This window comes from Paenarthrobacter sp. AR 02, assembly GCF_021538675.1.
In the GTDB taxonomy this organism is placed as follows: domain Bacteria; phylum Actinomycetota; class Actinomycetes; order Actinomycetales; family Micrococcaceae; genus Arthrobacter.
Genome location: NZ_JAJUKH010000001.1, coordinates 1,017,585 through 1,132,927, shown reverse-complemented (window position 1 = coordinate 1,132,927; position 115,343 = coordinate 1,017,585). Strand labels below are relative to the sequence as shown.

At 62.8% G+C, this 115,343-nt stretch carries 102 protein-coding genes, 3 tRNA genes and 1 pseudogene (2 of these 106 cut by a window edge); 47 read left to right on the top strand and 59 right to left on the bottom strand.

Annotated elements, in window-relative coordinates:
- Together LRQ04_RS05265 and LRQ04_RS05260 are read right to left on the bottom strand one after the other, a co-directional pair.
- Window positions 1-227, bottom strand: partial view of an ABC transporter ATP-binding protein gene (locus LRQ04_RS05265; RefSeq protein WP_235518154.1) — the beginning only. 718 nt of this gene lie to the left of the window's left edge; 227 of the gene's 945 nt are visible here — the first part of the coding sequence; its start codon is at window positions 225-227; its stop codon lies beyond the left edge, outside the window.
- 151 nt (window positions 228-378) lie between these two features.
- The gene (locus tag LRQ04_RS05260; protein WP_235518151.1) at window positions 379-1,881 is read right to left on the bottom strand and encodes a bifunctional phosphatase PAP2/diacylglycerol kinase family protein; all 1,503 of its coding nucleotides are present in this window, start codon (window positions 1,879-1,881) and stop codon (window positions 379-381) included.
- A 60-nt stretch (window positions 1,882-1,941) separates the two neighbouring features.
- Between LRQ04_RS05260 and LRQ04_RS05255 the strand changes: the two genes are divergently transcribed.
- Window positions 1,942-2,646, top strand: coding sequence for a phosphatase PAP2 family protein (locus tag LRQ04_RS05255; protein ID WP_235518149.1), 705 nt, complete (start codon window positions 1,942-1,944; stop codon window positions 2,644-2,646).
- Here LRQ04_RS05255 and LRQ04_RS05250 read toward each other — a convergent pair.
- The 7 genes from LRQ04_RS05250 to LRQ04_RS05220 form a co-directional block, all read right to left on the bottom strand.
- Complete coding sequence (locus tag LRQ04_RS05250; protein ID WP_235518147.1) at window positions 2,591-3,778, bottom strand: MFS transporter; 1,188 nt, start codon at window positions 3,776-3,778, stop codon at window positions 2,591-2,593. The genes LRQ04_RS05255 and LRQ04_RS05250 overlap by 56 nt on opposite strands.
- On the bottom strand, window positions 3,775-4,542 hold the full coding sequence (locus LRQ04_RS05245) for a DeoR/GlpR family DNA-binding transcription regulator (RefSeq protein WP_235518146.1): 768 nt from the start codon (window positions 4,540-4,542) through the stop codon (window positions 3,775-3,777). Before LRQ04_RS05245 ends, LRQ04_RS05250 begins: the two co-directional genes overlap by 4 nt.
- A 220-nt stretch (window positions 4,543-4,762) precedes the next feature.
- Window positions 4,763-6,445, bottom strand: a complete 1,683-nt coding sequence (locus LRQ04_RS05240; RefSeq protein ID WP_211710299.1) for an ABC-F family ATP-binding cassette domain-containing protein — start codon at window positions 6,443-6,445, stop codon at window positions 4,763-4,765.
- 68 nt (window positions 6,446-6,513) lie between these two features.
- Window positions 6,514-8,496, bottom strand: coding sequence for a penicillin-binding transpeptidase domain-containing protein (locus tag LRQ04_RS05235; protein WP_374198916.1), 1,983 nt, complete (start codon window positions 8,494-8,496; stop codon window positions 6,514-6,516).
- A gap of 114 nt (window positions 8,497-8,610) precedes the next feature.
- On the bottom strand, window positions 8,611-12,462 hold the full coding sequence (locus LRQ04_RS05230; protein WP_235518143.1) for an NPCBM/NEW2 domain-containing protein: 3,852 nt from the start codon (window positions 12,460-12,462) through the stop codon (window positions 8,611-8,613).
- A 181-nt stretch (window positions 12,463-12,643) separates the two neighbouring features.
- On the bottom strand, window positions 12,644-13,300 hold the full coding sequence (locus LRQ04_RS05225) for a response regulator transcription factor (RefSeq protein WP_235518142.1): 657 nt from the start codon (window positions 13,298-13,300) through the stop codon (window positions 12,644-12,646).
- Complete coding sequence (locus LRQ04_RS05220) at window positions 13,297-14,577, bottom strand: sensor histidine kinase (RefSeq protein WP_235518141.1); 1,281 nt, start codon at window positions 14,575-14,577, stop codon at window positions 13,297-13,299. The genes LRQ04_RS05225 and LRQ04_RS05220 overlap by 4 nt, the downstream gene beginning before the upstream one ends.
- A 193-nt stretch (window positions 14,578-14,770) precedes the next feature.
- Here LRQ04_RS05220 and LRQ04_RS05215 point away from each other — a divergent pair, with 193 nt between their 5' ends.
- The gene (locus LRQ04_RS05215) at window positions 14,771-15,850 is read left to right on the top strand and encodes an ABC transporter permease (protein WP_235518140.1); all 1,080 of its coding nucleotides are present in this window, start codon (window positions 14,771-14,773) and stop codon (window positions 15,848-15,850) included.
- Between the two features lie 29 nt (window positions 15,851-15,879).
- Window positions 15,880-16,578 (top strand): ABC transporter ATP-binding protein, encoded by a 699-nt coding sequence (locus tag LRQ04_RS05210; protein ID WP_235518136.1) that lies wholly within the window; start codon window positions 15,880-15,882, stop codon window positions 16,576-16,578.
- Here the strand turns inward: LRQ04_RS05210 and LRQ04_RS05205 are convergent.
- Complete coding sequence (locus tag LRQ04_RS05205) at window positions 16,575-16,970, bottom strand: helix-turn-helix domain-containing protein (protein ID WP_235518135.1); 396 nt, start codon at window positions 16,968-16,970, stop codon at window positions 16,575-16,577. The two genes, LRQ04_RS05210 and LRQ04_RS05205, sit on opposite strands and share 4 nt — an antisense overlap.
- 83 nt (window positions 16,971-17,053) lie before the next feature.
- Between LRQ04_RS05205 and LRQ04_RS05200 the strand changes: the two genes are divergently transcribed.
- The gene (locus tag LRQ04_RS05200; RefSeq protein WP_235518134.1) at window positions 17,054-17,659 is read left to right on the top strand and encodes an NAD(P)-dependent oxidoreductase; all 606 of its coding nucleotides are present in this window, start codon (window positions 17,054-17,056) and stop codon (window positions 17,657-17,659) included.
- A 9-nt stretch (window positions 17,660-17,668) separates the two neighbouring features.
- On the opposite strand, the gene LRQ04_RS05195 is transcribed toward LRQ04_RS05200, so the two are convergent.
- The 5 genes from LRQ04_RS05195 to LRQ04_RS05175 form a co-directional block, all read right to left on the bottom strand.
- Complete coding sequence (locus LRQ04_RS05195; RefSeq protein WP_235518133.1) at window positions 17,669-19,108, bottom strand: NAD(P)/FAD-dependent oxidoreductase; 1,440 nt, start codon at window positions 19,106-19,108, stop codon at window positions 17,669-17,671.
- Window positions 19,101-20,606, bottom strand: coding sequence for a glycosyltransferase family 87 protein (locus tag LRQ04_RS05190; protein ID WP_235518132.1), 1,506 nt, complete (start codon window positions 20,604-20,606; stop codon window positions 19,101-19,103). The genes LRQ04_RS05195 and LRQ04_RS05190 overlap by 8 nt, the downstream gene beginning before the upstream one ends.
- 169 nt (window positions 20,607-20,775) lie before the next feature.
- Window positions 20,776-20,916 (bottom strand): hypothetical protein, encoded by a 141-nt coding sequence (locus LRQ04_RS05185; RefSeq protein ID WP_235518131.1) that lies wholly within the window; start codon window positions 20,914-20,916, stop codon window positions 20,776-20,778.
- A 609-nt stretch (window positions 20,917-21,525) separates the two neighbouring features.
- Window positions 21,526-22,107: a histidine phosphatase family protein gene (locus LRQ04_RS05180; protein ID WP_235518129.1), complete on the bottom strand. Its 582-nt coding sequence runs from the start codon at window positions 22,105-22,107 to the stop codon at window positions 21,526-21,528.
- The gene (locus LRQ04_RS05175) at window positions 22,104-23,573 is read right to left on the bottom strand and encodes a CCA tRNA nucleotidyltransferase (protein WP_235518128.1); all 1,470 of its coding nucleotides are present in this window, start codon (window positions 23,571-23,573) and stop codon (window positions 22,104-22,106) included. The genes LRQ04_RS05180 and LRQ04_RS05175 overlap by 4 nt, the downstream gene beginning before the upstream one ends.
- A 196-nt stretch (window positions 23,574-23,769) precedes the next feature.
- On the opposite strand from LRQ04_RS05175, the gene LRQ04_RS05170 reads away from it, so the two are divergent.
- The 5 genes from LRQ04_RS05170 (at window position 23,770) to trxA (ending at window position 29,664) form a co-directional block, all read left to right on the top strand.
- Window positions 23,770-24,273, top strand: a complete 504-nt coding sequence (locus LRQ04_RS05170) for an NUDIX hydrolase (RefSeq protein ID WP_235518689.1) — start codon at window positions 23,770-23,772, stop codon at window positions 24,271-24,273.
- Between the two features lie 26 nt (window positions 24,274-24,299).
- Window positions 24,300-26,306 (top strand): murein biosynthesis integral membrane protein MurJ, encoded by a 2,007-nt coding sequence (gene murJ / locus LRQ04_RS05165; RefSeq protein WP_235518127.1) that lies wholly within the window; start codon window positions 24,300-24,302, stop codon window positions 26,304-26,306.
- Window positions 26,307-26,446: 140 nt separating this feature from the next.
- Window positions 26,447-28,129, top strand: coding sequence for an ABC transporter substrate-binding protein (locus LRQ04_RS05160; RefSeq protein WP_235518123.1), 1,683 nt, complete (start codon window positions 26,447-26,449; stop codon window positions 28,127-28,129).
- A 228-nt stretch (window positions 28,130-28,357) separates the two neighbouring features.
- The gene (trxB, locus tag LRQ04_RS05155; protein ID WP_235518122.1) at window positions 28,358-29,314 is read left to right on the top strand and encodes a thioredoxin-disulfide reductase; all 957 of its coding nucleotides are present in this window, start codon (window positions 28,358-28,360) and stop codon (window positions 29,312-29,314) included.
- A gap of 23 nt (window positions 29,315-29,337) precedes the next feature.
- Window positions 29,338-29,664 carry a thioredoxin gene (gene trxA / locus LRQ04_RS05150; protein WP_235518120.1) on the top strand — a complete coding sequence of 109 codons (327 nt, stop codon included), beginning with the start codon at window positions 29,338-29,340 and terminating at the stop codon, window positions 29,662-29,664.
- 5,531 nt (window positions 29,665-35,195) lie between these two features.
- Here trxA and LRQ04_RS05145 read toward each other — a convergent pair.
- The 8 genes from LRQ04_RS05145 to rpmH all read right to left on the bottom strand — a co-directional run bounded on the left by LRQ04_RS05145 (window position 35,196) and on the right by rpmH (window position 40,796).
- Window positions 35,196-36,392, bottom strand: coding sequence for a ParB/RepB/Spo0J family partition protein (locus tag LRQ04_RS05145; protein WP_235518118.1), 1,197 nt, complete (start codon window positions 36,390-36,392; stop codon window positions 35,196-35,198).
- Window positions 36,393-36,458: 66 nt separating this feature from the next.
- Window positions 36,459-37,511 carry a ParA family protein gene (locus LRQ04_RS05140; RefSeq protein ID WP_235518116.1) on the bottom strand — a complete coding sequence of 351 codons (1,053 nt, stop codon included), beginning with the start codon at window positions 37,509-37,511 and terminating at the stop codon, window positions 36,459-36,461.
- An 87-nt stretch (window positions 37,512-37,598) separates the two neighbouring features.
- The gene (rsmG, locus tag LRQ04_RS05135) at window positions 37,599-38,249 is read right to left on the bottom strand and encodes a 16S rRNA (guanine(527)-N(7))-methyltransferase RsmG (RefSeq protein ID WP_235518115.1); all 651 of its coding nucleotides are present in this window, start codon (window positions 38,247-38,249) and stop codon (window positions 37,599-37,601) included.
- A gap of 6 nt (window positions 38,250-38,255) precedes the next feature.
- Window positions 38,256-38,807: a R3H domain-containing nucleic acid-binding protein gene (locus LRQ04_RS05130; RefSeq protein WP_235518112.1), complete on the bottom strand. Its 552-nt coding sequence runs from the start codon at window positions 38,805-38,807 to the stop codon at window positions 38,256-38,258.
- Entirely contained in the window at window positions 38,807-39,787 is a 981-nt protein-coding gene (yidC, locus tag LRQ04_RS05125; protein ID WP_235518111.1) for a membrane protein insertase YidC, read from the bottom strand. The genes LRQ04_RS05130 and yidC overlap by 1 nt, the downstream gene beginning before the upstream one ends.
- A gap of 16 nt (window positions 39,788-39,803) precedes the next feature.
- Window positions 39,804-40,277, bottom strand: a complete 474-nt coding sequence (gene yidD / locus LRQ04_RS05120; RefSeq protein WP_235518110.1) for a membrane protein insertion efficiency factor YidD — start codon at window positions 40,275-40,277, stop codon at window positions 39,804-39,806.
- Window positions 40,207-40,617, bottom strand: a complete 411-nt coding sequence (gene rnpA / locus LRQ04_RS05115; protein WP_211710335.1) for a ribonuclease P protein component — start codon at window positions 40,615-40,617, stop codon at window positions 40,207-40,209. The genes yidD and rnpA overlap by 71 nt, the downstream gene beginning before the upstream one ends.
- Window positions 40,618-40,658: 41 nt before the next feature.
- Entirely contained in the window at window positions 40,659-40,796 is a 138-nt protein-coding gene (rpmH, locus tag LRQ04_RS05110; RefSeq protein WP_011776797.1) for a 50S ribosomal protein L34, read from the bottom strand.
- Between the two features lie 465 nt (window positions 40,797-41,261).
- Here rpmH and dnaA point away from each other — a divergent pair, with 465 nt between their 5' ends.
- The 12 genes and pseudogenes from dnaA to LRQ04_RS05050 all read left to right on the top strand — a co-directional run bounded on the left by dnaA (window position 41,262) and on the right by LRQ04_RS05050 (window position 54,475).
- A complete protein-coding gene (dnaA, locus tag LRQ04_RS05105; RefSeq protein ID WP_211710336.1) occupies window positions 41,262-42,680 on the top strand; it encodes a chromosomal replication initiator protein DnaA in 1,419 nt (472 codons plus the stop codon).
- A gap of 563 nt (window positions 42,681-43,243) precedes the next feature.
- Window positions 43,244-44,368, top strand: a complete 1,125-nt coding sequence (gene dnaN / locus LRQ04_RS05100) for a DNA polymerase III subunit beta (RefSeq protein ID WP_235518109.1) — start codon at window positions 43,244-43,246, stop codon at window positions 44,366-44,368.
- A 21-nt stretch (window positions 44,369-44,389) separates the two neighbouring features.
- Window positions 44,390-45,301 (top strand): annotated as a pseudogene (gnd, locus tag LRQ04_RS05095) (phosphogluconate dehydrogenase (NAD(+)-dependent, decarboxylating)); the annotation flags it as partial.
- A gap of 23 nt (window positions 45,302-45,324) precedes the next feature.
- Window positions 45,325-46,518: a DNA replication/repair protein RecF gene (recF, locus tag LRQ04_RS05090; protein WP_235518105.1), complete on the top strand. Its 1,194-nt coding sequence runs from the start codon at window positions 45,325-45,327 to the stop codon at window positions 46,516-46,518.
- Complete coding sequence (locus LRQ04_RS05085; RefSeq protein WP_235518104.1) at window positions 46,505-47,059, top strand: DUF721 domain-containing protein; 555 nt, start codon at window positions 46,505-46,507, stop codon at window positions 47,057-47,059. Before recF ends, LRQ04_RS05085 begins: the two co-directional genes overlap by 14 nt.
- A gap of 337 nt (window positions 47,060-47,396) precedes the next feature.
- Complete coding sequence (gene gyrB, locus LRQ04_RS05080) at window positions 47,397-49,475, top strand: DNA topoisomerase (ATP-hydrolyzing) subunit B (protein WP_308194877.1); 2,079 nt, start codon at window positions 47,397-47,399, stop codon at window positions 49,473-49,475.
- A gap of 61 nt (window positions 49,476-49,536) precedes the next feature.
- On the top strand, window positions 49,537-52,206 hold the full coding sequence (gyrA, locus tag LRQ04_RS05075; protein ID WP_235518103.1) for a DNA gyrase subunit A: 2,670 nt from the start codon (window positions 49,537-49,539) through the stop codon (window positions 52,204-52,206).
- Entirely contained in the window at window positions 52,203-52,922 is a 720-nt protein-coding gene (locus LRQ04_RS05070) for a DUF3566 domain-containing protein (protein WP_235518102.1), read from the top strand. The genes gyrA and LRQ04_RS05070 overlap by 4 nt, the downstream gene beginning before the upstream one ends.
- Window positions 52,923-53,035: 113 nt before the next feature.
- A tRNA-Ile gene (locus LRQ04_RS05065) sits at window positions 53,036-53,109 on the top strand.
- A gap of 11 nt (window positions 53,110-53,120) precedes the next feature.
- The gene (locus LRQ04_RS05060) at window positions 53,121-53,276 is read left to right on the top strand and encodes a DLW-39 family protein (protein ID WP_235518101.1); all 156 of its coding nucleotides are present in this window, start codon (window positions 53,121-53,123) and stop codon (window positions 53,274-53,276) included.
- 70 nt (window positions 53,277-53,346) lie between these two features.
- A tRNA-Ala gene (locus tag LRQ04_RS05055) sits at window positions 53,347-53,422 on the top strand.
- Window positions 53,423-53,566: 144 nt separating this feature from the next.
- A complete protein-coding gene (locus LRQ04_RS05050; protein ID WP_235518100.1) occupies window positions 53,567-54,475 on the top strand; it encodes a DMT family transporter in 909 nt (302 codons plus the stop codon).
- Window positions 54,476-54,492: 17 nt separating this feature from the next.
- Here the strand turns inward: LRQ04_RS05050 and LRQ04_RS05045 are convergent, their stop codons facing one another.
- Complete coding sequence (locus LRQ04_RS05045) at window positions 54,493-55,368, bottom strand: glycosyltransferase family 2 protein (RefSeq protein ID WP_235518098.1); 876 nt, start codon at window positions 55,366-55,368, stop codon at window positions 54,493-54,495.
- Window positions 55,369-55,489: 121 nt separating this feature from the next.
- The gene (locus LRQ04_RS05040; RefSeq protein ID WP_235518096.1) at window positions 55,490-56,434 is read right to left on the bottom strand and encodes a hypothetical protein; all 945 of its coding nucleotides are present in this window, start codon (window positions 56,432-56,434) and stop codon (window positions 55,490-55,492) included.
- A gap of 153 nt (window positions 56,435-56,587) precedes the next feature.
- Here LRQ04_RS05040 and LRQ04_RS05035 point away from each other — a divergent pair, with 153 nt between their 5' ends.
- Together LRQ04_RS05035 and LRQ04_RS05030 are read left to right on the top strand one after the other, a co-directional pair.
- Window positions 56,588-57,130: a peptidylprolyl isomerase gene (locus LRQ04_RS05035; protein ID WP_235518095.1), complete on the top strand. Its 543-nt coding sequence runs from the start codon at window positions 56,588-56,590 to the stop codon at window positions 57,128-57,130.
- 9 nt (window positions 57,131-57,139) lie between these two features.
- Window positions 57,140-57,994, top strand: coding sequence for a rhomboid family intramembrane serine protease (locus tag LRQ04_RS05030; protein ID WP_235518093.1), 855 nt, complete (start codon window positions 57,140-57,142; stop codon window positions 57,992-57,994).
- Between the two features lie 1,048 nt (window positions 57,995-59,042).
- On the opposite strand, the gene LRQ04_RS05025 is transcribed toward LRQ04_RS05030, so the two are convergent.
- From LRQ04_RS05025 to LRQ04_RS05000, 6 genes are all read right to left on the bottom strand, one after another.
- Window positions 59,043-59,642, bottom strand: coding sequence for a DNA-3-methyladenine glycosylase I (locus LRQ04_RS05025; RefSeq protein WP_235518092.1), 600 nt, complete (start codon window positions 59,640-59,642; stop codon window positions 59,043-59,045).
- Window positions 59,643-59,749: 107 nt separating this feature from the next.
- Window positions 59,750-60,436 (bottom strand): alpha-ketoglutarate-dependent dioxygenase AlkB, encoded by a 687-nt coding sequence (locus tag LRQ04_RS05020; protein WP_235518682.1) that lies wholly within the window; start codon window positions 60,434-60,436, stop codon window positions 59,750-59,752.
- 23 nt (window positions 60,437-60,459) lie between these two features.
- Window positions 60,460-61,086 carry a methylated-DNA--[protein]-cysteine S-methyltransferase gene (locus LRQ04_RS05015; RefSeq protein ID WP_235518090.1) on the bottom strand — a complete coding sequence of 209 codons (627 nt, stop codon included), beginning with the start codon at window positions 61,084-61,086 and terminating at the stop codon, window positions 60,460-60,462.
- Complete coding sequence (locus LRQ04_RS05010) at window positions 61,083-61,613, bottom strand: RNA polymerase sigma factor (RefSeq protein WP_235518088.1); 531 nt, start codon at window positions 61,611-61,613, stop codon at window positions 61,083-61,085. Before LRQ04_RS05010 ends, LRQ04_RS05015 begins: the two co-directional genes overlap by 4 nt.
- Window positions 61,613-62,122 carry a methylated-DNA--[protein]-cysteine S-methyltransferase gene (locus tag LRQ04_RS05005; RefSeq protein ID WP_235518087.1) on the bottom strand — a complete coding sequence of 170 codons (510 nt, stop codon included), beginning with the start codon at window positions 62,120-62,122 and terminating at the stop codon, window positions 61,613-61,615. Before LRQ04_RS05005 ends, LRQ04_RS05010 begins: the two co-directional genes overlap by 1 nt.
- A gap of 44 nt (window positions 62,123-62,166) precedes the next feature.
- Entirely contained in the window at window positions 62,167-62,421 is a 255-nt protein-coding gene (locus LRQ04_RS05000; protein WP_235518085.1) for a cell division protein CrgA, read from the bottom strand.
- Window positions 62,422-62,577: 156 nt separating this feature from the next.
- Here LRQ04_RS05000 and LRQ04_RS04995 point away from each other — a divergent pair, with 156 nt between their 5' ends.
- On the top strand, window positions 62,578-63,405 hold the full coding sequence (locus tag LRQ04_RS04995; protein WP_235518679.1) for a class E sortase: 828 nt from the start codon (window positions 62,578-62,580) through the stop codon (window positions 63,403-63,405).
- A 170-nt stretch (window positions 63,406-63,575) separates the two neighbouring features.
- Window positions 63,576-64,217 carry an aminodeoxychorismate/anthranilate synthase component II gene (locus tag LRQ04_RS04990; RefSeq protein WP_235518084.1) on the top strand — a complete coding sequence of 214 codons (642 nt, stop codon included), beginning with the start codon at window positions 63,576-63,578 and terminating at the stop codon, window positions 64,215-64,217.
- Window positions 64,218-64,258: 41 nt separating this feature from the next.
- On the opposite strand, the gene pknB is transcribed toward LRQ04_RS04990, so the two are convergent.
- The 7 genes from pknB to LRQ04_RS04955 are packed head-to-tail and all read right to left on the bottom strand — an operon-like array spanning window position 64,259 to window position 73,833.
- Window positions 64,259-66,169 carry a Stk1 family PASTA domain-containing Ser/Thr kinase gene (gene pknB / locus LRQ04_RS04985; protein ID WP_235518083.1) on the bottom strand — a complete coding sequence of 637 codons (1,911 nt, stop codon included), beginning with the start codon at window positions 66,167-66,169 and terminating at the stop codon, window positions 64,259-64,261.
- Window positions 66,170-66,178: 9 nt separating this feature from the next.
- Complete coding sequence (locus LRQ04_RS04980) at window positions 66,179-68,029, bottom strand: protein kinase (protein ID WP_235518082.1); 1,851 nt, start codon at window positions 68,027-68,029, stop codon at window positions 66,179-66,181.
- Window positions 68,026-69,483: a penicillin-binding transpeptidase domain-containing protein gene (locus tag LRQ04_RS04975; protein WP_235518079.1), complete on the bottom strand. Its 1,458-nt coding sequence runs from the start codon at window positions 69,481-69,483 to the stop codon at window positions 68,026-68,028. Before LRQ04_RS04975 ends, LRQ04_RS04980 begins: the two co-directional genes overlap by 4 nt.
- Window positions 69,480-70,910, bottom strand: a complete 1,431-nt coding sequence (locus LRQ04_RS04970) for an FtsW/RodA/SpoVE family cell cycle protein (RefSeq protein ID WP_235518077.1) — start codon at window positions 70,908-70,910, stop codon at window positions 69,480-69,482. The genes LRQ04_RS04975 and LRQ04_RS04970 overlap by 4 nt, the downstream gene beginning before the upstream one ends.
- On the bottom strand, window positions 70,907-72,595 hold the full coding sequence (locus LRQ04_RS04965) for a PP2C family serine/threonine-protein phosphatase (RefSeq protein WP_235518075.1): 1,689 nt from the start codon (window positions 72,593-72,595) through the stop codon (window positions 70,907-70,909). The genes LRQ04_RS04970 and LRQ04_RS04965 overlap by 4 nt, the downstream gene beginning before the upstream one ends.
- Window positions 72,596-72,598: 3 nt before the next feature.
- Window positions 72,599-73,078, bottom strand: coding sequence for an FHA domain-containing protein (locus LRQ04_RS04960; RefSeq protein WP_235518677.1), 480 nt, complete (start codon window positions 73,076-73,078; stop codon window positions 72,599-72,601).
- Window positions 73,079-73,083: 5 nt separating this feature from the next.
- Window positions 73,084-73,833 carry a DUF3662 and FHA domain-containing protein gene (locus LRQ04_RS04955; RefSeq protein WP_235518073.1) on the bottom strand — a complete coding sequence of 250 codons (750 nt, stop codon included), beginning with the start codon at window positions 73,831-73,833 and terminating at the stop codon, window positions 73,084-73,086.
- A 372-nt stretch (window positions 73,834-74,205) separates the two neighbouring features.
- On the opposite strand from LRQ04_RS04955, the gene LRQ04_RS04950 reads away from it, so the two are divergent.
- Window positions 74,206-74,288 (top strand) — tRNA-Leu (locus LRQ04_RS04950).
- Between the two features lie 248 nt (window positions 74,289-74,536).
- Here LRQ04_RS04950 and LRQ04_RS04945 read toward each other — a convergent pair.
- The 5 genes from LRQ04_RS04945 to LRQ04_RS04925 all read right to left on the bottom strand — a co-directional run bounded on the left by LRQ04_RS04945 (window position 74,537) and on the right by LRQ04_RS04925 (window position 78,782).
- Window positions 74,537-75,235, bottom strand: coding sequence for a FadR/GntR family transcriptional regulator (locus LRQ04_RS04945; RefSeq protein WP_235518071.1), 699 nt, complete (start codon window positions 75,233-75,235; stop codon window positions 74,537-74,539).
- A 10-nt stretch (window positions 75,236-75,245) separates the two neighbouring features.
- Window positions 75,246-76,373, bottom strand: coding sequence for a mandelate racemase/muconate lactonizing enzyme family protein (locus LRQ04_RS04940; RefSeq protein ID WP_235518070.1), 1,128 nt, complete (start codon window positions 76,371-76,373; stop codon window positions 75,246-75,248).
- A 109-nt stretch (window positions 76,374-76,482) separates the two neighbouring features.
- A complete protein-coding gene (locus tag LRQ04_RS04935; protein WP_235518069.1) occupies window positions 76,483-77,391 on the bottom strand; it encodes a DMT family transporter in 909 nt (302 codons plus the stop codon).
- Entirely contained in the window at window positions 77,384-77,989 is a 606-nt protein-coding gene (locus LRQ04_RS04930) for a helix-turn-helix domain-containing protein (protein ID WP_235518067.1), read from the bottom strand. Before LRQ04_RS04930 ends, LRQ04_RS04935 begins: the two co-directional genes overlap by 8 nt.
- A gap of 76 nt (window positions 77,990-78,065) precedes the next feature.
- Window positions 78,066-78,782, bottom strand: a complete 717-nt coding sequence (locus LRQ04_RS04925; protein WP_235518066.1) for a TetR/AcrR family transcriptional regulator — start codon at window positions 78,780-78,782, stop codon at window positions 78,066-78,068.
- Between the two features lie 108 nt (window positions 78,783-78,890).
- Between LRQ04_RS04925 and LRQ04_RS04920 the strand changes: the two genes are divergently transcribed.
- From LRQ04_RS04920 to LRQ04_RS04910, 3 genes are all read left to right on the top strand, one after another.
- Window positions 78,891-80,264 carry an NAD(P)/FAD-dependent oxidoreductase gene (locus LRQ04_RS04920; protein ID WP_235518065.1) on the top strand — a complete coding sequence of 458 codons (1,374 nt, stop codon included), beginning with the start codon at window positions 78,891-78,893 and terminating at the stop codon, window positions 80,262-80,264.
- Between the two features lie 83 nt (window positions 80,265-80,347).
- Window positions 80,348-81,214, top strand: coding sequence for a universal stress protein (locus LRQ04_RS04915; RefSeq protein WP_235518064.1), 867 nt, complete (start codon window positions 80,348-80,350; stop codon window positions 81,212-81,214).
- Between the two features lie 23 nt (window positions 81,215-81,237).
- On the top strand, window positions 81,238-82,749 hold the full coding sequence (locus LRQ04_RS04910) for an APC family permease (protein WP_235518062.1): 1,512 nt from the start codon (window positions 81,238-81,240) through the stop codon (window positions 82,747-82,749).
- Between the two features lie 83 nt (window positions 82,750-82,832).
- Here LRQ04_RS04910 and LRQ04_RS04905 read toward each other — a convergent pair whose 3' ends face one another.
- Window positions 82,833-83,408 carry a hypothetical protein gene (locus LRQ04_RS04905; RefSeq protein WP_235518061.1) on the bottom strand — a complete coding sequence of 192 codons (576 nt, stop codon included), beginning with the start codon at window positions 83,406-83,408 and terminating at the stop codon, window positions 82,833-82,835.
- 80 nt (window positions 83,409-83,488) lie between these two features.
- Here LRQ04_RS04905 and LRQ04_RS04900 point away from each other — a divergent pair, with 80 nt between their 5' ends.
- Window positions 83,489-83,872, top strand: coding sequence for a VOC family protein (locus LRQ04_RS04900; RefSeq protein ID WP_235518059.1), 384 nt, complete (start codon window positions 83,489-83,491; stop codon window positions 83,870-83,872).
- An 88-nt stretch (window positions 83,873-83,960) separates the two neighbouring features.
- On the opposite strand, the gene LRQ04_RS04895 is transcribed toward LRQ04_RS04900, so the two are convergent.
- Window positions 83,961-84,410 (bottom strand): DUF5997 family protein, encoded by a 450-nt coding sequence (locus LRQ04_RS04895; protein WP_235518057.1) that lies wholly within the window; start codon window positions 84,408-84,410, stop codon window positions 83,961-83,963.
- Between the two features lie 33 nt (window positions 84,411-84,443).
- On the opposite strand from LRQ04_RS04895, the gene LRQ04_RS04890 reads away from it, so the two are divergent.
- A complete protein-coding gene (locus LRQ04_RS04890) occupies window positions 84,444-85,169 on the top strand; it encodes a LysR family substrate-binding domain-containing protein (protein WP_235518056.1) in 726 nt (241 codons plus the stop codon).
- On the opposite strand, the gene LRQ04_RS04885 is transcribed toward LRQ04_RS04890, so the two are convergent.
- Entirely contained in the window at window positions 85,170-85,868 is a 699-nt protein-coding gene (locus LRQ04_RS04885) for a GntR family transcriptional regulator (protein ID WP_235518054.1), read from the bottom strand.
- A 109-nt stretch (window positions 85,869-85,977) separates the two neighbouring features.
- On the opposite strand from LRQ04_RS04885, the gene LRQ04_RS04880 reads away from it, so the two are divergent.
- Genes LRQ04_RS04880 through LRQ04_RS04865 form a run of 4 tightly spaced genes read left to right on the top strand, consistent with a single transcriptional unit; the run spans window position 85,978 to window position 91,542 of the window.
- Complete coding sequence (locus tag LRQ04_RS04880; protein WP_235518053.1) at window positions 85,978-86,736, top strand: LamB/YcsF family protein; 759 nt, start codon at window positions 85,978-85,980, stop codon at window positions 86,734-86,736.
- A gap of 47 nt (window positions 86,737-86,783) precedes the next feature.
- Window positions 86,784-88,133 (top strand): MFS transporter, encoded by a 1,350-nt coding sequence (locus tag LRQ04_RS04875; protein WP_235518052.1) that lies wholly within the window; start codon window positions 86,784-86,786, stop codon window positions 88,131-88,133.
- Between the two features lie 6 nt (window positions 88,134-88,139).
- Window positions 88,140-89,771, top strand: a complete 1,632-nt coding sequence (locus tag LRQ04_RS04870; protein WP_235518050.1) for a 5-oxoprolinase/urea amidolyase family protein — start codon at window positions 88,140-88,142, stop codon at window positions 89,769-89,771.
- Between the two features lie 7 nt (window positions 89,772-89,778).
- The gene (locus tag LRQ04_RS04865; RefSeq protein ID WP_235518049.1) at window positions 89,779-91,542 is read left to right on the top strand and encodes a biotin carboxylase N-terminal domain-containing protein; all 1,764 of its coding nucleotides are present in this window, start codon (window positions 89,779-89,781) and stop codon (window positions 91,540-91,542) included.
- 86 nt (window positions 91,543-91,628) lie between these two features.
- Here LRQ04_RS04865 and LRQ04_RS04860 read toward each other — a convergent pair whose 3' ends face one another.
- Entirely contained in the window at window positions 91,629-92,876 is a 1,248-nt protein-coding gene (locus LRQ04_RS04860) for a D-arabinono-1,4-lactone oxidase (protein ID WP_235518047.1), read from the bottom strand.
- A 130-nt stretch (window positions 92,877-93,006) separates the two neighbouring features.
- Here LRQ04_RS04860 and LRQ04_RS04855 point away from each other — a divergent pair, with 130 nt between their 5' ends.
- The gene (locus tag LRQ04_RS04855) at window positions 93,007-94,011 is read left to right on the top strand and encodes a LacI family DNA-binding transcriptional regulator (protein ID WP_235518044.1); all 1,005 of its coding nucleotides are present in this window, start codon (window positions 93,007-93,009) and stop codon (window positions 94,009-94,011) included.
- Here LRQ04_RS04855 and LRQ04_RS04850 read toward each other — a convergent pair.
- The 3 genes from LRQ04_RS04850 to LRQ04_RS04840 all read right to left on the bottom strand — a co-directional run bounded on the left by LRQ04_RS04850 (window position 94,008) and on the right by LRQ04_RS04840 (window position 97,714).
- Entirely contained in the window at window positions 94,008-94,994 is a 987-nt protein-coding gene (locus LRQ04_RS04850; RefSeq protein WP_235518043.1) for a bile acid:sodium symporter family protein, read from the bottom strand. The genes LRQ04_RS04855 and LRQ04_RS04850 overlap by 4 nt on opposite strands.
- A 95-nt stretch (window positions 94,995-95,089) precedes the next feature.
- The gene (locus tag LRQ04_RS04845) at window positions 95,090-96,586 is read right to left on the bottom strand and encodes a SulP family inorganic anion transporter (protein ID WP_235518041.1); all 1,497 of its coding nucleotides are present in this window, start codon (window positions 96,584-96,586) and stop codon (window positions 95,090-95,092) included.
- Between the two features lie 21 nt (window positions 96,587-96,607).
- Entirely contained in the window at window positions 96,608-97,714 is a 1,107-nt protein-coding gene (locus tag LRQ04_RS04840; protein ID WP_144649037.1) for a GTP pyrophosphokinase family protein, read from the bottom strand.
- 110 nt (window positions 97,715-97,824) lie between these two features.
- On the opposite strand from LRQ04_RS04840, the gene LRQ04_RS04835 reads away from it, so the two are divergent.
- Window positions 97,825-98,646, top strand: a complete 822-nt coding sequence (locus tag LRQ04_RS04835) for an alpha/beta hydrolase (RefSeq protein WP_211710383.1) — start codon at window positions 97,825-97,827, stop codon at window positions 98,644-98,646.
- 40 nt (window positions 98,647-98,686) lie between these two features.
- On the top strand, window positions 98,687-99,622 hold the full coding sequence (locus tag LRQ04_RS04830; RefSeq protein ID WP_235518039.1) for a carbohydrate kinase: 936 nt from the start codon (window positions 98,687-98,689) through the stop codon (window positions 99,620-99,622).
- Between the two features lie 3 nt (window positions 99,623-99,625).
- Here LRQ04_RS04830 and LRQ04_RS04825 read toward each other — a convergent pair whose 3' ends face one another.
- Window positions 99,626-100,687, bottom strand: a complete 1,062-nt coding sequence (locus LRQ04_RS04825; protein ID WP_235518038.1) for a glutathione S-transferase family protein — start codon at window positions 100,685-100,687, stop codon at window positions 99,626-99,628.
- Between the two features lie 51 nt (window positions 100,688-100,738).
- Here LRQ04_RS04825 and LRQ04_RS04820 point away from each other — a divergent pair, with 51 nt between their 5' ends.
- Window positions 100,739-101,548: an HAD family hydrolase gene (locus LRQ04_RS04820; protein WP_235518036.1), complete on the top strand. Its 810-nt coding sequence runs from the start codon at window positions 100,739-100,741 to the stop codon at window positions 101,546-101,548.
- Here the strand turns inward: LRQ04_RS04820 and LRQ04_RS04815 are convergent.
- Window positions 101,545-102,447: an isoprenylcysteine carboxylmethyltransferase family protein gene (locus LRQ04_RS04815; protein WP_235518035.1), complete on the bottom strand. Its 903-nt coding sequence runs from the start codon at window positions 102,445-102,447 to the stop codon at window positions 101,545-101,547. The two genes, LRQ04_RS04820 and LRQ04_RS04815, sit on opposite strands and share 4 nt — an antisense overlap.
- Window positions 102,444-103,358, bottom strand: coding sequence for an SDR family oxidoreductase (locus LRQ04_RS04810; RefSeq protein ID WP_255773772.1), 915 nt, complete (start codon window positions 103,356-103,358; stop codon window positions 102,444-102,446). Before LRQ04_RS04810 ends, LRQ04_RS04815 begins: the two co-directional genes overlap by 4 nt.
- A 74-nt stretch (window positions 103,359-103,432) precedes the next feature.
- Here LRQ04_RS04810 and LRQ04_RS04805 point away from each other — a divergent pair, with 74 nt between their 5' ends.
- The 4 genes from LRQ04_RS04805 (at window position 103,433) to LRQ04_RS04790 (ending at window position 106,933) form a co-directional block, all read left to right on the top strand.
- Entirely contained in the window at window positions 103,433-103,681 is a 249-nt protein-coding gene (locus LRQ04_RS04805; protein ID WP_235518031.1) for a hypothetical protein, read from the top strand.
- 38 nt (window positions 103,682-103,719) lie between these two features.
- Complete coding sequence (locus LRQ04_RS04800) at window positions 103,720-104,499, top strand: glycerophosphodiester phosphodiesterase (protein WP_235518030.1); 780 nt, start codon at window positions 103,720-103,722, stop codon at window positions 104,497-104,499.
- 155 nt (window positions 104,500-104,654) lie between these two features.
- Complete coding sequence (locus tag LRQ04_RS04795) at window positions 104,655-105,659, top strand: D-2-hydroxyacid dehydrogenase family protein (protein WP_235518028.1); 1,005 nt, start codon at window positions 104,655-104,657, stop codon at window positions 105,657-105,659.
- A 131-nt stretch (window positions 105,660-105,790) separates the two neighbouring features.
- Window positions 105,791-106,933, top strand: a complete 1,143-nt coding sequence (locus LRQ04_RS04790; protein WP_235518027.1) for a glycerate kinase — start codon at window positions 105,791-105,793, stop codon at window positions 106,931-106,933.
- Between the two features lie 3 nt (window positions 106,934-106,936).
- Here the strand turns inward: LRQ04_RS04790 and LRQ04_RS04785 are convergent, their stop codons facing one another.
- Window positions 106,937-107,176, bottom strand: coding sequence for a DUF2630 family protein (locus tag LRQ04_RS04785; protein ID WP_235518026.1), 240 nt, complete (start codon window positions 107,174-107,176; stop codon window positions 106,937-106,939).
- A gap of 90 nt (window positions 107,177-107,266) precedes the next feature.
- On the opposite strand from LRQ04_RS04785, the gene LRQ04_RS04780 reads away from it, so the two are divergent.
- Window positions 107,267-107,710: a YdeI/OmpD-associated family protein gene (locus tag LRQ04_RS04780; RefSeq protein WP_235518025.1), complete on the top strand. Its 444-nt coding sequence runs from the start codon at window positions 107,267-107,269 to the stop codon at window positions 107,708-107,710.
- A gap of 93 nt (window positions 107,711-107,803) precedes the next feature.
- On the top strand, window positions 107,804-108,259 hold the full coding sequence (locus LRQ04_RS04775; RefSeq protein ID WP_235518024.1) for a hypothetical protein: 456 nt from the start codon (window positions 107,804-107,806) through the stop codon (window positions 108,257-108,259).
- Window positions 108,260-108,338: 79 nt separating this feature from the next.
- Here the strand turns inward: LRQ04_RS04775 and LRQ04_RS04770 are convergent, their stop codons facing one another.
- The 3 genes from LRQ04_RS04770 to LRQ04_RS04760 all read right to left on the bottom strand — a co-directional run bounded on the left by LRQ04_RS04770 (window position 108,339) and on the right by LRQ04_RS04760 (window position 109,936).
- Window positions 108,339-108,890 (bottom strand): dihydrofolate reductase family protein, encoded by a 552-nt coding sequence (locus tag LRQ04_RS04770; protein WP_235518023.1) that lies wholly within the window; start codon window positions 108,888-108,890, stop codon window positions 108,339-108,341.
- A 12-nt stretch (window positions 108,891-108,902) separates the two neighbouring features.
- Entirely contained in the window at window positions 108,903-109,241 is a 339-nt protein-coding gene (locus LRQ04_RS04765) for a hypothetical protein (RefSeq protein WP_235518022.1), read from the bottom strand.
- A 128-nt stretch (window positions 109,242-109,369) separates the two neighbouring features.
- Complete coding sequence (locus LRQ04_RS04760; protein ID WP_235518021.1) at window positions 109,370-109,936, bottom strand: type 1 glutamine amidotransferase domain-containing protein; 567 nt, start codon at window positions 109,934-109,936, stop codon at window positions 109,370-109,372.
- 244 nt (window positions 109,937-110,180) lie between these two features.
- Between LRQ04_RS04760 and LRQ04_RS04755 the strand changes: the two genes are divergently transcribed.
- Window positions 110,181-111,623, top strand: coding sequence for a lysozyme (locus LRQ04_RS04755; RefSeq protein WP_235518020.1), 1,443 nt, complete (start codon window positions 110,181-110,183; stop codon window positions 111,621-111,623).
- Between the two features lie 15 nt (window positions 111,624-111,638).
- Here LRQ04_RS04755 and LRQ04_RS04750 read toward each other — a convergent pair whose 3' ends face one another.
- The gene (locus LRQ04_RS04750) at window positions 111,639-112,994 is read right to left on the bottom strand and encodes a uracil-xanthine permease family protein (RefSeq protein WP_235518019.1); all 1,356 of its coding nucleotides are present in this window, start codon (window positions 112,992-112,994) and stop codon (window positions 111,639-111,641) included.
- Between the two features lie 254 nt (window positions 112,995-113,248).
- Here LRQ04_RS04750 and LRQ04_RS04745 point away from each other — a divergent pair, with 254 nt between their 5' ends.
- On the top strand, window positions 113,249-113,854 hold the full coding sequence (locus tag LRQ04_RS04745; RefSeq protein ID WP_235518018.1) for a malonic semialdehyde reductase: 606 nt from the start codon (window positions 113,249-113,251) through the stop codon (window positions 113,852-113,854).
- A gap of 242 nt (window positions 113,855-114,096) precedes the next feature.
- On the opposite strand, the gene pgm is transcribed toward LRQ04_RS04745, so the two are convergent.
- Window positions 114,097-115,343 carry the 3' portion of a phosphoglucomutase (alpha-D-glucose-1,6-bisphosphate-dependent) gene (pgm, locus tag LRQ04_RS04740; RefSeq protein ID WP_235518017.1) on the bottom strand. 415 nt of this gene lie beyond the right edge of the window, so 1,247 of the gene's 1,662 nt are visible here — the last part of the coding sequence; its start codon lies beyond the right edge, outside the window; the stop codon is at window positions 114,097-114,099.

Here is a 115,343-nt window from a genome sequence, read left to right as displayed (position 1 = left end):
CCGATCTCGCGCAATGGTGCCTTGTGCTGTACGAACGGCTCACCGTTCACCGTCACGGAACCCGACGTCGGAGCATCCAGTCCCATGATCATGCGCATGGTGGTGGACTTGCCGGCACCGTTCGGGCCCAGGAAGCCCGTCACACGTCCGGCCTGGACAGTGAAACTGACACCGCCGACGGCGGTCTTCTCGCCGTAGACCTTGGTCAGGCCTTTTGCTTCGATCATGGAAGCGTTCCCTCCTCGGAGCACAACACTTGCGTGCAGATGAGTTTTGAATGTACTCACCACGCTACTCACGAAGGGAGCGCAAATCGCCTGTCTCAGGGATGATTCAGGGTCCAGTCAGGGTAGTCCTCCCGGATGACTCCTGACAGCGCTACTCTGCAGGCAGCGGTGAGTACACCCGGAGTTCCCGCTGCTTGACGCTGAACGTGGCGCTGCGAACGCCCGGTTTGGGTTCGCCGTCGACCGCCAGGACCAGCGGCTGTCCAATTGCTTCCACGGTGACCTCGGTGGCTTCGGTGAGGTGGGTGACCTTTGAGGCGGAGACTGTGCCGGTCACGACCGCCCACAGCAGCCGCGCCCGGGCGAAGGGCTCGTCCGCTGTGATCATCCGCAGATCGAATACCCCGTCATCCAGAACCGGCCTGCGAAGTGGTGCATGGTCCCTGGGGTAGAACCTTCCCCGGCCCATGTAGAGAATCCAGAGTTTGTGTTTCACGCCATCCACAGTGAGGGTGGTTGGCGAGTTCACGCCGAACGTGCGCAGTGACGCCACAACACCGGCCAAGGGCTTTCCCATGGCCGGTTCGAGCCGCTCCCTGCGACGCACAAGGTTGGGATAGACGCCTACGCTGGCGGTGTTCAGCATGGCCACCTCGGAGGTCTCCGGCGTGTCGGGCAAGCCGCGCTGGACCACCACGTGCCCCAGGTCGACGGCCGCTGCCTGCCCTTTGGTCACGGCTTCAAGGGCGTCATCGATCGAGCTGGTTCCGAGGTCCCTGGCGAAGTGGTTCAGGGTTCCGCCCGGGAGTACCAGGAGTGGGAGTGAATGCTCGACGGCGACAGCGGCCGCAGTGCCCACCGTTCCGTCTCCGCCCCAGACACCCAGCGCTACGGTGCCGGGCCGGGTGGCCGCGGCTTCCATCTCGGCAGCTATGTCCTCACCTTCGGAAATTTCCTGTATATAAGCTTTGGGGAATATTTCCCTTAGGAGTTCTCCCGTTTCAGGGGTGTACGAACCGCCCATGACGTTGACCCCGATGCTGAGCCCTTCGCCGTCGCTGATTGCGGGGGCCTCAACCGGCGTGCGGTGGGGGGTCGGTTCGGCAGGCCGCGCCGGCCACCATTTGCGGGTTGCCCATGCGGCGCCTGCCCCCAAGGCGGAACCCAGCACCACATCGGAGGGCCAGTGGGCACCTGTGTGAACGCGGGAGTACGCCACCCCTGCTGCGATCGGGGCCAAGCCAAGTCCAATGGCAGGAGACACAATGCCGGCACCGACAGCGAAGGCTACCGCGGACGCAGAGTGGCCGGACGGCATCGATGAACTGGTCGGCTGCGGGTTCACAAAACGGAAGAGCGGCAGGTGCTCAGGAAGCGGGCGCCTCCGGGGGAGTAGCCGCTTGAAGATCACGTTGGTGACGCCGGAAGCAACGCCCAAGGCAAGCACGCCATGAAGGGCTGCCCTGCGTGGTTTACCGGGAAACGCGGCCATGACTCCCGCAATGCCAAACCACAGCTTGCCCTTGGTTGCCGCCGCTGAGAGCCGCCGGAAGAAGACGTCGTGATCGCCTTGGGGTTGCCGGGACACAGCCCCCACCAGGAAGCGGTCCAACAGTGCCACCTTTTTGGGGCCTTTGCCCACGAAGCCTCGCATCCCAACACACTAACGCCCGATCCACCCGAAAGGGGAACGGCGCGATGACTACCATTAGGCATGATTCGTGTCCTTCACCCAAGCGAGCGGCCGGGCTGGCAACCGGCCCTCACTGGCGCCCTTCTCTTCAGCGCCTTCACTGTCCTTGGGATTATGCTCATGGTTGGGCACGCTGAGCCCATTTTTAAACCCGTGGACGTCTGGTGGCAGGCCTTCGTCTCGACGCTTCACTCGCCGTTTTGGGACGGACTCAACGCCTTCCTCAACAGCATCGGGTATGTAGGCATGTTGGTGCTCCACGCGCTGTTGGCCGCAGCACTCCTGGTATGGCGCCGGCCGCTGACGGCCACTTTCGCCCTGACCTCAGGAGTGGCTGCGCTGGCACTCACCCAACTGGCCAAGGTCCTTGTGGGCAGGCAGCGTCCGGAGGGTGCCAAAGTCCTGACGGATACGGGTTCATATCCTTCCGGGCATGTATCGGCAACCACCGCGTTCCTGGTGGTTGTGTTGATCCTGCTCGGACGCTGGTGGGTTACCCTGCTGGCCATGGTCGGGGTGATCGCCATGATGATCAGCCGGACCTACCTCTCCGCCCACTGGCTCAGTGATGTGCTTGGTGCAGCCTGCCTGGCCTCTGGGGTAGTGCTCCTCCTCTGGTGGCGGTTCGGCCGTTCATGCATTGCGGAGAATGCAGGAGCGGACGGGAAAGCTATTTGGTCCGCAGGGGCTTTGCGACGCCAGCCAGGAGCAGGGCAAGCAGAATAGGTGCTCCGATGGCCAGGAGGGCCAGATGGATTCCCGTATGGTCGCCGAGGTAACCAAGGAGCGGTGGTCCGGCGAGGAATGCGACGTACCCGATGGTGGACACCACGGAAACACGGGCGGCGGCATGCTTGGGGTCGTCAGCTGCCGCGGACATTCCCATGGGGAAGGCCAGTGCCGCACCGACACCCCACAACGCCGCCCCGACGCCTGCGAGGAACACGTTGTCCGCGAAAACAAACAACGCCAGGCCTGCTGCGGCTGCAGCCATGCTTGCACGAAGGACAGCAACCCGGCCGAATTTGTCGATCGCTTTCCCGCCGAGGAACCGCATCAGTGTCATTGCCGCCACGAAGAGGGCGAAGAGGAGTGCTCCGGTTGATTCGGTAGCTCCCAGACCGTCCACGGTTGCCTTGGCGATCCAGTCGTTGCCGGCGCCTTCGGTCAGCGTCGCACCCAGGACCACGATTCCTATGAGCAGCGTCCTGCCATCCCGCCAAGCCGAGGGTCCCTTCTCAAGGGGAGCGCCGTCGTCGTGCGTTTCCGCGACCTCGTGCGGCAGGAAGAACTTGGGGACCGTCAGCGCGAGGGCGACGGCGATGGCCGCGATAACCAGCAGATGTTCCGGAAGCCCGACACCCAGCTTCGACAAACCTGCCCCAATCAACGCCCCCACGAACGCACCGCCGCTGAAGGCGGCATGGAACTGGGGCATGATGGTGCGCTTGAGCCTGTGCTCGACATCTGCGCCCTCGATGTTCTGGGCGACATCCCACAGGCCGATTCCAATTCCGAAGAAGAACAGCGCAATGGCGGTTGCCGGGACTGAGGCGGCCATCAGCGAGAAAGCAATGGCTGCTCCCGCGGCGCCAGCCACGATGCCGGCCACCCGGACCGTGTTCGCTGTCCCGATCCTGCCAACCACCCAGCCCGCGGAGGGCAGCGCAAGCAAAGATCCGACGGCGGTGCAGAGCAGCAAGGTGCCCATTTGACCCGATGTGAGGCTGAGGGCTTCGGTAACGGCCGGAATGCGGGCGGCCCAACTGGCAAAGACCAGGCCGTTCATGCCGAAGATCAGGAACGTCGCCACCGCGGCGGCGTTGACGCTTTTGGAGCTTTTGATGCTGGTGGTCATGCAATCACAACTTCCACGGAGAGTTTGTTGAGCCGGGCAAGATCTTCGGGGGATGGTGCAAGGTCTGTGACGATGACGTCCACGGTGTCCATGGCGGCAACCAAGGCCACGGCGCTGGCATTCCATTTGCTGCCGGCTGATGCCACGATCACACGCGCCGCCGACTCCAGGCCGGCACGCTTCACGGCCGCATCGTCAAGGTCGTGGGCCAGGAGCCCGTCCTTGAGGTTGAGGGCACACGGGGTTACGACGGCGGTGTCGAACCTCAGCGAGCGGATGTTGGCTTCCGTCATGGGTCCACGGAAGGATTGCTCACCCGGGACGAGGCTGCCGCCGGGGAGGATGAGCCCGGGTGAGCGCCCACCCTTGACGCTGGTCAGGGCATCAACGCCGTGAAGGGACATGGGCATGACAGTGAGCTCGCGCGTGCTGAGGCTGCGTGCGATCTCCGTGGCTGTCGAGCCGCTGTCCAGCCACACGTGCTCCCTGTCCTTCAGGAGTGCGTCCACTGCTGCAGCGATGCGGATTTTGGCGTCGTGGTCTTCCAGTTCGCGTTGCCCGTAACCGGGGTTGTCTCCGCGCGCCAGCAAGCTGCGGGCTCCGCCGTGGACGCGCTTTAGGACACCGTTGGCTGCGAGGATCTCCAGGTCGCGGCGGATCGTGGCGCCCGACGCCCCTGTGGCCTCCACGAGCTCATCGACTGTGGCTTCTTCGCGTGTGCGCAGCAGTTCACCGATGAGGCGGTGGCGGTCGGCAGTTCCCATTGATCAACCGTACCAAGGTGTGCGCATTTAATCACCCGGAGTGATCATTTGAACACAAGCCGTCTCTCACATCCCACCCCTTAAACCCCAACGCTCTCTCACATCCCACCCCTTAAACCCCAACGCTCTCTCACATCCCACCCGATAAAACCCGAACGCTCCTGCAGCTGCTGCAGGAGCGTTCGGGTGAAGGGGGCGGGATGTGAGAGAGCGTCCGGGGTCAGCGGGCCCGCTCTACGCGCTTCTCGTCCCACACGGGTTCCTCGGACTCGTAGACCTTGCCGTCGGAACCAAAAATGAGGAAGCGGTCGAAGGACTTGGCGAACCAGCGGTCGTGCGTCACGGCGAGGACCGTTCCCTCGAAAGCATCGATGGCCCGTTCCAAAGCTTCCCCGGAATGCAGGTCCAGGTTGTCCGTAGGCTCGTCGAGCAGCAGGAGCGTGGCACCGGAGAGCTGCAGGAGCAGGATCTGGAAACGTGCTTGCTGGCCACCGGAGAGTGACTCGTACTTCTGCTCGGACTGGCCGGCTAATCCGTAGGAGTCCAAAGCTCCGGCAGCTGCCTCACGTGGAAGTCCGCTCCGGTGCTCATCGCCGCGGTGCAGGATCTCCAGCAAGGTCCGGCCCAGGAGGTCAGGCCGGACATGTGTCTGCGCGAAGAAACCCGGGCGGATCCGGGCGCCAAGTTTCACCACGCCCTCGTGCGGGACCTCAGCGATGACGACGTCGGACACCGGCAGGTGTTCCCGCTCCGGATCCGTGCCCCCGGTGGCGAGCAGGCGGAGGAAGTGGCTCTTGCCCGAACCATTGGAGCCCAGGACACCCACACGGTCTCCGAACCAGATCTCCGTTGAGAACGGCTTCATCAGTCCGGTCAGCTCAAGCTTCTCGGCCACGACTGCGCGCTTGGCGGTACGCCCACCCTTGAGTCGCATCTTGACGTTCTGCTCAATCGGCAGGGCTTCGGGCGGCCCAGCCTCAAGGAACTTAGCCAGGCGGGTCTGCGCTGCCTGGTACCTGTTGGCCATGTCAGAGCGGAACGCAGCCTTGTTCTTGTACATATTGACGAGTTCCTTGAGCTTGATGTGCTCCTCGTCCCAACGCTTCCGCAGTTCCTCGAAACGCGCATTGCGGTCTGCCCGGGCCTCGACATAGGAGCCGAAACCTCCGCCGTGGATCCAGGCACCCGCACCGTTGATGCCCGGTTCGAGCGTGACGATGCGCCCGGCGGCGTTGTTGAGCAGCTCGCGGTCGTGGCTGATGAACAGCACGGTCTTCTTGGACTCGTTGAGCTTGCTTTCCAACCAGCGCTTGCCGGGCACGTCCAGGTAGTTGTCAGGCTCATCGAGGAGCAGCAATTCATCAGGCCCGGCAAACAGTGCTTCGAGGACAAGGCGCTTCTGCTCGCCGCCGGACAGGGTGGAAGCTCGCCGGAACTGGGCTTTGTCGAATGAAATCCCCAGGGCGGCCATGCAGACTTCGTCCCAGACGGTCTCCACGTCGTATCCGCCCGCGTCGCCCCAGTCGACGATCGCTTGGGCGTACTTCATTTGGGTGGGCTCGTCGTCGTGTTCCATCATGGCGAGCTCGGCTTCCTCCACGGCCTTGGCCGCGGCCGCGAGGCCTGCTTGTGCGGTAGAGACCAGGAGATCGCGGACAGTGGATTCATCGCGAACCTGGCCCACGAACTGGCGCATGATGCCCATGTTCCCGGACCGGCCCACGGCTCCCTCATCCGGCGTGAGATCGCCGGAGATGATCTTAAACAGCGTGGTCTTGCCCGTTCCGTTGGGTCCGATCAACGCAGTCTTGGTGCCGTCGGGCACCTTGAACGTCACCCCGTTAAGCAATTGGGTGCCGTCGGAGAGGAAGTAGTCAATGCCTGAAACGTCAATATGGGCCACGTTTCAATCCTCCCATGGCACGGTATTAACGCTCGACGGCGGCCTGCCGCCGTCGAGCGTCTGCCGTCTCAGCCTGCTGCGGTGAGGAAGGACTTCAAGAGTGGGCCGCTGGTGGTCGCACCAAGCCCACCGTCCTCGACGAACACGGCGACGGCCAGGTCTCCGTGAGTAGCCACGATCCACGCGTGCGTCTTGGGCGGATCCTCGTTGCCGAACTCCGCCGTGCCGGTCTTGGCCCCGACCGGGAGGCCGGGCACCTGTGCCAGGAAGCCGGCGTGCCCGGAGGTCACCACGGCACGCATCATGTCCGCCAACGAAGCGGCTTCTTCCTTGGTAATCGGTTTGGTGGATGCCGGAGACGCAGGGAGTGCACTGGCCGTGGTGGAATCCGGCGACGGCGATGCGCTGCCACTTTCGGTCGGGGAAGCAGTGGCACTGGGGTTCTGAGCAGCATCAGCGTTGAGGACCAGTTGGGGTGACACGGGAGCCCCGTTGGCCACGGAAGCCGCCATGACAGCGGCTGAGAGCGGCGAGAAAAGTACCTTGCCCTGGCCGATCATGGAGGCGGCGTGCTCAGTGCCTTCAGCAGCACCGGGAACCGATCCCAGAAAAGCGTCGGCGCCAAGCTTGGGGGCTTCCACGGCGACTCCGAGGGCCTGGGCAGCCGACTCGAGTTGGTCCTGGCTGACGGTATCGCGGGCATTGATGAAGGCTGTGTTGCACGAGTGCGCGAAGGCCTCCCGCAAGGCAACGGTGCCCAGCGAACCGGCCGGGTACCCTTCGGCGTTCTTGAATGTGCGCCCATCAACGGTGACCGTCGGAGTGCACTCCACCTTGGAATCGGGCGTGGCACCGTTCCGGAACATCGCCAGCGAATCTACGATCTTGAACGTTGAGCCCGGCGCGTACTGTCCCAACATGGCGGTGTTGTACCCGTTGCTGCCCGGTCCTGAGGCGGCGGCGAGAACGGCACCGGTTGAGGGTTTCAGCGCCACGATAGCCGAGGCCGGCCCCACTTTAGCCAGCGTATCCTCCGCCAATTGCTGGAGTTTCAGGTCAAGCGTGGTCTTGAGGGTGGTGCCCGGTGCGGGGAGGGACGAGAAGAAGACTTTGGTACCGGGGGTTTCACCCTGGGACTTGGCGCTGGCAATGACTTCCACGCCGTCCTTGCCGCGCAGAAGGGAGTCGTATTTCTGCTGCAGGCCACCCGTTCCCGTGGTGTCCCCGGCACGCAGCGCGCCGTTGGACTTTTCGATCTGTTCTGCGCTGGCTTGTCCAACGCTGCCCAACAGGGCACGGGCGAACGTCCTGGTGGGAGCCAGGGCCATGGAGTCCAGGATGCTCACACCACCCGGGATGGCGTTGATCTTGGCTTCGTTGATGTCGGCTGTGTAGGCGCGGAGGACGAGTCCCTCCACAAACGCCTGCGGGCCGGATGCAGCAACCTGCTTGGCGTACTCCTCGACGTCCAGCCCCAGCAGGGCCGCCATGGCCCGGGCCGAGGCGTCGGCTTGCTCTGCGGGAACCTTGGTCTTGTCGATGCCAACCCGGAACACGGGCCTGTCTTCAACGATCGGGGCGTCGCCGGCACCCAGGATCTGGCCGCGTTGGGCAGGGACTGTCTTAACGGAGAGGGTCTCGCCATCGGAGAGCTGTGGTGCCAGGAGGGCAGGGCTCCACTGAACCGCCCATTTTCCGGAGGACTTCTTCAGCGTGGCATCCGAGGTGTACTCCCACTTGGCAGAGCCGACGTTCCAGCTGTAGTTCAGGGGGAACGTGGCGGTATCGCCGTCGAGCTTCACGTCGCCGGACTGCACCGAGGGTTTGGCGCCGAGGCCTTCGAAAACAGCCTTGAGTTCATCGTTGGCCGCGGCAGCGTCCTTGCCCTCGACGGCGAGCGACCCGACGTCGAGCGCTTCCAAGGAAGACGCCAGCTGCTTTGCGGCACCTTCCGCGCCGGACCGGCCATCATCACAGGCGGCCAGCGAGCCAGCCATCACTAAACTGACGAGTCCAACGACAAAACCCTGCTTCTTTTTCAGTTTCCCCATTTGCGACATTATGCCCCGTTCCACCGACAGTTTCTTGTTGTGCCCGGTCAGCGGACAGCCGCCGCCTGCCACCCCGGGGAGAGGCGGCAAACGGCGGCCGTCAGGACATTGGCGCTACGGAGCGCAGGTGAACTTGGCGTCACCCCACACCCCGTGGGCACCGTTGATGGATCCGGAGGGATCCACCACCAACTCCACGTAGGCCGCTCCGGTGAGGTCAACCGTCACGGATTCGGGAGCGAACCCCGGCGTGTACGTGCGCGACTGGTACTTGTTCACGCCGTCGGCGTTGACCTTGAAGATAATGTTGCCGCCGAAGCCGCTCTCAAGGCCCACCTGAGAGCTGAACTTTGAACACTTTCCACCCAGGTAGTAGGTGATTTTTGACGCTGCGTGCACGCCGAGGCCCTTACTGAACACGGGCTCCTTCCCTGTGGCGGGATCCGTGTAGTTGATGGCCAACGGCTTGTCCGGGGAGGACGCCGAATCTTTGTTGGCCACGTTCTTGCCGATCACACCGTAGCCGTTCAGCGCCTGGACCCACGGGGTTTCAGAGGCATACACGGAGCCCACGGGCACAGCCGGCAGTGGCTGCGAGGTCACCTTCCAGTCGAAGAACTTTACCCGTGTATCCGTGGGCAGCGTGACGGATGCCAGCTCCTTGGTGGGGTTGAGCCGCACCGTGTTGGAGAACGCCTGGTACTTGTACTGCGTGTACTCGGGGGACGGGCCTGAGGCGTTATTGCGGCCCTGTTCCGAAACCGCCAGCACGGCTCCGTTGAGGACCGAGGGCTGCAGCCAGTTGGGGAAGAAGATGGACTGCTGCTCCGCGGAACCGTCCGCGTAGGTCAAGGTCAGCGTCGGGCTGGTTCCATTACCCACAGCGGCAGATCCGAGGACCGCAAGATGCGTGCCCTTGCCCTTGACCGAGATGGTTTGTGCGGACAACGCCACGGAGTTGGGGACATCAGGTCCCACGGCCGGCCACGTGTAATCCACCTGTGTAGGCTTCCCGGCATCGACCGTCACCGTGCTGCCTGGCCGGACACCGCCGGCCGGAACCGTGGCGGCAGCCAGCTGCTCGGCAGCGAAGGTGGCCCCGCCGCCGTCGAAGTTTCCGAGCGCCTTGCCGGCCACGGTGGTGACCGAAACGGTGTTGTAGGCCGCAGCCAGCGAACCGTAGGCGACGTAGATCTGGTTGCCGCCGGTCACCGACTGGTTGGAGCCGGAAGCAGCGTACGACGCCGACACCCGCACCGTCTGTTGGCCCGCCTTCGCGCTGGAGCCGGGTTTGATGACGAAGGTGGCAGTGGCGCTCGCTCCACCGTCCACCTTGGCTGCGGTTGCGCCGGAGGACGAAACCACGGTCCACCCCTCCGGTAGGACGGGAGTGAGGACCACGTTGGTCTTGGCCTTGGTACCGGTGTTCACGAAAGCAGCGGTGACTGTTGTTTCCTGGTCCTGGAAGACCTGTTGGCCGGTGGTCACGCGGACTTCGGCGGCGGTGTCTTCCTGGCTTTTCCCGCCCAGCGGACCTGCCTGCTGGAGCTGAACCGTGGCTGACTGGTTGGAGGCGATGGATCCCGTCTTGACCCAGACGGTGCCGTTGTTGGCCTCATCGAAGAACCACCCCGTGGTTGCAGCGGCATAGGCGGCCTGGGTTGGTTGTTGGGTGAGCTTGGTGCCGCCGATTTTCACGTCCTTGGGGGCCGCGCCGGCGTGGACTTTCAGCTCGTAGGGTCGGGCAGCGGCCTTGCCGGTGTACTCGCCCTTCCGCTCACCGATGGATACCTTGACGCTGCTGTTGCCCTTGCCGGGCGCATCCACTGCGAAGATCTGGCTGGAGGACTTTCCATCCTTGAATTCACGGGTGACCTTGTCGTCCTCATAGAGCGTGAAGGTGTCCTGGCCTTGGGCATAGACGTCCAGGGTGATCATGGAATCTTCGGGTACCAAGGAGGCGTTGCGGGCCACGATGCCTTGCGGGATCACCGCACCGGCACGAACGAATACCGGCAGTTTGTCCAGGGGTGCGTTGTAACCGTTGAGGATCTGGCCGCCCTGATAGAGCTTGCCGGTCCAATAATCCACCCACTGCTGGCCCGCGGGAAGAAATATGCCGTTTCGGACATCTGTCTGGGTGAAGACCGGTGCCACCAGAAAGTCGGAGCCGAGCATGAACTGGTTGTTGGCCTCGGCACCGTAGGACCACTGCTGGTCAGGGAACTCCAGGGCCATGGATCGCATCATCGAAACACCGCTGGTGGAAGATTCCTGGGCGAGCGTGTAGATGAAGGGCATGAGTTGCTGCCTAAGCTGCAGGTACTGGCGGTTGATGGCTGTAGCTTGGTCGCCGTAGAGCCACGGGCGCTTGTCCGTCGCGGCCCAGCCGGACATGGAGTACAGCGCCGGGGCGAAGGCCTTCCACTGGAGGTCGCGGACATACGATTCGGCCGAGCCGCCGAAGATCCCGTCAACATCGCCGGTTGTGAACGCCAAACCCGAGTTGCCCGCACCGGTGAGGGCCGAGACCTGCCAGCGAACGGCGTCGAGGTTTCCGGAGTGGTCACCGGTCCACTGCATGCCGCAACGCTGGGCGCCGGCCCACCCTTCCACCATCAGCGAGGTGCCCCGCGCGTTCGAGTACTGCTCGATGCCGCCGTGTGCGGCCTCGCAACCGGTGAGTGCCTGCCGGTAGCCCTGCCCAACCCAGGCAACGTCGAGCTTGCGGAGCCGGACTCCGGCCTCGCCTACTTCGTATGCCTGGTTGGTCAGGGAGCGCTGGGTCCACAGGCCAACTTTGAGGTCGGTTTCTTTCTCGATGTTGCTCACGGTTTCCGGGAGTTGCTGGTATTCGCAGCCGTAACCGTCGTTGACCAGCATCCAGCCGGCCGGCATGTCGTTTTCAACGAACTTCCGTGCGGTTTTGATGGCGTCCGGCGTGCGCTGCTTCGCGCCGTCGGGGTCGCCATAGCCGGAGGAGGAATAGCCCGGGTTGGAACGGTTGTAGCAGTCCGCGTCGCCGTATTCCAGGGCGTAGACCGGGGGCATGATCGGCTTTCCGGTCAGCGTGGTGTACGCCCCAAGGGACTGTTTGTAGTCGCCCACGAAGTAGTAGGCGTCGAACCGCTTTTCCTCATGCGTGGTGGTGGGCTGGTCCTTGAAGTCGTAGGAGCCGCGGGCGAACGTGTCGCGGAGGACTCCGTAGCCCCTGGATGACATGTAGTACGGCACGGCGTTGGGGTAGCCGTCGTCGTCCCAGTCGAAGTTCTTGGCGATGTTGATCAGCGCGCCGGTGTGCACGGAGCGCCCGTTTTGCATGCCGCCGCCGATGAACTGCTCGCCGTCCTGATGGGCAAGGTGCTGCGTGGCCGAGTTGGAGCCGAACGTAATGGGTGCCGACTCCTCCAGCACCAGTGATCCGTCGGCCCGGGTCACGCGGAGTTGGGTAGTGGTCTTGTTGATCGCGACGCTGATCTTGTCCGTTTTCAGCGTAAGCCAGTCGCCGTCGACGATGGTGGGTGTGGTGCCGGGAAATTTGTCTTTGCCCACCACGATGTTGGCGGTCCTGGCCGGGTCGCCTTGGTCGGTGTTGGCGGGATCCGTGAAGGTGCCGCTTGGATCGGCTTCGAGGCGGAAGGTGCCGCCATCCAGGAACGTAACCCGGGCTGCGCCTTTAGCGGTGGAAAGGCCGACGACGTTGCCGGACTGGGTGTATCCGGTCACCGCGCCGAGGGGTACTCCCGCGGCGTCGACAGGTACCTCGGGGGTGACGGCTTTGACGGGGGCCGGGTCGCCGGGCGCGGAATTCGCGGCCGATGCCGCCGATGCGAAGGTCAGTGCGGGGATGGTCCCTGCGAGGAGGAGCGAGGCTAGGCCGATGGATGCGGCCTTCCTGGCTATCTTTGTGGCTCGTCCGGGGCTGTGGGGAGCAGCGCCGGACAGGCCCAAGGAGGGTGCGGACATGGGGGCCAACTTTCGACGAGTGACTTTTTGTGATCTAACTCATAGCGAAACGTGCACTAATCGTCACTGCTGGCAGGCCAAAGGTCAACCGTTTAACCAAAATTAACAAGCAAAGTGAGCCTCACCCGTCCGCCCAAAAAGGGTCCAGCGCGACGTTTGCTGTGGGCCTGATCCGCGAGGTTCAGCGGCCTCGAATGATTCGTCGCTGGGTCGCCGCAGCAATCGCCGCCGTCCGGTTGTCGACCCCCAACTTCGAGTAAATGTGCACCAGATGCGTCTTTACCGTGGCCTCCGAAATGAAGAGCTGCTTGGCCATGGCGCGGTTGCTCATGCCAGTAGCCAGCAACTCCAGCAGCTCCACCTCCCTGGCGCTCAACGCGGGCGACGGGTTTCGGATCCGTCCCATAAGCCGCGCCGCAACCTCCGGTGCCAGCGCGGTCTGCCCTGCAGCCGCGGAAAGGACAGCTTGCCGGATTTGCTCGGGCGGGGCGTCTTTCAGCATGTAACCGCTGGCACCGGCTTCAACGGCAGCGAGGATATCGGCGTCGGTGTCGTAGGTGGTGAGGATCAGAACCGGGGGCGGGGGGCTCCCGGCCTCGCCCGCCTTGATCTTTCCCGTAGCCGTCACCCCATCCATGCCGGCCCCCATCTGCAGGTCCATGAGGACCAGGTCCACCGGCTCGCCGAGCGTGTGCAGCCTGCGCAGCTCGGCCAACGCGGCATCACCATCCGCCGCCTCGGCCACCACTGTGACACCCGGGAAGTCCGCCAACATGGCGCGCAGGCCTGCCCTGACCACCGGGTGGTCATCCACCAACAGAATGCGGATATCGCTCATGCCTCATCTTCTCCCACGGGCAAGGGCACCCGGATGGCAACCACCGTTCCCTCGCCCGGAGCCGACTCGATCTCCAGGCTGCCATCCAGCGCGGCCAGCCGTTCGCGCAAACTCAGCAGCCCGACGCCGGTGCCGTCACCGCGCACGGTGGCCACCGCCGTCGACGGCTCAAAACCAATACCGTCGTCGAAAACGTCCAACGTCACCTCGGACCCGAGGAAGGACAGGGTCACGACGGCGGCCCGCGCCTTTGCGTGTGCCCACACGTTCGCGAGGGAGGCCTGGGCGGCCCGGAGCAGGGTGGTCTGGTAGGTATTGGGCAGCTCAACGGGGGAACCCACCAACTCGAAACGGCAGCGCAGCGCGGTTCCACGGGCGGCGGCTTCAGTCTCGGTTTTCTCACAGAGGCGGCGCAACGTATCCACCAGGCCGGCTTGTTCCAGGTCAGGGGAACGGAGGCCACGAACAAAGCTACGGGCTTCGGCCAGGTTCGCCGAAGCTGTTTCCTGGACGATCCGCAGTCGCTCCCTTGCAGCCCCTGTATCCCCGTCATCCAGGGCTTTCTCGGCTGACCGCCCCATCAGGACGATGCTGGAGAAGCCCTGTGCCAGGGTGTCGTGGATTTCCCGGGCGAGCCGTTCGCGCTCGGCCGTGATCCCGGCGTCGTGCTGTGTTTTGGCCAGTTCAGCCCGCGTCCGACGCAGGTCCTCGGCCACCACCCGCTGGTTTTCGGCCTCAAGGAACAAGGCCTGGTAGGCCAGCCCGGTGACCACGGCGAAACCGGCCCCAAACACCGGGCCCAGGACCATCGCGAGCTGCAGGCCGCCGTCGGACGTGCCGCGGCTATGGAACCACAGCGCACCGATCAGCAGGACCGTGCTCAACGCAATCAAAGGCAACGCCAGGCGCCGGGGAAGCAGGTGAAGCTGCAGGAAGAAGAGGGGGAAGGCCACCCAGGCGAAATCGCCGCTGACCAGAAGGAGCAGCAGCCACAGGAACATCACTGCACCCAGCCACCACGCTGCGTAGCGCGTGGGGTTGAAACGGGAAGGGTCGCTTGCGTGCCGTTTTTCCAGGATGGTTCCCGCCAGGTACACCATCGCCAGGAGGGCAGACAGGCCCAAACCGGCAGCCAACGCCGTGGATGACGGTGATCCGGAAGTGCCGACTCCGGTCAGCAGGCGAATGACGGCGACCAGCAGCAGCACGGCGAAACCGACGTGCAAACTCACGCGCAGGACGCGGAGGATCGTGACGGCTCCGGTGGGGGATTGCATGCTTTCCAGCGTATCTCCGGCCCTGCCGCATTCCGCCGTATTCCGCGCCGCACAGCCGGAATCAACCATTTGGATGACTGGCCGCTCAACCCCACGGAGTCCGCCAATCCATCCACCTCCCGATGTCCGGGAGGGCCTTCGCCGGAAGAGTTGGTAGTGCCGGGAACAAGCCCGCACCTACCGAAGGAATCCGATGTTTCTCGCCATCCGCGACATCCGCTTCGCCAAGGGCCGTTTTGCGCTCATGGGCAGTGTCGTCGCCTTGATCACCTTGCTGCTCGTGATGTTGTCCGGGCTGACAGCCGGACTGGGAAACCAGTCGACGTCGGCCATTGCCGCATTGCCGGCGCAGCAGGTCGTCTTTGGGGCTCCCGCGGGAAGTGACGCCAAAGCGTCCTACACCGAGTCTGAGGTTTCCTCGGCCCAGCTCCAGACGTGGCGCGAGCAGCCGGGGGTCAGTTCTGCGCAGGCAGTGGGAATCAGCCAGTCGCGTTTCCAGTCACTGGGTGCTGGTGGCACTCCGAGTGGTACAGCGAACGTCGCCGTCTTTGGCGGATCCGTCGCTCCCCAAGCCGTGGAGGACGGGGCGGTGGTTGTCGGCGAAACCTTGGCGAAGGACCTGTCCCTGACCCCCGGTAGCCGGGTGAGCGTAGGCGGCACCGACCTCACTGTCTCGTCCGTTGTGGGGGACCAGTGGTACTCCCACACGGGCGTCGTTTGGACCACCCTGGACACCTGGCGGTCCATCGCCCACGCGGCCCCCGGCACGGCCACCGTCCTCGCCGTACAGTACGACGCCGGAACCTCCTTGGACGTCGACGCCGCCAACGCATCGGCTGGCACAGTCAGCACGGATCCCGTGGGTTCGTTCCAGGCCTTGGCCTCGTACAAGAGCGAAAACGGCTCCCTCATGCTCATGCAGGCGTTCCTCTACGGCATCTCCGCATTGGTGATCGTCGCATTCCTGACCGTGTGGACGGTACAGCGGACGCGCGATATCGCGGTACTCAAAGCACTTGGTGCTTCCTCCGGTTACGTCCTGCGCGATGCCCTCGCCCAAGCGGCCTTGGTGCTGGTGTCCGGAGCCGCGGTGGGCGGTTTGCTGGGCCTTGCCGGGGGAGCCTTCGCAGCCCAGGCTGCACCCTTCTTGATCACTCCCCTGACCACGCTGCTCCCAGTGGCTGGAATTGTCCTGCTCGGGCTCGCCGGTGCGGTGCTTGCCGTCCGCAAAGTCACCACAGTGGGCCCCTTGCTGGCCCTCGGCGGCAACTGATTCCGTACATTCTTCGAAAGGCATACACCGTGACTACTGCACTCAACCTCGTCAACGTCTCGCTCGAATATCCCGATGGTGGCTCCACCCTGAAGGCCCTGGACTCCGTGAACCTCGCGGTCAGCAGAGGGGAATTCCTCTCCCTGGTAGGCCCGTCAGGCTCAGGGAAGTCGTCACTGCTCGCCGTGGCGGCCACCCTCATCCGGCCAACATCCGGCGTAGTGGTCATCAACGGGCAGGATGTCGCCGCACTTCCGGAAGCCGAACGAACTGCGCTGCGCCGGGACAGCGTGGGCATCATCTTCCAGCAACCCAACCTGCTGCCGGCGTTGACCGCCGTCGAGCAGTTGGTGATTCGTGAGCACCTGCGTGGCAACCCGCTGAAGGAAGCCCGCCGGAAAGCCGTCGAGCTGCTGGACGTAGTTGGTTTGTCCGGTGCCGAACACAAGCGGCCGCACCAGCTCTCCGGCGGCCAGCGCCAGCGGGTGAACATAGCGAGGGCATTGATGGGCAGCCCTTCGGTGCTGCTGGTGGACGAGCCCACAGCGGCGCTTGACCACGAACGCAGCGAATCCGTGGTCCGGCTGCTCCGTCGGGTGACGGACGAGTTCAACACGGCCACCGTCATGGTCACGCACGATACCGAGTTCCTGCCCCTGACGGATGCCGTCGCGACCATGCGGGACGGGCGAATCAGCCGCGCCCTCATCCCGTCGCCGCAACCCTAGGTAGCTGAGAGTATCGCGGAGTCCTGCGCGTCGTCGTAGGCTTCGCGGGCTTCCAGAATGGTGGGCACGTGGCTTTCGGCCCATTCACGGAGCAGGGACAGCGGCTGCAACAGGGATTCGCCCATCGCCGTCAGTTCATAGTCCACGCGTGGGGGGACCTGGGCATGGACAGTCCGCGTGATCAGGCCGTCACGCTCCAGCGCCCTCAGCGTCTGGGTCAGGACTTTGGGCGTCACGACGTTGACCATCTTCCGCAACTCGGAGAACCGCACCGGACCGGCGCCCAACACCTGGATGACCAGCGAGGCCCATTTGTCGCCGATTCGTTGGAAGATCACGCGGGAGGGACAGTTGGGGTCCAGAATGTTCGCGGGGAGGCTGTTGGTTTCCATCAGGTAACTAGGTTCCTTTGAAGCTATCAGTATCCAATGGATACCTTTGTCGTATTGCAAGGATAGCAACCCTAAGGAGAGCAATGAAAATCGCAGTCTACGGCGCAACAGGCATGGTCGGCAGCCAGATCGTCAACGAATCCATCACCCGCGGCCACCAGGTCACGGCCATCTCCCGCAAGGGCGCTGAAGTTCCCGGCGCAGCCTCTCAGGCTGCGGACCAGGCTGACGCGCAGACCTTTGCGTCCGTTGCCAAGGACCACGACGTCGTTGTGCTGGCTACGGGCCCCAGCCGCACCGGCGGCGACCACTCCGAGTGGCTCGAAGCCATGTCTACCGCTTACAGCAACGCAGAAGGAACCCGGCTGATGATTGTCGGCGGCGCCGGGACACTGGAAATCGACGGTGTCCGCCTGCTCGACTCCCCGGACTTCCCTGAGGCCTACAAGGCCGAGGCCACCACCGCCGCCAAGGCCCTGGAAGCCGTCAAGCAGGCCCCCGAGTCCCTCGACTGGACCGTCCTGGCCCCCGCGCCGGTTATCCAGCCCGGTGAGCGCACTGGCGAGTACTCCGTGGCAAAGGACTCACCGGCGGGCAACACCATCTCCACGCAGGACTACGCCGTAGCCATGCTGGACGAGATCGAAAGCCCGGCCCACCGCCGCGCACGCTTTACCGCCGCCAACTAGGACGGCGGGCTAAACGCCCAGCCCGGGTACCCGCAATTTGAATATGTCCTTAAGGGCATGTTTAGCCGCGTGGTACCCGGGCATTCCTGTCACTCCGGGACCTGGCGGCGTTGAGGACGAACACAGATAGACACCCGGCATCGGCGTCCGCCAAGGCACATTGGACACCACGGGCCGCTGCACCAGCCCACGGAGATCCAGGATGCCTGCGCTGAAGTCGCCACCCACATAGTTTTCGTTGTACGCAGCCAGTTCTGCCGCCGTCGTGGTCTTTGACGCCACCACGACGTCCCTGAAGCCGGGCGCATATCGCTCGATGCGGGCCGTTACCGCCTCCGCCATATCCACGGTGGAGTTGGCAGGGACGTGGCAGTAGGACCACAGGATGTGGCGGCCTTCAGGTGCGCGGGTCGGGTCCAGCAGGGACGGCTGGGAAACCAGGACGTAGGGCTGCGGTGGATACTTGCCCATCGCTACCAGATTCTCGGATTCGGCCATGGCAAGCCGTGAACCTCCCACATGGACCGTGCCTGCCTTGGCCAGGCCTGGATCCAACCAAGGCACAGGCCCGGAGAGAATAAAGTCCACTTTGCATGCTGCATTCCCGAATCGGAATGCTTCCAGTGCCCGGCGGTAGCGGTCGGGTACTTCCGCGCCGCCGATCCGGGCCAGGGTCGGGGGAGCAACATCCAACAGGATGGCGTCCGAGGGCCGAACCTGGTCCAGGGAGTCCACTCGTTCACCTACGTGGATGGTTCCTCCGTGGGCGGTCACGTCATCCGCCATCGCCTGGGCAATGGACATTGAGCCCCCTACGGGAATCGGCCAACCGCCGGCATGGGCAAGGACCCCGAGCAGGAGCCCGGCGCCGGTTGAGCTCAGGGACGGTTGCGAACCCAGCGCGTGCGACATCACCCCGGTCAGGAGCGCGGGCGCTGCCTCCTCCCGGAAGCGGCGGCCCCACATGGGCGTGCCCTGATCCAGCGTGGCAAGACCAAAGCCCATGGCGGCCAACGGGTCTTTGGGTATGCGCAGCAGCTGGTTGGACGTAAATTCCACCACCCCGGAGACCCGCTCCAGCAGGGGTTCCATGAGCCGGCGGTATGCCGGTCCATCCACGCCCAAGCCCTGGACAGTCCTGTCCAGCGACTGGTAAGCCAACGCGGCACCGCCCACGTCCAGGGGTGTTCCGTGCTGAACTTCCGGGACCCGCAGTTCAATTCGTTTGGACAGCTCGAAGGCACGGAAGAACGGCGACGCCAATGCCATGGGGTGTACCGCGGAGCAGATGTCGTAGAAATGCCCGGGTTCCATCAGCTCACTGGTGCGCGAACCTCCGCCAATGGCGTTCGCGGCCTCGTAAACGTGTACCTTCAGGCCCGCACGGGCCATGACCACTGCTGCCGCCAGACCATTGGGGCCCGCGCCGACGACGGCGACATCACCCATTGCTGCCTCCCTCCACCGCGCGGGCTGCTTGAGCTTCGGCTACCCGATGCCCTCCGGGCAGGACCGACCCGGCCCGGTGGAAGAGGTCGATCCTGAGCCAGTCCGTGGCGCCGTCGAAGGGACCGCCATGTGGGTCATCGTCGCCGTGGAGGCGCACGGGGTCCTGGACCGGATCCCAGATATCCATAACAACCCTCGCCATCAGGTAGGCCGTGGCGGCCATGTGCAGGACCACCGCCATCACGTAATAGGACATATCGATGTTGTGCTGCACGGGTCCGCCACTGGTCGCCTGGCCAAGGTACATCCAAATAGCCGCCCAATGCAGGCCTTCGGCAGCCTGCCACAGGAGGAAGTCGCGCCAGCGGGGCCGCGCCAGGGCAAGGAGCGGGATCAGCCAGAGAACGAATTGGGGCGAGTAGACCTTGTTGGTCAGGATGAACGCGGCGACAATCAGGAAGACGAGCTGGGCGATCCGTGGCCGCCGCGGCGCACACAGGGCCACCACGGCAATGAGGATGGACGCCAGGACAAACAGGGCCAACGCAACCACGTTGATGCTGGCCGCATCCATCTGCATCCAGTGGAGCCGGTCCGCTACCAGGTTGTAGGAAAACCACGGCGAGCTGTAGCCGGCGGGCCGGTCCTGGGTGAACTCGAAGAAGTACTGCCAGCCGGTAGGGTTCAGGGCCGCGAATGGAAGGTTGACTACCAGCCAGGACACCAGGGCAGCTCCTGCGGTGACAAGGAACGGCCGGAACTTTCCGGTCCGAAGGGCCAGCAGTAGCACGGCACCGAGGAACAGGACCGGGTAGAGCTTGGTGGCAGTGCCCAGCCCGATGCATACTCCGGCAAAGAGTAGTTTGTCCCTGGAGAAGAAGTACATTCCCAAGGCGAGCAGAGCCACCGCCCACATGTCCCAGTTGATCAGGCCGGCCAAGACAATCCCGGGTGCCAAGGCCACCATGGCGGCATCCCAAGGGCGACGCTTGTTGATTCTGGCGGTGAGGAGGACGGTGACAATCCACATGGCCACAATCAACGTGGCGTTCACATCGAAATAGCCCAGAACCCGATCATTGTTGACCGCCTGGCCGGGCACCAGCAGGGCAGTGATCCCAGCGATGATCCCCATCAGCACGGGGTATTCAAACTGGCTGCCTTGGGTGAACAGGGGGATGACTCCGTCGCCGAGTCCACGGTTCTTAAAAAGTTCGGGGAAGTCGGAGTAGCAGGTGGAGTAGAACTGCCCGGGAGTTTCCCAACCGTTGACCCGGCAGTAGTCCTTGGCGAGCACGGCCAGCAGCGCCGCCAGCACGGTGAGGAGGATCAGGACCCGTTCCACAGTGAACGGGCCGGAAGAAGCTTCGCCTGGCGATGAGTGCCTGCCCAGCGGACCGCCTATGAGCTCTGTGAAGTTCCGGAGCAGGCTGTCACTGCGGCTGGGAACCACCACGCGGGCACGTTTCTGAGGCCGGTGCGGCTTCGTCTCCTGCATGGCTCGAGCTTACAGTCACCACTTGGAACAGGGCATCAGGTTCCGCCCCGACTCCCTTGGATGAACCAATGCGCTTAAAAGGCGGAAGCCCACGCGTAGCCGCGCGGGCTTCCGGAGGTTCAACAAAGTCGTGTGGCATCCGTGTCTCCTTCGGACAGGCTGAAGGACATCAGCGGATCAGTCCCATCTGGTGCAGGGCAACGTAAACGTCTTCACGGCGTTGGTCCAGCAGCTGGCCGTTGAACAGGGTGCGGTCCTTGGGAGCTGTGACGCTCTTGAAGAAACGCATGTCTTCGGGGCGCTTTCGCATGGTTCACCTCCTTTCAGGGGGATTATGCCGGGAATTTAGGCGCAACAATTAGGACCATTTGAAGGCAAAGAATTCAAAGGGCCAAAAAGGGTGCGAAAAACCGAGCTGGTTTAAGGGTAATTAGCGGACCGAATCAGGAATTCCTGAAACGTCATTGCATCATTGTGCGGGCTTCCGGCAGTCGACCCAACAAGAAGCTGGTTCCGAACTTTGGGAAAACTGCGCACCCGCGGCATGCTGCGTGGGTCCGCGCCTACAACTGACTACTCAGCCATCCAAGGAAATGAAGGCTTGTCATGAACACCGCCGGCAACAGGCCGGTCCGGTGGATCAGGAGTGGGTCAGAGAGCAAAAATGGCGTCGATCATCAGCAGAGGCCGGGGCAGCATTGACGGTCAACTTCCGTCCGCTAGTCAAAGTAATCATTTTTCCCAACCTCCTTCCGGCCTTTACAGCCTGCTGTGGCATTCACCCGGGTGACTAATCGGAAGAATGCGCGCCTTGTTCCCGGCCGATCGCTCTGGGAACAAGATATAAGCTACCCCATGAACAGGGAGTTTGGCCAGCACAATTCACTGTTTCGCCAAAACTTTTTCTTAATGAATGTTTCTAGAGACCCCAGCGCACAATTGCGGGCGTGCGCTTATCCCATCCGAGCGTGCAGACTTTAGCTGTTCCGAGGACGAAATGCCGGCCTTCCCGGGCGTCCATTTCCAGCCAACGTGCGGTGAGGATTCGGGAGAAATGCCCGTGTGCCACCACCAGGACGTTGTCCATTCCGGATTCCAGGACGCGCCCAATGATCTTGTCGGCACGGGCAGCCACCTCATCCAGGGTCTCCCCGTTGGGAACACCATCCGTCCAGATGAGGTAATCCGGGTTGTCCTTACGGATCAGGTCCGAGCTGATGCCCTCGTAGTCGCCATAGTTCCATTCGACGGCCAGCGGCTCGTGCACCGCTTCCGGGTAGCCGGCCAGTTCAGCTGTACGGCGGGCACGTCGCAGCGGTGAGGTCAGCACCAGGTCGAATTCGATGCCCTCCAGGACCTTTCGTGCCTCAACAGCCTGCTGCTCACCCTCAACAGTGAGGGGCAGATCAGTCAGACCCGTGTACTGGCCGCTCTTGGACCACTCCGTCTCGCCGTGGCGAAGGATCCAGAGTTGCGGGCGCGGGGAAGTCGCTGCATTCATGAGGGCTCCTCAGTTTCAGTCAAAGGCTCGACGACGGCGGACTCGGGTTGCGTGGCCCACCATGCCAACAGCTTCTGCTCGGCTTCCTCCGGGGACAGCGGTCCGTGTTCCATACGCTCTTCCAGGAGGAACTTGTAGGCCTTGCCCACCACCGGTCCGGGCTTGAGTCCCAGAAGGGCCATGATCTGCGCTCCATCGAGGTCAGGCCGGACGGCAGCCAGCGATTCCTGCTCCAAGAGCGCCGCGATGCGGTGCTCAAGGTCATCGTAGGCGAAGGACAAGCGGTCAGCCTTGCGCTGGTTACGCGTGGTGACATCGGAGCGGGTGAGCCGATGCAGGCGTTCCAGCAGGGGACCGGCGTCGGTAACGTACCGGCGGACAGCCGAGTCGCTCCAGCCAGCATCGCCGTAGCCGTAGAAGCGCATGTGGAGTTCCACCAATCGGGCAACGGCCTTGATCGAGTCGTTGTCGAAGCGCAGGGCTTTCATGCGCTTGGCCACCAGCTTGGCGCCCACCACGTCATGGTGGCGGAAGCTTACTGCGCCGCCCGGTTCAAAACGGCGCGTAGCCGGCTTGCCGACGTCGTGCATCAACGCAGCGAACCTCAGCACGAAGTCCGGCCCGGGCACGGGGCCATCGGGACCCGATTCGAGTGCGGCGGCCTGCTCCAGCACCTGGAGGGAATGCTGGTACACATCCTTGTGACGGTGGTGTTCGTCGGCTTCCAGGCGCAACGCGGAGACCTCGGGGAGCACGAACTCGGCCAGTCCTGTATCCACCAGGAGGTCGATGCCCACTCGCGGGTGGGCTCCGTTAATGAGTTTGACCAGCTCTTCGCGGACGCGCTCGGCGGAAATGATTTTGATCCGGTCGGCCATTTGGGTCATGGCGCGCCGGACGTCGTCGTGAACCGACACGCCGAGCTGCGACGCGAACCGGGCCGCACGCATCATGCGCAGGGGGTCATCCGAGAATGACGCCTCGGGGGCGCCGGGTGTTGCCAGTTCGGAGGCGTGGAGGTCGCGGACGCCGCCGAAAGGGTCCACGAGTTCAAGGCTGGGCAGCCGGAGGGCCATGGCGTTGATGGTGAAGTCGCGGCGGAGCAGGTCATCCGTCAAGGAGTTCCCGAAGGCCACCACTGGCTTTCGCGAATCGGGGTCGTACGCCTCGGCTCGGTACGTGGTGATTTCGATCTGGAAGCCACTCTTACGCATCCCGATGGTGCCGAAAGCCCGGCCGATTTCCCAGAAGTTGTCAGCCCACTTCCTGATGACAGCGATCGTCTGGTCCGGCGTGGCGTCCGTGGTGAAGTCGAGGTCCGGGGAGGTCCTCCCAAGGAAGAGGTCGCGGACAGGTCCACCCACCAAAGACAGCTCGTAGCCGGCGTCGACAAAGCGCTGCCCGAGGTCGAGCACCACCGGATCGATGGTGAAGTTAACAGAAGAGCTGTCCAATACGTGCGCCATAGTCCCTTAAGCTTGGCAGATTTTTACCCCGGAGTGGGCCACTGTTCCATGCAATATCAGGCATGCGTCCGCGGACCGTCTCCTGCAGTCCATCTTGTAGCCATGTCCCGGTCATCACTCGAGGGCAAGAGTCGTTAGAGTGGACCTCATGGCCAACCCGATCCCGAGCGCTCCTGGCAGGAGGACAAACGCACCGTTGCCGTCGGCAATCGGTGCCCACGTCGCGCCTGCCCCGCAGCACCCGGTACAGGCCTCACTTCCCACTGTTGAGGAAGTGTCAGCCGGCGGCGTTGTTGTAGACACGTCCGACGGCGAACTCAGGGTTGCGATTATCGCCCGCCTTAATAGGGGTGGCCGGCTCGAGTGGTGCCTGCCCAAGGGCCATCCCGAGGGCCGCGAAAACAACGAGGAAGCGGCCGTCCGCGAGATCGCCGAGGAAACCGGCATCGAAGGCCGCATCCTGGCACCCCTGGGCAGCATTGACTACTGGTTCACAGTGAGCGGCCACCGCGTCCACAAAACCGTCCACCACTTCCTGCTCCGGGCAACGGGCGGTGAGCTGACCATCGAAAACGATCCTGACCAGGAGGCCGTGGATGCCGCGTGGGTTCCCATCCAGGAACTGGCCCGCAAACTGTCCTTCCCGAATGAACGCCGCATCGCCGATCTGGCACGGGAAGTGCTGCCCGAACACCTCTGACCCGGGTACATGGGACGATAAAGGCGATGTCTGAAGCCAAAACAACCCAGTCCGTTCAATCCGGAGAAGCACGTTCCAGCGCCATCATGGCCGCAGGGACGCTCGTTTCCCGGTTCCTTGGCTTCGCCAAAACGTGGATGCTCGGTACAGCCCTCGGGCTTGGTTCGACCATTAATGACACCTTCATTAATGCCAACAACCTGCCGAACCTGATCTTCCTGCTGGTGGCCGGTGGCGTGTTCAACGCCGTACTGGTGCCGCAGATCATCAAGGCGAGTAAAGCCCCGGACCGTGGAGCTGACTACCTCAGTCGGCTGCTGACCCTTGCGGTGTTGGTGCTCCTTGCCCTGACCGCGTTGGTAACCCTTGCTGCACCACTGGTCATCGACCTCACCACACAGGGGTATTCCGAGCAACAAAAGGCCCTGGCGGTCACCTTTGCCTTCTGGTGCCTCCCACAGATCTTCTTCTACGGGCTCTACGCCCTTCTGACCCAGGTGTTGAACGCCCACGGAGCGTTTGGCCCCGCCATGTGGGCCCCCATCTTGAACAACCTGGTAGCCATCGCCGGCCTGGGGATGTTCATTTGGATCCTTGGAGAGAATCTCAGCAACCCCCACACCCTGGACAATTGGGGTCCCACCCAGACGTTGCTGATCGCAGGGTTCTCAACCTTTGGCGTCGTTGCGCAGACAGCCATCCTGTTGGTTCCCGTCTTCCGGCTGCGCCTTGGCCTCCGTCCCCGTTTCGGGTGGCGCGGTGTCGGACTTGGCCAGGCTGCCAAGCTGAGCGTATGGACCCTGGCGACTGCCGCCGTCGGGCAGTTGGCCTTCCTCTACATCATGAGGATCGCCACGATTCCCGGCGCCGAGCGGCTCCGGCTGAACAATGCGGGGGACACGGCCGCTGCTGCTGTCCTGCCCGGTAACGCCGTCCTGGAAGTCGCCAGCCAGCTGTACCTGCTGCCGCACTCGATTATTGCTTTGTCCTTGGCAACCGTCCTCTTTAACCGCATGACGCGCGCGTCGCAGGACGGCAACAAAGCCGAGCTTCGCGATGCCCTCTCCCATGGTCTCCGGACCATGGCTGTTGCAACGGTCTTCGGTGCCTTGGCGCTGTTTGCCTTGGCCGGCCCGCTGGGCATGTTCTTCTCGGGCGGCAACTCGCAGGACGGCGTCATGCTCGCACAGACGCTCACCATCCTGGCTTTGAGCACCCCGTTCCTGAGCGCCAACTTCATGATGTCCCGCGTGTTCTACGCCAACGAGGACGCACGCACGCCCCTGTATGTGCAGCTGTGGCTGGCGGTGATCTACGTGGTGGGCGCGTTCTTCATCCAGTTCCTCCCCGTCGGCCAGATCATTTACGCCATCGCGATCCTCTACACGCTGGGCAATATCCTCTCCGTGGTGATCAGCGTGATCTTCCTGCGTCGCTTGCTGGGCCACCTCGACGGACCACGGATCGCGAACTCGTACATCCGCATGGGCTACGCCGGTCTCGGCTCCGCACTGGCCGGAGCCGCGGCCCTTTGGCTGTTGGGGAGCTACCGCGCCGACGGCTTCGCATGGAGCAGCCGCCCGGCCGCCCTGGTGACGGTGGTCGTCGTCGGGCCCGTCATGTTGCTCGCCTACCTGGTCCTGTTGCGCGTCTTCCACGTCACCGAACTTCGCGATCTCCTCCGCCCGCTCATGGGCCGCTTGGGCCGCGGGGCGCCGGAACCGGTCGTCGAAGGAACCTCAGAAACCACGACGCCGGAACGCGCCACAGTCTCGGACGACACCGGTTTGATCCCCCGCATCTCGGGCGAGTTCGACGCCGCCTCGTTCAGGGCCGGCCCGGCAGTCGGGGCCCAGCGCACCGCTCCAGCGCCCGCCACGGACGCTCCAAAGTCCTACCTGCCCGACGAAGACGTGCCCAGCACAGCCTTGGGTGGCAGGTTCCGTCCGCAGGTCCCGTTGCCGGGCCGGCGCACTTACCAAGGCGACGCGGGTCGCAATCCATACTTCCCCAGCAGGCAAAACAAGAAGTAAGCCGGTGCCGCCAACGCGGGCGGCGGGCACCAATCGGCTAGGCTAGAAACGAATATAGGTAGTTGCAAAAGCGGTTAATCCGGCTCGCCGGGCCAGCCGTTTGCAGGACCCGCAACTCCCGGACAGCCTAGGAGGAACACGTGTCCCACCCGATCGACGTCGGATCAGTACTTGGCGGCCGCTACAAGGTCACGGCCAATGTGTTGACCTCGCATGACCAAGATCAGGTGCTCGACGGCGTGGACCAGGTCCTCAACCGTCCTGTGAGCATCCTTGTCGCTGGACCCGGAAATGCCGAGCAGGTTGCGCAGAGCGCCCGCGAAGTGGCCACGGGGGAGCGCCCCGGCCACGTCCAGATCCTGGACCTGGGCATCAGCGATAACACCACGTACCTCATCACCAACCACAGCTCCGCACCGGACCTGCTGGACCTCGTTGTGGCCACCAACCCGCCGTATATCGAGCCGTTCTTCACGGAGACGCTCGGCAGCGAGATCTTTGGGCAGCCGCGCACGTACGAGCCCGAAACCTACGACGGCCTCTACGAGGATGACGAGCACGACGCCGAGTACATCCAATATGACGAAAACGGATACCCCATTCCGTCCGAGGCTGATACCGAGCAGACAACCGCTGGTTCCGAGGCGGGGAACGTACCTCCGAAGCCTGCCTCGAACCCCTCATCCGCCAAAAGTGGAATCGCCGGCAAACTGGCTGCGGCTGCTGCCGGGGCCGGAGCAGCGGGTCTCGCTGCCGCTGCAGCGCTGAAGAACCAGGGTTCAAGGAATCACGACGCCGACGCTGCCGCCCCTGCTGCTTCCGGGGGAGCGTCGCCTGCGGCATCCGCCCAGCCGCCCACCCAGGCTGTTACTTCCCAACCGACTCCGCCGCCGGCCCGGCCCGCTGCTCCGACGCAACCGCCTACCCAGGCCGTGAACTCCCAGCCAGCACCCGTCAGCGAACCGGCCAAACCCGCCGAGTCCACTGAACCCAAGGTCTCGCTCTGGTCCGAAGAAGATTACGGCTTTGCAGGAGCCGGCGCCGCTGCCGGGGGAGCTGCCGCTGCGGGCAGTACCTCAGACACTGGTTACGACCGCGCCCCCACCAGCTTCCCGGCGTCGGCCGCAGTCCAGGAAAACTACGAGGACGACGAGGTATACGAAGACGAGGCTCCCGAGAAGGAGCCCCGCTCGCTTCGCTGGCTGGTTGGTGGCCTGCTGGCTGTGGTCCTGGTGGTAGGCCTGGTCCTGGCTGTTACCAACCTTGGCAGCCTCTTCCCGAGCAGCGCGCCCGCGGCAAGCCAGAGCACGCCGGCCCCCCCGTCCACCGAAACCAAAACTGAAGAACCGGCCCCCACGCAGGCTCCGCCGCCCGCCACGCCGCCGGCGATCGACAGCATCACGCGGCTGGGAGATTTCCCCTTCGCAGCCACCTACGACAAGGACCTTGCACGAGCCTTCGATGGCAACGCTGCAAGTTACTGGTCAGACATGGAATTTGCGACCGCAGACTGGGGTGGCCTGGTCACGAACATGCCGCTGGTCATCAAGCTCAAGGAAAAGACCGAGGTCAAGTCCATTGTGCTGAACCAGCTGGGTGGATCGGGTGGCAGCATCAGCGTCTACACCAACGACCGTCCTGCCATGGACGGAGCGAAGCTCGTTGGTACCAACAGCTTTACCTCGCCTGAATTGACCCTGCCCCTGGCAGCGCCGACGCAGACTCAGTACATCATTGTGGATATCAAGACGCTCCCCAAGCTGGCCGCCCCGAAGACGCGGTTCGGTTTCGGTCTGCGCTTGGCCGAGGTTGGGGTCCAGTAGTCCGCACCAGCCATGAGAGCAGGGGCCGTTCTGACTTGTCAGGGCGGCCCCTACTGTTATCTGCGCGGGCGTCACCACTTCGATGTGGCCCGCGTCCAGAAGGTACCCTGAATGTTGGTGGCTTTTAGGGCCGACAAACTCCAACGGAATATTTGGGGCTTAACTGGGGTTGAGTCAGGTGGCTGCCCCGAAAGCCGCAGCATCGACTAAGGAAGAGGTTCACGCCACGTGAGCATTGCAGAAAACGGCGCATCGCAGGTGCGCGACGTCATCATCGTAGGTTCAGGCCCCGCTGGCTACACAGCCGCTGTTTACACCGCCCGTGCCAACATGAATCCTCTGCTCATTGCCGGTTCTGTCACCGCTGGTGGCGAATTGATGAACACCACGGACGTTGAGAACTACCCGGGATTCCCGGAAGGCATCATGGGTCCGGACCTGATGGAGAACTTCGAAAAGCAGGCCGCCCGATTCGGCACTGAGATCCAGTTCGAGGACGTCACCGAACTGGACCTCGACGACGACATCAAGACGGTCACCATCGGTACGGGGGAGACCTTCCAGGCGAAGGCCATCATTCTGTCCACGGGATCGGCATACCGCGAGCTCGGTTTGGCTAACGAAAAGCGGCTCTCAGGCCACGGCGTTAGCTGGTGTGCAACCTGCGACGGTTTCTTCTTCAAGGACCAGGACATCGCTGTTATCGGCGGCGGCGACTCTGCAATGGAAGAAGCACTCTTCCTCACCAAGTTCGCCAAGTCCGTCACGGTCGTCCACCGCCGCGACACCCTCAAGGCATCGAAGATCATGGGCGACCGCGCCCAGGCACACGAAAAGATCAAGTTTGTCTGGAACACGGCCGTTGAAGACGTCCTCGGCGAGGACAAGGTCACGGGCCTGAAGTTGAAGAACCTGGTGGACGGCACTGAGTCCGAGCTCGCTGTCACCGGTGTGTTCGTGGCCATTGGCAACGATCCCCGCACAGACCTCGTCAAGGGCAAGGTGGAACTTACCCCCGAAGGAACCATCGCCGTCGAGGGCCGCAGCTCCAAGACGAACATCAAGGGTGTCTTCGCCGCAGGCGACGTTATCGACCCCACCTACCGCCAAGCCATCACGGCTTCGGGCTCCGGCTGTGTAGCTGCTCTTGACGTAGAGCACTACCTCGCGGACCTGAACTCCTAAGCAACCATACGAAGGGAAAAGTTATGAGCAACGCAAAAGACGTAACTGACGCAAGCTTCAGCACGGATGTCCTGGCTTCCGAGAAGCCGGTCATCGTGGACTTCTGGGCAGAGTGGTGTGGCCCCTGCCGCAAGCTCGGCCCCATCCTCGACGAGATCTCGGTCGAGTACAGCGACAAGGTTGAGGTCGTGAAACTCAACGTTGACGACAACCCTGCCATCGCAGCTGAGTACGGCATCACTTCCATCCCTGCCGTCTACCTGTTCAGCGGGGGAGAAGTGAAGAACACCGTCATCGGTGCCAAGCCGAAGCAGTTCTTCGAAAAGGAATTCTCGGACGTACTGTCCTAACCTTCCGCTCAAGGTCTAAGGCCGGCGGTTTCTGCTCCTCACGGAGCGGGAGCCGCCGGCTTTTTGTTCTTTTCTTGGAAATGAACCTTCCAAGGATGCATTGGTGGCTTATGTGCGTGTGGGGACGTCCGGTGCGCTCCTGAACGGTAATGCGGCTTCCCGCTCACTGGGGTAGGGGCAACTCAACCCTCACTCACATCCCAGCCCCTTCAACCCAACCCTCACTCACATCCCGGCCCCTTCAGCCCGACGCTCGCTCACATCCCCGCCCCTTCCCGCCAACCCTCACTCACGTCCCCGCCCCTTCAGCCCGACGCTCGCTCACATCCCGGCCCCTTCAACCTGACGCTCACTCACATCCCGGCCCCTTCAACCTGGCGCTCGCTCACATCCCGGCCCCCAAGGATGCGATGCCGCCACTGGAGGGTGATGACCGCTGTGGACCCAGAGGCAACTTCTTCTGCTTCCGCTTCTCTGCTGTTTGACGCACCCGATGTGGGCACAACCAAGGGTTAGCGTAGGTCGTGTGGGGGATTGCTGAGAGTGCTGGTGGCAGAACGATACGAGTCTGGCAATCTCGCGATCGTCGGCCCGTTGGCCTCGGCATCGAAGGATGTTTCACGTGAAACCGATCCATCCATCCGTGGCTCGGGGCAAAACCCGTCGGGGCCAGATCTCGCCGGCGGTGCTCCCGAGACCCTGTTTCAAGCATTCGACTCGAGTCGACTGGATACCGCCGACGTGACCCAAGAACCAGCGAAGAGGGTGACCAGCGCGCTGGCAAGCATACTAAGCAGCGTCTTGTGGTTGGTAGCTAGGAAGTAGTGCCCGGTTCCTGCATTTGGGAACCCTGCATCCGCGCTCGTTGCTTCGAAACAACAACACCCTGACAGTGGAGTCACTCTGCTATCACCAAGTGCCTCAGCGAGGCTTCGGTCAACTCTCGGCGTTTGTGTTCCTTCAGCACTGCCTAGGCGTTGAGACACGCAGAACGAGTCAGACACCGGAAGGGGAATCCGACGACCTACACGCCTCCGGTACAACGTGACTCTTTTAGACTGTTCGGTCTGCAACCGCAAGGCTCCAGGGACCCCCCACCCACGAGACACCACACCTACCGCAGACATGGGCAGGATGTGCCCTGACCTCAAGGCCGCCCACTAAACAGTGCTGGCCCGTGAACCTACTCCTGGATGGTTGTTGACCCCTCGCAGCACTTACCTGCTGCCTGGCCCTCCCCACCCTTCACAGACCATCGCAGAGCATCAGCACTTCCGTTCCAGGCGGGCGTCCAAGAACAAAACACCGTAAAACATCCATGTTTCACGTGAAACAGACCCTTGGTGAAGCTTCAGCGGGCCTTCCGCAGAGCAGCTACGGTGATCTCCCCGTACTCCTGCGTGTATCGAAAGCTCATTTGCGCAACAGGAAAGCTCCCAAAGGTACGCATCGTGCATGTCACCTACAAGGAGCTCTGGGGGAAGGGAGCTGTTGTCGTTCCGTACTCAGGTGAGCCCCTTTCCGGTACATCGGCTGCATCGGGCCTTGCCGGTAGCCACAGTTCTCCGACGTTCCATTGATAGCCGGCTCCCGCGGCCGAGCCCGACTCCACTACAGCCGGCTCTCGCAGTTTCTGATGCGATGTCGAGCCTTGCGCGACAGTTCCAGCTCCTGGACCACCGGCGTGGCATACACGGCCCCAGTGCACTTGACTCGCAAGCCTCATCGGATTTGGGCACCGTCGGAATGCCGCCACAGGAGGCAGACCCCTGCGTCGTGTGCCCTCTTGCCCTTGACCCTCGGCTTCGGGCTCCGTGCCCATGACTGGAGAGCTGCGGTACGTACTCAGCGGCGGAAGGTCCACAACAATAGATATAGGGGAGAAAGTTGGATCAGCGGATCTGCTCCGGTCGGTACGGTCCGGAAGGATTGCAGCGGACGCATCGATCCTCCACCAACTCTTTGGCATCACCGCCAATTCGAAGCCACTAAACACCTTCGAACATGCGCTCGGAGATCAACATCGTGTCCTTCCACGATTCGTCCTTCTTACCAAAATCAGTCACGCCAGCTCTCAGCAGGTATGCACAGCAGCCATGGGGGCCGGTCAGGTACCACACGGGACGCCCTCCCAGCCTAGACGGCAAGTCGGTCCCTCAGGCATGCCATCCGGGAACAATAGTCACGATGGCTCGTTCTTGGTGATCCGTCCACCAGGCAGTCCAGTTACAGTCGACCAACGTAGGTCTTCCGGTCAGAAAATGCCCGTTGTTTCTCTCAAGACGGCTTCCCGTCAGGTGATGAACGCGACGATAATGTGACTGTTTCACGTGAAACGGAACAGCCCAAGTGCGCATGGCACGTGCAGCCTAGGAAGAGCCGGCAGCTGCTCCGCTACCGAGCTAGGCCCCGAGCAAGGTTCCTTTGGTCGGGCCGCGTAAGACCTTCCGCCGAGCACCACCACTCTAGAGCATCTGTCTTCACACCGTGGCCGCTTAGGAGGTCCCTCTCCATATAGGGGCTTGCCGCAAAGTCATGCCATGAGCCCTGCAGGACCTGCGCTGCGCCCTAACGCATACCGACGGACAACGCCCTATCAGGTCCACGCAAACCGGTTAGCGGTTCACGCACCTCGCTACTGACTGATTTCAGTGCTACCGGCCAGAAGCCAAATACGCTGCCCGCCACCGGGGCCTGGAGCAGGAACTCAAGGCAAATTCTGTACCCCTCAAGACATCCGATCAATAGGCTCCGATCTTGGCCCAAAGGATCCGTCCTCGAAGGTGGAGAATTGATGCACCTGGAACGTTTGCACCAATTGCGAGAACTAACATCCGGTCTCACGTGAGCCCCTTGTCGCGCACAGTGTCTCTCAAGCAGCCAGGCGCCGGGGCCTTCGAAACGGAACGTCCGTTCGCCTTATGCTCTCTCAAAGGCTATGGAGCTGCACCGGGGGCCTCGCAGGTTTGCGTCAAGGGTGAAGTTGTTCACAAGGTTATCCACAGGCTTTTCCACCGCCCATGAGATTGCCCACAGAATGCTAGGAAACGCATGCTGGACGTTGGCGGAAAGCGCCTCGTACCAGGAGAAGCAGACGACCCTCCGCTGCCGCCGTCGCGGGGCTGAGTCTCAGTCAGAATTCCGCAGATTCAATAGGAATTGGGACATTTTGAACCGCTGTAGGGAAACAACTGGTCCAGCAAAAGGGCACTTCGCGGTTCTCGCGAGTGTACGGGTCTAATCGCACTGCGAGTTTAACGTCAACGCCCGGAGCCCAGGCTCCTGGGCTGCTAGTGCTGCACTTGAATGAGTAAGTTATCCCCATGGTTATCCACAGCGATATCCACCGGCTTTTCCACAAGCTGTATTCCCCGGTTTGACCTTCTTTGGCCGTAGACTTCGACCACTCATAGCCACTGTTTCACGTGAAACATGACGGTCGACCAGCATGGTCCGGGCACTTGATTGCCGCACTGAGCTTCTAGGGCACGCCATCTCATCTGGCCGTGGGTTCAGGGTCCCCTGACGGTGGCAGTGCGGTTAGAAGAATGCTGACTGGAACGGAACCCAACATCGGATCAATCGGTCGGTGGGCTAGGGCAGGGGAGCGTCAGCTAGTTGCTTGAAATCTACGAGCAGTGGCCTCGCCAGACAGATCTGTCCGGCCAGGGGTACGGTGAATTTTGGTCTCATGCCTGGATAAGCAGGCACGTTCAGGGTTCCACTACGGGAGTCATTGCTACTCGACGCCCCACAGGACCGAGAAGCTGCACTTCGCAGGCCATCGTCCCCAGCATCAGATCAAACGCACACGCGGCTAACCGCGATGTATCACATTCATAGGTAGGCAGTCATGAGGTCTGCTGGAGAGGCGAACAAGATCTGTCAGGTACGGGCACCACAATCGGCTCCACGGCGCCTCAGTCCCTTTAGATCCCCACCCTCGACTCTAATCCGAAGGCCGAAGAGTCGGTTGCTCAATCGTTGAGTTGCCCGGACCTCGAACGGCGCCGGCCCCGCGTGCCCCTCATGCGGGCACATACGCAGTCCACAGTCGTTACACTGACTAGCGCCCGAACTTGGGGCCTTTTACGTCGGCGCCAGTCCTACCGAGCCGCTTTCAGCTTCGAACTTCACCGATGCGTGGGGATTCAATAGCTAACTATCTTTTTCACCTGCCGAGACCGGAAATGCCCTTGATTGATGCCTTAGTGCCACGTCGCGGAGTCGTCTACGTTGCTTCCATCTACGCAGCCCCCGGCGACTCTGGTGCCCCTTGGACGACTCTTGGACATCATGCCCAGCCTTCCCGGCCGTGCACTTCTGCCCATCTATAGTCCCTTCGGAGCGCCCCTCACATTTGGTCTCAGTGCTGTCCGCCCCCACGGGTCTCAAAAGCGGGAAGCCCCTACATGCAGTGGTGTTGGTGACCCTTACAAGAGAAGCTGGTGCGAACAGACGCAGCGGCTTGCCCCACTAAGGCTTGCGTGCCAGATTGACCCCTCCTAGGGGACATTGCCGAAGACTGCCCACCTAGCGTTGGAGCACCGTATTCGCTGCAGCCTTGACGGGCTTGGAGACTGGCCGATTCTCCTTGAAGACCTATCAGCAGCGAGGCCGACTCGGACAAACACGACCTAAACGAACACGAAATAGTCGACTAGTGCCAGCGTTTGACGTGAAACATGTCGAGCGGCCCCGGCAGAACGTATGGCCGCCAAAAGGAATGCAGCGAGGTTATAGGGGGCCGATACTGGAATGCTGGGTCCATATAGGGGCTTCTGCATATCGAACGGGCCCTTTACCCAGAATCGAATTGGAAGAGGGCCGTTTCACGTGAAACATCATCGATGAGTTCCACAGGCTCAGCTCCAGGCGGAACGGTCATCTCCGTCTTTATCGCGGATGGAGGGGCGAAGCCGCCATTGCGATGGCCATCTTGCCTCGGCACCTACCTACCCTCTGGGGGACCGACCACATATGGAGACCTGCCGGCTCGATTTGAGGGCGCCATTGGTTCAATGGTTGGGCTCGTTGAAGCCCCGCTTCAACGGGCGTGTATCTTCCTGTTTCACGTGAAACAACTCGGATATTTGGCACTCCCACTCACTATCCAGCGCCGGGGACATACTGGCCACGCAGGGTGCGAGTAGTTTGAGGTCAAGAGTACGAACGATCAGCGAGTAAAACGGAGACCAAAGAGAGGTGAAAATACCGAAAGGTGGCCCACCGGCGTCCCGCTGCGAAAAGCAGGGCCGCGGGGGGAAGACAGAGACTGCTGTAGTACATACCATCCCAGCCAATCAGACTGGGCACGGGCAATATCGAGCTCCCGAAGACACATCCACATGTATGGCTAGCCAGAGGCCCAGACGCAGTGAATAGGCTCTCAAGGCCCCTGTTTCACGTGAAACACAGAACCTCCAAGGCCCTGCTGCGACCCTCAGCAGACGCAATCGGAGCCTCAAGCTGCACTCAACAAAAGTGGGGCCTGCTCAAAGAGCAGACCCCATCAGTTGGGTGGCACAGTGCTAATCCTCAGATCCAGGTCCCAGAACATCCATAATTCGGTTCAAATCTTCAACACTCGCAAATTCGATACTGACTCGACCCTTGCGGGCACCCAAAGTAATCTTCACGTTCGTGTCCAAACGATCCGAGAGCGACGAAGCCAGGTAATCCAAGCGTTCGTGGCGAGCATTTGGCTTGGGAATGGAATTCTTCGCTGGCGCGGCGGGGTCCTGATACAGCGCCACGGCTTCTTCCGTAGCACGTACCGACATTCCCTCCGCGACGATCTTCTGCGCCAGGCGCTCCATTGCTGCTGCATCAGGAAGGGACAGCAAGGCGCGTGCGTGGCCGGCAGAAAGAACACTGGCAGCAACACGACGCTGTACAAGCGGGGGCAGCTTCAGCAGACGGAGAGTGTTGGAGACCTGGGGACGGGACCGGCCAATGCGATCTGCCAACTGTTCGTGGGTGGTACCGAAGTCTTCAAGGAGTTGCTGGTAGGCCGCCGCTTCTTCCAACGGGTTCAGTTGGCTGCGGTGCAGGTTTTCGAGTAGGGCATCGCGGAGAAGGTCGTCATCCGTGGTGTCACGAACGATTGCAGGAATTGTCTCGAGTCCCGCGGCCTGCACAGCACGCCAACGACGCTCGCCCATAACCAATTCATACGGTTCTCCACCCTTTTCGGTTGAAGTACGTACGACAATTGGCTGGAGGACGCCTATTTCCTTGACGGAGTGAACCAGCTCAGCCATGTCGTCCTCATCGAAGACGGATCTGGGCTGTTTGCGGTTTGGATGAATGTCGCCAACCGGAATTTCGGCGAAACGCGCACCGGGAACCTCTACCAGCTCAACGTTCGACGAGACAGCAACTGACGGCGCGTCCGCCGTCGAGCTTTCTTCAACCTCTTCGGCATCGGAAGCAGCTGCGCGTTTCGTAGCCGGCTTGCTGGGAGAAGTCTTGGCTGACGACGAAGTCGCCTTAGCAGCCGGCTTTGTCCGTGCTGTGGCGGAAGACCTGGCGCCGGACGCTTTTGGCTCATCAACGGGTACGTCGGCGTGTGAGGTGGCAGCCTCAGGTTCTGCAGCCTTCCGTGCCTCCGGAAAGAATAGGTCCACCGGACGGGATGCTGCGGCACCATTTCCCTGGGCGGCACCAGGCGCGCTGGGAATGAGAGCCCCAAGACCCCTGCCGAGGCCCCTTCGCTTTTCGCTCATTGATTCATCCCTCCGATGGATAGCCAAGCACGGTCCGGCTCAGGCTGTTGCAGTGTTTCAAGAATTCTAGCGTTCAGCGATTTCGGCGGCGGCTTCCATATAGGACAACGCGCCGCTCGACGAAGGATCGTAAGTCATCACTGTCTGCTGATAACTCGGAGCCTCGGAGATGCGGACCGACCGGGGTACCACGGCACTGAGTACTTGCTCGGGGAAGTGCTGTCGCACCTCAGAAGCTACCTGGGCGGCGAGGTTGGTGCGTCCGTCGTACATGGTCAACAGGATGGTGGACACGACGAGGTCGGCGTTCAGGTGCTTCTGGATCATTTCGATGTTCTTGAGCAGCTGGCTCAAGCCCTCAAGGGCGTAGTACTCGCACTGGATCGGGATGAGCACTTCACTGGCAGCACAGAATGCATTGACTGTCAGCAGGCCGAGGCTTGGAGGGCAGTCGATAAAGATGAAGTCGAGGCGACCTTCACCGTTCTTTTCCCGTTCCTTGGCGTATACATCGATGGCACGGCGGAGGCGCTGCTCGCGAGCTACCAAAGAGACCAGCTCAATCTCGGCCCCGGCCAGGTGAATTGTGGCGGGGGCGCAGATGAGGTTGGGGATGTCCGGGCACGGGGCCACGACATCCTTGAGGGGCAGGTCGTTGATCAGGACGTCATAGATGCTGTCGACGTCGGCATGGTGTTCAATGCCGAGCGCCGTGGAGGCGTTGCCCTGGGGGTCGATATCGATGACCAGGACATTGAGTCCTGCCGAGGCCAAGGCCGCTGCGATGTTGACTGTGGTTGTGGTCTTGCCAACGCCACCCTTTTGATTGGATACCGTGAAGATACGGGTTCCTTCGGGCTTAGGCAGTTCGCGTCCAATAAGACGCTCGCGCCGGCGCGTTTCATTGGCCAGCTGGCGAGCAATGGGGCTGGAATCATCAATGGAATCCATGACGTTTCGCCCTCCATCTGTGACAGTTTCACGTGAAACGGCGTTCTCAACCGAATGAGGGCGCACTATGGCGGATTGAAGGGACGCAGAGGGTGTGGCCATTGCCCGCGCGGAACCCAAAGACATAAACGGCGGGATCCGCTGCGTGGAGGTTTCACTACTGCCCACTGGTCACACTCTCACTCTCATTTGGCGCTTGCTGCCGATCTCTAGCCTAACCGCTCGGCCGCCGACACGCGGGAAACAGGGCGGTAGCTACGCGCTCTTTCCCGGCTTGTTGACGATGATCCGCACCACGGTGGTGGGTTCCTCCAAAAGTTCCTGTCCACAAACCACAACGGACGTTTCCACGCCCCCGAGCTTGCGGATAACTTTCTTGGCCTTCTCAATCTCTTCGCCTGCGCTTCGGCCCTTAATGGCCACCACTTCACCACGGCCATTCAAGAGTGGAATGGTCAGCCCGGCAAGGTTGGTCAGTGCCGAGACTGCCCGTGCCGTTACAACGTCGGCATCAACCAGGCCCACTGCCAGTTCAGCCCGGGTCCGCATGACGGTGACGTTGTCCAGCCCAAGGTCATCCACGACCTCCTGGAGCCAAATGACGCGGCGTTCCAAGGGCTCAATCAAGGTAAGTTCAAGATCCGGCCGCGCGATTGCCAGGCACAAGCCCGGAAGGCCCGCGCCGGACCCTACGTCCGCAACGTGGCTGTCCATGGCGATGGCCGATTCGATGACCGCGCAGTTCAGGACGTGACGGCTCCACAAGCGAGGGATCTCGCGCGGACCGATCAATCCTCGTTCAGTACCGGACGTAGCCAGGTGTTCAACATAGCGCTTGGCAAGATCCAAGCGCTCCCCAAAGATCTTCTCTGCCGCTTCCTGTTCAGCTGCGGTGATATCAACCATGAGCTTCTAGTCAGCCGAGACGACGATGTGGCGGCCGGCGCCTTCGCCCGCGGATTCTGAAACCAGCCCGAGATCAGCGACGACGTCGTGGACAATCTTGCGTTCGTAGGCGCTCATGGGTTCCAGGGCTACCGTTCCGCCATCCGCCTTGACCTTGGCCACGGCATCCTCGGCAATCTGCTGGAGTACGCCTGCGCGCTCCTTGCGGTATCCGTTGATGTCCAGCACCAGGCGGGACCGGTTCTCGGTAGCGGACAGCACCGAAAGGCGTGCCAGCTCCTGCAATGCTTCCAGCACCTCGCCGTCGCGGCCTACGAGGCTGTCCAGGGCTGCGGACTCCTCGTCTGCACCGATGGAGATGTAGGTGCGCCCGTTGCGTACCTCAATGTCGATGTCGCCGTCGATGTCGGCGATGTCCAGGAGCTCCTCGAGGTAGTCGGCAGCGATGTCGCCTTCCTCTTCCAAGCGGCTGGCCGTCTTGGACTGGGTTTCTTCCTTGGAGTCGTCCTGGTCTTCAGTTACGGCGCTGGTAACTTCTTCGGTGCTCTCGGCAGACATTACTTCTTCTTCCTGTTCTTACGTTGTGGCTGGACGCGCTGGGCACGGGCTTCGGCAGCTGCAACCGCCGCAGCTTCGGCCTCGGCAGCGGCATCAGCGGCTGAAGTCTTCTTTCCACCCAACAGCGGCGGGAGGCCCTTCGCAGCACGGCGCTCCTCCAGCGCCTTTGCAGCGGGTGAACCCGGCGTAGGCATGCGGCGGATGACGAAGAACTGCTGGCCCATGGTCCAGAGGTTGGTGGTGGTCCAGTAGATAAGGACACCGATCGGGAAGTTGATGCCACCGATGCCGAACACGAGGGGCAGGATGTACAGCATCATCTTCTGTTGACGCATGAACGGGCTGGCCATGGCCTCTTCGGACATGTTCTTGGCCATGATTTGCTTCTGGGTGATGAACTGCGAGGCCGTCATGGCAACGATCATGATGACGCTCAGGACCACGACGGAGACGTTTCCCGCGCCACCGTGAAGCAGCGCAGAGGACAACGGGGCACCGAAGATGCTCGACTCATCGAACTCCACGACTTGCTGGGCACTCATGGCCCCAATACCGTTGCCGGCATTCTTCGCGTTGGAGATACCGGAAAGCACCTGGAACAGGGCGAAGAAGAACGGCATCTGGATCAGCATCGGCAAACATGCCGAGAACGGGTTGGTCCCGTGCTTCTTGTACATCGCCATCTGCTCCTGCGCCATGGCCTGGCGGGAGAGTTGGTCGGTTTTGCCTTTGTACTTCGCCTGCAGCTTCTTCAGATCCGGCTGCAGGAGCTGCATGCCGCGCTGGGCCTTGATCTGCTTGACGAACACAGGAATCAGGGCTGCACGGATCACCAGCACGAGGCCAATGATGGACAGAGTCCAGGTCCAGCCATTTGCGGCGGGCAGGCCAATGAAGCTCAGTCCCTCGTGGAAGCCGACCATGATGATCGACACCAGCCACTTGAACGGGAACATGATTGTCCCAAAGAAGTCATCCATTAGTTATCCCTATTCGTTAGGCCGCCGTGCGGCCTTCTTCATCAGCCTGAGCAGCCAGGAACTGGTCCGGGTTGTTCAGTACAACAATTGTGGGCGTCCGGCCTTCAGGCCAATGACGATGTCCGGCGGGGACATGGTCCACTCCGCCGGCGTTCCACGGGTGGCATTTGGCGAGCCTCTTGGCTGCGAGCCAGCTACCCTTCACAGCGCCGTGCACCGTGACTGCTTCCAAGGCGTAAGCCGAGCAGGAGGGAAAGAAACGGCAAACCTGGCCGTACAGGGGCGAGACGACCTTGCGGTACGCCTTCAGCAAAAGGATGAGGATATTCCGCGGCAGCTCCCACATGAAGATACCCACCGCTGCGGGCAGGGTCCTGTTGGAGGGCACACTTGAGGAAGGAACGACGGCGGTGCTTATGTCATGCACGCGGTGTCCCTTCCGTAGTGGTGCCGTTGCGGTCCGGCGAAGCGTTGCGTGGATTGGAGCCACCCAGTCGCTTCGTCGTCACTGCCAATGCGGCGTTGTAGTCGGAGAGCAACTGCTCCCAGCTGGCAGATGCAGCTGCGGGCAGAGCCCGGACCACCACCGCCAGGCCAGTTCCATGCGTGTGCAAGGAAAGTGCGCCTGCTTCTCTCAGTCTCCTCTTAACGAGGTTCCTGGTCACGGCGTTCCCGACGGCTTTGGAGACAATGAAGCCGATTCGACTCGGCTCCCCGGCCCCGATAGAGGCCGTATATAACACTAAGTTCCGGCGTCCATTGCGGACGCCGGAACGTACAGTTGTTGAAAAGTCGGTAGACGTCCGCAGACGGTTAGGGGTGGCTAGCACCGTCGAATCCGCAAAAAGACCCTGACCGACAAGTCAGTTATTTACGCCGACAGTTCGACGCGGCCCTTGCCGCGACGGGCAGCCAGGATGGCGCGGCCGGCACGGGTGCGCATACGAAGGCGGAAGCCGTGCTTCTTGGCCCGACGGCGGTTATTCGGCTGAAAAGTCCGCTTGCTCACGTTAGTTACTCCAGTGGATCAAAGGTGCGCCCACCCGATCAAAAAAGGGGAAGAACTGGCCGACGCTAAGTTTTGTATGTGCCGCCGCCGTTGCCTCCCGCACGATGAACGTACGGAGTTACAACTGATCTCAAAAGCGGACACAAAGGACTTCACAACGTTAGGGCAAAAAGGGACCCACAGTCAAACCGGCAGCCTGCCGCACACGTATCCACAGCTGTGTCCAGACCCTGTTTGCAGCCTGTGGATGAAGTGGCTCACAAGCCGTATTCAGGAACCACAACGGTGTAATTATCCACAGGCAACTTCCCAGCTATCTTCTGGCGATTGCATCCCCTAGAGTGGCTCAGTAGCCCATTGTCCACCCGCTGTGCATAACTCTGTGGATTATCACCCGGAACAAGCAACGCCGGAGACACTTCGGCTGCCAGCAACGCCGGCAAGCAAGTATTTAGGAACTGATTGATGACAGTAGACGAAGCCAACCACGCCAACACTGTCGGAAGTTCCTGGCGCAGGGTGCTGACCCTCCTGGAACAGGACGATCGGGTCACTCCCCGTCAGCGTGGTTTCGTCATCCTGGCCCAGGCACAAGGCCTCATAGGTTCGACCCTCCTGGTGGCAGTTCCCAACGAGCTCACCCGCGAAGTCCTGCAAACGCAAGTCAAGGATGCCCTCGACGATGCCCTGCGGAGCGTCTTTTCGGATGACATCCGCTGTGCAATCGACGTAGACACCGATCTGGTGCCGGTCCATGCAGAGCCGGAACCCGCCGTCGAGCTTTCCGCAGTACCGGACTTTGCAGAGCCGAAGCCCCAGCCGACTCCGCCGAGCACATCGCACGAGTTCGGCCGCCTGAACCCGAAATACATATTCGACACGTTCGTGATCGGCTCCTCCAACCGCTTCGCCCATGCGGCCGCGGTTGCCGTCGCGGAAGCTCCGGCCAAGGCATACAACCCGCTCTTCATCTACGGTGACTCCGGACTGGGCAAGACCCACCTGTTGCACGCAATCGGCCACTATGCGCGCCGTCTCTACAGTGGCATCCGCGTCCGCTACGTGAACTCCGAAGAGTTCACCAATGACTTCATCAACTCCATCCGCGACGACGAAGGCACGAGTTTCAAGACCACGTACCGCAACGTGGATGTGCTGCTGATCGACGACATCCAGTTCCTGGCAGGCAAGGACCGTACCCAGGAAGAGTTCTTCCACACGTTCAACGCCCTGCACAACGCCAACAAGCAGGTGGTTATCACCTCCGACCAGCCGCCCAAGATGCTGGCCGGCTTCGAAGACCGCATGACAAGCCGTTTCGAGTGGGGCCTGCTGACGGACATCCAGCCGCCGGAGCTTGAGACCCGTATCGCCATCCTCCGCAAGAAGGGCCTCAGCGAGGGCCTGTCAGCGCCGGATGACGCACTGGAGTACATCGCGTCGAAGATTTCCAGCAACATCCGCGAACTTGAAGGCGCCCTCATCCGCGTCACTGCGTTCGCGAGCCTCAACCGCCAGCCGGTGGACGTTGCCCTGGCCGAGATGGTCCTCAAGGACCTCATCACGGATGACGGTGCCCAGGAAATCACGGCGAAGCAGATCCTCGACCAGACAGCGGACTATTTCAAGCTCAGCATGGAAGAGCTTTGCAGCAAGTCCCGTACACGGACACTGGTGACAGCCCGGCAGATCGCCATGTACCTCTGCCGGGAGCTGACTGACATGTCCCTGCCCAAGATCGGCCAGGAGCTGGGCGGCCGCGACCACACCACAGTGATCCACGCGGACCGCAAGATCCGTGAGCTGATGGCTGAGCGTCGTGTGATTTACAACCAAGTCACCGAACTGACCAACCGCATCAAGCAGCAGCAGCGCGACTCCTGAATCCACATCGCGACCGCAACTACATACCTTATTAACAGGTGCATGTGGATAAGCCTGTGGATAGTTAAGGGGACAAGCGTGCTTAATGGGCTTAAAACCCTTAAGCCGCCTGTGGATCGTTAAAAACGGTCCTGGGAGTTGTCCCCATCCACACCCTGTTTAAAACCCAGTTAACGCACACTCCGTGAACAGGGCTTAACCGCGGAACTGCGCGGCGAGATGGGGTTATCCACAGTTTCCACAGCAGTTATTAACACTACGAATCCCAAAAAATTGAAATCCCTCAAATAACAATCTCGTTCTGCCACACTCCGAGCCCGGCCAACGGCCAGGCCGAGGCCAGCCTGCGGCTGTCCACATACGAGGGGTCCGGCCGATCGGGGATGGGTTAATCGCGGATCTTCCGGCTAAGCTGTCAGCAGCGCTCCCATCCTCGGGTCTGTTTGTAGTTCGCTCAGTGCGAACCATGCAGGTTCCGATGCGGGAGTGCGGAGATTTAGCGGCTTCCAAGCAGGAATCCGCAGCTACTACATGGCAGCAGCAATGAAAGGCGGCACCCTTCCGTGAAGTTCAGAGTCGACCGCGACGTCCTGGCAGAAGCCGTTACATGGACCGCGCGATCGTTGTCTCCGCGGCCGCCCGTACCTGTGCTTTCCGGCCTCCTCCTCAAAGCCGAGGCGGGAACAGTCAGCCTCTCGAGCTTCGATTACGAGACGTCCGCGCGCTTGGAAATCCCTGCCGACATCGCGGTTGAGGGCACCATCCTGGTGTCCGGACGCCTGCTCGCCGACATTTGCCGCAGCCTTCCCTCAGCGCCCGTAGAGGTTGAAACAGACGGAAGCAAAGTCACCCTCACCTGCCGCCGAAGCAGCTTCCACCTGGCCACCATGCCCGAGTCGGAGTACCCGGCCCTTCCGGCGCTGCCGGCGATCAGCGGCACCCTTCCCGGGGACGCCTTTGCCCAGGCTGTTTCGCAGGTCATCATCGCGGCCAGCAAGGACGACACCCTCCCCATCCTGACCGGTGTGCGGATGGAGATCGAAGATGACCTCATCACCCTCCTCGCCACGGACCGTTACCGGCTCGCCATGCGCGAAGTCCCTTGGAAACCCGTAACTCCCGGCATTTCCACCAGCGCCCTGGTTAAGTCCAAAACGCTGAACGAAGTAGCGAAGACACTCGGTGGCAGCGGCGACATCAACCTGGCCCTCTCGGACGACGACAGCAGGCTCATCGGATTCGAAAGCGGAGGACGCACCACCACTTCGCTGCTGGTCGATGGGGACTACCCCAAGATCCGTTCGCTGTTCCCGGATTCCACTCCGATCCACGCGACTGTCCAGACCCAGGAACTTGTCGAGGCCGTTCGCCGTGTGTCCCTCGTTGCAGAACGGAACACCCCCGTAAGGCTCGCCTTTACCCAGGGACTGCTCAACCTCGACGCCGGAACAGGCGAAGACGCGCAGGCCTCGGAAGAGCTCGAAGCCCAGCTTTCCGGTGAGGACATCACCGTTGCGTTCAACCCGCACTACCTGGTTGAGGGCCTGAGCGTTATCGAAACCAAGTACGTTCGCTTCTCGTTCACCACGGCTCCCAAGCCGGCCATGATTACTGCCCAGGCGGAAGCCGATGGTGAAGACCAGGATGACTACCGGTACCTCGTGATGCCGGTCCGCCTGCCCAATTAGCAGACACCACGGACACATCAACCCACATTCCAGAAAAGAGTTCACACTGTGCACATCGGACTGATCGGCCTCGGAAAAATGGGTTTCAACATGCGGGAACGCATGCGGAACGGGGGCATTGAGGTCACAGGGTTCGACCGGAATCCGGACATCACGGATGTCTCCTCCGTCGATGAACTCATTGCGGCCCTGCCCACCCCAAGGCTGGTCTGGGTGATGGTCCCGTCTGGTGCCATCACCGACGCTGTGGTCACAGAGCTTGGTGAAAAGCTCAGCCCTGGTGACATGGTCATCGACGGCGGCAACTCACGTTTCACCGAGGACCAGAAGCACGCCGCGGCACTTGCCGAAAAGAGCATTCGCTTTGCGGACTGCGGCGTTTCCGGTGGCGTGTGGGGCCTGCAGAACGGCTACGGCCTGATGGCTGGCGGGTCAGACGAAGACATCGAACTGGCAATGCCTGTGTTTGACGCCCTCCGGCCTGAGGGTGAGCGCGCCGACAGCTTCGTTCACGTGGGCGGTGTCGGCGCAGGTCACTACGCCAAAATGGTCCACAACGGCATCGAGTACGGCCTCATGCAGGCCTACGCCGAGGGTTACGAATTGCTCGCCGCCAAGGACATTGTGAAGGACCTTCCAGGTACCTTCCGTGCATGGCAAAAGGGCACCGTGGTCCGGTCCTGGCTGCTGGACCTCATGGTCAAGGCATTGGACGAGGATCCGGGCCTTGCATCCATTGACGATTACGTTGAGGATTCGGGCGAGGGACGCTGGACCGTGGAAGAGGCAATTGCCAACGCCGTTCCGGCTCCGGCAATTACCGCGGCATTGTTTGCCCGGTTCGCTTCCCGCGAGGACAACTCGCCGGCCATGAAAATGGTCTCCGCCCTGCGTCATCAGTTCGGTGGACACGCCACCCGTCCGGCCAGCTAGGCCGCAGGAGTCCTGCGAACGGCGTGTACCTCGAACATCTTTCACTGACGGATTTCCGCAGTTATGCACAGGTTGACCTGAAGCTTGGCCCGGGTGTGACAGTGCTGGTGGGTTCCAATGGAATCGGCAAGACCAACCTGATGGAGGCCATCGGGTACCTTGCCACGCTGAGTTCGCACCGTGTGAGCACCGACGGCCCGCTGCTCCGCTTTGGCACCGAGCGCGCCATGGTCCGGGCGCGGCTTGTCCGTGGTGAGCAATCCACGGTCATTGAGCTGGAAATCAATGCCGGCCGTGCGAACCGTGGCCGCATCAACCGCAGTAATCCAGTGCGGGCACGGGACATCCTGGGCATCTGCCAGACAGTCCTTTTCGCTCCGGAGGACCTGGCGTTGGTGAAGGGTGATCCTTCGAACCGTCGCCGGTTCCTTGATGAGCTTCTGGTGAGCCTCGTTCCGCGGCATGCTGCCACACGCAGCGATTACGATCGCGTCCTTAAGCAGCGCAACGCCCTCCTCAAGTCGGCAAGGACAGGAAAGTTCACTGCGGGCCATGAAGCAACCCTGGATGTTTGGGACCAGCACATGGCGCGGGCGGGTGCTGAACTCCTGCACGCCCGCCTTGAGCTCGTAGAGCGGCTGCGTCCGCACCTCAACAGTGCTTACGCGCAGCTGACCGATGGTTCCAAGGAAGCCGGTGCCGTCTACCGTTCAACTATCCAGAACATCCTGGACGACGACGGCGGTCCGGCGGATCGCGCAACGGAACCGTCGTCGTCGGCCGAGGACCTCCGGGTGCTGTCCGTGGACGATCTCACCGAACGATATATCCAGGCCTTCGCGGCGTCGCGGAAAAAGGAACTGGAACGCGGTATCTCACTGGTTGGGCCGCACCGGGACGAGCTGGAACTCGTGTTGGGACAAGCACCCGCGAAGGGGTACGCCTCCCATGGTGAGACCTGGTCCATGTGCCTCTCGCTGCGGCTTGCTTCCTACTACGTCATGCTGGACGACTCACGTACGGGAGGGACCGCGCCGATCCTTATCCTGGACGACGTCTTTGCCGAACTTGATGTTCAACGCCGGCGTAAACTGGCAGCAATAGTTGCCGGCGCCGAGCAGGTGCTGGTGACGGCCGCCGTCGACGCCGATATCCCTGAGGAGCTGGCCGGACGGCGCGTAACCGTTGTTCCGGGAGGCATCGATGGCGAAGGATAGCGGCGACGGACTCCAACCCGGCCGTGATCCCGATGAAATTGACGCGGCCCAGGCTGCCCTGAACCGCATGCGCGAGGCTGCAGCCGCTCGGGGCGAAGTCAGGCAGCGGGCACCCCGCCCCGGATCGGCCCCCCAACGCAAGGGCCTTCGCAATACCAGGGGTTTCACGCAGTTCCACGGCAGTGGCCGGGATCCTTTGGGCTTGGGCAAAGTTGTTGGACGCCTGGTGGCTGAGCGCGGATGGACGTCGCCTGTGGCTGTGGGGTCCGTCATGGCTGAATGGGAAACCTTGGTTGGGCCGGATATCTCGTCCCACTGCACCCCGGAGAGCTTCACGGACACGACGCTCCACGTCCGTTGCGACTCCACTGCATGGGCCACCCAACTGCGGTTGCTCAGTTCCAGCCTGCTCGAGTTGTTTCGGAATGAACTCGGCGAAGGCGTTGTAACAAGCATTCACGTTTTGGGTCCGTCAGCTCCAAGTTGGCGAAAAGGCGGACGAAGTGTCAACGGACGCGGCCCCAGGGATACTTACGGCTGAACGGCGTGCAGGGCGATTCAACGCCCCTGGGCCGTATGGGCCCCCATCGGGACCACCACAGGGCCATTGAAGATAGGGCCAACGGCCTCTCACGGGCATATTCAGCTCTCGGCTGCCCCCGTATTTGCAAGGAATCGCGCGTATCCACGATAGAATTGGTGTAGATCACTGAGCGCCGGTGAAACGTCGTCCAGGTCCTGAATCCACTCGTGTGGGCTCAGGGACCCCTTCGTCGGAGTAGTCGGCGCAATCAGTCACGTGCCCGTTGACGGCCTCGGTTCGCCGTGGACAGCACCGGGAACGGCCGACATCGAGTACAGAGGAGTCGAAAGCGCCTGTGGCTAACGACAATGCAGAGACCTTGGCAGTAGAGCCCGAAGAGGAGACTGTTCCCACGCCTGACACGCCCGCCGAGGCGCCCAGGGAGTACGGTGCCAGCGATATTACCGTGCTGGAGGGCCTCGAAGCCGTGCGCAAACGCCCGGGCATGTATATCGGTTCCACCGGTCCCCGGGGTTTGCACCACCTGGTTTACGAAGTGGTGGACAACTCTGTTGATGAAGCCCTTGCCGGCTACTGCAGCCACATCGAAGTCACACTTCGCGCCGATGGCGGCGTCCGGGTGGTGGATGACGGCCGCGGTATCCCCGTGGACATCCACCCAACCGAGGGTAAGCCGACGGTCGAGGTCGTCATGACCATCCTGCACGCAGGCGGCAAGTTCGGCGGCGGCGGATACGCCGTCTCGGGCGGCCTTCACGGTGTGGGCATCTCCGTGGTCAATGCGTTGTCGAGGCGCGTGGATACAGAAGTCCGTCGCCAGGGTCACGTCTGGCGGATGTCGTTCGCTGACGGCGGCAAGCCCCAGGGTGAACTCGTCAAGGGTGAGGCCACCGAAGAGACAGGTACGTCCCAGACCTTCTACCCTGATGGCACCATCTTTGAGTCGACTGAGTTCGATTTCGAGACGCTGCGTGCCCGGTTCCAGCAGATGGCCTTCCTCAACAAGGGCCTGAAGATCACGCTGACCGACGAACGCCCCGTCACGCGGGACGGCGACGACGACCTTGACCTCGACGCCGTGGCGACCGAGGGTGAAGTCAGCGCCGAGCACCGCACGGTGGTGTACCAGTACCCTGACGGCCTGCTGGACTACGTGAAGCACCTGAACTCGAACAAAAAGGTTGAAATCGTCCACGAGGACGTCATCGCCTTCGAAACTGAAGACACTGAGCGGCACATCGCCGTCGAAGTTGCCATGCAGTGGACAACCGCCTACTCGGAAAGTGTCCACACCTACGCCAACACCATCAACACCCACGAGGGCGGAACCCACGAAGAGGGTTTCCGCGCTGCGATGACCTCGCTGATCAACCGCTATGCGCGGGAGAAGAGCATCATCAAGGAAAAGGATGACAACCTCACGGGTGACGACATCCGCGAAGGCCTGACGGCCGTTATTTCCGTCAAGCTTTCCGAGCCACAGTTCGAAGGCCAGACCAAGACCAAACTGGGTAATTCCGAGGTCAAGGGATTCGTCCAGCGCGTGGTCACCGACCAGTTGGGTGACTGGTTGGAGCGTAACCCCGGCCCCGCCCGCGACGTCATCCGCAAGGCCATCTCGGCTGCCCAAGCACGTATGGCGGCACGCAAGGCCCGCGATAACGCCCGCCGCAAGAGTCCGCTGGAATCGTTCGGTATGCCCGGTAAGTTGTCGGACTGCTCCTCCAAGGATCCTTCGCGTTGCGAGGTCTACCTTGTGGAGGGTGACTCGGCCGGTGGTTCGGCCAAGCGTGGACGCAACCCGGAAACCCAGGCCATCCTGCCCCTGCGCGGCAAGATCCTGAATGTGGAGCGCGCCCGGCTGGACAAGGCCTTGGGCAACGCCGAAGTCCAGTCCATGATCACGGCTTTCGGTACGGGCATTGGCGAGGACTTCGACATCGCCAAGCTCCGCTATCACAAGATCGTCCTGATGGCCGATGCCGACGTTGACGGCCAGCACATCACCACCCTCTTGATGACGCTGCTGTTCCGCTACATGCGTCCCCTCATCGAGAACGGTTACGTCTACCTGGCCCAGCCGCCGTTGTACAGGATCAAGTGGTCCAACGCTGCTCACGACTACGTTTACAGCGATCGTGAACGTGATGAGACCATCCGCAAGGGCGCTGCCATGAACAAGCGGCTTCCCAAGGACAACGGCATCCAGCGCTACAAGGGTTTGGGCGAGATGGACTACACGGAGCTGTGGGACACCACCATGGATCCCGAGCGCCGCACGCTTTTGCAGGTCACCATGGACGACGCGCTGGCCGCTGACCAGACCTTCTCCGTCTTGATGGGCGAGGACGTGGAGTCGCGGCGAAACTTCATCCAGCAGAACGCCAAGGACGTCAGGTTCCTCGATATCTAGCGGCCCACCGGCCACTTAGATATTCCAGAACCGACATATACCTGAAACGGAAACTTAGATTATGAGTGACGAAACTCCCGAAGTCCCGGCCTCGAACGACGCCGAGGATGTAGTTCTTGAGGGTGATGTGCTGACTGACCGCGTCGAACAGGTGGACCTGCAGACGGAAATGCAGCGGTCCTACCTGGACTACGCAATGGCCGTGATTGTCGGCCGTGCCCTCCCGGACGTCCGGGACGGGCTCAAGCCGGTTCACCGCCGCGTCCTGTACGCAATGTTCGACGGCGGTTACCGCCCGGACCGCTCTTTCAACAAGTGCGCCCGCGTGGTCGGCGATGTCATGGGTACCTATCACCCGCACGGTGACATGGCGATCTACGACGCCTTGGTCCGCCTCATCCAGGACTGGACCATGCGCTACCCGCTGGCGCTTGGCCAGGGCAACTTCGGTTCCCCCGGTAACGACGGCGCCGCTGCGCCGCGTTACACCGAAACCAAAATGGCCCAGCTGGCCATGGAAATGGTCCGGGATATCGACGAGGAAACCGTCGACTTCCAGGACAACTACGACGGCAAGAACCAGGAACCCACCATCCTGCCGGCCAGGTTCCCCAACCTGCTGGTCAACGGCTCCTCAGGCATCGCCGTCGGTATGGCCACCAACATTCCGCCGCATAACCTCCGCGAAGTTGCCGAAGGTGTCCAGTGGGCGCTCGAAAACCCCACGGCTACCCGGGAAGAGCTTCTTGAAGCACTGTTGCTCCGCATCAAGGGACCCGACTTCCCGACCGGTGCCACGATCCTCGGCCACAAGGGCATCGAGGATGCCTACCGCACGGGCCGCGGCTCCATCACCATGCGCGCGGTGGTCAACGTCGAGGAACTCCAGGGCCGCACCTGCCTGGTAGTCACTGAGCTTCCCTACCAGGCAAACCCGGACAACCTGGCCATCAAGATTGCCGAACTGGTCAAGGACGGCAAGATCCAGGGCATCGCGGACCTCCGCGATGAAACCTCTGGACGCACGGGCCAGCGCCTGGTGATCGTGCTGAAGCGCGATGCCGTCGCCAAGGTGGTCCTCAACAACCTGTACAAGCACACGCAGCTGCAGGACAACTTCTCGGCGAACATGCTTGCCATTGTCGACGGCGTTCCGCGCACCTTGAGCCTGGATGCATTCATCCGGCACTGGGTTGCGCACCAGATGGACGTCATCGCCCGTCGCACCAGGTACCGCCTGCGTAAGGCCGAGGAAGAAGCACACATTTTGCGTGCACTCCTGAAGGCACTGGACATGTTGGACGAGGTCATCGCCCTCATTCGCGCGTCCAACACCACGGAGGCTGCCCGCGAGGGTCTCATGGAGCTTCTGGAGATCGACGAGCTCCAGGCCCGGGCCATCCTGGACATGCAGTTGCGCCGTTTGGCTGCCCTGGAACGCCAGAAGATCCAGGACCGTCATGCTGAGCTCGAAGCGATGATCCAGGAATACAACGCGATCCTGGCTTCCGAGGAACGCCAGCGTCAGATCATCAGCGAAGAACTCGCCGAGATCGTGGCCAAGCACGGCGACGACCGCCGCACCCACATCCTGATGGGCTTCGACGGCGACATGTCCATGGAGGACCTGATCCCCGAAGAGGAAATGGTCGTCACAATTACCCGCGGCGGATACGTCAAGCGGACCCGCAGCGACAACTACCGCTCGCAGCAACGCGGCGGCAAGGGAATCAAGGGTGCGCAACTGCGCGGGGACGACGTCGTGGAGCACTTCTTTGTGACCACCACGCACCACTGGCTGTTGTTCTTCACCAACCTGGGACGGGTCTACCGTGCCAAGGCTTACGAACTGGCGGAAGCCGGCCGGGATGCCAAGGGCCAGCACGTTGCCAACCTCCTGGCCTTCCAGCCGGACGAGCACATCGCGCAGGTCCTGGATCTGCGCGACTACCAGCAAGCGCCGTACCTTGTCCTCGCAACCAAGAACGGCCTGGTCAAGAAGACAAGGCTGGAGGACTACGACACCAACCGCACGGCCGGCGTCATCGCCATCAACCTGCGTGACGAAGACGAACTCGTTTCCGCCCAGCTGGTGAGCGAAACTGATGACCTCCTCCTCGTGTCACGCAAGGGCCAGTCGATCCGCTTCACGGCAACAGATGACGCTCTGCGCCCCATGGGCCGTGCAACGTCGGGTGTGACCGGTATGAAGTTCCGTGAAGACGACGAGCTCTTGGCTGCTGACGTGGTCCAGGACGGCTCGTTCGTGTTCATCGTGACGGAGGGCGGCTACGCCAAGAGGACCGCCGTCGATGAATACAGACTTCAGGGCCGCGGCGGCCTGGGCATCAAGGTGGCCAAGCTTGCCGAAGACCGTGGCGACCTTGTGGGTGCCTTGATCGTGCAGGAAGAAGACGAAGTCCTGGTGGTCATGGAGGGCGGCAAGGTAGTCCGCTCTGCCGTCACCGGAGTCCCTGCAAAGGGTCGCGACACCATGGGCGTCATTTTTGCCAAACCTGACAAGAATGACCGCATCATCGAAGTGGCACGCAACAGCGAACGTGGTTTGGAAGTCGAAGAATCTGAGGACGGACTCGACCATGACGTAACGTTGGCTGAAGACGACGGCGCCGTTGAGGCGACCGTCACGCCCGAAACGGAAAACGACGCAGACCCGGAAACCGATACGGGCGCGGAGCTGAACGAAGACAATACCGGAGGTAACGAGTGAGTAATTCCGACTCATATCCCAAGCCGAGCACAGGTGTCCCCGGCGGACTCCGGCAGCCCGCGGGCAGCGCGCAGGCAGGAACCCCTGCAAGGCCACAGCAGCGTCCAGGCGCCGCAGCCGGCGAAACGGGGGCACGCCCTGCAGGCGGCGCCAACTCAGCCCAGCGGCCCGCTGGAGCTCCCGGCCAGCGCCCTGCACAGCCGGGCCAGCGTCCCGCAGGAGCAGGCGGGCAGCGACCCGCAGGTGCTCCCGGACAGCGGCCCGCGCAGGCTGGACAGCGTCCGGCAGCAGCAGGCGGCCAGCGCCCCGCCCAGGGCGGACCCGGTTTGGTGAAGCCCGCGCCCAAGGCCAAGGTTCGCCGCGCACGGTTGCTTGTCAGCAAGGTCGACCCCTGGTCGGTCCTGAAGATGGCATTCCTTTTGTCGGTCGCACTGGGCATTGTCACAGTGGTGGCCGCGATCGTGCTCTGGACCGTCCTGGACCTGACTGGCATCTTCAACCAGGTGGATAGCCTCCTGGGTACCCTGGCCGGTTCTGAAGGCAGCGGATTCGAATTGAAGAAAATCGCTTCCCTGGGACAGGTGGCCTCCTTCGCCACCATCATTGCTGTGGTGAACGTGGTCCTGCTGACCGCCCTCTCCATGCTCTCCGCCGTGCTGTATAACATTTCGGCAACGTTGGTTGGTGGCGTCGGCGTCACCTTGACCGACGACTAGCAAAAAACCGCGGAAATACGCTGAAAAAGGCTGATATCCGTGGCGGGAAAGCCTCGATTTGAGATCGGGCCGGGATGTGCTGTACAGTCATATCTCGGCCCGATGAGGCATCGGGGCGTATAGCTCAGGCGGTTAGAGCGCTTCGCTGATAACGAAGAGGTCCCAGGTTCAAGTCCTGGTACGCCCACGGAACCAAAAGTGGTTCAGGTAAAACTGAACTGGAATGAGGTACTTGTGAAGAAGTTGCTTGTTGTACTGGCAGCAGCGGTCGCAGGTGTTCTGGCCTATAAAAAGGCGCAGGAATCCGAAGCCCGGAAGAATGTCTGGAGCCAGTCGACCGATAAGGTTGATTAGCCGAAGAGCCCGGTTTGGACTGGTAATTGACAGTCAAAACTTAGGGTATGATAGACGGGTTGCTTCTTATGGGGGCATGGCGCAATTGGTAGCGCACCTGCTTTGCAAGCAGGGGGTTCGGGGTTCGAGTCCCCGTGCCTCCACCATAAGAAAAGTCCCGGTCAGAAATGACCGGGACTTTTGCATTTAACCTCGTTGCTTTCCCGACCGGGAACATGGCGGGGGCAGTATTCGCTCCACAACGGACAAGGCGTCCCTCGGGTGAGTCGCCGTCACACTAAGGTTGATCCGTGACCCTTCTCATCGCCGCCCTCGGGGTACTGGGAGTCGCCTCCTCCGGCCCGCTGATGGCCGGCACCTTGGGGGCCACCTCCGTGACCGCTTTGGCCATCGCTTTTTGGCGCAACGCAATCGGGGCTTTGGTCATGGCCACCCCTGTGGTTGTTCGCGAGCCCAAGGCTTTCGGGAAGATCACACGCAGGGAGCTTGGCTGGTCCGTGACGGCCGCTGTCGCTTTGGCCTTCCACTTCGCCTGCTTCATCACGGCCCTGCAACTGACGTCGGTCGCTGCGGCTACGGCCTTAGTATGCCTGCAATCGGCGTGGATCGCCGTTTTCCAGTTGCTCCGCGGCACCAGGCACCGCTGGCCTGTGCTGCTGGGCCTGGGGATTGCGTTTGGCGGCGTGGTGGCCATTACTGGGTTCGACATGGGTTCCTCGCCCGAGGCGCTGCTGGGCGACCTCCTGGCGCTTGCTGGCGGCGCGCTGGCGGGCCTCTACACCCTGGCAGGCGGGAAAGCCCGCCAGTCGATGGGTATCGGCACCTACACCACCCTCTGCTACGGCATCTGCGCCGCTATCGTTGCGGTGCTGGCTGCCGTCAGCGGCCAGCCCCTTGTAGGGTTCGACGCCGGGGGCTGGCTGGGGATTATTGCCATCACCGTCTGCGCGCAGCTGGTGGGACACACAGCCTTCAACCACCTGCTGGCCACGATGAGTCCGTTGCTGGTGTCGATGACTATCCTGTTGGAGATTCCGGGTGCGGCGATCCTCGCAGCAGTCTTCCTGAATGAAACGCTGCCGGCCGGCACATACGCGGGATTGGCGCTGATTCTGGTTGGACTGGCAGTGGTGGTGGCCGGTCAGCGCCGTGGGCGGCCCGAAGCAGACCGGCGCGAAGCTGAGCTGGGCACCGACTAGCCTCCCGGCGTCGTGCGTTAAATCCCGCCGCGCCGAACGCCCTGGGCGGAGTTGGCAGTGTGGATGGCGCGCAACAGCTTGGCCGGGAAGTACACGGAAAAGAACACCACCATGGGTGCTTTCAGGGCCATCTTCTTCACATTGTGGGCTTTGTACGTGCGATCAAACCGCTGGACGTAGTAGCGATAGTCGCGCGGCGAGTCCTCAAGCCGGCGTGCGGACATGCCGGAGACCATCTGCGGCAGGTACTGCACTTTGAGGTCGTGATCGAAAAGATGCAGCGACAGATCGATGTCCTCGTGCATCTCGTCCTTGGGATCCAGGCAAGCCTCATCGCGGATGGTTTCCCATGCGGAGCGGCGAAGGGCCATGTTTGAACCGAAGAGGAAATGGTACTGGTGCTTGGCCAGCCGCAACATTAGTTGGCGCATCTTGTCGTCGGCTTTGAGTCCGAAGCGCCGCATGGGCATGTCGTAGTAGACCACGGGGCCGGTGGCGGCGGCGACGGTCGGATCCGTGAATGCTTTCTGGACCTGCTCAACCCAATCGGGTTCGAGGACGGAGTCGGCATCGATCCGTCCCACTACTTCTCCGGTGGCGTGATTAAGGCCAAAGTTCCGGGTGGGAATGAGTCCCTGCGAGGCAGACTGCTGGAGAAGGATGATGGGGCTTTCCGGGTACTCCTGCTGCATCTGCCGCACGATCCTGGCCGTTCGGTCCGTGGACAGATTGTCCACGACGATGATTTCGGCTGCCGGGACCGACTGATAAATGGCCGCGATGAGGCACTGGCGAATAACGCTTTCCTCGTTATACGCCGGGATGACAATGGATACGTCCGGCGGCTCCGGAGCATCCTTGAGGGAACCCGCAACGGGTCTATCGGCTGACATCCCTCCAAATCTAACACCCACGGCAGGTGCACCGAAGGAGGCTTTGGTGACATGCGGGGAAACACTAAGGGGACCCCGGCATTGGCCGGGATCCCCTTGGAGAGGGTAAGAACAGCTTCAGTTAGCTGTGGGCACCTTTGCTTTCGGAATCCGAAGCATCGGTGTCCTTGTGCAGGCTCGCAGCGATGTTCTTGACCGCAGTCTTGGCGTCGGTTGCGACCTTGGCGCCGGCGTCCCCAAAATTCTCGAGGGCGTCCTTGGTGGCCTGCTCAGCCTCGGCAGTGGCGTCCTCGGAGTTGGTTTCCGGGGCCTTGGCCTCGCTCGCGGTGGATGCGGTGGCCGATGCTGCAGCGTCAGCGGGAACGGGCGAAGGAGTTACCGGTGACGGCGTCTTCCACGGATCCTCAACAGGCTTGGAAGCCTTCCAGGCAGCCACGCCTGCAGCCGCAGCGGCAGCGATGACCGTGACGATCAACCAGCCACGCTTCTTGGGCTTTGGTTCCTTGCCCAGCTTGGTGCTGACAGCCTTGCCGGCTTCGTCCGCGACAGCCTTGATCTGCTTGCCAGTGGCTTGGGCCTGCTCCTGCACGCTGTGGACAACTCCGGAGTCCACCAGCTTCTGGGCTACGGCATCAACCTGCGCAGGGGCGTTCTCCAGGGCGTGGTGGACGGCAACAGACGCTTGACCGAGCTGCTCGGACAACTTGGGGAGGTATTCATCCACCACTTTGTCCCGGGCCTGGCCCAAAACGGGGGTTGCCTTGTTGAGGGCTTCCTGAATCCTGGGAGTGGCATCTTCCACTGCGTCATGGATCTTCGGCGCCAACTGCGCAAGGCCGTCCTGGAGCCGGGGCGTCACAACAGCAACCCCGTCTGCGGCCTTGTGTGCAGCAGTCTTCAGCCCCTCCTGGATCTTGGGGGAAGCGGTATCAATGCCGTGCTGGATGCGAGGAACAGCCCAATTCACGGCAGCCTCCACGCGGGGTGCGGCCCAGTCGCGGGCGTTTTCCACACCGTCCGCTACGGATTGTTCGATGTCGCGGGCAATACGGTCTGATTTCTTCACAACTACCTCCCGATACACATGCTGGTTTGTTGCTAGCCTACGTCGCTTGGCGAACACCGGCTATTCATCTGCCGGATTAGGCTCGGATTTCACCGAGCGCGGAACCGGCTTTACAACTCCAAAGGCGTTGACCCTGCATGGAAGAATGGGGCCATGACCATCGCAACCGCAAAAGCAACGATCCACACGACCCTCGGCGATATCAAGGTTGACCTCTTCGGCAACCACGCGCCCAAGACGGTCGCCAACTTCATTGGCTTGGCCACGGGCGAAAAGTCCTGGAACCACCCGGAAACGGGCGAGGACAAGACCGGCACGCCGCTGTACAACGGCACGATTTTCCACCGCATCATCAAGGACTTCATGATCCAGGGCGGCGATCCCCTGGGCCGCGGCGTCGGCGGACCGGGCTACCAGTTCGACGATGAAATCCACCCGGAACTGACCTTCAACGCCCCGTACAAGCTGGCCATGGCCAACGCCGGAATCCAGATGGGCAAGGGCACAAACGGGTCACAGTTCTTCATCACCACCGTTAACACCGACTGGCTGTTCGGCAAGCACAGCATCTTCGGCGAGGTGACGGACGAAGAATCCCGCAAGGTTGTTGACTCCATCGAAGCCGTCCGTACGGGCATGGGCGACCGCCCCGTTGAGGACGTCGTCATCACCAGCATCGATATCGAACAGCTCTAGCCTGCATTCATGAGTTACGGAATCCCGTCGGCTGAGCCGTCTGCTGATGTTCCGGTGTGCCCCAGGCACCCGGACAGGCCCTCCTACGTGCGGTGCCAGCGCTGCGGGCGCCCCGCGTGCCCGGAGTGCCAGCGGGCGGCCGCCGTCGGGTTCCAATGCGTTGACTGCGTCAACGAACAAAAACGTTCGACGCCGGAGTACAAGTCGCCCTATGGCGGCACCTTGGCCATTGGCCGCCCACTGGTGACGTACCTGATCATCGGTGTGTGCGTGCTGGTCTACATCCTCCAGTGGGTGCTCCCGGGCGATGTCATCTTCCAAAATTTCGCCTTTGCCAACATCTTCGCGGACACCGAACCGTGGCGGATGCTGACATCGGCATTCCTGCACTCGCAGGGATTCCTCCTGCACATTGTCCTGAACATGTATACGCTCTGGATCTTTGGGCAAGCCCTTGAGCCTTTGCTCGGGCGCATCCGATTCCTTGCGGTATATCTCATCTCAGCAGTTGGTGGCTCCGTGGGCTATCTGCTGCTCACCCCAAGCTTTCCTGTAGTGGGCGTGGTCGGAGCATCCGGGGCCATCTTCGGACTCTTCGGAGCCATGCTGGTGGTGCAACGCCACAGAGGTGGCGAAACCAAGCAACTGTGGGTTCTGATCGCCATCAATGGAGCCATTGGGTTCTTTGTTCCCACCATCGCCTGGCAGGCACACCTGGGCGGCTTGATCGCCGGAGGTCTGGCCGCCGGTGTCATTGCGTACGCCCCGCGGGGTAAAAACCAGGCCCTGCTTCAAACAGGTGGACTTGTCCTCGTGGTGGCACTGTTGGCCATTGCAACGTTGGTCCGGGTCACTGCCGGCTGACACCACTGTCCTATTACGGCGACTGGCTGCCGCAGGATCGTCCTGAGCTTCCCCGGAGCAGAGCGCCGTGGATCGCTTAGATAGATCGCTTCCAGGCGTACCTCTTTATCTTTCGGCGCTTCCCCGCCTCTCTTCCTGGTGAGCGCTTCCTGAGCCGTTTCCATGTGCTCCGCGCCGAGCCAGTCCGGAACCATGGTCATCAGTGTCCAGTGCCACCGCGACTTATCCCGAGTATCGGTGAAGGAAGCCTTGAAGCTGGTTTTCATCAAGGGTCATCTCCAGTCGTCTGTCATGGACGGCCGATGCGGGCGGGGTGCTAGTTTTCCACAGGACTTATCCACAGTGTGAGTAACTTACACGGCTGTAGTTCCACATCAAAGGCTTTCTGCAGGCGGCGAATGCGCTAGATATCCCCCGAATGGCATGGATCTGTCCACACCTGTGGATAACTTTGTCCCCGGTAGTCCTGCATATGTGGAAAAGTAGGGGCGTTTTAGGCCGGGTGTGGACAACCCTGTTAATTGCGGCGTGGTGCGGTATCTATCAACAGGCTTATCAACACTGTTAATAACTTACATGGCTGTAGTTCAGGCCTTAAGGGGCGGCGAAACCCCCGGAATGCCGGGGCTAACCTAGGTGAAACCCACACGTTGTCCCCAACTGTGGATAACTTGTGGGTACTGGCCTGTTGTTAAGTGGGTAAGTGTTCCAGTGATGGGATCCGGGCCCACCCTCCGAGGCAGCGGCAACGAGTCGGCGTACACGACGGCCTCATTCACTTGCCGTGCCATCGAACCTGGTTTTGGCAACGCAGGCAATGCGGAGTCGTTGAACTTTCGGTGAAGCTTGGAGCACTATCCACAGCTCGATGCACAGTGGGTATAACTGTCCCCCGGAGTCCGCCGACCGCCGATCGGCAGCATCGCAGGGATAAGCAGCGTAAGTCCTTGGATGTCCACAGAAGTTATCCACGCCTGTGGATAAAGTTACGCACTTCTGTGGAAAGCAGTGTGGCGTGGTGCTGTCGGTGGTCCTGGCATGCCTGCCTTTAGGACCACACCCCGGAAGTGCCCCGCCGGTGACTGTCCAACAGGTGAGTGTCGATAATTCCTATCGCCTCCATGAGTGCATACATCGTGGTTGGGCCGACGAAGGCGAAGCCCTTTTTCCTCAATGCCTTGGATAAGGCAATCGACTCAGGGGAGGTCGTGGGGATATCGGCGAAGGTACGCGGCGACGGGGTACTTGCCGGTTGGAAGGACCAAACAAAGTCCACCAGGCCACCTTCTTCGCGTAAGGCGATAGTGGCTTTTGCATTGGTGATGGCAGCCTTGATCTTCAGCCTGTTACGGACAATCCCTGCGTCCAGCATGAGCCGTTCGACGTCCGCTTCCGTAAAGGCCGCCACGCTCTCCGGGTGGAAGTCCAGGAAGGCCCTCCTGAAAGCATCCCGCTTCCGGAGGATAGTGGCCCACGAGAGACCAGCCTGGAAAGCTTCGAGGCTGATCCGCTCATACAAACCTTGTTCATCGCGGACCGGCATACCCCATTCATGGTCGTAGTAGGCCTGCATGAGGGGATCCGAGGCCGCCCACAGGGGACGGGCCAGGCCGTCCTCACCGATGATGGTGCCGGTGTCCGGGGTCATGAACGCTCCTCTGCGGCCGCGCCAGCCACACGGCCGGCAGGTAATTTAGCTTCCCGGGATATTCTGCCCCTACGCGCTGACATTGAAGCGTTGTCCCTACTCCGGGCTTACGACAATCCTGTAACCCGCATGGTGATGTTGATCCGGCCATGAGTGAGGCCGCAATCCGCGGGCGCAGTGCCAGGCAGGACCTTGGGTATGCCGTGATAGGCGAACCGGGACGGACCGCCAAAGACGAAGAGATCCCCGGATCGAAGTTCGACGTCGGTGTAGGGCTTGGTGCGTGTTTTCGTGTTGCCGAAACGGAAGATACACGAGTCCCCAATGCTGAGGGACACCACCGGAGCGTCCGAACGCTCGTCCTTGTCCTGGTGCATGCCCATGGCAGCACCGTCATCGTAGAAATTCACCAAGGCCGCATCGGGGACGTAAGCCTCTGGAGGAGCCGAGCCGTTCTCCACGCCATCTGTGGAATAGGCAGCAGCGACCGCCTTACGGCCCAGGCGCACCATCCAGTCCGGGAAGTCGAGGACAGGGCGACCGTTGACGTCAGTAGCTTCCCGCGTGTACTTGTAGGGCTGCCAATGCCAACCCAGGCAAACGGTACGCACGGACATTTGGTGACCGCCGGGCAGGGTGGCCGCGCGCAGGGGCACCGGTCCCTGGGTCCATTCAGCGAAGCGCGCGACTATCCACCGTTGCTGTTCCTCCGTAAGCCAGCCAGGGACGTGGACTGCACCGGGCGCGACCAGGCGGGGACCGCCGTCGTGTTTTTCCGGCTGTACCAGCTCCAAGGGGAACAGGGCGTCGTCGTCGTTCACGCGGCCTCCAACGTGAGCAGTGCGCGTTTGGCCTCCGAACCCCCGAGGTAGCCGCCAAAGCTGCCGTCGGATTTCACGACGCGGTGACACGGAACTATCACCGGCAGCGGGTTGGTAGCGCAGGCGCTTCCGACGGCGCGCACCGCGTTGGGGCTGCCTGCGGCCCGGGCCACCTCAGCGTAGCTCTCAGTCTCCCCGTATGCGATCCTGGGCAGGTGCTGGAGCACGCTGAGGCGGAACCCGCGGGTCAGCCGGAAATCCAGCACAAGGTCAAACTCCTTGCGGATTCCGCTGAAGTACTCGTCGAGTTGCCGTGCAGCGTTGTCCAGGCGCGTCGGCGCCTCGAGGATGCGGGGACTGATGGTGTTCGCGAGGACCTGCAGAATGTCAGTATGGTTTTCCCGTTCGAAGGCCACCCGTACGATTCCACGGTCTGTTGCTGCCAGCAAGAGCTTTCCCACCGGCGAATCAACCACCCGGTAGGCAACGTCCAAGGTGTGGAGCAGCTGGGCATCGCGGGCCAATCTCGCGTGAAGACTGGCGAGGGCAGGCTCCACGTCTCCGAACGTGGGTGTCAGGAGCTGGTTGACCTCGGCAAGGTCGGGGCTTGGATCCAGGGTCATTTGCTGTCTCCCTTCGGGGATGAATGTGCCAGCACTGGTTTGGGGGCAAGCGCCGCGCGGAGGGCTTTCACGCCATCCGCCCCGGACCGGCGCGCGGCTTCAGGGGTAACGCCAAGGAGTTCCGCGATGTCCTTATACGGCATCCCCGCTATGTAGTGGTAGGCCACTGCTTGCCGTTGTTTCGGGGGCAAGTGGGCGACGGCGTCGAGGAGTTCGGGGTGGCCTCCACCCGGAATGCCCAGGCGGGACGACTGCTCAGGAGGGTTGTCGGTTGGCAAAGCACGACGGTTACCGGCCCGCAGGTGGTCGACGCATTTGCGATGTGCGATGGTTACCAGCCATGCCTGCACATTGGCTCCCGCCGGGAGTGCCGGATAGGACTGAAGGGCTGCCAGGAAGGTGTCAGACCAGGCGTCGTCAGCGTCATGAACACCCAGGACTGCGCGGCACACCCGGAGTACGGTGGCGCCCTGTTCCTGGACGACTGCTTCAAACGGCTTCTTGGTGGCCAACTGCCGGGGCTGCATCAGAAAAGCTTGCCTTCCCTGACCACTGCCGGCTCCTCGAGGTCCAAAAGGTAACGCTTGTTGCGAAGACCGCCAGCGTATCCGGTCAGTTGTCCATTCCGGCCCACCACCCGGTGGCACGGAATGATGATGCTTATGGGGTTGCGGCCGACAGCTGATCCGACAGCTTGGGCAAGGTGGGGGTCGCCAAGCTCAGCCGCGAGCTCGCCGTAGGTCACTGTTTCCCCGAAAGGTATATGTTTCAACCGGTCCCAGACCCTCTGCTGGAAGGCGTTTCCGCCGGCGTCATAAGGGATGTCAAAATCCGTCCGGCTGCCGCCAAGGTATTCTTCGAGCTCTACCCGGGCCTGGGCGAATACTGGATCTTCGACGCCAGTGGGAACGCCAAAGTACTCCTGTGGGGGCATATGCCAGTGCCCTTCGTAGAAGATACCCGTCAGGAACTCCCCGCGTGCAGTCAGGGTCAACTGCCCCAACGGGGACTCCATGGTGGTGTGCCGGTTACTCATATCCTGTAGACGTTCACGGGCACGGAAATGTGAGGTGCGGGTTCCTAGGAGCGCCAGCGGGTGGTCATCAGGAAGCCCACAATCGCAATACCGAAGCCGGCCACGATGTTCCATGACGCCCAGTCCCGAACCGGGAACTGACCCTGAGTGATGTAGAAAGTGATGATCCAGAGAAGTCCGAGGATCATGAGTCCGAACATCACGGCCTTGTACCAAACCGGGTTGGGCTTGTACTGCTTCGCGGCCGAAGTCTGCGGGGCCTGACTGGTGGGCCGCTTGCGGGGCTTGGACTCGGGCACGGATCCTCCTGCTGTTCGGTTGGCACCCGTTTCGGCCAGCCTTGGTATCCTGCAGGAAGGAAATTTCCAGCGGTTATCGGCCACACGGCGTTCCGGGTTCGTTCTAGCTGTCAAGTCTAGCCGCAACTCAGGTGCAGCCCGCGCCGCCCGTGCACTATCCGAGGAGACCCTGTGGCGCACCAGCAGACGACGGCTGACCCGGCCGTGCCGTCCCGCTGCAGCGACAAGGGAAGCCATCCCAAAAAACGGCTCCGCGCTTCCGATGTTATCCGGAAGATCAGCCAGATCCTGGGCGAACTCCTCATTACGGCAGGGGTCGTCCTGTTGCTGTTCGTTGGCTGGGAACTATGGTGGACCAACGTGGAAGCTGACGCCAAGCAGACTGAAGCGATCCACGACTTCGCGCAGGAATTCAAGGGTCCGCTGGCCCCCACCGCTCCTGCTGATCCCGCGAATTTCGGTCAACCCGTAGTGGGAACTGCGCCCGGATACGGCAAGACGATAGGCATCATGTATGTCCCCCGTTTCGGCGCGGACTACACGAGGCCCATCATCGAGGGAACCGATTCCGGTGTGCTGGACACGCTGGGGCTGGGCCACTATGGAAGCACCAGCATGCCCGGCGCCCTGGGCAACTTCGCCGTTGCGGGCCACCGGCAAACCCACGGCGCCGTCCTCGATAACATCCACACCCTTGTTCCCGGGGACAAGATCTATGTGCAAACGGCCGACGGGTACTACACCTACGCTTTCCGGAACAACCAGATCGTCACGCCAGACCGAACGGATGTCCTGTTGCCTGTCCCTACCCAGCCGGGTGCGCAGCCCAAGGAGAGTATCCTCACCATGACCAGCTGCAACCCCCGCTTCGGGTCCCAGGAAAGAATCATCGCCTACTCGTTGCTGGACAGCTGGCAACCTGCCTCGGCCGGTCCGCCGTCGGAAATCGCCGCCCAAGTAGCCAAGGCAAACGGAAAGGGGTAGCGGATGTACGCGTGGATCTTCCGTAACCTGCCCGGGCCCGTCTGGGTCAGGATCGTGACATGCTTGGTACTGGTGGCCGTAGCACTGGTACTGATGGTGGAGTTCCTCTTTCCATGGTTTTCCCAATTCACCGCTTTGACTGACTCAACGATTGGTTTACTGCAACAACCATGAGCACAACAAAAATCCTTGTAGTGGATAACTACGACAGCTTCGTTTACACCCTGGTGGGTTATCTGCAGGAGCTTGGGGCAGAGACCACGGTTGTCCGCAATGACGACGTCACACTTGCTGAGGCCATCGAGCTCGCCTCTACCCGCGACGGCGTCCTCGTTTCGCCGGGTCCCGGCACCCCTGCTGAGGCCGGCGTCTGCATCGAGCTCATTAAATGGTGCGGGGAAGCCGGCAAACCCATGTTCGGCGTTTGCTTGGGACACCAGGCCCTTGCGGAGGCCTACGGCGGTGTGGTGACGCACGCGCCTGAGCTCATGCACGGCAAGACTTCTCCGGTGCGGCACGAAGGCAAAAGCGTGTTCGCCGGCCTCCCGTCGCCCGTCACGGCAACGCGCTACCACTCCCTGGCGGCAGTGCGTGAGTCCATCCCGGATGTCCTGGAAATCACCGCTGAAACCACCAACGGCGTCGTGATGGGACTGCAGCACAAGACTGCTCCGCTGTGCGGCGTCCAGTTCCACCCCGAATCCGTGCTGACCGAGGGCGGCTACCAGATGCTGGGCAACTGGCTCGAGTCCTTGGGCATGACTGGAGCCGCGGAACGCGCAGCCAAGCTGAGCCCGCTGATCAAGCAGTAAGTACGTAAAGTACGGCCGCATTCGGCGACCGACGCCCCCGGCTACTTCTTGGTGGGCGTCGGCTTCGGCGTGGCTTTGTCCGTGTCGGTCGGAGTCGGCGTTGGCGTCGGGGTGGGTGTAGGCACTACCGGAGCCTTGGCTACTGTCACGGTGACCGTCTTGCCCTGAGCTACCTCGGAATTCACCAGGTCACTTTGGGCTGTGACTGTTCCGGCCGCCACCTCGGAGTTCTCTTGCTCCACAACGGCCATGAGTAAGCCGTTGGTTTTGAGGGTGGTTTCAGCCTCCGCCTGGGCCATGCCAATGAGTTGAGGAACAAGTACTTTGCCCGACGAAACCTGCAGCTCCACCTTGGACGACGCCGCTATGGGAGCACCGGGTGCTGGGGCTGTGCCAATCACAATGCCGTATGGAACCGTGGCGCTATGCGTCTGGACAGTCGGTATATCTCCAGTAATGCCCAGTCGACGGAGGGCCTCACGGGCATCCGATTCCGTCCGGCCCACGATGTCTGCCGGGATGGTTACCGAACTGGGCCCGCTGGAGACCTTGAGGATCACTTCAGCGTTCTGATCCAACATGGCACCGGCGGCGGGCGCAGTCCCGATGGCCATGTCCTTTGCGACACTGTCGCTGGGTTCGCGCACGCTCTTGGGAACCAGCTTTGCCGAGTAGATCTCCTGGATTGCCTGGGACTCGGTCATGTTGGTCACCGCAGGAACAGAAATCTTTGCCGGGGGCGGTGCCTGCATATTCATGAGGCTGTAAAGCCAAAAACCGCCGCCGGCAAGCACCAGGAGCGTGAAGATTACCAACGTGGCGGTCCACGCCCGACGTCGGGACTTCTGCCGTGCTGTCGGCTCACGTTCTGCAGGGAGGCCCAGGGGCAGTGGTTCCTCTTGGGCTTGCTCGACAGGTTCGTCTTTGAACTGGTCCACGTCAAGGAAACCCACGGCCGTGGCACTCAGGAGCTGCGTGGCAGGGTCTTCCGGTTCCACGAGGTCGTTCGGGTCCGTGGGGGCCTCGCTGGCCGGCAGGACCGGCACGGGGATGCCGTTGCTGGCTGCGCGCAGTGCTCGTCGGAAGGACGCGGCGTCCTGGAAACGGTCTGTCCGGTTCTTCTGCAGGGCCTTGGCCAGGACGGAGTCCAGTGCCTCGGAAACGTCAGGATTGTGGGCGCTGGCAGGGTCAGGGGTTTCGCGGACGTGCTGGTAGGCAACGGATACGGGACTGTCGCCGACAAACGGGGGCCTGCTGGTCAGCAGCTCGTACAAGAGGCAGCCGGCCGAGTAGAGATCGCTCCGGGCATCCACCGTCTCGCCACGGGCCTGCTCCGGTGAAAGGTACTGTGCTGTCCCCACCACGGCCTGGGTCTGCGTCATGGTTGCCGCAGAATCAGCCATGGCCCGGGCAATGCCGAAGTCCATGACCTTCACATCCCCGGTATCCGCACAGACCATGACGTTGGCCGGCTTGATGTCCCGGTGGACGATTCCTGCCCGGTGGCTGTACTCCAGCGCTCCAAGGACTCCAAGCGTGTAGCCGATGGAGTCCTCGACGCCCAGTTCATTCGCCTTGATCATGTCGCGCAGGGTCCGTCCGGAGACGAACTCCATCACGATGTAGGGCACCCGGACGTCCTCCCCGGGGCCGCCCGGCACGGAGTATTCGCCCGTATCGAAGATGGCCACGATGGAGGGATGGTTGAGCGCCGCCACAGCCTGGGCTTCGCGCTTGAACCGAGCCTGGAACTGTGGATCGCGGGCAAGATCGGCACGCAGCACCTTCACGGCAATGGTCCGACCCAGAACAGTGTCCGTGCCGCGATAGACGTCTGCCATGCCACCCCGGCCTATGAGCTCACCGAGCTCGTAGCGGGAATTGAGGATGCGCTGTGAAGACACAGGTGTGCTCTCCTCTCGATGTGCAGGACCGGGCCGGGGCGTGGACATGATGGTTACTTAGTTCTTCGGGTTTCCGGAAGCGCTGGGGTTGGCGCTCGGGGTGTTGGGGTTGGTGGGAGCAACGTTCTTGGCAAGGAAGTACGTGACTGTGGAACCTGCATTAACCTCGGTTCCTGCCGCCGGGGACGACCGAACGAAGGTGCCAGGCTGCTGGCCCACGGCGCCGTTGACGGGATCCCCCGGGATCCACTTGAGGCCCGCGCCCTCCAAGGTAGCCCTGACCTGTGCTTCGCTGGCACCGGGAGCGATGGTGGGAACAGCAACCGTCGGCGGAGCCTGCGGACCCTTCGAGTACTGGACGGTGATGACCTCGCCCGGCTGGACGGCGCCTGACGGGTCAATGCCAGTCACGATCCCTACAGCGGCTTGGTCGTCGAAGACCTGCTCCCCTCGGACCTGCAGGCCGAGTGCACCGAGTTGTGCACTGACCGTGTCGAAGGGCTTGCCGAGGTATTCCGCAGGGATGAGGTTGATGGTCTGCGGCGTTGACTGCGTGGGTGAAGGCGCCTCGGACGTTGGCGTAGTCGAAGGCTTAGGGGAGGCCGACGTCGGTGTGGGACTTGCACTCCGGCTGGGGCTTGTAGAGGTGATCTCGCTGGGTGCAGGGCTGGGAGAGAAGAATCCGGACTGTGAGATCAGGAAGCCAACCAGCGCAAAAAGTACCAACAGGATCAGGGCAACGAGCGGCCACGTCCACGGACTGCGCTTCTTGCGTTCCGGCTCGGGGTCGTCGAAGTTTTCGTCATCGGTGTAGATGACTTCCTCTTCGTTCAGTTGGCGTTCTGCCTCCAGCGCGTTGGCACGGGTCAGGGCGTTATCAGAGGATGCAGCCGCAGCCCCCAGTGCAGCACCGGCGGCGCCGGCGCCCAGCACCGGAAGCGCGGAAGTCGCCGTCGACGATTGCTCCTTGCCGTAAGGCGAGGTGACGACGCCGGTGGGTGCCGTTGCGGTATCGACGGGCGCCGTGATGGGGCCAGTGGTGCTTTCGAAGAGCAGCATCCCGGGAACGGCAGCGTGAGCGGTGGCGATGTCGCCATTGCGGATGGCTTCGGCGGCTTCGGCCAGCTTAATGGCGTTGGCTGGGCGGTTCTTGGGGTCCTTGGCCAGCATGGACATCAGGAGTGCGCGGACAGGCGTCGGCAGCGTCTCCGGCAGGGGCGGCGGTGCGTCGTTGACCTGGGCGAGGGCAATGGCGATCTGTGATTCCCCGGAGAACGGACGGTGACCCGTCAGGCACTCGTAACCGATAACACCCAGCGAGTAGATATCCGAGGAGCCGGTGGCAGTCTGGCCGGTGGCCTGTTCGGGAGCCAGGTACTGGGCGGTACCCATGACCTGGCCGGTCTGGGTTAGCGGCACCTGGTCAGCCAGGCGCGCGATGCCGAAGTCGGTGACTTTGACGCGGTTGTCCGGGGTGATCAGCAGGTTGCCCGGCTTGATGTCGCGGTGAACCAGGCCCTGGGCATGCGCAACCGCGAGGGCGCGGGCAGTCTGGGCGATGATCGAAAGAGTCATGTCCGGGGACAGAACCTGCTCGCGTTCCAGGATGCCGCTCAAGGGGTGGCCCGGTACGAGCTCCATGACGAGATACGCCGAACCGGCTTCCTCGCCGTAATCGAAGACGTTGGCGATGCCTACGTGGTTGAGGAGGGCTGTGTGGCGCGCCTCGGCACGGAAACGCTGAAGGAAGCCGGGGTCCCCCGTGTACTCCTCTTTCAGCACCTTGATGGCTACGATCCTGCCCAGGATCTGATCCTTGGCCTTCCAGACCTCGCCCATGCCGCCAATCGCAATGCGACTGGTCAGCTGGAACCTGCCGCCGAGTGTGATTCCCGAAGTAGGCCTCACTTATTCAACACCGCCTCAAAAATCTTCTTTGCGTTCGGACTGGTTAGCTTGGCACCGCTGAGCACATCCACACCTTCCATGACGATGGTGACGGCCACTTGCGGGTCGTTTGCCGGGGCGAACCCGGTAAACCATGAGTTGTTCAAACCTGAATCCCCCAGCTCCGCGGTTCCGGTCTTGCCGGCCACCTTCACACCGGGAACCGCTGCACCCTTGGCAATTCCGTTGTCCACCGCACTGGTCATCCACTCAGTGATCTGGCTTGCGATGGGGGCCGTGGTGCTGGTGCGCAGGGCCTCAGGTTTGGATTCGCTGATGACGCGAAGGTCAGGAGCGCGAACAGTCTTCACCAGGCTGGGCTTCATCTGCACCCCGCCGTTGGCGATGGCCGCCGTCATCAGGTTGATCTGGAGCGGGGTGGCCTTGACGTCGCGCTGGCCTACAGCCGACTGGGCGAGCTGAGCCTGGTCAAGGTCCTGGGGGAAGATGCTGGGGGCCATCTGCAGCTTGAGCTGATCGCCGAAGTTCTCGCCGAAGCCAAATTTCTTGGCTTGGTCGCGGATGGCATCCTGGCCAAGGTCCAGCGCGATGCTGGCGAACGGCGTGTTGCAGGACTGCTCCAAAGCAAAGACGAACGACGCCGTCTCCCGGACGTTGCAGTTACCGCCGGCGTAGTTGGGGAGGCTCGCACTGGAACCCGGCAACGGAAGGCTGGAGGGGTTGGGAAGTTCGCTGTCCTTGTTGTACTTGCCCGAGTTCAGTGCCGCTGCGGTGTCGACGAGCTTGAAAACGGACCCGGGCGAGAGCAGGTTCCCTGTAGGCCCACTGACGTTCTGGTTCAGGTTGATTCCTGGAATCTGGTTCGCAGCGGCGTAGCTGGCGTCCGCAGTTGCCCTGTCGTGTGACGCGATCAGGTTGGGATCGTACGACGGCTTGGACACCATGGCCAGGATCGCGCCAGTTTTGGGGTTAGTGACAACGATTGAGCCGCGCTGGCCGTCGGGAATGAGGTCGTAGGCCAGCTTTTGGATCTCCGGATCCAATGTCAGCTCCACGGAAGCACCCTTGGGCTCATTGCCGAGGAACATCTGGCTGAGGCGGTCCAGGAAAAGCTGGTCGGAGTTTCCGGCAAGGGTATCGCCCATGGACTGCTCCAGGCCGGTGGATCCGTAGAACTTGGAGAAGTATCCGGTGACACCTGCGTAAAGCTCGGGCTGGTTGTACTTGCGCTGGAAAGCGCAGGACTCTGTCCCGGGGACAGACTCCGCAACCGGCTTTCCACCCACGATAATGGCACCACGGTCATTGCAGAACGATGCGAGGATGGCGCGCTGGTTCCACGGGTTGGAGTTGAGGTCATCGGCCCCAATGACCTGGACGTAGCTGATGGCACCGAGGATCAGCGCGAACATGGCGACGGCGGCCATCCAGGAACTGCGGATTGCCTGGTTCATTGTTGCTTCACCGCCTCTGTTGGTGCGCTGGGTGTCTGGCCTGTGGCCGGTTTACGGACTACCGGGGTGCTGCCGCTTGCCGGGGGCTTGTTGACCATGGGGGTTGTATCCACAGGGCCGCGGGCGGTATTGGAAATCATCAGGAGCAAACCGACGATGATCCAGTTGGCCAGCAACGAGGAACCACCCGCAGCCAGGAACGGCGTAGTGAGGCCCGTCAGGGGTATCAGGCGGGTGACGCCGCCGATGACGACGAAGCACTGGAGGGCAATGGCAAAGGACAAGCCGCAGGCCAGCAGTTTTCCGAAGGCATCGCGTGTTCCCAAGGCGGCGCGGAAACCGCGGGTGAAGAGCAGGAGATACAACATCACCACGGCGAACAGGCCGATCAAGCCGAGTTCTTCGCCGATAAGCGCCACGATCATGTCGCTGTTGGCGAAGGGCACCAGATCCGGTCGGCCCTGTCCAAGTCCTGTGCCTACCAGACCGCCGTCAGCCATGCCGAAGAGGCCTTGGACAATCTGCCCACTGCCGCCGGGCGATCTGCCGAAGACTTCCGGGGTGAATGCGTTGATCCAGCTGTCGATGCGGAATGCCACGTGGGAGAAAATCTGCGAGGCGACGAAGCCGCCGCCCAAGATCAGCAGGACGCCGATAACCACCCAGGAGATACGGCTGGTGGCCACGTAGATCATGACAATGAACAGGCCGAAGAAGAGGATGGAGGAACCGAGGTCGCGCTGGAAAACCAACACGCCGATGCTCACCAGCCAAGCGGTAATCATGGGGCCGAGGTCCTTGAACCGCGGGAACTGCATGGGACCGATCTTCCGGCCGGCCAGGAGGATCAGGTCACGGTTGGACGAAAGATACCCGGCGAAGAATATAGCCAAGGTGATCTTGGCGATTTCACCCGGCTGGAAGGTCATGGGTCCAAGCCGGATCCAAACGCGTGCGCCCAGGATCTCACCGGCAGAAATGCCAGGGATCAACGGCATAAGCAGCAAGAGCGCACTCACTGCCAGCGATATATAGGTGAAGCGGCGCAGAACACGGTGGTCCTTAAGGAACCAGATCACGGCAATGGACACAGCCATCGCGATGAGGGTCCAACGCAGTTGATTATTGCCAGTGTCATCCCCGGGTCCGTCCATCCGGTGGATGAGGGCCAAGCCGAGGCCGTTCAGGGCCACGACGATGGGAAGAATTACCGGGTCTGCATATTGGGCGCGCAGCCTCAGCACCACGTGGAAGGCCAGGGCGGCCACCGCGAGAAGGCTGGACTGGAACCAGAAATCGCTGTCCAGCCCAACTTTCGAGTTGATACTTACCAAGGCGCTGGCACCGATACCCACGGAAAGTGCCAGGACGAGGAGGATCAGCTCAACATTCCTGCGGGGCTTGGGGGCGGTTTCAACCTGCGTCATTTGGCCGCCTCACAGGATGTGGGGATGGGCGAGGGGCTCGGGGTCGCGACTGCGGCGGTACTGGGTACGGGAACGCTGATGGTCGGCGACGGCGTCGGTTTGGGACCCTTTGTGGGGCAGTTTGCTGAAGCGCTGCCCGTATTCTTCAAGTTCTCCACAATGCCCTGGGCATCGTGGAGGTCGCCCGCGGGCACGGTCTGGCGTACGCTCTGCTGGCCGTATTCCGGCAATGAATCCACCCTGATATCTGTGACGGCTTCAAGCCGGGAAAGCTGAATGGGGCCGAGCCTCTGCGAAATTCCGTTGAAGATGGCTACCCGCTGGTCGTATTCGCCCACGTAGTACCGGGTTTGGGTCCACGCATAGCCGAGCCAAAGTCCTACCACGACGCCAAGGACAACGACGGCGGCAACCGCGGGCATCAGCCATCGAACGCGACGACGAGGCGGCTCCTCAGCGTCCGCACGGTCCTGTTCGGCTTTGTGGGTCAGGACCGTTGCCGCGCGACGGGCCACCGTTCGGCCTGCAACAGTGGGAATTGATCCGGTCTCCGCTGCCGTGGCCGCTGCTCCAACCAGCTCGTGGGGGCGGCTGGCGAGTTCCTCGCGCAAAACCTCCGCGGATAGATGCTCCCCAAGATGGGGGTCGGTAGTGGCCGGGGGTTCCCCCGAGTCGGACGATTCGGATGATTCCGCATCCTTGTCCGTCGTGGTCGGGTCGCCCGCGCTGAAGGACGATCCAGGCTCTGCGTCCCGGGCAGCCTTCGCAGCGGAGCTGTCCTGAGAGTCCTCAGCAGCTTTGCTTGCGGCGGGACCGTCCGGTGACTTGGAGGCGGTCACTGAGTCGGCTTCGTCGTCGAACGAAGCAAGCGCCGCTGCCGGGACGATGTCGACGGCGGCCGTGCTGACGTCGTCGTCGGTCTCTTCTGCTATTTCCAGCATCACTACGGTGACGTTGTCCGGTGCGCCGGCTTCCAAAGTGAGGTCAACCAGGATGTCAGCGCATTCGCGCAGGTCCTTGGTCTCGCGCACCATGCGCTCCACCACGTGGCCCGCAACGTAATTGAGGCCATCGGAGCATAGTAGCCAGCGTTCACCGGGTTCGACGTCCAGGACATCCAGATCCAGTTCGGGACTGGCATCGACGTCGCCGAGTACGCGCATCAGGACGTTCTTGTGGGGATGTGTTTCCGCTTCTTCGGGGCGAAGGCGGCCTTCATCGATGAGGCGCTGCACAAACGTGTGGTCAACGCTGACTTGCTCAAATTTCTTGTTGCGCAGGCGGTAAGCGCGGGAGTCGCCAATGTGGGCGAAGTGGAGCTTGCGGTCCTCGAGCAGCAGGGCGGTGACCGTGGTGCCCATGCCGGAAAGCTTGGGGTTTTGGTGGACGAGCTCGGACAGCAGCGAGTTTGCCGTCTGGATCTCGTCGGCCAGGACGGTGTCTGCGCCCTCCGGATAGTTGTCATGATCAAGGTGGATCATGTCCAGGACCGTTGAGGCTGAGGCGACGTCACCACCAGCGTGGCCACCCATGCCATCGGCCACGACAGCAAGATGGCGGCCCACGTATGCGGAGTCGTCATTCTTGGAGCGGATCCGACCGACATCCGAACGCGCGGCGTAGCGCATGATGAGCGGGCGTTCCGCGGGCGTGTCCTTGCCGTCGGGGGTCTCGGGGGCGGCCATGGACTACGGCCTCAATTCAATGACCGTCTTGCCGATCCTCACGGGGACGCCAAGTTCAACCGGCAAAGCGCGGGTGAGCTGTTGATCGGCCAGGTAGGTGCCGTTGGTGGAGCCAAGGTCCTCGATGAACCAGCGGCTGCCCTGCGGGAAGAGGCGGGCGTGCCTCCCCGAGGCGTAATCGTCCTCGAGGACCAACGTGGCTTCCTGGGCACGGCCGAGCAGAATGGGGCTCGCTGCCAAGGGGACCGTAGTGCCCTTGAGGGGGCCTTCCGTGACCACCAAAGTGCGTGCGTGCTGGATTGGCGGCGGCGGTGACGCGGCCAGTTCCGGGTGCTTGCGTACTTCCCGGGCTGTGGGAACGCCCGTCACGGCTTTGCGGCCAATCTGGAAGTCGCGGCGCATGGTGGACACGATGCTGAAGATCAGGATCCAGAGCAGCAGGAGGAACCCGAAGCGAAGCGCTGTAATGGTCAGTTCGCTGATGTCGTTCACGCGTGGCCACCCGGGGCTTGGGGGAGGAGGCGGAAAATGATCTTGGTACGTCCCATCGTGATGGTTGAGCCGTCAGTTAGCTCTACGCTGCCGTTTACCTTGTGTCCGTTGACGTAGCTGCCATTGGTGGAACCCATATCGACGGCCCACGTGCTGCCATTCTCGGTGCGGATCTCAAGATGCTTCCGCGAAACGCCGGTGTCATCTACAAGAATGTCGGCTTCCGATGAACGGCCAAGCACTACTGACCGGGCATTGAGGGAATATCGCTGTCCACCGATGTCGAGGACGGGCTGGAGGCGGGTGGGCTGCCGGGCGGGAGCAGCGGGAACGTGGCTGCGAGGGGCCTGGGCAGCCGGTGCTGCATCATTGGATTGCTTCTCGGTCCGGGAGGTGATTTCAAAATGGCCGGCGCGCTCCTCGTCGTTACGACGGAACGAAATCCGGACAGCACCCTGAAGCGTGTAGCCCTGGCTGCGGACGTGCTGGATCACAACATCGCACAGTTCCTCGGCCAGGGGAGTTCCCCACTCCTGCGCCCTTGCGAAATCCTCATCGCTCAGGAGGACATCGAAAACATTGGGAGCCAGGGTGCGGCCCGCGGCGATGGTGATGGACTTGTTGTCCAGTTCGCGCCTTAGCTTGCTCGCGATCTCCACCGGTTCAACACGTGCCCGCGACCCCGTGGAGAAGACGTTTCGGACGGCTTTTTCAATGCCGCGCTCGACTTTGTCCAGCAAACCCATGGTCGTTCTCCTTTCCTTGCCGCGGCACCTGTTGTGCCTATCCGATAGTCCGCGTGCGCACAGAGCGAAGTGCGCGCCTGACGGCCCTTCCACTCCCCGATACTACTGGGACTGACTGGGAATGGCCTTAATCCACAACGCCCTACGACCCGGAAAAGTTCTCTCCGGGCCCTTGCTGGCGCGGCTGCCGGGGCGAGAAATTTCCATGGAATTCAGCCGTTGTTGAGGGAATTTTGCCGGGTGAAGGTGGTGTGCGGGACCCGCTTGGCGCCCCGATTGGTGTTTTCAAGCGAATGTCCGTTATGCTTGATCTCGCTGCTTTTGAAGGAAACAAAGCTGGGAAACCTGCTGAAGTCCGGAAAAAGAAGTTGCGCGCGAGTGGCGGAACGGCAGACGCGCTGGCTTCAGGTGCCAGTATCCGAAAGGGTGTGGGGGTTCAAATCCCCCCTCGCGCACGCAAAGGAAAGAGCCCCGGTCTTAGGATCGGGGCTCTTTTGTTTTGTCCTCTCACCTTTACGCCCACAAGGTCGTCGGCAACCCGCTCATCCGTTGCTGGGCAACAACGGATATACGGGCCAGCCACGGGGATGCAGCGCAGGGATTTCGAACAAGGGCCGGATTTGGCGGTCCGACGTGGGCCAAGTGCGCGGGGTGAGCCGCGCGGAACCGTCAGCCGCGCGGAACCGTCAGCCGCGCGGAACCGTCAGCCGCGCGCGGAACCCGTGAACCGGCGTCGTGAGTTATTCAGGTGCAGGCGCATCGCTGCCGCGGCAGCCACCGGATCTCCCTCCGCGATTGCTGTGTATATAGAGGTGTGCTCGTGGACCACCTGCGCGAAGCGCTCCGGGGAGTCCTGATCCTCGGTGGTGACCAGGCGCGGGCGGGGCATCGTGATCATGGTTTGTCCCAATGCTGAGATGCAGTCCGTATAAAAGGGGTTGCCGGTGGCGGCCGCAATGGCCCTATGGAATTCGAAGTCGGCCTTCATGGAGTGGGCCGGGTGGCCTGCGCTGGCGATGAATTGCTCCAAGGCGCCGTGCGCGGCCTTGAGCTGGCGTTCGGTGTGGTTGCGTGCGGCCAGGGAAGCGGCTTCTGTTTCCACCCCAACGCGGAAGTCCAGCATTTGCAACCGGTCCTCCATGCTGGAGACCGGGCGGGTTCCGGGCGCCGGCGAGGGACCGTCGGCGGGCGGAGTCAGCGCAAAGCTGCCCCGCCCACGTTCGGTTTCAACAAGTCCCTCGGCCTGCAGCCGGGTCAGGGCCGAACGGACGACGGTCCTGCTCACCCCGAATTCGCTGATGAGGGTGTTTTCGCTGGGGAGCTTCTCACCTGGCTGGATGGCGCCGTCGACGATGCGGTTGCGAAGGTCGGCGGCGAGATCCGCGGTCAGGTTTCGGCTCATGGGTTCAAGATTACGCGCCGAACTCCACGGCTTCGTTGGTCCAGGCGCGGGCCTGCCCGCTGAGTGTGACGCCCAGTCCGGGACGGTCCGGGACGATCATGCGGCCGTTCTTGGTTTCGAGGCGCTCCTCGAACAGCGGGTCCAGCCAGTCGAAGTGTTCCACCCAGGGCTCGCGGGGATACGCCGCGGCCAAGTGAAGGTGGATTTCCATGGCAAAGTGGGGCGCGAGGCCCAGGCCTCGTTCATCCGCCAGGGCCGCGAGCCGGAGGAACTGGGTGATGCCTCCGACCCTGGGCGCGTCCGGCTGGATGATGTCGCAGCTGTTCGCGTTGATAAGGCCCTTGTGTTCGGCAACGGACGCGAGCATTTCGCCCGTGGCGATGGGGGTGTCCAGCACCTGGGCCAAGTGTGCGTGGCCTTCAAAGTCGTAGGCGTCCAGGGGTTCTTCAATCCAGATCAGGTTGAATTCCTCGAGTTGGCGGCCCATGCGCAGGGCGGTGGCCCTGTCCCACTGCTGGTTGGCGTCCACCATGAGTGGCACGTCCCAGCCGATGTGTTCGCGGATTCCAGCGACGCGGCGCAGGTCTTCCTTGGAATCGGGAAGGCCCACCTTGATCTTGATGCCGCCGATGCCTTCGTCGATGGATTGCGTGGCGCGTTCCTTGACCTCGTCCAAGGTGGCATTGAGGAAGCCGCCGGAGGTGTTGTATGTCTGGACGGAGTCCCGGTATGACCCCAGCAGCTTGGCCAAAGGGAGTCCGGCACGCTTGGCTTTGAGGTCGTAGAGCGCGATGTCAATGGCGGCGAGGGCCTGGGTTGCCACCCCCGAGCGTCCCACCGAGGCGCCGGCCCAAAGGAGCTTGGTGTAGATCTTGCCGATGTCGTTGGGGTCCTCGCCGACGATTCCTTCTGCCACTTCCTTGGCGTGGGCATACTGCGCAGGGCCGCCTGCACGCTTGGAGTAGCTGAAGCCCAGGCCGGCGTGTCCCTGTTCCGTGGTGATCTCGGCGAAAAGGAACACCACTTCGGTCATCGGTTTCTGGCGGCCCGTGAAGACCTTGGCGTCGCTGATCGGCATGGTGAGGGGAAGCGTGGCGGTGGACAGCTTGATGTGGCGGATCAGATCTACGGTGCTCATGGTTCTCCTAAGTGGTTTCACTTAGAATACAAGTTGACTACTTGTTCTACAAGCTTTCCTGCCGATTAAAACCCACTGCGCCTTCACCGGGCAGGCGAAGCCCGAAGACCTAGGGGGCCGCGGGCGACGCCGGAACGTCAGTCGTCATCGTCGGCGTGGGAGACCGGCGGCCACCTTGCTGCGCCGCAGTCCCCGCAACCACAACCAGGGTGACCCCAACAAGCTGCAGGACGCTGGGCGCCTGGGCCAGAACGAGCACACCGATCAGCACGCCAAACGCCGGTTCAATGGACAGCAGCGTGCCAAAAGCGGTGTGTGTCATGCGCCGGAGGGCAAGCATCTCCAGCCCGAAAGCAATCACCGGAGTTATCAGCGCAATCCCGGCTGCAACAGGCAGCACCCACCACTCAAGGGATCCTCCGAGGACCTGCGGCAAGCCAATGGGCAGCGTGGCCAGGGCGGCGACCGGAATGGTGAGCGAGAGTCCGCTGATGCCACCGAAACGATCGCCAACATGTTGGGTGAGTACGTTGTACAGCCCCCAGCATGTCCCGGCCGCAAGGGCGAATCCCACGCCGGCCATGTCGATGGTGCCGTGCCACGGCTCCGTCAGCAGCACCACACCCATGAAGGCGAGGAGTGGCCAGATAAGCGCCTTCCGGCGCTTGCTCATGAGGCCGGCCACGGTGAGGGGACCCAGGAATTCGATGGCGACGGCGGTTCCCAGTGGGATGCGCTCGACGGCGGCAAGGAAGAATGTGGTCATGAAGCCCGTGACCACTCCGAGTGCGATCAACGCGGGCAGGTCGCGGCGTCGCAGTGACCGGATGGCCGGACGGCTCACCAGCCACAAAAACACGACGCCAAAGCACATGCGCAGCCAGGCTGTGCCTGCAGGCCCAACCTGGTGAATGACCGCAACAGACAGGGCATTCGAGAGCTGCACCGCCATCATCGCGGCAACGGCCATTGACCATGGCGGCAGGCCGCCGATGGTTCCGGACAAACGGTCACGCATTCGGGGTCTCCGTCCGATGTGCTGCGCCGACTCCTGGTTCCAGGACGGTCAGGGTGAAACGAGTGCGTTGCTGGGAGTCATTGGAGTACGCATGGCCGACGTCGCCAAAGAAGGTTAAGGCGTCGCCGATGCTGAGTACGTGGCTCTCCTCCGAGACGCTCACCGTCAGCGAGCCTTCCAGAACCTGCAGCAACTCCCGGGTGCCTGCGGAGTGCGCCTCGCTTTCGTGCCGTTCGCCGGGCGCCAGTGTCCAGTCCCAAAGCTCGACGACGTCGGGAGACTCGGTGCCTGCGACCAGGACGCCGCGGCCTCCGGAGGGACCGGTCCAGAGCACGGCGCCCTCACCGGATCGGGTGATTTTCGCGGACCGCGGGGCTGGAGGCTCAACCAAGGCGGGTAGCCCGACACCCAGGGCATCGCTGAGCCGCAGCAGGGTTCCGATGCTCGGATTAACCGCACCCTGCTCCACATTGACCACCATGCGGCGGCTGACCCCCGCAATTTCCGCCAGTTGGTCGAGTGTCCAGTCCCGGCCCTTGCGTTCCTGTTTTACGCGTTCGCCGATTGCCCGCGCCAAAATTTCTGCATTGTCTTCCACAAAGTGCAGCATAGTGCACTATCTTGGCAATAAGTATTCCGCGGTGGATCTGAAGGGGCGGCCCCTTCGGTAAACGTCAGGCGCGCAACGCCCCGAAGCCGCTGATCAGCGCCTCGAGTCCCAGGCTGAAGGCAACGTCAGTGGGCCGGTCATGCTGTTCCAGTGCCAGTCGGTCCACGGCCGCAGTGAAGTTGGGGACCTGGCTGGCGAGGCTGCCGGCGTCGAAAATGTCGTCCGGAGCGGTGACGTCGTACGCGGCGCCGAACACAAACGCTTCAAGCGCTACGATCGCGGAAATGATGCGGTCCTCGGGGAACCCGGCTTCGCGGAAGCCCGCAGTGACGGACTCGTACATGGCGAGTGTCTTGGGGGCGTTCGCAACGGGCAGCACCGCGATGATCGGAATCAGGGGAGTGTGCTCAGAGAAGACATCGCGGTAGGACCAGGCCCAGCGACGAACGGCGGATTCCCATGGTTCGCTGCCGAATGCCGAGACGTCCACCATCGCGGCCAGGTGGTCCATGAGCAGGATGAGCACGTCGTCCTTCGATGAGACGTGGTTGTACAGCGCGGACGGTGCGACACCCAATGAGCGGGCCAACGCGGCCATGGTGAGTCCGTTGTAACCCTTGGTGCCGATCAACTCCAGGGCCGCCGTCGTGATGCCGCCTTGGTCCAGGACCGCCGCCGTAGGCCTGCCGGCGCGGCGGCGTACAGGGCGCGCCGGAGTGGCGGACGTTGCGGGAGTCGGTGCGGGCATCGGGAGCCTTTCTGCTGCCTGTGTCCCCAGCATTATTCCACTGGGTCTTCACAGCCGGGGTCAGGGCGGCTAGTATTGGATATAAATGAATGGCATTCATTTATTGGTCAGCCGCCAACGGACGGCCACGGAGAGGACATCATGCAGAATCTTGATCGCGACGTTGTAATCGTCGGTGCCGGACCGTCAGGGTTGACGGCGGCACGCGAATTGAAGAAGGCCGGACTCAGCGTCGCAGTGCTCGAAGCACGCGACCGCGTGGGCGGCCGCACCTGGACCGACACCATCGACGGCGCCATGCTGGAGATCGGCGGCCAGTGGGTTTCACCGGACCAGACGGCCCTCATGGCCCTGCTGGAAGAGCTCGGACTGGAGATGTACTCGCGCTACCGCGACGGCGAGTCCGTCTACATCGGCGCCGACGGCAAGCGCACCCGGTACACCGGCGACTCCTTCCCGGTCAACGACACCACCAAGGTCGAAATGGACAAGCTGGTGGCCATCCTTGACGAACTGGCGGCCGAAATCGGCCCCACCGAGCCCTGGGCCCACCCCAAGGCCCGCGAGCTGGACACCATCTCCTTCCACCACTGGCTCCGCCAGAACTCCAGCGACGAGGAAGCCTGCAACAACATCGGCCTCTTCATCGCCGGGGGCATGCTCACCAAGCCCGCCCACGCCTTCTCCGCACTTCAGGCAGTACTGATGGCTGCTTCCGCGGGCAGCTTCAGCCACCTGACGGATGAGGACTTCATCCTGGACAAGCGCGTGGTGGGCGGCATGCAGCAGGTCTCGTTGCTGCAGGCAGCAGAACTGGGTTCCGACGTCATCCTCAACAGCCCTGTGCGCACCATCAACTGGGAAGACAACAAGGTCACCGTGGTGTCCGAGCAGGCCACGGTCAACGCGCGCTACGTGATCATGGCTGTTCCGCCGAACCTCTACTCGCGTGTCTCCTTCAACCCGCCGCTGCCGCGCCGCCAGCACCAGATGCACCAGCACCAGTCGCTGGGCTTGGTCATCAAGGTGCACGCCGTCTACGAGACCCCCTTCTGGCGTGAAGACGGACTCTCCGGCACCGGCTTCAGCGCCGGCGCACTGGTCCAGGAGGTCTACGACAACACCAACCACGGCGACACCCGCGGCACCCTGGTGGGCTTCGTCTCCGACGAAAAGGCCGACGCCGTGTTCGAGCTGAGCGCCGAGGACCGCAAGAAGGCCATCCTCGAATCCATCGCCGGATTCCTGGGCGACAAGGCCCTCACGCCCGAGGTCTACTACGAGTCCGACTGGGGCTCCGAGGAATGGACCCGCGGTGCCTACGCCTCCAGCTATGACCTGGGCGGACTGCACCGCTACGGCAAGGACCAGCACGCAAACGTCGGCCCGATCTACTGGTCCTCGTCGGACCTGGCAGCCGAGGGCTACCAGCACGTCGACGGGGCAGTCCGCATGGGCCAGGCGACCGCAGCGCGCATCGTCGAAGCCCACAAGCTCGCTTCGGTAGCGGTCTAGCCGCAAAGTTACGCAACCGGCAGTCCGGGGGAAGTGCCGTCCCCGGACTGCCGGCAGCACTGTTTAAGAATCGAAAGGGAGCCATGCGCTACGTAGTGGGGTACACCGCCAACGCGAGGGGGCACGACGCCGTCCACCTCGCCGTAGCGCTTGCCCGGAACCACGATGTGAGCCTTGACCTGGTCCTGGTGATCCCCGAGGACTCTCCCTTCAACGCCGTCTACCCGCCGGAAACCGGCTACGACGACATCCTCAACGAGCAAGCGCAGCGTTGGCTGGACGAAGGCCTGGCCCTGGTCCCGGCGGACATTACCGCGCGGGGCCACATCCGCCGCGGCGATTCCGAAGCCCGGACGTTGATTGATGCCTCCGTGGAGATGGATGCTGCGGCGCTGGTGATCGGAGCCACCAACAGTGGCCTGCTCAAGCGCTTCACGATTGGTTCGGTGGCTGGTGCGTTGCTCCACTCGGCGCCGTTGCCGGTTGCCCTGGCACCGCACGGATACCGCCGCACGGAACCGATCACCCGGATGAGCTGCGGTTTCGGCACGCGACCCGGGGCCGATGAGCTCCTGGACCTTGCTGTGGAGTCGGCGCGTGATCGCGGCCTTCCGCTGCGGCTCGTCTCCCTGTTGGCGCTCGACGGCGGTGACTCGCCTGAGCTGCTCGACGCGGCATGGATGCATGCCGCCCAGCGGATTGCCGCCGTCGAAAGTTCATCCGCGGATGAGCTGCTGACTGAACCCGAGATCGTGGTGGCCAAGGGCCGAACCATCGAGGAAGCTGTGGACCGGCTTGACTGGGAAGACGGCGAAATCCTGTTGATCGGCTCCAGCCGCCTCGCCCAGCACCGGGCCACTTTCCTTGGCACCACCGCAAACCGGATCCTGCGTGCCCTACCCGTTCCCATGATTGTGGTCCCCCGCGACTACACGCGACAAAGCTCATAGCAATCGCCTGAGAGGCAATACCCATGTCAACTGCACCAAAGACGGTCCAGTCGAAAGAATCTTCCCTGAGTGAAAAGGGACTGAAAGCCGGATCGGTGGGCCTGATCGGCGCCGTCGTGATCGGTGTTTCCTGCATCGCGCCCGCCTATACCCTCACCGCAGCGTTGGGTCCCACGGTCTCGGAAGTGGGCGTGCATCTTCCCGCCATCTTCCTGGTGGGCTTCATCCCCATGCTGCTGGTGGCGCTCGGTTACCGCGAACTGAACAACGCAATGCCCGACGCCGGTACCTCCTTCACGTGGGCGACGCGCGCCTTCGGTCCGTGGATCGGCTGGATGGGTGGTTGGGGGCTGATCGCAGCGACCATCATCGTGTTGTCCAACCTTGCGGCCGTTGCAGTGGACTTCTTCTACCTGATGCTCGGCCAGCTCTTCAGCAATCCGGATCTGGCCGGCCTCAGCAAGATCCTGCCCTTGAATATCGCCACCACGTTGGTGTTCATTGCCATTGCGTGTTGGATTTCCTACCGCGGAATGGAGACCACCAAGGGCGTGCAGTACGTGCTGGTGGCCTTCCAGCTGCTGGTCCTGGGCTGGTTCGCAGTATCGGCGTTCGCGCACGTTGCCAACGGAACCGCGTTTGATGCCACAGCCATTTCGCCCGACTGGTTCAACCCTTTCGCGGTGGACTCGTTCTCGCAGTTCGCAGCAGGTGTGTCGCTCTCGATCTTCATTTACTGGGGCTGGGACGTCACCCTGACCATGAATGAGGAAACCAAGAACCCGGAGAAGACCCCGGGCCGTGCCGCGACCATCACTGTGCTGGTCATCGTGATCATCTACATGACCGTCGCGCTGGCCACCCTGTCCTTCGCGGGCGTCGGCGACACCGGATTGGGTGCCGGGAACCCGGAAAACCAGTCCAGCATTTTCGCCGTCCTGGCGGGCCCGGTGATGGGTCCGTTCGCGATCCTCATGTCGTTGGCCATCCTGAGCAGCTCGGCGGCATCCCTGCAGTCCACGTTTGTTTCGCCGGCCCGGACCATGCTGGCCATGGGCCACTACCGCGCTATTTCGCCGCGGTTCGGGCGCATCAGCCCCACGTACAAGTCGCCCAGCTTCGCCACGATTGCTGCTGCAATCGCAGCAGCGGCGTTCTACGTGATCACCCGGACGGTCTCGGAAAACGCCCTCTGGGACACCATTACCGCGCTGGGCATGATGATTTGCTTCTACTACGGCATCACGGCCCTGGCCTGCGTCTGGTTCTTCCGGGCCGTGGCTTTCAGCAGCGTGCGCGCCTTCTTCTTCAAGTTCCTTGCGCCTCTGGTGGGCGGGGTGATCCTGCTGGTCATGTTCGTGAAGACCGCCATGGACTCGATGGACCCGGAATATGGCTCCGGATCATCCGTTGGCGGGGTGGGCCTGGTGTTCATCCTGGGGATGGGCGTGATCCTGCTGGGCGTGGCGATCATGCTGGTGATGTACCGGCTGCGGCCCGAGTTTTTCAAGGGCAAGGTGCTGACCCGGGCGTAAACCTGGGGCGCGCCCGCCTCTAGGTGCGCGTTGTGGGGCCCGCTCTGCGCGCTAAATCCACGCTTTGGGGCGCAGAGTGGGCCTCACAACGTAGGTTCTGGGACTCCCGCAGCCCGTTCTGCCGCCGTCAGGGCTTCGGCCAGGCGCTCGACGGCGGACCTGTAGTCCGTGCCGGCGGTCACCTTGCAGTATTCCGCCTCGCGCAGGGCCCGGGCGAGCATCGCCGTTTCGGTGATCCTGACGTCCGACATCGCCGGAAAGTCGATGGTCCGGCCCGGGTCAAGCTCGTAGCTCTGCCACTGCCGGAGGAGGTTCTGGTGGCGGGCGGTGTCCTGGACAAAACCAGCACGACGCCGGGGTTCGGCTGCGTGGATACGCTCCACTTTGCGGATACTCGCCAGGGTTCCGCCAACGGTAGCCACTCCCACCAGGACCATGATGAGGCCGGCGGGGGACCACTGGACTGCCGGGACCAGGATGGCGGGAAGGATCACCACCGATCCTCCGAAGAGGTCCCAGAAGATCCCATCAGGCTCCGGGCCGCGACCATGCACCGCCTTCCTGTGCAGCGCGTACGTGGTTGCTGCGGTTGCCAGAACCAGGGCAGCACCCCAAAGGAGCATCATGGCGGGCATCGGACCACCTCCAGGCGACTTCACATGGCTTTGCTTTCAGTATGCGCCAGTGCCTGTGTGGGCGCGAGGGTCTGGGTGTCGGACCCGGGGCGTAGCCTTGGCGCATGAGACTGAAAATGTGCAGCATCCATGTCAAGGACCCCGCAGCAGCTCACGCGTTCTACACGGAGACCCTGGGCTTTGAGACGCTCATGGCCATGCCGGAGTACAACCTGTTCATCATCAAGGATCCTGGGGCGGACAACAACAGCTCGCCTGGGTTGTTGCTGGAACCGAGTGACAACCCCATTGGTGCCAACTACATGAACGCCGTCTACCAGGCAGGGATGCCCGCAGTGGTTTTGGGCGTGCCCGATGTGCGGGCCGAGTACCAGCGCTTGCTCGCCGCTGGGGTCACCTTCAAGGGTGAGCCCGCTGAGGACCCCTCCGGCGTTAGCGCAGTATTTGACGACGGCTGCGGCAACTTCGTCCAGCTTCATCAGGATTAGCACCGCTTAAAAAGCCGTGGGCTTAAAAAGCAGTGGCCTTAAAAAGCAGTGGCCGGGACCCTAGGTCCCGGCCACGCACTGCTGAAGGCTACGCGTGGTCCCGCTTGGAGGCCTTGGGGGCGTCGCGCTTGGCGGCGGCGTTCTCCCGGGCTTCCTTTGTTGCGGCTTTCTTGTGGGCTTCGTCCTTAACGCGCTGGGCTTCGCTGCGGACCGCGGCCTGCGTGGCCCTTTCGGTGACCAGCCACTGCGGGAGGGTCTGGAGCAGCTCGGTGATTTCCGCCGTCGTGAGCGCTTCCTCAACGCCGCCGCGGGCGAGGCCGCTGATGGAGATGTTCAGCTTCTGCGCCACAACCGGGCGCGGGTGCGGGCCGTTGCGGCGCAGTTCGGCGAGCCACTCCGGCGGGTTGGCCTGGAGTTCGGCGAATTCGTCGCGGGAGATCGATGAATCCTGGAACTCCTGCGGTGTCGCCGGCAGGTAGATGCCGAGTTTCTTGGCAACGGTGGCCGGCTTCATGGACTGGGAGTCTTTGGGAGTCATGCTTCAAGGGTATCTGGCCGGTACTGTGAGTGTGTGCCAGCCGCTGAAGAATCCCACGAAACCGCCGAAACCCAACCGGGCCTCCGGTTCGCCTATGTTGCAGGGGTGACGCCTGGGAAATGGATCCGCCGGTGGGAAGAGCGGATGCCGGAATACCCCTTGCATGCGTTCATGTCCGACGACGCCGCCCAGCTTTCGGTGCTGCGTGATGGTTCAGCGGACCTTAGCTTTGTCCGGTTGCCCGTGGACCGGGAAGGCCTCAACGTCATCCCCCTGTATGAAGAGCAGCCGGTGGTGGTTGCTCCCAAGGGACACGAGATCTCTGTGTTCGAGGAAGTCGCCCTGGACGACCTTGCCGAGGAAAATTTCCTGGACATCGACGAAATAGGCGGCCCCGGCATGGCGCTGCAGGTTGTCGCGTCAGGGGCCGGATTGGCGATCCTGCCGATGTCCGTGGCCAGGCACCTGAACCAGAAGGACACAGTGATGCGCCGCCTTACTGGTGCTCCCGGAACCCAGATCGGCCTTGCGTGGCTGGTGGGCACGGATAATCCGGTCATCGAGGAATTCATCGGGATCGTGCGTGGCCGTACGGCGCAAAGCTCCAGGCAGCCGTCTGCCCAGCAAGAGAAGCCCAAGAAGGTTCCCAAGCCGGATCGCCGCGGTGGCGGTCCCAAGAAGCCCGCTGTCGCGCAGCGCTATGCCCCGAATCCGGACAAGGGCCGCGGCAAGGGTTCGCGCAAGAAGGGCAAGCGCTGACTAGTCCCCGTGGATTGCGGTCTGCTGCTGCTCGGAGCGGTTGAGGTAGGCCAGGAGCAGGTCCCCGGCCTCTTCCAAGTGGCCGGCTTCCAGCGCTGCGCAGATCTGCTCGTTTTCGGCCAGCCAGTCGCTGTAGAAGTGGGCGTTCATGGTGGCTTTGTGAAAGTAGAGCCGCATTTCCGCCAGGATCTGGGCCATGATCGTGTCCAGCCTGTTGCTTTCGGCCAGGGCAACGATCGCTCCGTGGAAATGCTGGTTGGCGCTGCCCAGGCCTTCGTTGTCGTTGACTGCTGCCGCGCGCTTTCCCTCGTCGACGGCGGCCCTGACGGCAGCGATGCGCTCCGGCGAGCCACCCGCCCGGATGGAGCTGACCTCGATGGCGCGGCGGACGGTGTAGACGTCGTGGATATCGCCAGCCTCAAGGGTGGCGACGTAGACGCCCTTGTTGGGCTGGCGGAGGAGGAGCCGTTCAGCGGCCAGTTCGGCGAACGCTTCACGGACGGTGTTGCGGGAGACGCCCAGGTCCTCGGCGATGGTGGCTTCGGTGAGTTTGGAGCCCGGTACGAGGAAGCCCTCGGCGAGTTGATAACGCAGTTCTTCGGCGACGCGTTCAGCCACGGACGGAACCCGGAGCCGCATCCTGGCGCGGGCGCCATCAAAGCCAGCTTGTTCGCTTGATTCCTGATCTGCACTGGCCATGAAACCAAAATTACACGATTGCCGAAAATCAGGATCGCTGGATTGTTGAACAATCCAGCGGTTTGGTGCATCCTTGATGTAACGCGCATCACGAGGCAGGGATCACATCATGGCAATCATCGATTTGAACAGCGACGTCGGCGAATCCTTCGGCCGCTGGACGCTGGGCGACGATGCGGCCATGTTTGAATCGGTCTCCAGCGCCAACGTCGCCTGTGGATTCCACGCTGGCGATCCCAGCGTCATCCGCAGCACATGCGAGAAGGCGGTGCAGGCCGGCGTCGTAATTGGCGCCCACGTCGGGTACCGCGACCTCGCAGGCTTCGGTCGGCGGTTCATGGACATCAATCCAGTGGAGCTGGCAGACGACGTTGTGTACCAAATCGGAGCGCTGCAAGCGCTGGCCGCCACCACCGGAGCCCGCGTCCAGTACGTGAAGCCCCACGGCGGTCTCTACAACGCGATCGTCAAGCACACCGCCCAGGCGCGCGCCGTCGTCGAAGCCGTGAAATCGGTAGACCCCAACCTTCCGATCCTCGGCCTCCCAGGCTCCGAAGTCCTCCGCCTCGCTGAAGACGCCGGGCTGCGTGGCGTGGCCGAAGCATTCGCGGACCGCGCCTACAACCCCGACGGAACGCTCGTTTCGCGCAATCAGCCAGGTGCTGTTCTGCACGATCCCGCCGACGTTGCGGAGCACGTCCTGCGGATGGCCACCGAACAGTCCGTCAGGACCACGGACGGTTCCATCCTGAACATCCGCGCAGAAAGCATCTGCGTCCACGGTGACTCACCCGGAGCCGTTGCCATGGCTACCGCAGTGAAATCCGCCCTCAGCGGTGCCGGCGTGACTGTCGGCTCGTTCCTTTAGCCCACCCCGGGCGCCCCGCACCATCCCTCATCCCCCCGGAGGTCATCATGACCAGCACCAACAACGCAGCCAAGGCAGCGACAAGGAAGCCGCCGCCAGGTGCGCTTAAGGCGTACGTCGCCAGCCTCACCGGCACCTCGCTGGAGTACTACGACTTCGCCATCTACTCTGTGGCGTCTGCGCTCGTCTTCCCGAAGATCTTCTTCCCGGGCAATGACGAATTCGTGGCGCTGTTGCTCTCGTTCTCAGCCTTCGCGGTTGGCTACCTGGCCCGTCCGATTGGCGGCGTCATCTTCGGCCGCCTGGGCGACAAGATCGGCCGCAAGTACGTCCTTGTTTTCACCCTTGTCCTGATCGGGGTGGCCACCGTCCTCATCGGAGCACTGCCCGACTACTCCGTGATCGGCGTAGCAGCTCCAACAATCCTTGTGCTGCTGCGCCTGGCCCAGGGCATCGGCGTCGGTGGCGAATGGGGCGGCGCAGTCCTTCTCTCGAGCGAATTCGGTGACCCCAACAAGCGTGGTTTCTGGTCCTCGGCAGCGCAGATCGGCCCGCCGGCGGGCAACCTGATGGCCAATGGCGTCCTTGCCGTTCTCGCCGCCACCCTCAGTGACCAAGCCTTCCTTTCCTGGGGTTGGCGTGTGGCCTTCCTCGCCTCAGCACTTTTGGTGGTGTTCGGCCTGATCATCCGCCTCAAGCTCGAGGAAACCCCGGTGTTCAAGGCCATCCAGGCTCAGGGGGACCGCCCCAAAGCTCCCATCAAGGAAGTCTTCACCACGGAGCCCAAGGCATTGGTGGCAGCAGCACTCTCACGCGTTTGCCCCGACATCCTCTACGCGCTCTTCACGGTGTTCGTGGCCGTCTACGCCACCAAGCAGCTGGGCATGACCACAGGAAATGTCCTGTCCGCCATCCTGATCGGTTCCGCTTTCCAGCTCTTCCTGATCCCGCTGGCCGGGGCTCTTACTGACCGCTTCAACCGACGCTGGGTGTACGGCATTGCAGCAGCGGCAACCGCAGCCTACATCCCGCTGTTCTTCCTGATGATCCAGGGCAAGTCCGTCGCCATGCTGACCGTTGGAACCGTGATCGGTCTTGCTCTTCACGCCTTCATGTACGGACCCCAGGCGGCCTTCATCACCGAGCAGTTCCCGGCCCGGCTGCGTTACGCCGGCAGCTCGCTGGCTTACACCCTGGCCGGTGTGATCGGCGGAGCCGTCGCCCCCATCATCTTCACGGCGCTCTATGGTGCTGCGGGCGGTGGCTGGTATTTGATCGCCGTCTACATCCTCGTCGCGGCAGTCGTCACGATCGTGGGCATGCTCCTGGGCCGGGACCCCAAGCCTGAAGAAGACGTTCGCTTGATGCAGGGGACGCACGCTCAGCCGGCGGCGTAGCGAAAGATGGAAACCGTAATGCACACCACCACCGCAAAAAGGGTTCGCTCGGTCAGGCCAGTCGGCACCCGCGCAGTCTTGGCCGAGCTCGATGGCCTGCAGGACGTCCTTGCCCTGCAGGACATGCTCTACAAGGCACCCTTGCCGGGCCAGGTTGATGTGCTGGCCGCCGCGGAAACGGTGATGGTGGTAGGCGAATCCGCTGCGGCCACCCGCGCTATCGGTGCCCGGCTCCTGGAGTTGGAACTCAGCGCGCCCGAGATTGCAGATTCCGGACTGGTGGTCATCGACACCGTGTACGACGGCGACGACCTCGCCGATGTCGCGGAGCTGACCGGCCTGAGCGTGGATGGTGTTATTGCCGCCCACACGGGCCAGATCTGGACCGTGGCCTTCGCTGGCTTCGCGCCCGGTTTTGGCTACATGGTGGGCGAGAACGAGGCACTCACGGTTCCTCGTCGTCCGTCACCACGCACAGCGGTTCCCGCGGGATCCGTGGCCCTGGGCGGGCAGTATTCCGCCGTTTATCCCCGCCGTTCGCCCGGTGGGTGGCAGTTGATTGGCCGGACCGGTGCCAGGATGTGGGACCTGGAAAGGTCCCAGCCTGCCTTGGTTCGTCCCGGCGACCGGGTGCAGTACCGGGCCGTCCGCGAAATTGTCACGAGCAGTGCTTCGACGTTGCCTGAGCCCGAAGCGGAGCGCCACGCGGAATCGGGACTGAGGATCCTCAACCCGGGTGCGCAGAGCCTCATCCAGGACCTGGGGCGCCGCGGCTTCGGTCCGCTGGGTGTCTCTGCTGCCGGTGCCTTGGACAGGGCTTCACTGCGACGGGCCAACCGCTTGGTGGGGAATGGTTCCTCGGCCGCCGGCATTGAAAGCGTCAACGGCGGGCTGACTATCGAGGCAGTCGGCGACCAAGTGATTGCCGTGACAGGTGCGCCGACGACGCTGGCCATCCAGCCGCCGTCGTGGGTTGAATCTGAGGGCGCCGCCGCGCGCACCGTCGCAATGTCCACGCCGTTCGCGCTGCTCGACGGCGAAGTACTCACCCTGGGTGCCCCCGAGTCCGGCTTTCGAAATTACGTGGCCATCCGGGGCGGAGTAGACGTTCCCGAGGTCCTGGGTAGCCGTTCGGCGGACACGATGTCCGGGATCGGCCCGGCTCCTTTGGTTATTGGGCAGATGCTCCCGGTGGGCGAAGCTACCGTTTCCACTGCTGTTGGCAGCCCCGAACTGCAACCCGAATTCCCGGGCACCGGCGTCACGGAGCTGGACGTAGTTCCCGGACCCCGGGCCGACTGGTTCGAGCAGGAGGCGCTTGATTCGCTGTGCTCCCAGGAATGGGTGGTCACGCCGCAGTCCAACAGGGTGGGCATGCGTTTGGACGGCACCCCGCTGGAGCGTAGCCGCGAAGGTGAACTGCCCAGCGAAGGCACCATGGCCGGAGCCCTCCAGATCCCGCCCGCCGGACTGCCCGTGCTGTTCCTGGCGGACCATCCCATTACCGGCGGCTATCCGGTGATCGGAGTGGTGCGCGATGAACACCTGGACCGCGCCGCGCAGGTGCCCATCGGCGGACGAATCCGATTCCGGTTCGTTCCGGATTCAACGACTTTTACGAACACCCCAGAGAAGTGAGTATTTGATGCGCAAGGTCCTGATCGCGAACCGTGGCGAAATCGCCGTCCGCGTCGCCCGTGCTTGCGACGACGCCGGCATCGCCTCGGTAGCCGTTTACGCGGACATCGACGCCGATGCCCTGCACGTTGCCACTGCGGACGAAGCCTACAGCCTAGGCGGAAACTCTCCCGCAGAGACCTACCTGAACATCGGGAAGCTGCTCGCGGTGGCGGGGCAGTCCGGCGCGGACGCCGTCCACCCCGGCTACGGCTTCCTCTCCGAGAACGCCGATTTCGCACAGGCAGTGCTCGACGCCGGACTCGAGTGGATCGGTCCCTCGCCGGAGTCGATCCGGCAGTTGGGCAACAAGATCACGGCCCGCGAAATCGCCGTCCGCGCCGGAGCTCCCCTTGTTGCCGGCAGCGACGGCCCGGTTTCTTCGGCCGCCGAGGCTCGGGCGTTCGCTGAGGAACACGGACTTCCCATCGCCATCAAGGCTGCCTTTGGTGGTGGCGGCCGCGGACTGAAGGTGGTTCGCGAACTCGCCGAAGTGGAGGAAGCCTTCGATTCCGCCGTCCGTGAAGCTGTGGCAGCATTCGGTCGCGGCGAATGCTTCGTGGAGCAGTATCTGGACCGGCCGCGCCACGTCGAGGCCCAAATCATTGCGGACGTCCATGGCAACGTGGTGGTGGTGGGAACTCGTGACTGCTCCCTTCAGCGCCGGCACCAGAAACTCGTGGAGGAAGCTCCCGCGCCCTTCCTGAGCGACACCCAGCGAAGCAGTATCTACAGCGCCGCCAAGGCAATCGTCCGCGAAGCCGGCTACTACGGTGCCGGAACGGTGGAATTCCTGGTCTCTGCGGATGGCGCCGTAGCCTTCCTCGAGGTCAACACCCGCCTCCAGGTTGAGCACCCCATCACGGAAGAAACCGCTGGAATCGACCTCGTGCAGGAGCAGTTCCGGATCGCTGCAGGTTTGCCGTTGAGTATTACCGAGGATCCCGTGGCGCGCGGACACTCCTTCGAGTTCCGCATCAACGCAGAGGACGTGGGCCGCGGCTTCCTGCCCTCACCGGGCACCGTGGCTCTCTTCGAGGCGCCCACCGGACCGGGCATCCGTTTGGACAGCGGTGTACGCTCCGGTTCGTTCGTTGCGCCGCAGTTTGATTCGCTGTTGGCCAAGCTGATCGTCACTGGAGCCGACCGGCAGCAGGCGCTGCGCCGTGCCCGCCGTGCCCTCGCTGAAATCAACATCACGGGGCTGGCGACTGTCCTACCGTTCCACCGGGCCGTCCTGGAGTCCGAGGACTTCACCTCTGCTGCCGGACTCAGGGTGCACACGCGGTGGATCGAAACCGACTTTGCCGACAAAATCCCCGTGGATCCCGAGTACAACGTGGTGGCCCCGGGAGGAGAACGGCGAACCATCACTGTCGACGTTGATGGCAAGAGGCTTGCCGTGGGTCTTCCAGCCGATTTGTTGGACGGTTGGGCCCGGTCAGGGCAGGGCGTTCCGGCCTTCTCCACATCGACCGATACGCCGGGTTCTGTTTCAAGCGTCGGCGACTCACCCGCCGAATCGGCCTTGGTCTCCAGCATGGCGGGCACGGTGGTGAAGTGGCTCGTCGACCCGGGAGCCGAGGTTACCGCCGGTGATCCGTTGGTTGTCCTGGAAGCCATGAAGATGGAAACCCAGGTGCCCGCGCACCGGACGGGCACCCTGTCAGAGGTAGTGTCGGCCGCTGGCGGAGTTGTTACGGCGGGCGCTGTCCTGGCCCACATCGAGTAGGAGCCCTCGCCTATCGCGTTGCCAACCCGCTGTTCCGTCGCTGGCCAGCAACGGAACAGCGGGCCGGCAACGGGCCAGGTGTACAGCTAGGACGTGACGGCTACGCCCAGCACGCTGTCCAGGAGACCGTTGCGGAACTTGCCCGTGGGGTCATTCGCTTGGACGAGCGCGCGGAAGTCCTCGAAACGGGGGTAGAGAGCGGCAAAGTCGTACTGGCCGGGGGTGAAGAGTTTGCCCCAGTGCGGCCGGGCACCGAACGGACGCAGCGCTTCCTCGAGTTCGGGGAGTACCGCCTCCACCTCGGCCTGCAGGGGCTTCCACGTGAAGTGCAGCGCTACGCTTTGCTGCTGGTAGAACGGGCTGAGCCAGAACTCGTCCGCGGCCACTGTGCGGATTTCGGAGATGAACAACAGCGGTGCCAACGTGGTCGCCAGGCCTCGGACAGCCTGTAGTGCCGCAGGCGCCTGGTCCAGGGGCAGCAGGAATTCGCTCTGGAGTTCCTCGCCATTGCTTGGCGTGAATTCGTGCCGGAAGTGCGGCAAGCGATCAAGCCACTTTCCGGCGACGTCCAGCTGCTCGGTGCAGTTCTCGGCGGACATGTCAGGCAGCGGGTGCAGTGCCGCGGTCGCAGCCGTCCCGCCGAACAGGTCCGCGAGGGGAGCTTCGGTGTCCAGCGCTTTGAACCACACCTGCGGGATGGCATCTCCCGTGTAATTCGTGAAGAAGCTGACGCTGTAGGCGCTGGACGCAATGGTGTGGAAGTTCGCCAGGACGCCGTCCCAGGAGAGATCAGTGAGGACCCTCTGGCGGACGTCGTAACTGGGCCTGACGGCAAGCTCCAAGCCCGTCACAATGCCCAGAGCTCCCACGCCCACCACGCTGGCGAGGAATTCGTCGTCGTCCTCGGTGAGCGTTACCAGCTCGCCGGAGGCGCGCACAAGGTCAACGCCCACGACGGCGGCAGCAAGGGAGGGGTTGTTGACTCCACTGCCGTGCGTGCCTGTTTGGATGGCACCCGCGACGGAGATATGGGGAAGCGAGGCGAGGTTGTGGATGGCGTATCCCTGTTCCTCCAGCGCGCGTCCCAGCGCGCCGTAGCTGATCCCGCCGCTGACCTTGACGGTCCCCTTGTGCTTGTTGAGGACGACTTCCTGAGGCAAGGCGTCGAGCAGGATGTGGGTCCCGTCCGTGTCGGCGACGGTGTTGAAGGAGTGCCGGGAGCCGAGAGCCTTGATGCGGGACGCATTGGCGACGAGCTCCTGCAGCTCGCCAACCGATGTGGGGCGGCGCACTTCCGTGGAGGAGTACTCGAGGTTTCCTGCCCAGTTCTTCATTGAATGATCTTCCAGCTTGGGATACAGATAACTCCCGTAATTGTTAACGCTCTCAACTAATTGCGTCAAGGGGAGTCCAACTGGTTGAAGATAGAGTTCAGGGAATGCGCCGTCTACCAGGAGTTGCCCCGTGAGCAAGGGATCCAAGCCCACCATCCGTGACGTTGCGATGGCGGCGGACGTATCGCTGACCACGGTGTCGTACGTGCTCTCCGGCCGGCACGGCGGCACAACCCGGATCAGCCAGCCCACCCAGGACCGGGTGCTGGCAGCGGTTAAAGAGCTGGGCTATGTTCCAAATCAGGCTGCCCGGGGAATGCGTCGGGGCAAGACGGACGTCGTGGCGGTGTCGATCGGGAACCTCGAGTGGCCTTGGGACCGGGCCTTGGCAACAACGGCCGCAAGGATCCTGCCTGAGCATGGGTTTCAGCCCGTAATCCTGTTGGGCGACGATTGGCGTCAGTTCATGATGTCCGGCGGTGCCGACGGTGTGATCATCGGTTACTTCCCGGAGGCGACGTCCGAGGACCAGACCGTCACGGAGCTGGCCCGCCGCGGGGTTGCCCAAGTGGTGATCTCGGGGACCATGAAACCGCAGGGATTCGACGTCCTGGCCCCTGAATCGGAGGCTGGGCTGAGGGAGTGCATGGAGTTCCTCACCGCGTCCCACCGCAGGATCGCCTGCATCCGCAGGGCCGATCCGGCGGGCCGCAGGAAGAGCCGCTATGCCGCATACGCTGCCGGGCTCGAGAGGGCCGGAATTCCGATCGACGAATCGCTGGTCAGGACATCGAACCACCACCCGGCTACCGCGTACCGGTCGGCGCTCGAGCTGCTCCAGATGCCTAACCGCCCCACCGCCATGGTCTGCACCGACGACATGGAGGCGTTGCAGGCCATCCGAGCCGCCTACAGGCTGGGCCTTCGGGTGCCTGAAGATATCCAAATAGTCGGTGTGGGCAACTCAACGGAGGGCCAGGAATACGATCCCGCGTTGACCACCGTGGGACCGGACCCGATCTTCGAAAAGGTGGTCCATATGCTCCTGGATCGCCTGTCTGGCACCACTCCCGCAGCCGGCGTCCGGGTGGCCTCGCCGTGGAAACTGCACCGGCGCGGCACCACCCGGAACTAGTCCTTCAGCGGACGGCGGGCCAACCAAGCTGCAACGATCGCACCTGAAATGTTGTGCCACAGGGAGAACACCGCCGACGGCAGCGCAGCCAGTGCGCCGAAGTGGGCGGTAGCCAGCGTGGCAGCCAGCCCCGAGTTCTGCATGCCCACCTCGAATGCGAGGGCACGGCGGGCTTTGTCGTCCAAGCGGCCGAGTTTGCCGGCCAGGTAGCCCAACCCCAGGCCAAAGCCGTTGTGGAGGACGACTGCCAGGAAGACAATTCCGCCGGCAGCAACGATCTTGCTGGCGCTGCCCGCCACGACGATCGCCACGATCAGGGAAATCACGACGGCGGACGCCCAAGGGAGTGCCGGAAGGACCTTTGCGACCAGCTTGGAAAGGAACAATCGGGCCAGCAGGCCTGCGATGACCGGCAGCAAGACGGTCTTCACGATGTCCAGGACCATGGCGCCGGCGTCGATGTGCAGGAACGAGCCCGCCAGGAACAGCGTCAGTGCCGGTGTTACAAGGGGTGCGATCAGCGTTGAAACCGAGGCGACGGCCACAGAAAGGGCAACGTCGCCCTTGGCAAGGAACGCCATGACGTTCGAAGCAGTACCCGACGGAGCGCAGCCCACCAGGATGAGGCCCACGGCCAGTTCCGGCGGCAATTGCAGAAGAACGGCGATGAGCCAGCCGGCGCCGGGCATGATCACGTAGTGCGCCACAATACCCAGTGCCACGGCCCAGGGGCGGCGGGCAACCGAGGCAAAGTCCGGTGGGGTCAACGTCAGGCCCATGCAGAACATAATGGTGCCGAGCAGGTAGGGGACTGCGGGGCCCATGGGTTTGAAGACATCCGGAAGCAGGAACCCGAGGACACCTGCTGCCACCACCAGCAGCGGGAACACCGTCACGGCAATACGCGCAATCTTGGCCTCAGCGGCAAGGGCTGCGTTCGCGGGTTCTTGGGTCTTTGACGGGGTATTGGTTGCCTCGAGCATTCATCCATGCTCACACTTGGCGCGCGGCAGGGACGACTTCGTTACATTCGCGGCCGTGTATATGTCAGATGACCGTCGTCTCATCCCGAGTTTGATCAGGAGTTGAGCTTCCCCGCCAGACGCTCCCGCATGCGCACGCTGGCCTCGTTCAGCCCAATGAACTCCACCTCGCGCCCATGGTTGCGATACTTCTCAGTCACTGAATCGAGGACGGCCACCGTAGACGCATCCCAGATGTGCGAGCCGTGGAGATCGATAACTACGCGATCTATGCCCTCTGAGGAATCCTTCGCATAGTCGAACTGGGTGTAGAGATCGTTGGATGAGGCGAAGAAGAGTTCACCGTCTACCGTGTACGTCGCCACGGTCTCTCCGTTGAGCTCCAGTTCGGTCCGCTCGACTGTCGCAAAATGGGCCACCCGCCGCGCAAACAGCACCATTGCGGTCAGAACGCCGACGCCGACTCCCACCGCCAGATTGTGTGTCGCCACCACAGCGGCAACGGTCACCAGCATCACCGCAGTCTCGGATTTCGGGAGGCGCTTCAGGGTTGAAAGCCGCACGGAGTGCCAGTCGAAGGTGATCAGGGAAACGAAGATCATGACGGCCACCAAGGCTGCCATGGGGATCATTCCCACAACGTCACCCAAGACGACCACCAGCACCAGGAGGAACACGCCTGCAAGGAACGTGGACAGCCGGCTGCGTGCCCCCGAGCCTTTGACGTTGATCATGGTCTGCCCGATGACGGCGCATCCGCCCAGGCCGCCCAGGAACCCGGTCACGATGTTTGCCGCACCTTGGCCCCACGAGACCCGTGTCTTGTTTGAACGGGTGTCCGTGATGTCGTCCACCAGCTTGGCGGTCATGAGCGACTCCAGCAGACCCACCAAGGCCATGGACAAGGCGAAGGGTGCGATGATCCGGAACGTCTCCATGTTCAAGGGGACGTTGGGCAGGAAGAAGCCCGGGAGGCTGTCCGGGAGTTCGCCCTTGTCACTCACAGTCGGAACGTCGATTCCACCAAGCACAGTGACCAAGGTGATGAGCACAATCGCCACCAAGGGAGCAGGAACAGCCTTGGTGAAGCGCGGCAGAAGGAACACGATCACCAATCCCACGATGACGATCGGATACACCGCCCAAGGGACGTTGAAGAGTTCCGGCATTTGCGACATGAACACCAGGATGGCCAGTGCATTCACGAAACCGATCATCACCGAACGCGGGATGAAACGCATCAGCCGTGTCACCCCCAGCACCGCCAGGATGATCTGGAAAACCCCGGCCAGGATGATCGTGGCAATCAGGTAGTCGAGTCCGTGTTCCTTCATCACCGGAGCGATCACCAGTGCCACCGCCCCGGTTGCCGCGGAGATCATGGCGGGACGGCCTCCCACCAGTGCGGTCACCACGCCCATGGTGAACGAGGCAAACAGCCCGATCCGCGGATCCACCCCGGCAATCACGGAGAACGCAATGGCCTCGGGGATGAGTGCCAAAGCCACCACGAGTCCCGCTAGGGATTCTGTCAGCAGGCGGCGGGGCGAACGGAACGTCACCCGCAGTGACATGAGTTGCTCGGGAGTCATGGGTCCTTACAGGGGCGGTCTTTACAAAGCAGTCTGACGGTAGCGCTCAATCTGCTTAAGACGCCGCTGGAGGCTGTCGCGCCGCGGGTGCGGAACGACGTCGGGCGCCTCGGCGGTGAGATCGATGTGTTCGGTTCCGTACTGCCACAGCAGGAGGTCATCCAGGAGGCGGTCGGGGCCGGGGGAGTAGCGGTGGTCCAGGGCCTTGCGGACCTCGGTGATCCGGTTGGCGCTGAGCAGCCCAGCCAGTTCCACGGTCTTGGTCAGTCCGTGGGCGGCAAGCAACTCGGCGGCCCATCCCCAGTCGTCATCAACTTTACGGTCAACGTGGGGAAGGAGCGTCCGCCAGACATCACGAACCCGGTTGGGAGTCAGGGGCGAACCGCCCTCACCCTCCAGGTCCCAGTAGCTGCGGACTTCCTCGTAGCGCTCATGGAGGTCGGCGAAGGCGCTCTCCACCGTTTCCAACATTGCCGCGGTTGCTGTGAACTGACGGTCGAAATGGGGTGTCCAGGCGCGTGGATCTTCGGCCTTGAAACGGATGTCGTGCTCAATCTCGCTCCAGGCGTGCGCGAACACGGTACGGATCTGGCATTCGAAGAAATAGCTGCCGTTGGCCGGCATGTCCGGATTGAAGACGTGCTGGTACTCCTTGACGGCCTCGTTCTGGATAGTGCGAAGGATCAGGTGGCGGCTGGAGTAGCCGTAGGTCCCGGACTCGATGGAGCCGATGTCCTTCTCGCGGTCGCCACGGCAATCAAAGAGCTGACGCTGCCGCTTGATGATGTTGGCTACCGCAGCGTTTTCGGCGGGCAGCTTGGTGATGACACGGATGCCCACCATGTCGTTCAACGTGCGGAAAGGGTCCGGGAACTTGAGGACCCGCGGACCGCCCGGCTCCAAGGGATCATCCGTCCGGGAAATCTTTTCCCGGAACGACTCCACGGTCTTTGTCCGTCCCGTGACGAACAACGGCGTGACTTCGGCGTCGTTCAGCATGTCCCTCAAAGTGAGCAGGACATCGCGGGTAACGCGCTTGAGGGCGGGACGAACCCGCTCGTAGAGGGCCACGTTCGCGTCCACTGCGTCGCGCTGGTCCTGGTCCAGGCTGTCCCAATTGCTTGCCATGCCCCCAGCTTACGGGTCGGGTCCGACACTGAACCCGGCCACTCGCCGTCGGGGTGCCCCTAGCCAAACTTCCGGATCGTCACGATAGGCTCAGTACAAAGGAGGGCGCAATGTTGCGGCACAAGTACAGCTACGGCGAACACCCCAGTCAGTGGGGCGAACTCTTCATACCTGAACCGAACAACGGGAACCATCGCGGCGCATCCGCAGCTGCCGGTGGAGTCGCCGTTGTGATCCATGGCGGCTACTGGCGCTCGCAGTACGGTGCGGAGCTCGGTGAGCCCCTTGCGCGGGACCTTGCAGCGCACGGCATCACGGCCTGGAACCTTGAATACCGGCGGGCAGGGAACGGCGGTGGTTGGCCCCATACTTTCGAGGACATCCTGGCCGGCATCGACCATCTGTCCGAAATCGCGGGCGACCACGACCTCCAGTTGGGCAAAGTGGTGGCACTCGGGCATTCGGCCGGCGGTCACCTTGCTGTCTGGGCCGCCGGTCGTGAGCGGCTTTCGGCCATAGGAACTCCCGACGCCGACCGCCAACTGGTGCGCTCACCCGAGGACAACGCGGTCCACCTGACAGGCGTGGTGAGCCAGTCCGGCCTGCTCAACCTTGCGGCCGCGGAGAAGCTCAACCTCAGCAACGGCGCAGTCTGCAACCTCATGGGCGGTGATTCGGCCAGATTCCCCAAACGGCATAAATACGCGGATCCCATGAGTTTGCTGCCCATCAACGTCCCCGTCTATGCCGTGCACGCCACGGAAGACGAGGACGTTCCTGCAAGCCAGTCCGAGGCCTACGTTGCTGCGGCCACGGCTGCCGGTAGCGCAGCCCAGCTGTTGCGCGTGCCCGGCGACCATTTCGACCTGATCGATCCCAAGGCAGTGGCTTACAAGAAGTGCCGCGAGCTGGTGCAGCGATTGCTCTCGTAATTGTTGGGCTGCGGAGGCCGCGCTCTGGCAGAGTGGTCCCATGCTGACTGTCATTGGTGAAGCCCTGGTGGACGTCGTTCAACGCTCCTCTGGAATCGAGGCGCATGTGGGCGGGAGCCCGCTCAACGTGGCAGTCGGGCTGGCGCGCCTGGACCACCCCGTCCAGTTCATCGGGCGGTACGGCCGCGACGCTTACGGCGACTCGATCGCCGCGCACCTGCGTTCAAGTTCGGTGATGGTGCCGCTGCCACCGGACGACAAACCAAGCAGCGTCGCCACCGCTGAAATCGACGACGACGGCGCCGCCACCTACGCGTTCGACCTCGCTTGGGAGTTGCCCGGACTCGCCCCGCGGCTGCCGCTGATGCTGCAGGGCACCACCCTGCTCCACACGGGTTCCATAGCCACTGCCTTGGAGCCCGGCGCCGCGGAGGTGCTTGCCGCCGTCGAGCATGCCCACCCGGCCAGCACCATCAGCTTCGATCCCAACTGCCGTCCAAGCATCATCACGGACGTCGACTACGCACGTAGGCAAGCCGAACGCTTCGTGGTGCTGTCCGACGTCGTGAAGGCCTCTGACGAGGACCTCGAATGGCTGTATCCCGGCGTCGATCCGACGGAATCCGCGCGCCGTTGGTTGGCCCTGGGCGGCGACGAAGGACCTGCGTTGGTGGTGGTGACCCGTGGATCACGCGGGCCATGGGGGATCACACGGGCCGGGGAAACGGAAGTGGCCGCGCCCCCCGTGAACGTCGTGGACACTGTGGGTGCGGGGGACTCGTTCATGGCCGGGCTGCTGTCCGCGATTGTGGACCACGGGCTGGACGGGGCGCAGAACAGGGACGCGCTCCGGGCCATGCCTGCGGAGACACTCGCCGCGATCCTGGATCATGCAACGCGTGCTGCCGCTGTCACGGTCTCGCGGGCCGGGGCCAACCCCCCGACCCGCGCCGAGCTCAACCAGGGTGCGGCTTAGGAGCTAGCCGGCCCCGTGCCCTGCGGCTAGCTCTTCACCGGCCTTGACCGGGCCCGGTGGGGTGCCCTCACCAAACGGGTTGCCGCCCAGGGCCTCGCGTCCGTGGTCGGTAAGCCACCCGGACAGGTCCGGGCCCGCAGGAACGATCTGCGTGGGGTTAATGTCCTCGTGCACGATGTAGTAGTGCTGCTTGATTTGCACGAAATCGATGGTGTCGCCGAAGCCCGGCGTCTGGAACAAGTCCCGCGCGTAGCCCCACAGGGCAGGCATTTCATTGAGCTTGTTCCGGTTGCACTTGAAGTGTCCGTGGTAGACGGCGTCGAAGCGGGCCAGGGTGGTGAAGAGCCTGACGTCGGCCTCCGTGATGGTGTCGCCCACCAGGTAGCGCTGGGTCGTCAACCGTTCCTCCAGCCAATCCAAGGCCGTCCACAACCGTTCGTAGGCGGCGTCGTAGGCCTCCTGTGAGCCCGCGAACCCGCACCTGTACACGCCGTTGTTGACCTCGGTAAAGACGCGCCTGTTGACCAGGTCGATCTCCTCGCGCAGGTGTTCCGGATAGAGCTGCGGGGCGCCGGGCCGGTGGAATTCCGTCCATTCCGTGGAGAAGTCCAGAGTGATCTGGGGGAAGTTGTTGGTGGCCACTGCTCCGCTGGGGACATCGACAATGGCCGGAACAGTGATGCCTCGGGGGTAATCCGGGAAGCGGCGGAAGAACGCCTCCTGCAGCCGCTCAATGCCCAGCACGGGATCCTTGCCGTCCGGATCGAGGTCGAACGTCCAGGAGCGGGCGTCGTGCGTGGGTCCTGGCTGGCCGAGGCTGATGACGTCTTCGAGCCCAAGGAGCCTGCGGACAATTACAGTTCGGTTGGCCCACGGACATGCCCGCGCTGCGATGAGGCGATACCGTCCCGGTTCGACAGGCCAGCCCGGTTCTCCGTCAGGTCCGGGCGCGCCATCGCGGGTGATGCGGTCCTCAATGTAATTCGTGTCCCGGTTGAACTCACCGCCGGTGACATACGCGCCGCGTGTGCTGTGTTCTTCGACTTCGCTGGTCTTCTCAGTCATTGCCCCAGACTATGCTGCCTTCGCCTGTTCGCGCCCACGTAGACTGGATTGATGCGGCTCGTAGCAAGCGATATTGACGGCACCATCCTCGGTCACGACGGCAAAATCAGTGACCGGACCATCAAGGCATTCCAGGCGTGCCGTGACGCAGGGGTGGAACTGGTCTTCGTTACGGGCCGGCCGCCGCGGTGGCTTTACCCGCTCCAAGAGCAGCTCGGCCACAGCGGAATCGTGATCTGTTCCAACGGCGCGGTCGTGTGGGATTTGGAAACCGAAAAAGCACTTTCCTCGTGCGTCCTGGACGCCGCGTCAGTCTTTGAGGCCCGCCGCATCATCAAGTCCATCAGGCCCGATGCCCTGTTCGCGGTCGAAACCCTGACAGGTTTCCAGCTGGAGCCGGGCTTCATCGAGAACGAAACCAGTGAGCTGCTTGCCGAGTTCACCCCCCGGCCGCTGGACGAGACGCTGACGGCGGATGACGCCGTCGTAAAGTTCCTGGCGATCACCCGCAAGGGCACCCCTGACGATTTCCTTGCCGAAGTGCAGCCGGCAGTCGCCCATTTGGTGAGCACAACGCATTCGGCTCCACGCACGGCGATGCTGGAAATGTCCGTCCAAGGCATCAACAAGGCCGTCACCCTGGCCAAGTACGCCGAGTCGCTGGGGATCGAGGCCGCAGACGTTGTGGCGTTCGGAGATATGCCCAACGACATTGAGATGCTCCGATGGGCAGGCCACGGCTACGCGATGGCCAGCGGACACCCGGAGGCCATTCTTGCCGCCGGCCAGCAGGCTCCCCACTTCGACGACGACGGCGTGGCCCAGGTTCTTGAGGCGAAACTCACCGAACAGCGGGTTTAGTTTCCGAACCGCGGGACCCAACAACGGACGTTGTCGCAGTAGCGGTCAAAGTCTGTGCCGAACCGTCGGCGGAGATCAGCTTCTTCGTGGGGCCTCACTGCGTAATTCCACACCAGCGAGCCAATCACCGCGTAAGCGACCACCAGCCACGATCCCAGCATGAGTCCGATGGCAGCGCCCTGCACGATTCCTGCGAGAGCCATCGGGTTCCTGATCCAGCGGTACGGCCCGGCGATGACCAAGCGGTTGGGCATCGCGGAAGGCAGCGGCGTGCCCTGTCCAAGGGTGGACATGGCCAGTGCTGAACAGATGCCCAGTGCGCTGGCAAGTACCAGGAGGACCGCGCCTATCACGCCAGCGATGGCAGGGATCGGAAGGTCAACAGCCCAGCGGTTCTCCAGTGCCGAGATCGCGAGGGGAATCACTCCCAGGAAGAAGCTCCAGAAGAGCGCGCGTTGCACGAACGTCGTAGCGACATGAGGAGCTGCCGTGGGGCGTTGCGCTGCTGGGCGGAACGCGAACGGACCGCGGAGAACCCACTCAGATGGCACGCGTCCGTAGGCAACGAGGCAGAGCGCCACGATGGAACATGCGGACGCGGCGGCCATGGCCACAACGCCCCACCCTGCTTCGGTGCTGATAGTGGCATAGCTTGCCAACGCCACAGTGACCAGACAGGTCCAGGCCGTGGCGATGACAGCCGCTGCCTTGCTGCCACAGGCCGCCATGGCCGATGCCACAACGAACAGCGGGATATCCACACAGGCAACGATGACGGGATCCAACCGTCCAAGCGTTGATTCACGGATCAGTGGCAGGTCAAAGACTGAGATCCACCAGGCAGCCCCCGCCACGGCCTGCGCGGCGAAGTAGGCCCGCCCCCACGCAGGCCCGGTCACGGGTGCCGCACGCCCTCGCCCGCCAGCAGGGCGCGGTAGCCCTCCTTGTATGTGGGGAAGGTGAGTTCGACCCCGGTGGCCCGTACACGCTTGTTCGAACAGCGTTTGTCGCCAGGGCCGGCGTCGGACGCGTCGCCGGGTGCCGCCGTCGGGGGTTCCGGGCAGCCCAGTTCAGCAGCGAGAAACCGCATGACCTCGCCCATTTCTGCCGCGTGATCGTCAACGCCTATGTAAACCGGATCCGGAGCCTGGTCCATGGTGGTGAGGTGGACGATCATGGCTGCGGCGTCGTCCCTGTGGATGCGGTTGGTGTGCCGGGGCCGGGCGGGAATGACCGCTTGTCCTGTGCGGACCTGGTCAATCAGCCGCGTGCGTCCCGGTCCGTAGATGCCGCCCAGGCGCAACGAGATGGCCTCTGTGCTGGTGCCTCGGGTCCGGGAGAACAGCAATTCCTCGGCCTCCACCAGCACTTTTCCGCTGAAGCGCGTCGGCTCCGTGGCCGTGGACTCGTCCACCACAGCCCCGCCGGAATCCTTGTACACAGCCGTGGAGGAGACGAAGAGGATGCGGCGCGGCTCCAATCCTTGCCGCTCCAGTGCGTCCAGCACGTTGCCGGTACCGTCCAGGTAGGCCGCGCGGTAGGCCTCCTCGGTAGAGGTATCGGCTGCCACGGCAATCACCACAATGTCCACATCCGAGGGCAACTCCGGCATGTCCTTGGCGAGGTCCGCTTGCATTCCACGGATCTGGGGCGGCAGCTTTTCGGGCGACCGCCGCAGGCCAACAACCTCACGGCCGGCGGCGGCAAAGCGAAGCCCGGCTTCGGTTCCGAGGTCGCCGCACCCGGCAATCAATACAGTCATGCCCCTAGTTTCGCAGGCCGCAGCTGTCACCGAGTTCCCAGCCTCCATACAACCGGCGTTCACGTGGCACCCGTAGGCTTTCAGCCACGGACTTGTTAGCTCGTCGAAGGTGCAGGGGAACCATGGCAAAGCGTAGGATCAACGATTTCACCACTGCGCCGTTGCGGCGCATCGAACCGGACCATCACTGGCGCTCGCTGCGGCAGGGTGACCGGGTCAAAGTCACGCTCACCCCCGGTTACGAGTCCGCAGGTGTGGTGGACGCCGTCACCGGAGACGCCACAGCAGTTTGGGTGGAGCTCGACGGCGGTCGCGGCCGGACGCTGGTGCACGTCAGCGACGGCGTCGCGATCGTTCCGCAGGAGGCCTGACGCACTTCTTCGGGGCGGACGTCGGCTACGCTACGGGTGTGACGCTGCCCTATTTCCTCCGCAAGGACGGTTCCGCCGGCCCTTTGGCCTTCGCGCACCGGGGTTTCTCGTTGGACGGCCTGGAAAATTCCATGCCAGCTTTCAAAGCTGCCGTGGAATTGGGAACGGCGCACCTGGAAACGGACGTGCACACCACCCGTGATGGCGTGGTCCTGGTCTTCCACGACTCGTCCCTGGACCGGGTGACCGATTCCGTGGGCACCGTCTCCTCGCTGACCGCCGCGGAGGTTGCCAAGGCGCGCATTGGCGGGGTGGAGCCGGTGCCAACGTTCGACGAGCTGGTTACCTCGTTGCCGGACGCCCGGCTGAACCTGGATGTCAAGGACTGGAACTCGGTGCGCCCCTTGGCTGAGGCCATTGAGAAACACGGGGTCCATGATCGGGTCCTGGTCACGAGCTTTTCCGACAGGCGACGCCGGGCAGTCCTTCGGCTGTTATCCCGGCGTGTGGCCTCCTCGGCCGGCAGCACTCTGACGGCGCTTTTTGTTCTTCTGGGCCCTGTCCTGCCCGCCGTTTTGGCACGCAAGCTGCTTGCCGGCGTCGACGTTTTCCAAGTGCCCGTCCGTTACGGAAGGCTGCCCGTGGTGACTCCGGGTTTCGTCCGACGCGCCCATCGGCTGGGCCTGCTAGTGCACGTGTGGACCATCAACGAGCCCGCGGAAATGGACCGGCTACTGGATCTCGGGGTGGACGGCATCGTGTCCGACCGGCTCGACCTCCTCAAGGAAGTCCTCGTCCGTCGCGGCGAATGGGTGTGAGCGAGCGTTTGGTTGAAGCGGGTGGGATGTGAGCGAGGGTTGGGGGAACCGGACCCTCGCTCACATCCCTACCGTTTCCCGTGGACCCTCGCTCACATTCCTACCGTTTCGACCGTGCCCTACGGGTTGGGCTGACACCCAAAAACCTACGTGAGATGGTGGTCAGTACCAGCAGCCACAGCGCGAGGGAGATTGGCGTGACCCTGTTCCGTTTAGCGATCCTTGATGACTACCAGCAGGTCTCCGGGGATTACGCCCCGTGGGAGTCACTGCTCGACGACGACGTGAAGGTCAGCGTCTTCAGCGCGCCTTTCGTGTCGGAGGAGCAGGCCGTGGCCGCCTTGGCGCCGTTCGACATCATTGTGGCGATGCGCGAACGCACCCGTTTCCCGCAGAGTGCCTTGGATGCCCTGCCGAACCTCAAGCTCCTGGTGACTACGGGCATGGCCAACGCCGCCATTGATATGGAAGCGGCAAAGGAGCGCGGGATTGTGGTGTGCGGTACGGCTGGTTCGCCGGCGGCGGCACCGGAGTTGGCATGGGCGCTCCTGTTGGCATTTGCCCGGAACCTTCCTGTGGAGGAGAACTCGCTCAGGGCAGGGGAGTGGCAAACGGGCGTCGGGTTCGAACTCGAGGGAAAGACCCTGGGCATTGTGGGCTTGGGCAAGATCGGTTCCCGGATGGCCCGCTACGCCAAGGCCTTTGGGATGGACGTCCTGGCGTGGAGCCAAAACCTCACTGCCGAAGCGGCCGAAGCAGCGGGCGCCCGGAAGGTGACAAAAGAGGAGCTGTTCCGCGAGTCCGACGTGGTCACGCTGCACCTCCGGTTGTCGGAGCGTACGGAGGGCATTGTGGGAGCCAAGGAACTCCGGCTTCTGGGCCCGGAGGGACTGTTGGTGAACACGGCCCGTGGGCCGCTGGTGGATGAGGCGGCACTCGTGCAGGCTTTGGAGGAAGGCTGGATCAGGGGTGCTGCCTTGGACGTCTTCGACGAGGAACCGCTTCCTTCCGGGCATGCATTGTTGCACTCTCCCCGAACGGTGCTTTCGCCGCACATCGGCTACGTGACGCATGAGAGTTACCGGCAGTTTTATGGGGGTGCGTTCGAGGACGTGAAAGCGTGGCTTGCGGACGCTCCGGTTCGGGTGTTGAACGGCTAGTTTGGCGGCCATCGCGCCCTTTTCCGCCCTGCGCCCCTGTCGTCACGGGGGCGTAGGGCGTTAAGGGGTGCGCCAAGGCGAAGGTTACGTCCTGGCAAGCGCTTTCCCAACAAAACTGGCAAGATGGATCCATGCGTATCCTCATCGCCCCCGATAAGTTCAAGGGATCCCTGACCGCCGCCGAAGCCGCGTCAGCCATGGCCGAAGGCGCCCTCCGCGTCTACCCGGATGCCGTGACCACCCAATTCCCGGTGGCCGACGGCGGCGAAGGCACGCTGGATGCCGCCATCGCAGCGGGCTACGAAGAGCGGAACAACGCCGTGGTTGGGCCCATCCTCAAGCCTGTTGGCGCTTCCTGGGCGATCCGCAAGGACGCATTTGGCGGCGCCACCGCAGTCATTGAAACGGCTCAGGCCTCCGGCCTGGAGCACATGGAGCCGACTCCCGAGAACGCGCTCCGCGCCCACAGCTACGGCTGCGGCCAGCTGATTGCAGCCGCGCTTGAAGCCGGGGCCACGGAAATTGTTCTGGGCTTGGGTGGATCGGCAATGTCCGACGGCGGCAGCGGAGCCTTGCGTGCGTTGGGGCTCAAGCCCCTCGATGCCGCGGGGAACGTGGTCCCGCTCGGCGGCGGTTCGCTGGCCGACGTCGTCGCCGTGGACGTCTCCGGGCTGGATCCGCGGCTTTCGGCCGTGAGGTTCCGCATCGCCGTCGACGTCCAGAACCCGCTGTACGGTCCTGATGGTGCCGCGCATGTTTTCGGCCCGCAGAAAGGCGCCGATGAGGACGCCGTAGAGAAGCTCGACGCCGGCCTCCGCAACTGGGCGTCGCTCCTTCGGGAAACTACCGGCCGCGACGTCAACGTGCCGGGAGCCGGAGCGGCGGGTGGATTCCCGGCGTCGTTCCTGGCCTTTTCTGACGCTGCGCTGGAAGGCGGCTTCGCGTTGGTCGCAGGCCTCACGGGCCTGGCCCAGCACCTGGGCGAGGCCGACCTGGTCATCACCGGTGAGGGGTCCATGGACGAGCAGTCGCTCACGGGCAAGGCGCCGATCGCACTCGCCGATGCCGCCAGCGTCCACGGCATCCCCGTGGTGGCCGTGGCGGGGCGCATCACGGTGACGCCCGAAGACCTTGCGAAGCACGGCATCGTGGCCGCCGCGCAGCTGTTGGACGTTGCGCAGCGCAAGGATGGTGTTCCCGACGTCGCCGATGCCGTGGCTAATGCGGCCAAGTACCTGGCGTGGGCGACCAGCCAGGTGCTTGAAGGGGCGTAGCGCCTACTGGCGGTAGCCCTCAACCTCGTTGACCGGCCTGGGCTCGGCGTCGTCGGGGTTCTCGCCGGCGTTTTTCTTGGCGCGCCGTTGGCGCAGCAGGTCCCAGCACTGGTCCAGCTGTGCCTCGAGCTGGGCCAGGCGTGCCCGGTTGTCGGTATCGTCCTCCGAGTTTGAGGAGTCGCGGAGGCGGTGCTCCTCCTCGACCAACGACTGAATACGTTCCAGCAGGTCCTGGTTATCCATGCTCTGTCTCCTTTGTGGTGGGACGCTTACGTTCGAACGTAGCCCAGCCGAAGGGGTGCGTCTACTCTCACCCGACGGCATACTTGGGTCATGAAATTCACTACGACCATCGTGGGCGATGGCAACAAGGCTGGCATCGAGGTTCCTGACGAGATTGTGGACGGACTGGCCGCAGGAAAGCGCCCCCCGGTGGTGGTGACCATCAACGGTCAGAGCTATCGCAGCAGCGTTGCGGTGATGGGCGGCAAATACATGGTGGGCGTCAGTGCGGCGAACCGGGAGCTGACTGGTGCCGCCGCCGGGGACACGGTGGAGGTCGGGCTTGAGGTGGACACCGAGCCGAGGGTGGTCGAGGTTCCGAACGATTTGGCCGCCGCACTCGATGCGGAGCCCGAGGCCAAAGCCTTTTACGGCACCCTGAACTACAGCGCCCAACGAAGGTACGTGGAGCCGATTGGGGACGCCAAGACGCCTGAGACCCGGGCGCGAAGGGTCGCCAAGGTGGTGGCGGATCTGAAGGCCGGGAAGAAGTAGCTACACGCCGTTAGCGAGCGAGCGAGTCGAGCCGCCGCCGCGGCCACACGCCGTGGCCGCTAGGCTGGACTTTTCGAGCTTTGGAGGCTGGCCGTGGTTTACGACCCCGAGCGCGATCTGCGGGACGATGAAGTGTATGCCGAGCACAAGGAGGCCGTGGCCAACGGTCAGAAGCGAGTGCTCCGCAGGACCAGCACCGGCGAACTCCACAGTTATGCCGGCGATGAGATTGGATTCACGCCAGGTCGCGGCCAGGCGCAGGTGAGTTCCTGGTGGGGGATGGCGATTCTGTCGGCATTCGGATGCCTTGGGTTCGTTGCGTCGGCGGCGATGCTTCTATCCCCACTTTTTCAAGGAGCTAGCCCCTCATGGGGCGCTCTTTGGGGTATGGGGCTGGCGGGGTTCATTGCTTGGTATGGATTCAACCTGTCCAGGGACGAGTACAAAGCCAAGCGGCTTCGCAAACAACGCGGTTCTCCCAAGCCCGGAACCGGTTACGTTGATGTGCAGCTGCTGGAAACAGGCCAGCGCCGCGCCAATCGAGGCTAGGCGAGTACCGCCGTCGGCGTTGCTGCTGGGGTGAACGCACGTGAGGTGGCCGCCCCAGGCGGGCTCCGCCGTCGTGCGTTTAGTCCTTGCGCAGACTGTACGTGCTCACCACGTTGCCCTTGCTGGTGGCGTACTGGTCCTCCAGGACGAGCCGGTTCAGTGGATCGCCGTCCTCGAAGAGCCGCCGACCACTGCCGGCCACCACCGGGTGGGTCATGAGCGTCAGCTCATCGAGCACGCCCGCGAACAGCAGTTGGCGTACCAGCGAGATGCTGCCGCAGACGGCGATCTCTCCGCCGTCGCGGTTTTTGAGGTCCGTAACGAACTGCTCCACGTCGCCCTCAATCAGGTGCGAGTTTTCCCATTCCAGCGGTTCGGTCAGCGTTCGGGATGCGACGAACTTCTCGACGGGGTTAATGAATTTGGCGAAGTCGTCGTCCTGCGTCGCGTTCGGCCAATACTGGGCCCATTCCTGGTAGCTGACACGCCCAAGAACCACGGTGTCCACCGTGTTGATCATTTTGGTCAGGCCCTTGCCCAGGTCCTCGTCAAAGCTATCGAACTGGAACTTGAACGGGTCCTGGACCACGCCATCCACGGAGTGGAACAGTCCGGCGGTGACTTTACGCATCGGTGCCTCCAGTTAGGCTGCTCGGCTTGCTGTTTGGAATTCGCGGGACGGAAGGGCAGTCACGTTGCCGGGGGCAGGGTTGAGTTTGACCGGCATTTCATGGAGCTCAGCATAAACCTTGAGCTGATCCAGGGCTTCGGGATCCACCATCGCGTCCGTCAGGTCCATCTCGACGCCGAGACCGCCGCCCAGGCTCCTGGTCCGCTGAATCACCGGATACAGCCCCTGCAGGCTCTGTGCGGTCACGTGACCGGTTGCTGCGATCTGGATCTGTTCGCCGTCAACGTCGACGCGAACAACTACGGAAAGCTTCTCGCTGGTCAATGTACTGCCTTTCATCGTTGCTGCCACGCTGCAGCGCCCCCAGCGTATGTGGCGAGTGTGACGTGCGCAACACTCCGACGAAAAGGCGAGTGCCACCGTCGTACTTCTCGTGAAAGTACGACGGCGGCACTCGCCTTATGTGGCTCGGCTGGCCGCTAGGCGGTCTGGCCGGCGTGCTGGCCTTCGGAGATTTCCTCTACGACCTTGGCGTTGAAGGCGGGCAGGTCGTCCGGTTTACGGCTGGTGACCAGGCCCTGGTCCACGACGACTTCCTCGTCGGTCCAGTTGGCGCCCGCATTCTTCAGGTCCGTCTGGAGCGTGTGGTACGAGGTGACGTTGCGGCCCTTGATGACGCCGGCCTCGATGAGGAGCCAAGGGCCGTGGCAGATCGATGCCACGGGCTTGTGCTGCTCGAAGAAGGCTCGCGTGAAGTTCTGGGCGTCCTTGTCGACGCGGAGGTTGTCCGCGTTCACGACGCCGCCCGGGAGTACCAGGGCGTCGAAGTCGGATGCATTGGCGTCTGACACCGCGAGGGTTGCATCGAAGGTGTCACCTGGCTCGGTGCCGTTGTAGCCCTGGATGGTGCCCTTTTCGGGGGCGATAAGCGTAGTTTCGCCGCCCGCGTCCTTCACTGCTTGCCATGGGCTGGTGAGTTCCACCTGCTCCACGCCGTCCGTCAGCAGGAATGCGACCTTCTTGCCCGAGATGTTGTGTTCTGACATTGTTCCTCCTCTTGTTCGGCTGCCTTTTGGGCACATGCCGTTGCTGCGAGAGTTGTTTGTCTGACCTGTTCCAGCCTAGGGAACCCAGCCATAGTAAGCAAGCTGATTATTTGTTCCGTCGGGCAGCGCTGCTTTTCCAAGTGGCTTTCGCCCGGGCCTGCACCGGCGCGTGGCTACCGGGTAGTAGGCTGAGTCGCATGACGTGGGGGCGCCGGTTCCTCCCGCACCCCGGAGGACTCACCCCATGTTCAGAACGCTCACGCCCGCCAAGACGCCGTCCCGATTCTCACTCGGAGCCAAGGTGGCTGCGTTTCTTTTGGCCGCCGCAACCCTCGCCGCCTCAGGGGCAGAGGCAGCCACCGCCGCCGAAGAACCAGGCCAAGGGGACCACGCCATGGGATCCACTCTTCGTGACAACGAAAGCGAGGGCCAGGATTTGGCAACCATCCAGGACGCTTCGCCCTTGGCAGTGCCGCAAGGCGTGCGTGGAATGGACGTGAGCAGCCACCAGGGCGGGGTTGACTGGTCCAAGGCCGCAGCGAACGGGGCGAAGTTCGCCTACGTCAAGGCCAGCGAAGGGACCGGGTACAGCAACCCCTATTTCTCTGCACAGTATGCGGGGGCTGCTGCTGCCGGGATGCTCCGCGGCGCGTATCACTTCGCCCTTCCCAACGCTTCGTCCGGTGCAGCGCAAGCAAACTACTTCCTTCAGAGTGGTGCGGCGTGGAAACCGGACGGCAAGACGCTTCCCGCTTTGCTGGACCTGGAGTACAGCCCCTATGGCGACGGCGCCTGCTACGGAATGACCCCTGGTCAAATGGTGGCGTGGATTTCCGACTTCTCCACCACCATCCTGGCCCGGACCGGGCGTCTTCCAGCCATCTACACGACTACCGACTGGTGGAACAGGTGCACCGGCAAGGCCAGTGGCTTTGGGAACCACCCGCTACACATCGCCAACTGGGCATCCACGCCCGGAGCGCTTCCCACTGGCTGGAAGACCTACACCCTGTGGCAGCACGCCGACTCGGGCGTCTTCCCCGGGGACCAGAACGTCTACAACGGAACGCTGACTCAGCTGAAGTCCTTTGCCACCAACCCTGGGCCGATATTCTCTGATATCTCCGGTGGCCAGTTCACCACCGAGATCAACTGGCTCGGATCGCGTGGCATCTCGACTGGCTGGACCGAATCGAACGGCGCCAGGACGTACCGGCCACTCGCGCCCGTTGCGCGTGATGCCATGGCCGCGTTCATGTACCGCTTGGCCGGATCGCCTTCCTTCACCCCGCCGGCCAAGTCGCCGTTCGCTGATGTGGCCACGAACAACCCGTTCTACAAGCAGATCACTTGGCTCGCCAGCAAGGGCATCAGCACGGGCTGGACCGAGGCCAACGGGACCAAGACCTACCGGCCACTCGCGCCCGTTGCGCGTGATGCCATGGCCGCGTTCATGTACCGCTTGGCCGGATCGCCCGCCTACACCCCGCCCGCGAAGTCGCCGTTCGCTGATGTGGCCACGAACAACCCGTTCTACAAGCAGATCACCTGGTTGGCGGCCAGCGGCATCAGTACCGGCTGGGCCGAGGCGAACGGAACCAGGACCTACCGTCCCCTCGAGCCGGTCGCCCGCGACGCCATGGCCGCGTTCATGAGCCGCTACAACGCCAGGTTCGGGAGCAAGTAGCGGGCCGTTGCGGGCCTACTTCCCCTTGCGGCCCGTTCGCTTGGCGGCGGCGTTCATCGCCGACTTCACTGCAGGCGGCAGTCCCGCCGTCTCGGTCTCCGGTTCAGCCACGGTCCCGCGCCAACGGGCGAGTCCCTTCATGCCGTGGTAGATCACCAGTGCCGCAGCTGAGCCGAGGGCGATGCCCGTGAACTTCAGCTCGCCAATGGTCCATGTGTAGTCCGCGATGCCAATAATCAAAGCCACGGCAGCGGTGGTCAGGTTGATCGGGTTGGAGAAGTTGACCTTGTTCTGCACCCAGATCTTCACGCCAAGGACGCCGATCATGCCGTAGAGCATCGTCGCGGCGCCACCCAGGACACCAGCGGGAACTGTAGCGATCAGTTCGCCGAATTTCGGGGAGAAGCTCAGCAGGATGGCGAAGATACCGGCCACCCAGTAGGCCGCCGTCGAATAGACCTTGGTGGCGGCCATGACGCCGATGTTTTCGGCGTAAGTGGTTGTACCCGAACCGCCGCCAAATCCGGCAAGTACCGTCGCGGCGCCGTCGGCCATCAGCGCGCGCCCGGAGACGCCGTCGAGGTTTTGGCCGGTCATGGCAGCTACCGACTTCACGTGCCCGACGTTCTCAGCCACCAGCACCAAAACCACCGGAACAAACAGCCCCACAACCCCAATGTGGAACTCGGGCGTCTGGAAGAACGGGAGGCCAACCCAGGCTGCGGCGTCCATTTTTTCGTAGCTGACCTCGCCGCGCATCATGGCCACGAGGTACCCCACCACAACGCCCACCAGGATGCTTAGCCGTCCCAGGATGCCGCGGAACAGGACGGACACCAGGATGATCGTCACCAAGGTGACCAGGGCGGTGACGGGGGCGGCGTCGAAGTTGTTCTTCGCGGCAGGGGCCAGGTTGAGGCCGATCAGCGCGACGATCGCGCCGGTAACGATCGGCGGCATGAGCCGATTGATCCAGTCGGCACCGAACTTCTGCACGACGGCACCAATAAGGGCCAGTACGACGCCGGCCAGCACCACGCCGCCCAAGGCGCCGCTGACGCCGTACTGCTGTTGGGACGCCATGATCGGGGCGATGAACGCGAAGCTTGAACCGAGGTAGCTGGGCACTCGGCCCTTGGTGACCACCAGGAAGAGCAGCGTCCCGATGCCTGAGAAGAACAAGGTGGTGGCCGGCGGCATGCCGGTGATGATGGGGACCAGGAAGGTCGCGCCGAACATGGCCACAACATGCTGCATGCCGATGCCGATGGTCAACGGCCACGCGAGCCGCTCATCCGGCGCCACCACGTGGCCGGGCCGGATGGACTTGCCGTTGCCGTGGAGCTTCCATTTGGTGCCGAGCATGCTCATGGCAGGCCTTCCTCAGAAGAGTGTTGGGATTCGGTGCAACATTACCGCCATTGCGGGGCCTGCTCTACGCGCTTCGCGCTGGATCTGGCACGCATGGCGGGCCCAGCAACGCAAAGAAGCGACACGCGGAGTCATGCTTTGTGCGCAACGTCACGCGCCGTCACGGGAAGAGGACAAGCAAAGTTGAAGTTGCAACCATGGAAAGCAGAAGTGCCCGGCCGCCTACAAGGTCTGGCCAAGCGAAAGGTTCATCCATGACGATTGCACACGAAGAAGCAGTCATTGACGCCGCAGCAGTCGACGCCATTTTTGCCGAAGCCCGTACCGCCAACAGCTTTGCCGGTGAGGTTACCGAAGAGCAGGCCCGCGCCATCTACGAGCTCACCAAGTTCGGCCCGACGGCTTTCAACTCCCAGCCGCTCCGCGTGACGTACGTCCGCTCGGACGAAGCCCGCGCCAAGCTGGTGGACCACCTTTCCCGCGGCAACCAGGCGAAGACCGCATCCGCGCCTCTGGTCGCGCTCCTGTCCTACGACACCAACTGGCAGGGCCAGTGGGACAAGTTCCTCCCCGAGTACGGCGCCCCCAAGGCCATGTACGACGACAATGCGGAACTTGCTGCGGCCACGGGCAACAACAACGCCCACCTGCAGGCTGGCTACTTCATCCTGGCCGTCCGCTCGCTCGGCTTCGCCGCAGGACCGATGACCGGAGCCGACTTCGCCGCGATCGACGCCGAATTCTTCCCAAACGGTGACCAGAAGAGCTTCCTCGTGGTCAACATCGGCCAGCCCGGCCCCGATGCCTGGGGCGCAGCCAAGCCGAAGTTCTCCTACGAGGATGTGGTCCGCACCGTCTAAGGCTCCAAACGCAGAACCGCCCGCTCACCTGAAGTGAGCGGGCGGTTCTCGTTTTAAAGGTCAGCGGTGCTTCCTGTTTATGGGCCAGCGGTGTTCCAGGAGGCCGGGATGTGAGAGAGCGTTGGGGAATCCCGTCGGTTTTGTGGGAGAGCGTTGGGAAATCCCGTCTGTTTCGTGAGAGAGCGTTGGGACTCACGGACGCTCGCTCACGTCCCGCCTGTTTGGGGCGGACGCTCTCTCACCTACGAGATGACCCCGTCCACCAAGGCCTTGGCTTCTTCCTGCACCAGGGCCAGGTGGTCGGCGCCCTTGAAGGACTCAGCGTAGATCTTGTAGACGTCCTCGGTGCCGGAAGGGCGTGCCGCGAACCAGGCGTTCTCCGTAACAACCTTCAAGCCACCAATCGAAGCGCCGTTGCCAGGTGCCTCAGTGAGCTTTGCGGTGATCTCTTCGCCAGCCAAGGAAGTTGCCGTGACGTCGGCAGCGGAGAGCTTGCCCAGCTTGGATTTCTGCTCTCGTGTGGCGGCTGCATCGATGCGCGCGTATACCGGCGCACCGAACTGGTCGGTGAGGCCCTTGTAGAGCTGCGAGGGGGAGGAGCCGGTGACGGCCGTGATTTCCGAAGCCAGAAGAGCCAGCAGGATGCCGTCCTTGTCGGTGGTCCAGACGCTGCCGTCGAGCTTGTTGAAGGATGCTCCGGCTGATTCCTCGCCACCGAATGCGCCTTCGCCGGAGAGCAGGCCAGGGACGAACCACTTGAAACCGACCGGCACCTCAACCAGCTTGCGTCCGAGCCCGGAAGCAACGCGGTCGATGATCGAGGAGGAAACCAGGGTCTTGCCCACCACCGATTCGGGGTTCCAGCCACTGCGGTTCCGATAAAGGTAGTCGATGGCGACGGCGAGGTAGTGGTTGGGGTTCATGAGGCCGCCGTCAGGGGTGACAATGCCGTGGCGGTCGGCGTCGGCGTCGTTGCCGGTAGCGATGTCGTAGGCGGCTGTACCGTCCGCACCCACTGACATTCGCTTGATCAGGGAGGCCATGGCCGACGGCGACGAGCAATCCATACGGATCTTCTCGTCCCAGTCCAGGGTCATGAAAGCCCACTGCGGATCGACCGTGGGGTTAACCACCGTGAGGTTCAACTGGTGGCGCTCGCCGATTTCGCCCCAGTAGTCCACCGAAGCGCCGCCCATGGGATCTGCGCCGATGCGGACACCGGCCTCACGGATCGCGTCGAGGTTGAGCACTGAGGGGAGGTCGTCCACGTAGCTGCTCAGGAAGTCGAACTTGCCGGTGGTTTCCGCGTTCAAGGCATCGTTCAACGGAATGCGCTTCACACCACGGAGGCCGTTCTCCAGCAGTTGGTTGGCGCGGTCGGCGATCCAGCCTGTGGCGTCAGTGTCAGCCGGACCGCCATGGGGCGGGTTGTATTTGAAGCCGCCGTCACCGGGCGGGTTGTGGCTGGGGGTGACCACGATTCCGTCGG

Coding starts and splice junctions, on each gene's coding strand:
- LRQ04_RS05260 (WP_235518151.1), bottom strand. CDS start 1,881: ATGCGAGGCTTCGTGGGCAAAGGCCCCAAAAAGGTGGCACTGTTGGAC.
- LRQ04_RS05255 (WP_235518149.1), top strand. CDS start 1,942: ATGATTCGTGTCCTTCACCCAAGCGAGCGGCCGGGCTGGCAACCGGCC.
- LRQ04_RS05250 (WP_235518147.1), bottom strand. CDS start 3,778: ATGACCACCAGCATCAAAAGCTCCAAAAGCGTCAACGCCGCCGCGGTG.
- LRQ04_RS05245 (WP_235518146.1), bottom strand. CDS start 4,542: ATGGGAACTGCCGACCGCCACCGCCTCATCGGTGAACTGCTGCGCACA.
- LRQ04_RS05235 (WP_374198916.1), bottom strand. CDS start 8,496: ATGGGGAAACTGAAAAAGAAGCAGGGTTTTGTCGTTGGACTCGTCAGT.
- LRQ04_RS05230 (WP_235518143.1), bottom strand. CDS start 12,462: ATGTCCGCACCCTCCTTGGGCCTGTCCGGCGCTGCTCCCCACAGCCCC.
- LRQ04_RS05225 (WP_235518142.1), bottom strand. CDS start 13,300: ATGAGCGATATCCGCATTCTGTTGGTGGATGACCACCCGGTGGTCAGG.
- LRQ04_RS05220 (WP_235518141.1), bottom strand. CDS start 14,577: ATGCAATCCCCCACCGGAGCCGTCACGATCCTCCGCGTCCTGCGCGTG.
- LRQ04_RS05215 (WP_235518140.1), top strand. CDS start 14,771: ATGTTTCTCGCCATCCGCGACATCCGCTTCGCCAAGGGCCGTTTTGCG.
- LRQ04_RS05205 (WP_235518135.1), bottom strand. CDS start 16,970: ATGGAAACCAACAGCCTCCCCGCGAACATTCTGGACCCCAACTGTCCC.
- LRQ04_RS05200 (WP_235518134.1), top strand. CDS start 17,054: ATGAAAATCGCAGTCTACGGCGCAACAGGCATGGTCGGCAGCCAGATC.
- LRQ04_RS05195 (WP_235518133.1), bottom strand. CDS start 19,108: ATGGGTGATGTCGCCGTCGTCGGCGCGGGCCCCAATGGTCTGGCGGCA.
- LRQ04_RS05190 (WP_235518132.1), bottom strand. CDS start 20,606: ATGCAGGAGACGAAGCCGCACCGGCCTCAGAAACGTGCCCGCGTGGTG.
- LRQ04_RS05185 (WP_235518131.1), bottom strand. CDS start 20,916: ATGCGAAAGCGCCCCGAAGACATGCGTTTCTTCAAGAGCGTCACAGCT.
- LRQ04_RS05180 (WP_235518129.1), bottom strand. CDS start 22,107: ATGAATGCAGCGACTTCCCCGCGCCCGCAACTCTGGATCCTTCGCCAC.
- LRQ04_RS05175 (WP_235518128.1), bottom strand. CDS start 23,573: ATGGCGCACGTATTGGACAGCTCTTCTGTTAACTTCACCATCGATCCG.
- murJ (WP_235518127.1), top strand. CDS start 24,300: ATGTCTGAAGCCAAAACAACCCAGTCCGTTCAATCCGGAGAAGCACGT.
- trxA (WP_235518120.1), top strand. CDS start 29,338: ATGAGCAACGCAAAAGACGTAACTGACGCAAGCTTCAGCACGGATGTC.
- LRQ04_RS05145 (WP_235518118.1), bottom strand. CDS start 36,392: ATGAGCGAAAAGCGAAGGGGCCTCGGCAGGGGTCTTGGGGCTCTCATT.
- rsmG (WP_235518115.1), bottom strand. CDS start 38,249: ATGGTTGATATCACCGCAGCTGAACAGGAAGCGGCAGAGAAGATCTTT.
- LRQ04_RS05130 (WP_235518112.1), bottom strand. CDS start 38,807: ATGTCTGCCGAGAGCACCGAAGAAGTTACCAGCGCCGTAACTGAAGAC.
- yidC (WP_235518111.1), bottom strand. CDS start 39,787: ATGGATGACTTCTTTGGGACAATCATGTTCCCGTTCAAGTGGCTGGTG.
- dnaA (WP_211710336.1), top strand. CDS start 41,262: ATGACAGTAGACGAAGCCAACCACGCCAACACTGTCGGAAGTTCCTGG.
- LRQ04_RS05085 (WP_235518104.1), top strand. CDS start 46,505: ATGGCGAAGGATAGCGGCGACGGACTCCAACCCGGCCGTGATCCCGAT.
- gyrA (WP_235518103.1), top strand. CDS start 49,537: ATGAGTGACGAAACTCCCGAAGTCCCGGCCTCGAACGACGCCGAGGAT.
- LRQ04_RS05045 (WP_235518098.1), bottom strand. CDS start 55,368: ATGTCAGCCGATAGACCCGTTGCGGGTTCCCTCAAGGATGCTCCGGAG.
- LRQ04_RS05035 (WP_235518095.1), top strand. CDS start 56,588: ATGACCATCGCAACCGCAAAAGCAACGATCCACACGACCCTCGGCGAT.
- LRQ04_RS05030 (WP_235518093.1), top strand. CDS start 57,140: ATGAGTTACGGAATCCCGTCGGCTGAGCCGTCTGCTGATGTTCCGGTG.
- LRQ04_RS05025 (WP_235518092.1), bottom strand. CDS start 59,642: ATGACCCCGGACACCGGCACCATCATCGGTGAGGACGGCCTGGCCCGT.
- LRQ04_RS05015 (WP_235518090.1), bottom strand. CDS start 61,086: ATGACCCTGGATCCAAGCCCCGACCTTGCCGAGGTCAACCAGCTCCTG.
- LRQ04_RS05010 (WP_235518088.1), bottom strand. CDS start 61,613: ATGCAGCCCCGGCAGTTGGCCACCAAGAAGCCGTTTGAAGCAGTCGTC.
- LRQ04_RS05005 (WP_235518087.1), bottom strand. CDS start 62,122: ATGAGTAACCGGCACACCACCATGGAGTCCCCGTTGGGGCAGTTGACC.
- LRQ04_RS04990 (WP_235518084.1), top strand. CDS start 63,576: ATGAGCACAACAAAAATCCTTGTAGTGGATAACTACGACAGCTTCGTT.
- pknB (WP_235518083.1), bottom strand. CDS start 66,169: ATGTCCACGCCCCGGCCCGGTCCTGCACATCGAGAGGAGAGCACACCT.
- LRQ04_RS04975 (WP_235518079.1), bottom strand. CDS start 69,483: ATGAACCAGGCAATCCGCAGTTCCTGGATGGCCGCCGTCGCCATGTTC.
- LRQ04_RS04970 (WP_235518077.1), bottom strand. CDS start 70,910: ATGACGCAGGTTGAAACCGCCCCCAAGCCCCGCAGGAATGTTGAGCTG.
- LRQ04_RS04965 (WP_235518075.1), bottom strand. CDS start 72,595: ATGGCCGCCCCCGAGACCCCCGACGGCAAGGACACGCCCGCGGAACGC.
- LRQ04_RS04955 (WP_235518073.1), bottom strand. CDS start 73,833: ATGGGTTTGCTGGACAAAGTCGAGCGCGGCATTGAAAAAGCCGTCCGA.
- LRQ04_RS04945 (WP_235518071.1), bottom strand. CDS start 75,235: ATGAGCCGAAACCTGACCGCGGATCTCGCCGCCGACCTTCGCAACCGC.
- LRQ04_RS04940 (WP_235518070.1), bottom strand. CDS start 76,373: ATGAGCACCGTAGATCTGATCCGCCACATCAAGCTGTCCACCGCCACG.
- LRQ04_RS04935 (WP_235518069.1), bottom strand. CDS start 77,391: ATGCGTGACCGTTTGTCCGGAACCATCGGCGGCCTGCCGCCATGGTCA.
- LRQ04_RS04925 (WP_235518066.1), bottom strand. CDS start 78,782: ATGCTGGGGACACAGGCAGCAGAAAGGCTCCCGATGCCCGCACCGACT.
- LRQ04_RS04920 (WP_235518065.1), top strand. CDS start 78,891: ATGCAGAATCTTGATCGCGACGTTGTAATCGTCGGTGCCGGACCGTCA.
- LRQ04_RS04915 (WP_235518064.1), top strand. CDS start 80,348: ATGCGCTACGTAGTGGGGTACACCGCCAACGCGAGGGGGCACGACGCC.
- LRQ04_RS04910 (WP_235518062.1), top strand. CDS start 81,238: ATGTCAACTGCACCAAAGACGGTCCAGTCGAAAGAATCTTCCCTGAGT.
- LRQ04_RS04900 (WP_235518059.1), top strand. CDS start 83,489: ATGAGACTGAAAATGTGCAGCATCCATGTCAAGGACCCCGCAGCAGCT.
- LRQ04_RS04895 (WP_235518057.1), bottom strand. CDS start 84,410: ATGACTCCCAAAGACTCCCAGTCCATGAAGCCGGCCACCGTTGCCAAG.
- LRQ04_RS04885 (WP_235518054.1), bottom strand. CDS start 85,868: ATGGCCAGTGCAGATCAGGAATCAAGCGAACAAGCTGGCTTTGATGGC.
- LRQ04_RS04880 (WP_235518053.1), top strand. CDS start 85,978: ATGGCAATCATCGATTTGAACAGCGACGTCGGCGAATCCTTCGGCCGC.
- LRQ04_RS04875 (WP_235518052.1), top strand. CDS start 86,784: ATGACCAGCACCAACAACGCAGCCAAGGCAGCGACAAGGAAGCCGCCG.
- LRQ04_RS04870 (WP_235518050.1), top strand. CDS start 88,140: ATGGAAACCGTAATGCACACCACCACCGCAAAAAGGGTTCGCTCGGTC.
- LRQ04_RS04865 (WP_235518049.1), top strand. CDS start 89,779: ATGCGCAAGGTCCTGATCGCGAACCGTGGCGAAATCGCCGTCCGCGTC.
- LRQ04_RS04860 (WP_235518047.1), bottom strand. CDS start 92,876: ATGAAGAACTGGGCAGGAAACCTCGAGTACTCCTCCACGGAAGTGCGC.
- LRQ04_RS04850 (WP_235518043.1), bottom strand. CDS start 94,994: ATGCTCGAGGCAACCAATACCCCGTCAAAGACCCAAGAACCCGCGAAC.
- LRQ04_RS04845 (WP_235518041.1), bottom strand. CDS start 96,586: ATGACTCCCGAGCAACTCATGTCACTGCGGGTGACGTTCCGTTCGCCC.
- LRQ04_RS04840 (WP_144649037.1), bottom strand. CDS start 97,714: ATGGCAAGCAATTGGGACAGCCTGGACCAGGACCAGCGCGACGCAGTG.
- LRQ04_RS04835 (WP_211710383.1), top strand. CDS start 97,825: ATGTTGCGGCACAAGTACAGCTACGGCGAACACCCCAGTCAGTGGGGC.
- LRQ04_RS04830 (WP_235518039.1), top strand. CDS start 98,687: ATGCTGACTGTCATTGGTGAAGCCCTGGTGGACGTCGTTCAACGCTCC.
- LRQ04_RS04825 (WP_235518038.1), bottom strand. CDS start 100,687: ATGACTGAGAAGACCAGCGAAGTCGAAGAACACAGCACACGCGGCGCG.
- LRQ04_RS04820 (WP_235518036.1), top strand. CDS start 100,739: ATGCGGCTCGTAGCAAGCGATATTGACGGCACCATCCTCGGTCACGAC.
- LRQ04_RS04810 (WP_255773772.1), bottom strand. CDS start 103,358: ATGGAGGCTGGGAACTCGGTGACAGCTGCGGCCTGCGAAACTAGGGGC.
- LRQ04_RS04805 (WP_235518031.1), top strand. CDS start 103,433: ATGGCAAAGCGTAGGATCAACGATTTCACCACTGCGCCGTTGCGGCGC.
- LRQ04_RS04795 (WP_235518028.1), top strand. CDS start 104,655: ATGGTGGTCAGTACCAGCAGCCACAGCGCGAGGGAGATTGGCGTGACC.
- LRQ04_RS04790 (WP_235518027.1), top strand. CDS start 105,791: ATGCGTATCCTCATCGCCCCCGATAAGTTCAAGGGATCCCTGACCGCC.
- LRQ04_RS04785 (WP_235518026.1), bottom strand. CDS start 107,176: ATGGATAACCAGGACCTGCTGGAACGTATTCAGTCGTTGGTCGAGGAG.
- LRQ04_RS04780 (WP_235518025.1), top strand. CDS start 107,267: ATGAAATTCACTACGACCATCGTGGGCGATGGCAACAAGGCTGGCATC.
- LRQ04_RS04770 (WP_235518023.1), bottom strand. CDS start 108,890: ATGCGTAAAGTCACCGCCGGACTGTTCCACTCCGTGGATGGCGTGGTC.
- LRQ04_RS04760 (WP_235518021.1), bottom strand. CDS start 109,936: ATGTCAGAACACAACATCTCGGGCAAGAAGGTCGCATTCCTGCTGACG.
- LRQ04_RS04755 (WP_235518020.1), top strand. CDS start 110,181: ATGTTCAGAACGCTCACGCCCGCCAAGACGCCGTCCCGATTCTCACTC.
- LRQ04_RS04750 (WP_235518019.1), bottom strand. CDS start 112,994: ATGAGCATGCTCGGCACCAAATGGAAGCTCCACGGCAACGGCAAGTCC.
- LRQ04_RS04745 (WP_235518018.1), top strand. CDS start 113,249: ATGACGATTGCACACGAAGAAGCAGTCATTGACGCCGCAGCAGTCGAC.